93 protein-coding genes, 3 tRNA genes, 1 pseudogene and 1 riboswitch (1 of these 98 only partly in view) are annotated in these 105,712 nt (G+C 39.2%); of the genes and pseudogenes, 35 read left to right on the top strand and 62 right to left on the bottom strand.

Annotation, left to right across the window (positions count from 1 at the left end):
- Positions 1–672: 672 nt before the first annotated feature.
- The 10 genes and pseudogenes from rpoS to H4J65_RS03535 all read right to left on the bottom strand — a co-directional run bounded on the left by rpoS (position 673) and on the right by H4J65_RS03535 (position 8,127).
- The gene (gene rpoS, locus H4J65_RS03580; RefSeq protein WP_182185293.1) at positions 673–1,599 is read right to left on the bottom strand and encodes an RNA polymerase sigma factor RpoS; all 927 of its coding nucleotides are present in this window, start codon (positions 1,597–1,599) and stop codon (positions 673–675) included.
- Between the two features lie 85 nt (positions 1,600–1,684).
- Positions 1,685–2,521, bottom strand: coding sequence for a peptidoglycan DD-metalloendopeptidase family protein (locus H4J65_RS03575; RefSeq protein ID WP_182195586.1), 837 nt, complete (start codon positions 2,519–2,521; stop codon positions 1,685–1,687).
- A gap of 28 nt (positions 2,522–2,549) precedes the next feature.
- Positions 2,550–3,128: a YqaA family protein gene (locus tag H4J65_RS03570; RefSeq protein ID WP_182136155.1), complete on the bottom strand. Its 579-nt coding sequence runs from the start codon at positions 3,126–3,128 to the stop codon at positions 2,550–2,552.
- A 3-nt stretch (positions 3,129–3,131) separates the two neighbouring features.
- The gene (locus H4J65_RS03565) at positions 3,132–3,809 is read right to left on the bottom strand and encodes a protein-L-isoaspartate(D-aspartate) O-methyltransferase (RefSeq protein WP_182185295.1); all 678 of its coding nucleotides are present in this window, start codon (positions 3,807–3,809) and stop codon (positions 3,132–3,134) included.
- Entirely contained in the window at positions 3,806–4,558 is a 753-nt protein-coding gene (gene surE / locus H4J65_RS03560; RefSeq protein ID WP_182136157.1) for a 5'/3'-nucleotidase SurE, read from the bottom strand. The genes H4J65_RS03565 and surE overlap by 4 nt, the downstream gene beginning before the upstream one ends.
- Position 4,559: 1 nt before the next feature.
- The gene (gene truD / locus H4J65_RS03555) at positions 4,560–5,729 is read right to left on the bottom strand and encodes a tRNA pseudouridine(13) synthase TruD (protein ID WP_404851936.1); all 1,170 of its coding nucleotides are present in this window, start codon (positions 5,727–5,729) and stop codon (positions 4,560–4,562) included.
- Between the two features lie 81 nt (positions 5,730–5,810).
- Positions 5,811–6,284 (bottom strand): annotated as a pseudogene (ispF, locus tag H4J65_RS03550) (2-C-methyl-D-erythritol 2,4-cyclodiphosphate synthase); the annotation flags it as partial.
- Positions 6,275–7,003, bottom strand: a complete 729-nt coding sequence (ispD, locus tag H4J65_RS03545; RefSeq protein WP_182195583.1) for a 2-C-methyl-D-erythritol 4-phosphate cytidylyltransferase — start codon at positions 7,001–7,003, stop codon at positions 6,275–6,277. The gene ispD and the pseudogene ispF, both read right to left, overlap by 10 nt.
- Entirely contained in the window at positions 7,003–7,308 is a 306-nt protein-coding gene (ftsB, locus tag H4J65_RS03540; RefSeq protein WP_182191027.1) for a cell division protein FtsB, read from the bottom strand. Before ftsB ends, ispD begins: the two co-directional genes overlap by 1 nt.
- Positions 7,309–7,398: 90 nt before the next feature.
- The gene (locus H4J65_RS03535) at positions 7,399–8,127 is read right to left on the bottom strand and encodes a hypothetical protein (protein WP_182195580.1); all 729 of its coding nucleotides are present in this window, start codon (positions 8,125–8,127) and stop codon (positions 7,399–7,401) included.
- 281 nt (positions 8,128–8,408) lie between these two features.
- On the opposite strand from H4J65_RS03535, the gene upp reads away from it, so the two are divergent.
- Entirely contained in the window at positions 8,409–9,035 is a 627-nt protein-coding gene (gene upp, locus H4J65_RS03530) for a uracil phosphoribosyltransferase (protein ID WP_182195577.1), read from the top strand.
- A gap of 151 nt (positions 9,036–9,186) precedes the next feature.
- Here upp and H4J65_RS03525 read toward each other — a convergent pair whose 3' ends face one another.
- The 3 genes from H4J65_RS03525 to H4J65_RS03515 form a co-directional block, all read right to left on the bottom strand.
- Complete coding sequence (locus H4J65_RS03525; RefSeq protein ID WP_182195574.1) at positions 9,187–10,404, bottom strand: serine hydrolase; 1,218 nt, start codon at positions 10,402–10,404, stop codon at positions 9,187–9,189.
- Positions 10,405–10,776: 372 nt separating this feature from the next.
- Positions 10,777–12,075: a phosphopyruvate hydratase gene (gene eno / locus H4J65_RS03520; RefSeq protein WP_182136163.1), complete on the bottom strand. Its 1,299-nt coding sequence runs from the start codon at positions 12,073–12,075 to the stop codon at positions 10,777–10,779.
- A gap of 112 nt (positions 12,076–12,187) precedes the next feature.
- Positions 12,188–13,825, bottom strand: coding sequence for a CTP synthase (locus H4J65_RS03515; RefSeq protein ID WP_182136164.1), 1,638 nt, complete (start codon positions 13,823–13,825; stop codon positions 12,188–12,190).
- A gap of 246 nt (positions 13,826–14,071) precedes the next feature.
- On the opposite strand from H4J65_RS03515, the gene H4J65_RS03510 reads away from it, so the two are divergent.
- Entirely contained in the window at positions 14,072–14,650 is a 579-nt protein-coding gene (locus tag H4J65_RS03510) for a DUF4202 domain-containing protein (RefSeq protein ID WP_182195570.1), read from the top strand.
- Between the two features lie 125 nt (positions 14,651–14,775).
- Here H4J65_RS03510 and H4J65_RS03505 read toward each other — a convergent pair whose 3' ends face one another.
- Entirely contained in the window at positions 14,776–15,135 is a 360-nt protein-coding gene (locus H4J65_RS03505; protein WP_182195567.1) for a YbaN family protein, read from the bottom strand.
- A gap of 201 nt (positions 15,136–15,336) precedes the next feature.
- Complete coding sequence (locus tag H4J65_RS18265) at positions 15,337–15,555, bottom strand: ATP-binding cassette domain-containing protein (RefSeq protein WP_404851935.1); 219 nt, start codon at positions 15,553–15,555, stop codon at positions 15,337–15,339.
- Between the two features lie 244 nt (positions 15,556–15,799).
- On the opposite strand from H4J65_RS18265, the gene H4J65_RS03495 reads away from it, so the two are divergent.
- Both H4J65_RS03495 and H4J65_RS03490 read left to right on the top strand, forming a co-directional pair.
- A complete protein-coding gene (locus H4J65_RS03495) occupies positions 15,800–16,018 on the top strand; it encodes a hypothetical protein (RefSeq protein ID WP_182136168.1) in 219 nt (72 codons plus the stop codon).
- A 1-nt stretch (position 16,019) separates the two neighbouring features.
- Complete coding sequence (locus H4J65_RS03490; protein WP_182185300.1) at positions 16,020–16,241, top strand: hypothetical protein; 222 nt, start codon at positions 16,020–16,022, stop codon at positions 16,239–16,241.
- 57 nt (positions 16,242–16,298) lie between these two features.
- On the opposite strand, the gene H4J65_RS03485 is transcribed toward H4J65_RS03490, so the two are convergent.
- Positions 16,299–18,641, bottom strand: a complete 2,343-nt coding sequence (locus H4J65_RS03485; protein ID WP_182195559.1) for a GNAT family N-acetyltransferase — start codon at positions 18,639–18,641, stop codon at positions 16,299–16,301.
- A gap of 352 nt (positions 18,642–18,993) precedes the next feature.
- Here H4J65_RS03485 and H4J65_RS03480 point away from each other — a divergent pair, with 352 nt between their 5' ends.
- Together H4J65_RS03480 and pdxH are read left to right on the top strand one after the other, a co-directional pair.
- A complete protein-coding gene (locus H4J65_RS03480; protein WP_182136171.1) occupies positions 18,994–19,173 on the top strand; it encodes a PA3496 family putative envelope integrity protein in 180 nt (59 codons plus the stop codon).
- 148 nt (positions 19,174–19,321) lie between these two features.
- Positions 19,322–19,975 carry a pyridoxamine 5'-phosphate oxidase gene (gene pdxH / locus H4J65_RS03475; RefSeq protein ID WP_182185302.1) on the top strand — a complete coding sequence of 218 codons (654 nt, stop codon included), beginning with the start codon at positions 19,322–19,324 and terminating at the stop codon, positions 19,973–19,975.
- Positions 19,976–20,118: 143 nt separating this feature from the next.
- On the opposite strand, the gene H4J65_RS03470 is transcribed toward pdxH, so the two are convergent.
- The 8 genes from H4J65_RS03470 to alaS form a co-directional block, all read right to left on the bottom strand.
- Positions 20,119–21,246, bottom strand: coding sequence for a sodium ion-translocating decarboxylase subunit beta (locus H4J65_RS03470; protein WP_182136173.1), 1,128 nt, complete (start codon positions 21,244–21,246; stop codon positions 20,119–20,121).
- A gap of 8 nt (positions 21,247–21,254) precedes the next feature.
- Positions 21,255–23,027: a sodium-extruding oxaloacetate decarboxylase subunit alpha gene (oadA, locus tag H4J65_RS03465; protein ID WP_182136174.1), complete on the bottom strand. Its 1,773-nt coding sequence runs from the start codon at positions 23,025–23,027 to the stop codon at positions 21,255–21,257.
- A 9-nt stretch (positions 23,028–23,036) separates the two neighbouring features.
- Complete coding sequence (locus tag H4J65_RS03460) at positions 23,037–23,309, bottom strand: OadG family transporter subunit (RefSeq protein WP_182136175.1); 273 nt, start codon at positions 23,307–23,309, stop codon at positions 23,037–23,039.
- A 921-nt stretch (positions 23,310–24,230) separates the two neighbouring features.
- Positions 24,231–24,307 (bottom strand) — tRNA-Arg (locus tag H4J65_RS03455).
- 116 nt (positions 24,308–24,423) lie between these two features.
- Positions 24,424–24,500 (bottom strand) — tRNA-Arg (locus tag H4J65_RS03450).
- A 146-nt stretch (positions 24,501–24,646) separates the two neighbouring features.
- Positions 24,647–24,739, bottom strand: a tRNA-Ser gene (locus H4J65_RS03445).
- Between the two features lie 204 nt (positions 24,740–24,943).
- Complete coding sequence (gene csrA / locus H4J65_RS03440) at positions 24,944–25,141, bottom strand: carbon storage regulator CsrA (RefSeq protein WP_085304221.1); 198 nt, start codon at positions 25,139–25,141, stop codon at positions 24,944–24,946.
- A 711-nt stretch (positions 25,142–25,852) separates the two neighbouring features.
- Positions 25,853–28,477, bottom strand: coding sequence for an alanine--tRNA ligase (gene alaS / locus H4J65_RS03435; protein WP_182195556.1), 2,625 nt, complete (start codon positions 28,475–28,477; stop codon positions 25,853–25,855).
- 771 nt (positions 28,478–29,248) lie between these two features.
- Here alaS and H4J65_RS03430 point away from each other — a divergent pair.
- The gene (locus tag H4J65_RS03430; protein WP_182195552.1) at positions 29,249–32,743 is read left to right on the top strand and encodes a hypothetical protein; all 3,495 of its coding nucleotides are present in this window, start codon (positions 29,249–29,251) and stop codon (positions 32,741–32,743) included.
- A gap of 111 nt (positions 32,744–32,854) precedes the next feature.
- Here H4J65_RS03430 and H4J65_RS03425 read toward each other — a convergent pair whose 3' ends face one another.
- Positions 32,855–33,115 (bottom strand): hypothetical protein, encoded by a 261-nt coding sequence (locus H4J65_RS03425; RefSeq protein ID WP_182195548.1) that lies wholly within the window; start codon positions 33,113–33,115, stop codon positions 32,855–32,857.
- 632 nt (positions 33,116–33,747) lie between these two features.
- Positions 33,748–33,823: riboswitch (cyclic di-GMP riboswitch) on the top strand.
- 129 nt (positions 33,824–33,952) lie between these two features.
- Between H4J65_RS03425 and H4J65_RS03420 the strand changes: the two genes are divergently transcribed.
- From H4J65_RS03420 to H4J65_RS03385, 8 genes are all read left to right on the top strand, one after another.
- Positions 33,953–34,669, top strand: a complete 717-nt coding sequence (locus tag H4J65_RS03420) for a molecular chaperone (protein ID WP_182195543.1) — start codon at positions 33,953–33,955, stop codon at positions 34,667–34,669.
- A gap of 11 nt (positions 34,670–34,680) precedes the next feature.
- The gene (locus tag H4J65_RS03415) at positions 34,681–35,103 is read left to right on the top strand and encodes a hypothetical protein (protein ID WP_182195540.1); all 423 of its coding nucleotides are present in this window, start codon (positions 34,681–34,683) and stop codon (positions 35,101–35,103) included.
- A gap of 58 nt (positions 35,104–35,161) precedes the next feature.
- On the top strand, positions 35,162–35,623 hold the full coding sequence (locus tag H4J65_RS03410) for a hypothetical protein (protein WP_182195537.1): 462 nt from the start codon (positions 35,162–35,164) through the stop codon (positions 35,621–35,623).
- A gap of 63 nt (positions 35,624–35,686) precedes the next feature.
- On the top strand, positions 35,687–36,073 hold the full coding sequence (locus H4J65_RS03405; RefSeq protein ID WP_182195534.1) for a hypothetical protein: 387 nt from the start codon (positions 35,687–35,689) through the stop codon (positions 36,071–36,073).
- Positions 36,074–36,281: 208 nt separating this feature from the next.
- Positions 36,282–38,921 (top strand): hypothetical protein, encoded by a 2,640-nt coding sequence (locus tag H4J65_RS03400; protein ID WP_259367500.1) that lies wholly within the window; start codon positions 36,282–36,284, stop codon positions 38,919–38,921.
- Positions 38,922–39,364: 443 nt separating this feature from the next.
- Complete coding sequence (locus tag H4J65_RS03395; protein WP_182195529.1) at positions 39,365–40,894, top strand: AMP-binding protein; 1,530 nt, start codon at positions 39,365–39,367, stop codon at positions 40,892–40,894.
- A gap of 30 nt (positions 40,895–40,924) precedes the next feature.
- Positions 40,925–41,830, top strand: a complete 906-nt coding sequence (locus H4J65_RS03390) for a TauD/TfdA family dioxygenase (protein WP_182195525.1) — start codon at positions 40,925–40,927, stop codon at positions 41,828–41,830.
- Positions 41,831–41,930: 100 nt separating this feature from the next.
- On the top strand, positions 41,931–42,767 hold the full coding sequence (locus H4J65_RS03385; RefSeq protein ID WP_220465079.1) for an SDR family oxidoreductase: 837 nt from the start codon (positions 41,931–41,933) through the stop codon (positions 42,765–42,767).
- 295 nt (positions 42,768–43,062) lie between these two features.
- Here H4J65_RS03385 and H4J65_RS03380 read toward each other — a convergent pair whose 3' ends face one another.
- The 7 genes from H4J65_RS03380 to nhaD form a co-directional block, all read right to left on the bottom strand.
- A complete protein-coding gene (locus H4J65_RS03380) occupies positions 43,063–43,596 on the bottom strand; it encodes a DUF6436 domain-containing protein (RefSeq protein WP_182195522.1) in 534 nt (177 codons plus the stop codon).
- Positions 43,580–45,046, bottom strand: a complete 1,467-nt coding sequence (locus H4J65_RS03375) for a methyl-accepting chemotaxis protein (RefSeq protein WP_182135067.1) — start codon at positions 45,044–45,046, stop codon at positions 43,580–43,582. The genes H4J65_RS03380 and H4J65_RS03375 overlap by 17 nt, the downstream gene beginning before the upstream one ends.
- A gap of 649 nt (positions 45,047–45,695) precedes the next feature.
- Positions 45,696–46,355: a tetratricopeptide repeat protein gene (locus H4J65_RS03370; RefSeq protein WP_182195518.1), complete on the bottom strand. Its 660-nt coding sequence runs from the start codon at positions 46,353–46,355 to the stop codon at positions 45,696–45,698.
- 38 nt (positions 46,356–46,393) lie between these two features.
- Positions 46,394–47,212, bottom strand: coding sequence for a thermostable hemolysin (locus H4J65_RS03365; protein ID WP_182195515.1), 819 nt, complete (start codon positions 47,210–47,212; stop codon positions 46,394–46,396).
- A gap of 358 nt (positions 47,213–47,570) precedes the next feature.
- A complete protein-coding gene (locus H4J65_RS03360; RefSeq protein WP_182195511.1) occupies positions 47,571–48,428 on the bottom strand; it encodes an MBL fold metallo-hydrolase in 858 nt (285 codons plus the stop codon).
- Positions 48,429–48,675: 247 nt separating this feature from the next.
- On the bottom strand, positions 48,676–49,749 hold the full coding sequence (gene dinB / locus H4J65_RS03355) for a DNA polymerase IV (RefSeq protein WP_182195508.1): 1,074 nt from the start codon (positions 49,747–49,749) through the stop codon (positions 48,676–48,678).
- Between the two features lie 399 nt (positions 49,750–50,148).
- Positions 50,149–51,570 (bottom strand): sodium:proton antiporter NhaD, encoded by a 1,422-nt coding sequence (gene nhaD / locus H4J65_RS03350; RefSeq protein ID WP_182195490.1) that lies wholly within the window; start codon positions 51,568–51,570, stop codon positions 50,149–50,151.
- Between the two features lie 533 nt (positions 51,571–52,103).
- On the opposite strand from nhaD, the gene H4J65_RS03345 reads away from it, so the two are divergent.
- Complete coding sequence (locus H4J65_RS03345; protein ID WP_220465078.1) at positions 52,104–53,330, top strand: HupE/UreJ family protein; 1,227 nt, start codon at positions 52,104–52,106, stop codon at positions 53,328–53,330.
- 262 nt (positions 53,331–53,592) lie between these two features.
- On the opposite strand, the gene nqrM is transcribed toward H4J65_RS03345, so the two are convergent.
- The 12 genes from nqrM to H4J65_RS03285 all read right to left on the bottom strand — a co-directional run bounded on the left by nqrM (position 53,593) and on the right by H4J65_RS03285 (position 64,766).
- Positions 53,593–53,814 carry a (Na+)-NQR maturation NqrM gene (gene nqrM / locus H4J65_RS03340; protein ID WP_182135079.1) on the bottom strand — a complete coding sequence of 74 codons (222 nt, stop codon included), beginning with the start codon at positions 53,812–53,814 and terminating at the stop codon, positions 53,593–53,595.
- 102 nt (positions 53,815–53,916) lie between these two features.
- Complete coding sequence (locus H4J65_RS03335) at positions 53,917–54,960, bottom strand: FAD:protein FMN transferase (protein WP_182195469.1); 1,044 nt, start codon at positions 54,958–54,960, stop codon at positions 53,917–53,919.
- 163 nt (positions 54,961–55,123) lie between these two features.
- Positions 55,124–56,350 (bottom strand): NADH:ubiquinone reductase (Na(+)-transporting) subunit F, encoded by a 1,227-nt coding sequence (nqrF, locus tag H4J65_RS03330; RefSeq protein WP_182135083.1) that lies wholly within the window; start codon positions 56,348–56,350, stop codon positions 55,124–55,126.
- Between the two features lie 80 nt (positions 56,351–56,430).
- Positions 56,431–57,054 carry an NADH:ubiquinone reductase (Na(+)-transporting) subunit E gene (gene nqrE / locus H4J65_RS03325; protein ID WP_182135085.1) on the bottom strand — a complete coding sequence of 208 codons (624 nt, stop codon included), beginning with the start codon at positions 57,052–57,054 and terminating at the stop codon, positions 56,431–56,433.
- 6 nt (positions 57,055–57,060) lie between these two features.
- Positions 57,061–57,684 carry an NADH:ubiquinone reductase (Na(+)-transporting) subunit D gene (locus H4J65_RS03320; RefSeq protein ID WP_182135087.1) on the bottom strand — a complete coding sequence of 208 codons (624 nt, stop codon included), beginning with the start codon at positions 57,682–57,684 and terminating at the stop codon, positions 57,061–57,063.
- Positions 57,684–58,496: a Na(+)-translocating NADH-quinone reductase subunit C gene (locus tag H4J65_RS03315; protein WP_182135089.1), complete on the bottom strand. Its 813-nt coding sequence runs from the start codon at positions 58,494–58,496 to the stop codon at positions 57,684–57,686. Before H4J65_RS03315 ends, H4J65_RS03320 begins: the two co-directional genes overlap by 1 nt.
- Positions 58,489–59,691, bottom strand: coding sequence for an NADH:ubiquinone reductase (Na(+)-transporting) subunit B (locus H4J65_RS03310; protein ID WP_182135091.1), 1,203 nt, complete (start codon positions 59,689–59,691; stop codon positions 58,489–58,491). Before H4J65_RS03310 ends, H4J65_RS03315 begins: the two co-directional genes overlap by 8 nt.
- Positions 59,692–59,693: 2 nt before the next feature.
- The gene (locus tag H4J65_RS03305) at positions 59,694–61,031 is read right to left on the bottom strand and encodes a Na(+)-translocating NADH-quinone reductase subunit A (protein ID WP_182195452.1); all 1,338 of its coding nucleotides are present in this window, start codon (positions 61,029–61,031) and stop codon (positions 59,694–59,696) included.
- 529 nt (positions 61,032–61,560) lie between these two features.
- On the bottom strand, positions 61,561–62,751 hold the full coding sequence (gene fabV / locus H4J65_RS03300; protein WP_182184411.1) for an enoyl-ACP reductase FabV: 1,191 nt from the start codon (positions 62,749–62,751) through the stop codon (positions 61,561–61,563).
- A 414-nt stretch (positions 62,752–63,165) separates the two neighbouring features.
- Positions 63,166–63,387, bottom strand: a complete 222-nt coding sequence (locus H4J65_RS03295; protein ID WP_182195618.1) for a hypothetical protein — start codon at positions 63,385–63,387, stop codon at positions 63,166–63,168.
- 332 nt (positions 63,388–63,719) lie between these two features.
- Positions 63,720–64,043 carry a BolA family transcriptional regulator gene (locus H4J65_RS03290; protein WP_182135097.1) on the bottom strand — a complete coding sequence of 108 codons (324 nt, stop codon included), beginning with the start codon at positions 64,041–64,043 and terminating at the stop codon, positions 63,720–63,722.
- Positions 64,044–64,190: 147 nt separating this feature from the next.
- Positions 64,191–64,766 carry an alpha-ketoglutarate-dependent dioxygenase AlkB gene (locus H4J65_RS03285; protein WP_220460872.1) on the bottom strand — a complete coding sequence of 192 codons (576 nt, stop codon included), beginning with the start codon at positions 64,764–64,766 and terminating at the stop codon, positions 64,191–64,193.
- A 138-nt stretch (positions 64,767–64,904) separates the two neighbouring features.
- Between H4J65_RS03285 and H4J65_RS03280 the strand changes: the two genes are divergently transcribed.
- From H4J65_RS03280 to H4J65_RS03255, 6 genes are all read left to right on the top strand, one after another.
- On the top strand, positions 64,905–66,044 hold the full coding sequence (locus H4J65_RS03280; protein ID WP_182195449.1) for a methyltransferase: 1,140 nt from the start codon (positions 64,905–64,907) through the stop codon (positions 66,042–66,044).
- Between the two features lie 30 nt (positions 66,045–66,074).
- Entirely contained in the window at positions 66,075–66,644 is a 570-nt protein-coding gene (locus H4J65_RS03275) for a YajG family lipoprotein (protein ID WP_182195446.1), read from the top strand.
- Between the two features lie 37 nt (positions 66,645–66,681).
- Complete coding sequence (locus tag H4J65_RS03270; protein ID WP_182195443.1) at positions 66,682–67,263, top strand: peptidylprolyl isomerase; 582 nt, start codon at positions 66,682–66,684, stop codon at positions 67,261–67,263.
- A 331-nt stretch (positions 67,264–67,594) separates the two neighbouring features.
- Positions 67,595–67,924: a hypothetical protein gene (locus tag H4J65_RS03265; RefSeq protein ID WP_182135103.1), complete on the top strand. Its 330-nt coding sequence runs from the start codon at positions 67,595–67,597 to the stop codon at positions 67,922–67,924.
- 135 nt (positions 67,925–68,059) lie between these two features.
- A complete protein-coding gene (locus H4J65_RS03260) occupies positions 68,060–69,319 on the top strand; it encodes an AmpG family muropeptide MFS transporter (protein ID WP_182135104.1) in 1,260 nt (419 codons plus the stop codon).
- Between the two features lie 2 nt (positions 69,320–69,321).
- Entirely contained in the window at positions 69,322–69,492 is a 171-nt protein-coding gene (locus tag H4J65_RS03255) for a hypothetical protein (RefSeq protein ID WP_182135106.1), read from the top strand.
- Positions 69,493–69,611: 119 nt separating this feature from the next.
- Here the strand turns inward: H4J65_RS03255 and H4J65_RS03250 are convergent, their stop codons facing one another.
- The 5 genes from H4J65_RS03250 to dsbC all read right to left on the bottom strand — a co-directional run bounded on the left by H4J65_RS03250 (position 69,612) and on the right by dsbC (position 76,267).
- Entirely contained in the window at positions 69,612–70,160 is a 549-nt protein-coding gene (locus tag H4J65_RS03250; RefSeq protein ID WP_182195438.1) for a YkvA family protein, read from the bottom strand.
- A gap of 519 nt (positions 70,161–70,679) precedes the next feature.
- Positions 70,680–72,221 carry a lysine--tRNA ligase gene (lysS, locus tag H4J65_RS03245; protein ID WP_182135110.1) on the bottom strand — a complete coding sequence of 514 codons (1,542 nt, stop codon included), beginning with the start codon at positions 72,219–72,221 and terminating at the stop codon, positions 70,680–70,682.
- A gap of 110 nt (positions 72,222–72,331) precedes the next feature.
- Positions 72,332–73,430, bottom strand: a protein-coding gene (gene prfB, locus H4J65_RS03240; protein ID WP_182135111.1) for a peptide chain release factor 2 whose coding sequence is annotated in 2 segments (ribosomal slippage) — positions 72,332–73,354 and positions 73,356–73,430 — 1,098 coding nt in all. Because the reading frame shifts where the segments join, the coding sequence is not laid out codon by codon here.
- Positions 73,431–73,596: 166 nt separating this feature from the next.
- Positions 73,597–75,366, bottom strand: a complete 1,770-nt coding sequence (gene recJ / locus H4J65_RS03235) for a single-stranded-DNA-specific exonuclease RecJ (RefSeq protein WP_182195433.1) — start codon at positions 75,364–75,366, stop codon at positions 73,597–73,599.
- A gap of 112 nt (positions 75,367–75,478) precedes the next feature.
- The gene (gene dsbC, locus H4J65_RS03230) at positions 75,479–76,267 is read right to left on the bottom strand and encodes a bifunctional protein-disulfide isomerase/oxidoreductase DsbC (RefSeq protein WP_182195430.1); all 789 of its coding nucleotides are present in this window, start codon (positions 76,265–76,267) and stop codon (positions 75,479–75,481) included.
- Between the two features lie 274 nt (positions 76,268–76,541).
- Here dsbC and fldB point away from each other — a divergent pair, with 274 nt between their 5' ends.
- Positions 76,542–77,066, top strand: coding sequence for a flavodoxin FldB (fldB, locus tag H4J65_RS03225; RefSeq protein ID WP_182195413.1), 525 nt, complete (start codon positions 76,542–76,544; stop codon positions 77,064–77,066).
- Positions 77,067–77,167: 101 nt separating this feature from the next.
- Entirely contained in the window at positions 77,168–78,409 is a 1,242-nt protein-coding gene (gene srmB, locus H4J65_RS03220) for an ATP-dependent RNA helicase SrmB (RefSeq protein ID WP_182195410.1), read from the top strand.
- A gap of 178 nt (positions 78,410–78,587) precedes the next feature.
- Here srmB and H4J65_RS03215 read toward each other — a convergent pair whose 3' ends face one another.
- Complete coding sequence (locus H4J65_RS03215; protein ID WP_182195406.1) at positions 78,588–79,523, bottom strand: LysR family transcriptional regulator; 936 nt, start codon at positions 79,521–79,523, stop codon at positions 78,588–78,590.
- Between the two features lie 97 nt (positions 79,524–79,620).
- On the opposite strand from H4J65_RS03215, the gene H4J65_RS03210 reads away from it, so the two are divergent.
- On the top strand, positions 79,621–80,055 hold the full coding sequence (locus H4J65_RS03210) for a DMT family transporter (protein WP_182135122.1): 435 nt from the start codon (positions 79,621–79,623) through the stop codon (positions 80,053–80,055).
- 4 nt (positions 80,056–80,059) lie between these two features.
- Entirely contained in the window at positions 80,060–80,527 is a 468-nt protein-coding gene (locus H4J65_RS03205; protein WP_182135124.1) for a DMT family transporter, read from the top strand.
- 309 nt (positions 80,528–80,836) lie between these two features.
- Here H4J65_RS03205 and yaaA read toward each other — a convergent pair whose 3' ends face one another.
- On the bottom strand, positions 80,837–81,613 hold the full coding sequence (gene yaaA / locus H4J65_RS03200) for a peroxide stress protein YaaA (protein WP_182195402.1): 777 nt from the start codon (positions 81,611–81,613) through the stop codon (positions 80,837–80,839).
- A 293-nt stretch (positions 81,614–81,906) separates the two neighbouring features.
- Between yaaA and tal the strand changes: the two genes are divergently transcribed.
- From tal to H4J65_RS03185, 3 genes are all read left to right on the top strand, one after another.
- Entirely contained in the window at positions 81,907–82,869 is a 963-nt protein-coding gene (gene tal, locus H4J65_RS03195; RefSeq protein WP_182195398.1) for a transaldolase, read from the top strand.
- Between the two features lie 119 nt (positions 82,870–82,988).
- Positions 82,989–83,162 (top strand): DUF3545 family protein, encoded by a 174-nt coding sequence (locus H4J65_RS03190; RefSeq protein WP_182135130.1) that lies wholly within the window; start codon positions 82,989–82,991, stop codon positions 83,160–83,162.
- 243 nt (positions 83,163–83,405) lie between these two features.
- A complete protein-coding gene (locus H4J65_RS03185) occupies positions 83,406–83,972 on the top strand; it encodes a DUF6942 family protein (RefSeq protein WP_182195394.1) in 567 nt (188 codons plus the stop codon).
- Between the two features lie 311 nt (positions 83,973–84,283).
- Here the strand turns inward: H4J65_RS03185 and parC are convergent, their stop codons facing one another.
- The 8 genes from parC to H4J65_RS03145 form a co-directional block, all read right to left on the bottom strand.
- A complete protein-coding gene (parC, locus tag H4J65_RS03180; protein WP_182195390.1) occupies positions 84,284–86,572 on the bottom strand; it encodes a DNA topoisomerase IV subunit A in 2,289 nt (762 codons plus the stop codon).
- 141 nt (positions 86,573–86,713) lie between these two features.
- Complete coding sequence (locus H4J65_RS03175) at positions 86,714–87,970, bottom strand: GGDEF domain-containing protein (RefSeq protein WP_182195385.1); 1,257 nt, start codon at positions 87,968–87,970, stop codon at positions 86,714–86,716.
- Entirely contained in the window at positions 87,963–89,798 is a 1,836-nt protein-coding gene (locus tag H4J65_RS03170; RefSeq protein WP_182195381.1) for a tetratricopeptide repeat-containing diguanylate cyclase, read from the bottom strand. Before H4J65_RS03170 ends, H4J65_RS03175 begins: the two co-directional genes overlap by 8 nt.
- 429 nt (positions 89,799–90,227) lie before the next feature.
- Positions 90,228–92,117: a DNA topoisomerase IV subunit B gene (gene parE / locus H4J65_RS03165; protein ID WP_182184423.1), complete on the bottom strand. Its 1,890-nt coding sequence runs from the start codon at positions 92,115–92,117 to the stop codon at positions 90,228–90,230.
- A gap of 16 nt (positions 92,118–92,133) precedes the next feature.
- Positions 92,134–92,718, bottom strand: a complete 585-nt coding sequence (locus H4J65_RS03160) for a YqiA/YcfP family alpha/beta fold hydrolase (protein WP_182184424.1) — start codon at positions 92,716–92,718, stop codon at positions 92,134–92,136.
- Positions 92,719–92,742: 24 nt separating this feature from the next.
- Positions 92,743–93,528 (bottom strand): metallophosphoesterase, encoded by a 786-nt coding sequence (locus H4J65_RS03155; protein WP_259367494.1) that lies wholly within the window; start codon positions 93,526–93,528, stop codon positions 92,743–92,745.
- A 34-nt stretch (positions 93,529–93,562) separates the two neighbouring features.
- Positions 93,563–94,027, bottom strand: coding sequence for a DUF1249 domain-containing protein (locus H4J65_RS03150; RefSeq protein WP_182195377.1), 465 nt, complete (start codon positions 94,025–94,027; stop codon positions 93,563–93,565).
- The gene (locus tag H4J65_RS03145; protein WP_182138359.1) at positions 94,028–94,663 is read right to left on the bottom strand and encodes an NUDIX domain-containing protein; all 636 of its coding nucleotides are present in this window, start codon (positions 94,661–94,663) and stop codon (positions 94,028–94,030) included. It lies immediately after the preceding gene.
- A 175-nt stretch (positions 94,664–94,838) separates the two neighbouring features.
- Between H4J65_RS03145 and tolC the strand changes: the two genes are divergently transcribed.
- A complete protein-coding gene (gene tolC / locus H4J65_RS03140) occupies positions 94,839–96,200 on the top strand; it encodes an outer membrane channel protein TolC (RefSeq protein WP_182138358.1) in 1,362 nt (453 codons plus the stop codon).
- 270 nt (positions 96,201–96,470) lie between these two features.
- Here the strand turns inward: tolC and H4J65_RS03135 are convergent, their stop codons facing one another.
- Positions 96,471–96,614 carry a hypothetical protein gene (locus H4J65_RS03135; RefSeq protein WP_182195373.1) on the bottom strand — a complete coding sequence of 48 codons (144 nt, stop codon included), beginning with the start codon at positions 96,612–96,614 and terminating at the stop codon, positions 96,471–96,473.
- A gap of 51 nt (positions 96,615–96,665) precedes the next feature.
- Positions 96,666–98,093 (bottom strand): bifunctional D-glycero-beta-D-manno-heptose-7-phosphate kinase/D-glycero-beta-D-manno-heptose 1-phosphate adenylyltransferase HldE, encoded by a 1,428-nt coding sequence (hldE, locus tag H4J65_RS03130; RefSeq protein WP_182138357.1) that lies wholly within the window; start codon positions 98,091–98,093, stop codon positions 96,666–96,668.
- Between the two features lie 69 nt (positions 98,094–98,162).
- On the opposite strand from hldE, the gene lpxL reads away from it, so the two are divergent.
- Positions 98,163–99,101 carry an LpxL/LpxP family Kdo(2)-lipid IV(A) lauroyl/palmitoleoyl acyltransferase gene (gene lpxL / locus H4J65_RS03125; protein WP_182138356.1) on the top strand — a complete coding sequence of 313 codons (939 nt, stop codon included), beginning with the start codon at positions 98,163–98,165 and terminating at the stop codon, positions 99,099–99,101.
- A 51-nt stretch (positions 99,102–99,152) separates the two neighbouring features.
- Positions 99,153–99,833: a TcpQ domain-containing protein gene (locus H4J65_RS03120; RefSeq protein ID WP_182195369.1), complete on the top strand. Its 681-nt coding sequence runs from the start codon at positions 99,153–99,155 to the stop codon at positions 99,831–99,833.
- A gap of 30 nt (positions 99,834–99,863) precedes the next feature.
- Here H4J65_RS03120 and glnE read toward each other — a convergent pair whose 3' ends face one another.
- Positions 99,864–102,761: a bifunctional [glutamate--ammonia ligase]-adenylyl-L-tyrosine phosphorylase/[glutamate--ammonia-ligase] adenylyltransferase gene (gene glnE, locus H4J65_RS03115; protein WP_182195364.1), complete on the bottom strand. Its 2,898-nt coding sequence runs from the start codon at positions 102,759–102,761 to the stop codon at positions 99,864–99,866.
- A gap of 124 nt (positions 102,762–102,885) precedes the next feature.
- On the opposite strand from glnE, the gene H4J65_RS03110 reads away from it, so the two are divergent.
- From H4J65_RS03110 to H4J65_RS03100, 3 genes are all read left to right on the top strand, one after another.
- Entirely contained in the window at positions 102,886–103,896 is a 1,011-nt protein-coding gene (locus H4J65_RS03110; RefSeq protein ID WP_310649841.1) for a hypothetical protein, read from the top strand.
- An 8-nt stretch (positions 103,897–103,904) separates the two neighbouring features.
- On the top strand, positions 103,905–104,807 hold the full coding sequence (locus tag H4J65_RS03105) for a DUF350 domain-containing protein (protein WP_182138353.1): 903 nt from the start codon (positions 103,905–103,907) through the stop codon (positions 104,805–104,807).
- 117 nt (positions 104,808–104,924) lie between these two features.
- Positions 104,925–105,712, top strand: the beginning of a protein-coding gene (locus H4J65_RS03100) for a polyamine aminopropyltransferase (protein WP_182195360.1). 919 nt of this gene lie beyond the right edge of the window; only the first 788 of its 1,707 coding nucleotides appear in the window; the start codon lies at positions 104,925–104,927; the stop codon falls past the right edge of the window.

The following is a 105,712-nucleotide window of genomic DNA, read 5'->3' as shown; positions in this document are numbered from 1 at the left end:
GCTTGGCGCTGCAATGAGAAAGTTAGTACAGATTTGTTTTGGGGTGTTAAAGCACCAAAGCGAATACCGATCTCAAGCAATTTAAATGAGTGTTTGAAATCGGTATAGAGAGATGGTATCTACAATAAATATTTGCTGCTAATATTGTTGGCCCATCGAGTTAATTACTCGCTACACGGTTGACGGACTGAAGTCCGACCTACAAAAAAAAGCTGCGGCTGATATTTGTTGGCCCATCGGGTTAATTGCTTTCTACACGGTTGACGGACTGAAGTCCGACCTACAAAAAACAGCTGCTGCTAATATTTGTTGACCCATCGAGTTAATTGCTTTCTACACGGTTGACGGACTGAAGTCCGACCTACAAAAAATATTTGCTGCTAATATTGTTGGCCCATCGAGTTAATTGCTCGCTAAACGTTTGACGGACTAAAGTTCGACCTACAAAAAACAGCTGCTGCTGATATTTGTTGGCCCATCGGGTTAATTGCTTTCTACACGTTTGACGGACTGAAGTCCGACCTACAAAAAACATCTGATGCCGATGGTAATTAGGTCTTAAAATGACCTCCTGATGCAAATGTATAGGCAGCTACATTACCGATAAAATGTAACCCTAAAAAAACCAGCTATCGCTGGTTTTTTTTATTCACTGAACTTTTGACTATCGCACTACTCTCGAAATAGCGCTTCAATCGACAAGTCTTGTTGACTTAAAATATCACGCAGACGTTTTAATGCTTCAACTTGAATTTGGCGCACACGTTCGCGTGTTAAGCCTATTTCGACACCTACATCTTCTAATGTTGCGGCTTCATAGCCTAGCAAGCCAAATCTTCTTGCTAGTACTTCTCGTTGTTTAGAGTTAAGTTCATTCAGCCAATCTACAATACTATGTTTAATATCATTGGTTTGTAATTTTGTTTCCGGGCTCCCAGCTGTTTCATCTGGAATAACATCTAATAAAACTTTTTCACCTTCACCGCCAAATGGCGAGTCAACTGAAGCAATACGCTCGTTCAAGCGCAGCATTTTACTAACACTTTCCACGGGTACGTTAAGCTCAAAAGCAATGTCTTCAGCCGTTGGCTCATGATCAAGCTTTTGCACTAACTCACGGGCTGTGCGTAAATAAATATTAAGTTCTTTGACCACATGAATAGGTAGTCGAATAGTGCGAGTTTGATTCATAATGGCGCGTTCAATGGTTTGTCGAATCCACCAAGTTGCATAGGTTGAAAATCTGAAGCCACGTTCCGGATCAAATTTTTCAACAGCACGTATTAGGCCTAGGTTACCTTCTTCAATTAAATCTAATAAAGGTAAGCCACGATTGTTATAACGGCGAGCAATTTTTACCACTAAACGAAGATTACTTTCTATCATGCGTTTGCGAGAGCGTTCATCACCTTTTAAGGCAAGGCGAGAAAAGTAGACTTCTTCTTCGGCGGTTAATAATGGTGAAAATCCTATTTCACTTAAATATATTTGTGTTGCATCTAAATTAGACGGGCTCTCTTCAGGTACTTCTACCCCAGTGCTTTTTGGCTTTTCTTTCACTGCAAGATCAGAACATTCTATTTGTTTTTTTATGCCCATGTTATATCTCCCTATTTAGCATTAGCTAAATTTACTGACTAATTATTCACATTAACCTCGAGTTATTATTGGTAAATTTTTATTATTATTGTTTCGGCAAATACTTCATAGGATTAACTGATTTCCCGCGAAAGCGAACTTCAAAATGAAGCATGACTCTTTCAGCGTCAGTATCACCCATTTTGGCAATCACTTGACCGGCTTTTACAACTTGCTGTTCTTTGACTAGAATGTGATCGTTATGAGCATAAGCGCTGAGATAATCTTCGTTATGTTTAACGATGACTAACTTGCCGTATCCTTGTAGCGCATCACCGGCATAAACTACCTTTCCATCTGCAGTTGCTTTCACCGAATCACCGCGTCGCCCCGCAATGTCGATTCCTTTATTTCCTTGCTTTGCGGTGGAAAAATTATGAATAACTTTTCCTTTCGCAGGCCACCGCCATTTTCTAATTTTTTGTGAAAATGCAGTGTGTTGCTGAACTTTTTTGATGCTTTTTTGATCAGATACATTTTTACCATACTCCTGCTTTTTCTTCTGTGCAATAGGTTTTTTTATAACTTTTTGTTTTGACGTATTGAAGGTCTTATTTTTTTGACTTTTTAAGTTAGCATTATATTTACTTTTTGTTAACTTTAATTTTTGTTGCGGATAAATATTGTATGGCGCTTTAATATTATTGATCTTCGCTAAGGTACGAATATCGACATCTGCACGCCATGCTATTGAATATAAAGTTTCACCTTTCTTAACGATATACTCAGTGCCACTGACGCTATTTTTGAGTCTTTGACTAAGAGGAAGAGAGCCTTGTACGTCAACAACAGGTGCAGGTTTATTACGACTTGAACAGCCGTTTAACGCTAATATCATTATTAGCGTTAGTAGGTTATTAGTGCTAAATAAGTTACCTTGCATCCATCTCGTCATAACAAAAATAACGTCCTTATCGTGTCGCAATATAGGCAATAATAATAGCGCTAACAACCGACCAACCTAAGACATCAACCCATTGTCTAATTTTTTGTTCCATCGGTGCTCCGCCCCAACGAATAACACCAGCTACCAGGAAAAATCGCATGCCGCGACCAATCGATGACGCTAATAAGAAGGGTAAAAATGCCATATTTAAAAAGCCAGCACTCACGGTAAATAACTTATAAGGGATAGGAGAGAAACCAGCAATAAATACCACCCACACACCCCATTCACTAAACCACAACATGGCTTTATCAAAGCGCGCCTGATAACCAAACTCAGTAATTAAGGGTTGGATCCAAGGTTCAAACATCAAATAACCTAAGCCGTAACCTACCATTCCGCCAAGCACTGAAGCAACGGTAGTTATGGTGGCAAAACGCCAGGCTTTATCGCGCTGCGCCAGTACCATAGGGGCTAATAAAACGTCGGGTGGAATAGGGAAAAAAACCGACTCAGCAAAGGTCAGTATCGCTAAAATTCTAGGGGCAAACTTATGCTCAGCCCACTTAAGTGTCCATTCATATAATGCAGAAAATATTTTCACAAATTATCCTAAAGCGCCAGGTACCAGAGGAACAAAACGAACAGCTTCAATTTGCTGCTCTTTGTATTCATCGCCATGACGAGTAATTAATTTTAAAACTTGGTTTTGTTCACCAACAGGAATGATCAAGCGACCGCCATCAGCTAGCTGGGCTAGTAATGCCGCTGGCACTTCTTTGGGTGCAGCCGTCACTATAATGGCTTGAAACGGAGCTTTGCTGTGCCAACCTTGCCAACCATCACCATGTTTCATTGCCACATTATGTAAATCCATCGTGCGTAATCTTCGTTTTGCTTGCCATTGCAACGACTTAATACGTTCAACAGTAAACACCTTGGCTGATAACTGCGCCAATATGGAGGTTTGATAGCCAGAGCCCGTACCTATTTCTAGAATGCTGTCTGGCACGCCATCAGCAAGTAGCAGCTCTGACATTTTTGCCACAATATAGGGTTGTGATATGGTTTGCCCTTGGCCAATCGGTAACGCCGTATTGTCATAGGCTTTATGCGCTAGAATTTCAGGCACAAAAATATGCCGAGGCGAACGGGCAATCGCCTGTAATACTTGTTGATTTTTGATGCCTTCAGCCAATAATTTTTGCGCCAGTAATTCTCCACTTCGACTCGACTTTCCGCCGATATTACTGCCTACTCGGGTATTGATATTACTTTGTCTCATAGTGAAAGTTCATTAATCCATTCGGTCATTTTTGCCAGGCTTTTATAAGCGGTCATATCTATGGTTAATGGGGTAATTGATGCATAACCATTGGCTATGGCATGAAAATCAGTCCCCACGCCAGCATCAAGTTCTTTTCCTAAAGGGCCATACCAATAAATATCACGTTGCCAAGGGTCTTGCACCTTTTTCATGGTTTCCGCTTTATGGCGGTTACCTAAACGTGTGACTTGAATACCTTTTAATTCATCTAGCGGCACATCAGGCACATTAATATTAATAATTTGATCACTTGGCAGCGGGTGCAACTGCAAGCGCTCAATAAACTTGGCGGTAACAACGGCGGCGGTTTGAAAGTGTTTGGGATCTGAAGACACTAGTGATACCGCTATTGCAGGCATACCTAAATGGCGCCCTTCTGTTGCCGCGGCTACCGTGCCAGAATAAATGGTATCGTCACCTAAATTAGCACCGTGATTAATACCCGCCACCACTAAATCAGGTTTTGGCTGCATTAATTGGGCGGCACCTAAATGCACGGCATCAGTGGGTGTACCATTGACAGAAATAAAGCCATTTTCTAATGTCTGCGCTCGCAATGGATTCAGTAGTGTTAACGAATTGCTTGCGCCACTGCAATTTCTATCGGGCGCAACTACGGTGACATCAAATATTTTGGCTAATTCGTCAAAAAGCACTTTAATGCCATCAGCATGAACACCGTCATCATTACTCAGTAATATTCTCATGTTAGCTTTTTAACTCCTTGTTGTTATCTACTGCGCTAGTCTGGGTCTTAGTTGCAGCGGCTGTGTGCCTGGCTGCACTAACATCAACCCGCTCAGTCATATCTTTATAGTCGATTAACTCACGCATAATGGTGGTGGCATAAGCACCTGATGGCAAGAAAAATGACAAGGTTACAACATCGTTATCTACGCTAATGTTAGTGTCTTTAATCGTTAAGCGAATACGTCGACGTTCTTGCTTTAAACCAAAACGCGGTAAACCTTCGCAAAATGCTGACTGGCCATCGCCGATGCTTTGCTCAAAAATACGCGCATCGCCTGTGGTCATTAATTCGCCCGCGCCCCACATAGAGGCAGTAATATCTAGATCATGTTCAACTAATCGTGCTTGTAGACTTTCATCGATGACATCAGCAAGAAATACCGACTGTGTTCCCGCTAACATCAAGACGTCACCATTCATTAAGCGGTCGAATTTTTGTTGTTGGATACGTTGACCAACCATTTGGTTGAAAATCAATGAACGTGCAGCCGATAAATACATACCACGTTTTTTCTTGTCTTTAACTTTTTGACCGGAGAATAAGCCTAAGGCTTTTTCAATATTGCCGCCATTGATACCAAAGCGTTGTTCACCAAAATAGTTTGGTACGCCAAAATTAGTCACTACGTGCCAACGTCTTATTAGCTCGTCAATTTCAGTCACGTCACGTAACGTAATTTCAAAACGATTACCGTCTAAACCGCCAATACGCAATTTTTTGTTATGGCGTTTATAGGATAAAACTTCGACACCTTCGATGTTTACGTCACTTAAATCATAACTTTGCTTACCGGGCACATGCACACCAAACCATTGCTCAGTGACCGCAAAGCGATCTTTTAAACCGGCATAGGAAACTAACGATTCTTTCACGGAAAAATATTGCGCTAATTGCTTGGCAACAAAAGCGGTATTGGCGCCAGTTTTTCGAATATGAATAAAAAGATGTTCGCCTTCACCACAAGGTTCAAAGGGTATTTGTTCAAAAACTTTAAAATCTGACCTATGCCGACGCAACAAGCCGGTCGATTTTGGTTTACCATATAAATAGGAAAATTCAGGCAAGGGAGATTGGCTTGGCTCAGCTACTGGCTTATCGCTTTGAACGCTTGGCTCTGGTGCTTTCAATTCACTTTCAACAGCGGGCTTTGGTACTTTTCTTTCGTCTTTTTTAATCGGCTCTGCAACTGTATTTAACTTACTGTTAGGTTCAGTTTTTATCAATAATACAACAGCATGCACGCTAATGCCTTCTTTGCGACCCACATAGCCTAACTTTTCAGTGGTAGTTGCTTTGACATTGACTTGTTCGATATCTGCTTGCAAATCTTCTGCTAAACATTCACGCATGGCTAAAAGGTGCGGTGCTATTTTTGGTGCTTGCGCACAAACAGTAATATCGGCATTACCTAAGCCGTAGCCTTTTCTTTGCATTAAACCAACCACATGGCGCAACAAAATACGGCTCGATATATTCTCGTATTGGTCATCAGTGTCAGGAAAATGGTTACCAATATCGGCTAAACATAATGCTCCTAAAATGGCATCACATAAGGCATGAATAGCCACATCACCATCAGAGTGAGCAATAAAACCAAATTCATAAGGAATAACAACACCCGCTAACACTAATGGCCCTGCACCACCAAATTGATGAACATCAAAACCGTGACCTATTCGCATACTACCTCTGATTGTAAATTATTTTTTTGTTGGTTAAGAATAAATTCAGCTAAAAGCAAATCTTCTGGCTGGGTAATTTTTATATTGTCACTGCTGCCATGGACTAAACCACTTGCAAAACCCGATGCTTCCATCGCTGATGATTCATCGGTAATACTGATCCCTTTTGCTAAAGCCGCAGTAATAGCTGAGGTTAGTTCAAGCGTTTTGTACATTTGTGGCGTCAGCGCATGCCACATTTGGCTACGATCCAAGCTGGTTGCTACTAATTTCGCGGTATTCGCTTGCTTCATGGTATCGCGAACTGGGCTTGCTAATAGGCCGCCATGATCGTTTTCAAGACAGTAGTTCATTAAGCGGGTTAAATCTTGATGTCGAACACAAGGCCTGGCGGCATCATGCACCAACACCCATTGTTCTTGGCCAGCCTGTAAATATTTTAAACCGGCAAGTACCGAATCAACACGCTCTTTGCCGCCAACAACACAAGTAATATTTTTATGATTAACTAAGCTAGTACTAGAAAAATATTCATCATTTTCACCTAAGGCAATAATGACATGAGAAATTGCCTCGTGGCTGAGTAAACGCTGAACGGTATGTTCTAAAATAGTTATGTTTTCAATGGTTAAATATTGTTTTGGACAAGACGAACGCATGCGTTTACCAACACCTGCAGCGGGCACTACGACAGTAAAATGCCCTAATAAGTTACTCATTATCGCAATCGTTCCTTCTTATCGGCATCGTCATCATTAGGAATGACGCGGAAAAATGTCTCGCCCTGTTTGATCAGACCTAATTCATGGCGAGCACGTTCTTCAATCGCTTCGGTGCCAGATTTTAAATCGTCCGTATCAGCATAAAGTAATTTGTTACGTTGCTTTAGCTTGTTGTTATTGGCGAGCTGGCGAGTCACTTCTTCTTCTAATGCTAGATAATCAGGCACACTGTTTTTACCAAACCAAAGTCGGTATTGCAAAAGTACCAGAAAAATGAGTAAAACTGCCGTGATCAGCCGCATAATGTATCTAAAGTCGATATCGAAGAGATAATATTGATACGCTATTATAAATACGTACCGTCTGCTGTAAACACCCAACAAGATTTAAAATCAATTGTCAGGCAAATTTACCCTAGGTTGTTTGAAATTACGCCAATTAATGGTGCAAGACAATAACAATTCTCGCAATGAAGGCATAATTGGCTGCAATTTCTGACCATTTTCCCAACGATGCCCAGCGCATGCTGCGCTCATTACTTTTTTCGTTGGCTTGAGTAAATTCACTTTATGACAAGTTACTTCGCTCTCTTCCTCACTATCTGCTTCAATGTCTGCCTCACTTGCTCTGTTATGCTCATTTTTTGCCTTGTTACCTGCACCGTGGACCGTTTCGTTATCCGTTAAATAAAACCAGCCATAAACATTGGTTCGAAATTGCTGTTTTTCTAAATCAATTCGGTCGATACAATCGAGCACAATATGGCCATTTAACGCGATAGGCACCACTAAACCATGCACTAGCTGTTGGCTCTTATACCAAGCAATAACAGTTTCATCATAAGCCGATAATTGGCTTATTTCAGGTGACGTAGCCACTTGCTTAGCTAACCAACTGGCATTTTGAATATCTAATTCCAGTGGTGTTTGTGCCTTTAATAACGCGAATGCTGTACGTTTAACATAATGAGGTAAGCTTTTAATTCTGCCTTGTAAACTTGCTAGCGCTAAACATTCATTGCGGGCTAAGGTGATTAACTCTCGTTCATAAAGGGCATTACACAGCTCAGCAAAGTCTGATGACTGCTGCTGTGATTGCCATAATAATGATTGAGTGACCATGAATTTAATGACTACTTTAATTAACGCTGATAATTTAAGCATACTTGATTGTGGTTAAAGATAAAATCGCTAAAGCTGATCTGCGCATTGTTTTACCTATAGCATTACGGGTAATAACGACTTATACAGGGCTATTATTTTTAACGGTGTTTTTTTAAGATGTACGACAGCGGTTAAACAAATCTGCGCCAACATGAGTTTAAATTTTAGACCAAACGAGCATTTACAAGTGGTTTGGGTATAATATAAAAATAGTTTCCCCGCCAGTTTTGGAGTAAATAATGAGCGTAATTGAAGTAAAGCACCCCCTAATTAAACACAAACTCGGCATAATGCGTGAAGCCGATATAAGTACCAAGCGTTTTCGCGAACTTGCCTCAGAAGTTGGCTGTCTATTAACCTATGAAGCCACTAAGCACCTTGAAGTAGAAACTAAAACCATCAATAGTTGGAATGGTGAAATTCAAGTAGAACAAATTAAAGGTAAAAAAGTCACCGTTGTCCCTATTTTACGTGCAGGTTTAGGCATGATGGCCGGCGTTTTAGAGCTGATTCCTAGCGCCCGTATCTCTGTTGTTGGTATGTATCGTAACGAAGAAACACTAGAGCCAGTGTTTTATTTTGAAAAATTAGCGGGGCAAATTGAAGAACGTCTTGCCCTAGTGATTGACCCCATGCTAGCGACAGGCGGCTCTATGATAGCCACAATCGACTTATTAAAAGAGCGTGGTTCCAACCATATCAAAGCCCTAGTTTTAGTGGCTGCGCCAGAAGGTATAGCCGCGTTAGAAAAAGCACACCCTGATGTTGAGCTTTATACCGCCGCTGTTGATGACTACTTAGATGACGCAGGTTATATATTGCCAGGTTTAGGTGATGCGGGTGATAAAATTTTTGGCACTAAGTAGTTACTATAACTCAGCGACTTAAAGGTGCTATCTGCAGCATCTTTAAGGTGTTTAGCTCAATTTTTGTTGCGATAACAAACATCGAATATAGTATTTAAAAAGTGGTCGAAAAAACTCAAGTGTGCGCTTGGTAACCCTGTTTATTGGTTAACTACGGCATTGCGACCAGTTTATTAGCTATTTTTTTCATCGCTATCGCAGCATTATTGTCCATACCTCTATTCATCAAAATAATAAAACCATCTTTCTTATTAGGGTCAAAATATAAGGCAGTAAAAACCCCTAAATCAGCGCCCATATGCCCGATTAATCCCATGCTATTATCTCGCCAAAAAAAACGTTGTTTATCTGAAATATCCTTAGGTAATTGTAACCTTAGCATTTCTTCATACATAGCATCTGACAGCAGTTTATGACCTAATGGGTCTTTATTTTCTAGCACAGCAACTAACAGCTTGCTCAAGTCTTTAATACTGCTACGTATACCACCATCTGGATATTGTGGGTTACCAAAGTGAGGATAAGCGACAAAACGCTTACTTTCTGAAGGTGGATTAAAATAACCACTAATAAACAAGTTTAACTCGGCCGACTCAGTGTCACTGCAAATAGCCAGAAATGGAATACACTGTTCAACCTCATAGGGCACAGCAATTTGTGTTAACGACAAATCATGCAATAACCAACTGGTATCCTGCATACCTAATGGCTGAAAGATATGTTGCTGACTATATTCGGCTAAGGTGATACCGGTTGTTACTTCGACTAAATATCCGGCTAGGCCAGCGGCTAAGTTACTGTATTTCCTTTTAGCACCTGGGGCATTATTTAAAAAATATTGCCCTTGGTTATAGTTTTTTCCTGTTGGGGTTAACAAAGATTTAAGGTGTTGTTCTAATGAAATATCAGCATCTTTATTGATGGCATAACTGTCAACATCATAATAATCCGCGATACCTGAGGTGTGGGTAACCAAATGTCTTAGGGTTATTTTTTCATGAGTTATATGAGGATTATCGATTTTAAATGGCAGATAGTCGTTAATGTCTCGGTCTAAAGCTAATGTTCCTTGTTCTACCAACTGCAACAACACCAAGCCCATAATCGGCTTACTAATAGAGGCTATATTAAATAATGTGTTTTCTGTCACTGCTGTGTTCAACTCGACATTAGCTTTACCATAAACTTGTAAAAAAGTGACTTTAGCGTTTGAAATTTTAGCTATGGCTAAGCCCGGAATAGCAGCTTCTTGCATCAAAGCAGGGATATATTTTTCAATATTCTCTATGTTATCGCTAACCGCTTTTTGCTTAGGCAAGAGATACCAAAGCAGTGGCAATAACAAAATAATAAGGACAGCTTTTTTCATGGTTTAGCTCTATGGCTTAAAATACAATATCAGCATCAGCAAGATACAGGCCAAACATAACAAGCTGATTTCATGAACTTTATTTTAAGGTAATAATGATAATTTTGATAAAATCATAAATACTGGCAAATCTGACGACTTATTCACAAGTCTAATATCCAGTAAAGGCGCTGTATTAAAACACTGTGGTGCAGGCAAGGTAAGTCGTACCAAAATTAATGAGTCGGCTTAAAGCCTGATGGTCACAAAAAAACCACTCATAAGAGTGGTTTTTTTAATATTTAATAACGCTTAAATTAGCCGCGGGATTTTGCTACCACAGGTAATAACCCAACTAGCAAACGTAAGCGTCATCACACAAAAAGTTTATGATTATTGGCCTTTGACTTCAGACAAGCCGTTAAATATAGCTTTATCACCTAAAAACTCTTCAATGCGTAATAACTGATTGTATTTAGCAACACGGTCTGAGCGACATAAAGAACCGGTTTTGATTTGTCCTGCGGCTGTGCCTACGGCTAAATCAGCAATAGTTGAGTCTTCAGTCTCGCCTGAGCGATGTGAGATCACGGCGGTAAAACCAGCGTCTTTCGCCATTCTAATCGCTGCTAAGGTTTCTGTTAATGTACCAATTTGGTTGAATTTGATTAAGATAGAGTTACCAATACCTTGCTCAATACCACGGGCTAATATTTTAGTATTAGTGACAAATAAATCATCACCAACAATTTGCACTTTATCGCCAAGTAGATCGGTTTGGTATTTAAAGCCATCCCAGTCTGACTCGTCCAAGCCGTCTTCAATTGAAATGATCGGGTATTGCTCACAAAGACTTGCTAAAAAATCAGAGAATTCGTTGGCCGTAAATTGCTTGCCTTCACCTTTTAGGTCATAAATGCCTTTTTCTGCATCATAAAATTCAGAAGCAGCACAATCCATCGCTAAGGTGACGTCTTTACCTAATTCGTAACCTGCCGCGGCAACCGCTTCTTTAATGACTGCTAAGGCATCAGCATTTGAGGCTAAATCAGGGGCAAAACCACCTTCATCACCCACAGCGGTATTTAAACCTTTTGCAGACAATACTTTTTTCAAAGCATGGAAAATTTCAGCGCCCATACGTAGCGCTTCTTTAAAGCTTTTCGCGCCAACCGGTTGTACCATAAATTCTTGGATATCAACGTTATTGTCAGCATGCTCGCCGCCATTGATAATGTTCATCATAGGTAAAGGTAGTGAGTATTGACCTGGCGTACCATTAAGATCGGCAATGTGCTCAAATAATTGTACTTTCTTTTCCATTGCAGCCGCTTTTGCGTTCGCTAAAGAAACGGCAAGAATAGCATTTGCACCGAAGGTTTCTTTATTTTCTGTGCCGTCTAAATCAATCATTATTTGATCTATGTTTGCTTGCTCTAAAGCACTTTTGCCTTTCAATGCGTTAGCAATCGGATTGTTAACCGCAGCAACGGCTTTTAATACACCTTTACCTAAGTAACGTGATTTGTCGCCGTCACGTAATTCAAGTGCTTCACGAGAGCCAGTTGATGCGCCAGAAGGAGCAGCAGCTCGACCCCAAGCACCCGACTCTAAATAAACGTCAGCTTCAACTGTTGGGTTGCCACGAGAATCCATGATTTCGCGTGCGATAATTTTACTAATATTAGACATTATGTTCCTTATTCCTTACTAGCTAGGCTAGGCAGGTTATAAACGTTAAATTAAAGGTTAAAATTGCTTAAAAAAAACCGTAGCAATAAGCTACGGTTTTCATGAGTTTGATTTAACTTGCTTGCTGCTTTTGATGTTCAAAAGCAGCGGCGATAAAGCCAGCAAAAAGCGGGTGACCATCACGAGGAGTTGAATTAAACTCAGGATGGAATTGCCCAGCAATAAACCAAGGGTGATTAGGATTTTCAATCACCTCAACTAATGTTTTATCCGCAGATAATCCCGAGAACACTAAACCTGCTTTGCTTAATTGTTCACGGTAGTTATTATTTACCTCAAAACGATGACGGTGTCTCTCATAAATTGTTTCACTACCATATACGTCATATGCCTTGGTACCTTTCATAATGTGACACAATTGTGAGCCTAAGCGCATGGTTCCGCCTAAGTCAGATTCAGCATTACGGTATTCAACTTTACCTTCTTCATCTAACCATTCGTTGATTAAGCCAACAACTGGGTAAGGTGTTTTGGTATTAAACTCGGTACTGTGTGCGTCAGTTAAACCGGCAACATTACGGGCATATTCAATCAATGCCACTTGCATACCTAAACAAATACCCAAATAAGGTATTTTATTTTCACGCGCATATTGTGCGGTTAGAATTTTACCTTCAACACCACGTTCGCCAAAGCCACCAGGGACTAAAATAGCGTCCAAACCTTTAAAAAGCTCAACCCCTTTAGACTCAACGTCTTGTGAATCAATATATTGAATTTTAACTTTTACTTGGTTTTTAATGCCGGCATGCTTTAACGCTTCATTAACTGATTTATATGCATCAGGTAATTCGGTATATTTACCGACCATACCAACAACCACTTCACCTGATGGGTTAGCTTCTTTATAAAGTACTTGCTCCCAATCAGATAAGTCAGCTTCGGGAACATCAAGGCCAAAACGCTTAACCACTAACTCGTCAGCGCCTTGCGCTTTAAGTAAGGCGGGCACTTTATAAATAGAGTCAACATCGCGCAATGAAATAACCGCTTTTGCTTCGACATTAGTAAATAGTGAAATTTTAGCGCGTTCATTAGCGGGAATAGCACGCTCACTTCGACAAACTAAAATATCTGGAAAAATACCGATTGAACGTAATTCTTTCACAGAATGCTGGGTAGGTTTAGTCTTGATTTCACCGGCGGTAGCAATATAAGGCACTAAGGTTAAGTGCATAAACATCGCACGTTCTCGGCCTAATTCTACCCCTAACTGACGGATAGCTTCTAAGAAGGGTTGTGATTCAATGTCACCCACAGTGCCGCCAATTTCAACCATGGCAATATCGTAGCCTTCAGCACCTTCAATCACTCGACGTTTAATGTCGTTAGTAATATGAGGAATAACTTGAATAGTGGCACCTAAAAACTCACCTTTACGCTCGCGCGCTAGAATATCTTGATAGATACGGCCCGTAGTGAAGTTATTACGCTTGGTCATTTTGGTTCGAATGAAACGTTCGTAGTGACCTAAATCTAGATCGGTTTCTGCTCCGTCTTCGGTAACAAAAACCTCACCATGCTGAATTGGGCTCATTGTACCCGGATCAACATTAATATAAGGGTCAAGCTTAAGCATGGTAACTTTTAAACCACGTGCTTCGAGAATTGCGGCTAGTGATGCTGCAGCAATACCTTTACCAAGAGACGATACAACGCCGCCAGTAACAAAAATATATCTAGTTGTCATGCGATACCCAGAGTCAGGAAAAACAGAAATTTTGCACTAAATTGATTTGATGTTTGGTTAACAAATAAATTTAGTAGGACGGGAAAACATTATACTGAAAAGCCGTGTACACAACAATATGATCAAGGCATCTAGTTGCACAAAATTTCATTTAAATACTCAATATTGGCCTTAAAGCATGATTGTATATATTAAAAAACGGGGTAAACTGGTGTTTTCCTTTGCAAAAAATAAAAATTAATCATTATGACTCAACTACAAAAAGTATTAGATGCTATCGACACCATAAATAAAGCCGATATCAACACCACGATTGTTGACGGCATTAGCCAACCTAAAGAGCTTTTGTACGGTCAATACATGACAGCTTGCCTTGAAAAATATTGGCCAGATGCCAGTGAAAATTTACAGGTTGCGGTTCGTGCACAACACGTAAAACGCTGGCACTTAAAACGTACCGACTTCGCCATTGGCAAAAAAGGTTATTTAACCTGGCGTAAAGAATTAGGTGTTTTTCATGCGGCTACCGCTAAAGCCCTAATGCTTGAGCATGGCTATAGTGAAGACGCCGCTGAAACTAGCGCGACGATTATTCGTAAAGAAAACTTAAAATCGAACAGTGAAAGCCAAACCTTGGAAGACGTAGCCTGCTTAGTGTTTTTACAATACTATTTTGATGCCTTGGCCGCTAAACATAAAGAAGAAAAAATCATTCGTATTTTACAGCTGACCTGGCGAAAAATGTCAACGCAAGGCCAAGAAATTGCCTTAAGCTTAACCTTACCGCCCCATTTAGCGCAGCTGGTGGTTAAAGCACTGGCTTAGTGCTTTAACCTGTAATATTCAACATTTATTCCCCCTGAGCTTTTGGCTACTTGTTCAGGGTTAGCTTTTTCAGGGGTAGATTTTTCAGGCGATTTACCTGCTGGCCTATAGTTTGTTAATGGCATTCACAGATTGCTATTAGAAGTAGGTAAACGCCAAAGAAAAATAAATGGCCAGACAACCAAGGCAACCACTAACACCTTTAACCAAATCGTAGGCAAAATATAACCCGACCACAATACAGCAACAACCATTGAACTTAAGGCTAGCACTTTTGCGCGTTTTGGAATGCAACGAGATTGCTGCCAATGATAAATCAATGGCCCAAACACTTTATTGGCTAATAGCATGTTATACAATCGCGGCGACGACTTAGCAAAACAGGCGGCGGCAACCAATAAAAAAGGTGTGGTGGGCAATAAAGGTAAAAAAGCGCCAATAAAAGCTAATGCCACAAAAAACATTCCCACTATCTTTAACAACATAACGTTATAGTACCCTCAGACTTGAGTTAAAATCCGCCGTTAATCTTCAATTAACTAGCGCTCAGTATTTCAGCCAAATAAATAAGCCCCTAAGATTAAAAAGACCGCGTTCATTAGCATCAAAATGGCTACATGGTAACTGATATCCGCTAATATTGCCGCTTCAGTGATCATTTTACGCGCACTAGCCACTAAATAGATTTAAGGTTTCTTTAATCGTAAGAAAGTCTTATAAGGCGGTATGCTGAAATACAATGCCAACTTTTTGCGATATTGACTCATCAATGGGCTTAGCGTAATAAAACACTGGCCTTTGCTCGCTTTGATAATACCTTTCATGATTTCTATAGCAGTAGTTTTGCCAACACCCTTGAGTCCGAGCAAGCCAAAACAATGACCTTTTTGAATCACAAAGTTTATATTGTGTACTGCAACAACATATTTATAACGATTGGTTAAGTGCTCAACGCAAAGTGCTCAATGCGAATAACTTATTGCAGGGCACGCCTCAATATAACCTAGCTTGTTTTCTAACCGTTCACTTAACCTATTAATACCAACACAGAGACACCCACAAATGATAATAATTATCATTTGCATTTAGTTGTGTTTTCAATTATTGTTTTTAACAAAGCTGTTTTATCAAAAATATTAAGGATGAATAATGGGATCAAGACAGATAAATGAAGGCTGTAGAGGTAAAGTCAAAGTTGAAATTTCAGCTTTATTGTTAGCAAAATTAATTAGCTCAGGCGCGTTAACAGGCCATAACTGTAGATGCCTAGACAACAATGCCCGTAGTACCTTATGGCAGTCGTTGCTGAACTTAAGTATTAATTCAACAACTAATTTAACGACTAACTTAAAAAGCGCGGAGAAATAAAATGACCACAGAACCACCTATTGTTGATATTTACTATTTGGAAGCTTGGCTAGAAACCTTCGTTTGTTGCTGCAAGCCATCAGCAAACAAACAGTCACTGGCAAAAATATGTGTTGCGATCAATGCAATTATGCAACATGAAGACTTTGATCAAATAGCTGATCATTATTGCAGCTATCATAAAATGAAAAATTATTGGCAATGGCGTTACGACCTTGCTTAATACCCAGTTGATTAATGACCTGTGCATTTTTAATCAACTGGGTATAACACTGACTATTTACAATTTATGGGCTAGCACTTGATGAGCCCTAATATAATTGATTAGGTGTAGGTTTAAGGCTTTTTTACCGGTAAAACCATACTGTTGGCAAACTTTTTCAATACTATGTTTTTGTAAAATACGCGCAACTAAGGGTAATACTTCAGGGTTAAACTGTTCCGTACAATGCCTTAATAGCCATTGGTGTAGCGCATAAACACAGCTGCTAAATTGACGTTGGCCAGAAGTAAAGTCGTTAACGCTTTGCAAAATATCACGCGCTAGTACCGACGTTTTCAACGTCTTATTACCCTTGAGCAATTGCCAGACTAATTTTGCTGGCATATGGGTAAACTCATCGGTTAGCCAATAATCAAATTGTTGGTAAAACTGCTCAACAATCACTTGCTGTAAGTGGCTAGCATTAGGCGTTAAGGCTTTAGTCACCAAACAAGAGTGCTCACCACTGGCTTTGTCTTTACTAAATCCTACTCGGGCAACGGCGAAGCCAGCTTGCTGCCAAAACTTGAGCAAAGTAGCGTTGCCCGCAAAACTAGCGCCAATAAAGTCTATGCCTTGGCGTGTAATATGGCGTTCAATAGCACTTAAAAAGTGTCTACCTAAGCCTTGCCCCTGAAATTGAGGATGTATCGCAATACGCATCACACGTTGATAACTATAATTAAAACTTTCCTTAATACCACAATGCATCAGTAATGATTGTGGTAAAAATTGATCGCGTAACCGACGCTGATTCTCACGAATTAGCTCAACCAGTTTTTCATCTGCATGCCCTTCTCGCATCAGCATAACAACACCTAAAATATCGTTTTCACGTTTAAGTACAAACAATGATATAGCGCTATTGTTTAGCAGTAACTTTAGATCACTGGGTGAGGTTTGATAGTGAGCTGTTACTAACACCGCAAAAATTTGCTGTAAAAGCGTTTCGTTTTGCAGTAGTTGTGCGGGGGTAACAAGCTCGGTCACTAGCTTATATTGCGAAAGTAAATCACTTTGCGCTTGCACGTTATTAGCCAGACTTTCAGCCCCAACTTTAGCCTCACTCTTGATCTCACTTTTGCTCTCTCTTTTAATTTCAGGGATAGCATTATTCATGGCTAAGAAAGTGTTAGGGTAATTAGGCAATTTGGCGTTTAGCAAACAACTAGCAAAAACGAATTGCTCGAGCGGATCATCACTTGCCCAGCGAATAGCTTCATTAATGTGCATTTTGCGCCAATTCGGCATCAATCGCTGCAGCACCAGAGCAAACTTAAGACTAAAGCCGCGACCTGCGCCTTCATAACCATGAATAGTCGTGGCAAATATTAAGCGATGATAATGACTGAGTAATTGCTGCAAAAGATAAACAGGCAAAGCGGCAGCTTCATCAACCATGACTATACTGGCTTCGGGTTGCTCTTTTAACAGCACATCGATAGCATAAAAAACAATACTGCCGTTGGCATGCTCAACACTATTTATACCCACTTTGGCATCAGGCAAGTGTGTTTCAACTTGCTGAAAAAAAACGTTAAGTGCTGATTTACTTGCCGCCGTGATGATGATTTTTAGTGGCTGTTTAGCATTAGCCAACATTTGACACGCAGCCAGAGCTAAAGCTGAAGACTTACCCCGACCACGATCTGCGGTTAGTACCAAAGGCCTATCTCTATGACCCGACAATACCTTGAGCATAGCCTCGACCGCTAACACTTGTTCTTGAGTGAAACAGCCGTATGGCAGGTTTTTCACTTGCTGAGCAGTGCTTAATTGTCCATCGTCAACAAGATTGTCTTGCGCTGTTTTATTGAAAGACAATAACGCTGGAAGTTCGATTTTATCTTGTTTAATGAAATAACCATGTTCAGCGGATAATTGCAGCATAAAACGTTGAAGGAAATAATCTTGCGATTGTGCCTGGTTAACTTGTTCGACTTGCGACGGCTTTAATAAAAGTAAAAATACGCCACCAGCCACTAAAGTGCCCGAAAGCGCGGCAAAGGCATCAACATCAAAATCACTGTCGACATGGCGGGAATCATGCTCATCAACCTTACTTTCTACCGCAAATACAATAACGTCTTGCTCAGTACCTAAATACTGAGCATAATTTTTTCGATTGACTGAAATTAACTGATTAGCGCGGCTAGCATGCGCAAGTTCACCATAGACAAGACCTTGTTTATCGCGCTTCTCGTTTGACTCTTGGGCGGATAAAAATAAAGTTAAACTTGTCTCAAGCTGTTCAGTAGTCCAAGCAGCATCACCCACTAACACCACTAAACTACGCCAGCGCTTAGCCTGATTTTTTTTCTGTAACTGCAAACACCAGTGAGAAAAACTTTCTTTTGACATGCTATTTAACCTTAAGAAGTATCTTGGCTAACACCAATAGATATATACCCAATTCATTGCGAGGTGCAGCTTAGCAGAGCACTGATCTAAGCACTAATCAAAGCTAAATAACTGTACGGTAGAAAATCATCACTTTAGCATTTTTAGTACAACATTTTTTTAGAATAAAAATAATTAGTTGAAAATCTACCATTAGTTGCCTATGTTCAAATTATCTATCTTTGTTAGATTTACTATGATGACAATCATGACAATGAGTACGATTAAATTTAACCCTTAGCTAGCATTAACAGGTTTAAGCCACTATTTATTGTAATTACAGAAAATACTGTAAAAGCCTTAGGTATAAAAAATGTGCGACGATTTCACAGATGACGCTAGCCTAAACTTCGAACAGGACAGTTATGACAAAGACTTGCCTAAAGGCAAGCAGGCCAAACATAACAGCGAAGTCAGAAAACGCATTGACGACTTATTAGCACAAAAACGCCTCAAAGCATTACTCGATGACATAGACAATTGGGATATCTAATCCATGAGGTGGCGCAAAGTTAAGTATTAACACTCGGTTAGAAGCCCACAATAAATATTATCGATAATATTTTATCAGTAACGATTTGTTTATCACATAAAGCTGATATTATTAGTCTAATATCTACGCTACTTAATGATCCTACATTATGACTTTATTTGAAAAATTGCGCTGCTTATTTACCTTTGGTCAAGGCGTTGCCTTACCATTACCACCCATTGATGAAAATGCCGATCCTTTTTCATTATTTAAACTTTGGTTTGATGACGCCAATAAGTCGGGTGTTTTACTGCCTGAGGCAATGTCTGTCAGTAGTGTAAGCCAAGACGGGCAACCAAGCTGTCGTATGGTGTTATTAAAAGAGTTTAACCAAGATGGTTTTATCTTCTATACCAATTACAGCAGTAGAAAGAGCCAAGAATTAAATAAAAATGACAAAATTGCACTGCTATTTCACTGGAATGTATTGCAACGTCAAATTCGCATTGAAGGCTGTGTTGAAAAAATCAGTGCTGAGCAGTCAGCAAAATATTTTCATAGCCGTGATCGCGGCAGCCAAATTGGCGCTTGGGCATCAAAACAAAGTAGCGAAATTCAAACTGATACTGAACTGGCTGATAGCGTTACTTATTACACCAAAAAATTTGCTGGCAAAGCAGTACCTTTACCTGAGTTTTGGGGTGGCTGGCGCATTAAACCAAACTATATAGAATTTTGGCAAGGGCGAGCGAGTCGTTTGCATGACAGAGTTTGTTTTAAACAACATAACAATCAATGGAAAAATTTCAAACTGCAACCTTAAACGCCATAACCTTAAACATAGTAGCCTTAAACTTAGTAGCCTTAAACACATTAACAATTTAATGCCACTAAGTGGGTTCACCCATGCCATCACGCAAAAAAGGAGCACATAGCTCCTTTTTTAATATTGTGTCTGTTGTAAAGTTATCCGACTAAAGCTAACAATATACCGGCAGCAACCGCTGAGCCTAACACACCAGCAACGTTTGGCCCCATCGCATGCATAAGTAAGAAGTTATGTGGATTAGCCTCTAAACCAACCTTGTTAGCGACACGAGCAGCCATTGGCACTGCCGATACACCCGCGGCACCAATGAGTGGATTAACTTTTTCTTTAGCAAATTTATTCATTAGCTTCGCCATTAACACACCCGTAGCAGTACCAATAGAAAATGCTATTGCGCCTAACGCGAGTATGCCTAAAGTTTTAGCATTTAAGAATTGATCAGCGCTTAACTTAGAACCAACACCTAATCCTAAGAAGATAGTGACAATATTAATTAACTCATTTTGTGCTGTCGAACTTAGGCGGTCTACCACGCCACACTCGCGCATTAAGTTACCCAAACAAAACATCCCCACTAACGGCGTTGCTGCCGGTAGAAAGAAAATTGTCATCATTAAAACGCCAAGTGGGAAAATAATTTTCTCAACTTTTGTGACATGACGTAATTGCGCCATCTCAATTTTACGTTCATCTTCTGTGGTTAATGCTCGCATGATTGGCGGTTGAATAATTGGTACTAATGCCATATACGAATAAGCGGCAACAGCAATCGCCCCCAGTAAGTCAGGAGCAAGTTTTGACGCTAAAAATATCGCGGTCGGACCATCTGCTCCGCCAATGATAGCGATAGCTGAGGCATCTTTCATAGAGAAGTCTAGACCAACAAAGTTCAACGCTATGGCACCAAACAAAGTGGCGAATATGCCAAATTGCGCAGCAGCACCTAATAACAATGTTTTAGGATTAGCAATCAGCGCGCCAAAATCTGTCATGGCACCAACGCCCATAAAGATCAGTAACGGGAATATGCCGGTATCAATTCCAGCGTAGTAAATGTAATGCAGCAAACCACCTACTTCAGAAAAGCCGGCAGCAGGAATATTAGTTAAAATAGCACCAAAACCCATCGGCACTAATAATAGCGGTTCAAAGTTACGGGCAATGGCAAGATAAAGTAAACCACAACCCACTAGCATCATGATCACTTGGCCTAATTCAAAGTTTGCTAGGCCTGTAGACATCCACAATAATTTTAAAGAATCCATGGGTTATCCTATACCAAGCTTAACAAGATATCACCAACGGCGACTGAGTCACCTTCTTTGGTGTGAATAGCTGATATTTCACCGGCTGTTATTGCCCGGATTTCAGTTTCCATTTTCATCGCTTCCATAATGATAACCACTTCGCCTGCTTCGACTTCGTCACCTTCATTTACCAACACTTTAAAAATATTACCCGCTAAAGGCGCTTTTAAAGCTTCACCATCGCTTGAACTTGCCGCAGGTGCTTTGCTCGCAGGCGCAATAGTATCTATTGAACCTCCAGGGGCAACAACAACGTCAAAGACTTTACCGTCAACACTTACCGCGTAACTTTCAGGGCCAGTGTTTGTTGAACTCGTCGCTGGTGCTGCAGTCGCACTTTTAGCAGAGGCTTTAGTCGGTGCGGGCTCAAAAGCATCTGGGTTATTGCGATTGGTTAAAAATTTCAAACCAATTTGTGGGAACAATGCATAAGTTAGCACATCATCGATAGTGTCTTCAGCTAGCGTAATATTTTTCTCTTCGGCGATTTGTTGCAATTCAACCGATAATTTATCCATTTCTGGGTCAAGTAAGTCTGCTGGGCGACAAGTAATTGCTGCTTTGCCATCGAGCACTCTTGCTTGTAATTCAGCATCAACTGGTGCGGCAGTCTTACCGTACTCGCCTTTTAATACACCAGCCGTTTCTTTGGTAATTGACTTGTAGCGTTCACCGGTAAGGACATTTAATACCGCTTGAGTACCAACAATTTGTGAAGTCGGTGTCACCAAAGGAATATAACCCAGGTCTTTACGTACTTTTGGAATTTCTGTTAGCACTTCATCAAGCTTATCAGCCGCGCCTTGCTCTTTTAATTGACTTTCCATATTGGTTAGCATGCCACCAGGTACTTGTGCGACTAAGATACGCGCATCAATACCCCGCAAGCTACCTTCAAACTGGGCATATTTTTCGCGCACTTCACGAAAATAAGTGGCTACTTCTGCTAATTTAAGCATGTCTAAGCCAGTATCACGTGCTGTACCTTCAACAATAGAAACAATAGTTTCTGTTGGTGAATGGCCGTAAGTCATACTCATTGATGAAATAGCCGTGTCGATCACGTCAATATCTGCATCAATGGCTTTCATGTGTGTCGCAACACTCAAGCCTGTTGTGGCATGACAATGTAGTGCAATAGGTAAAGCAACAGTTTCTTTTAAACGGCTAATAAGCTCAGCGGCATCGTAAGGCTTCAACAGGCCAGCCATATCTTTGATACACAAAGAGTGTGCGCCCATGTCTTCTAGTTGCTTAGCCATGGTTAGCCAGCCTTCAAGGGTATGCACAGGACTCTCAGTATAACTTAAGGTTCCTTGAGCATGCGCGCCAACTTTTACCGCAGCTTTAATCGATGTTTGTAAGTTACGCACATCGTTCATCGCATCAAAAATTCTAAACACATCAATGCCATTAACGTGAGCGCGCTCAACAAATTTTTCTACCACATCGTCAGCATAATGACGGTAACCTAGAATATTTTGACCACGAAACAACATTTGCTGTTTTGTTTTTGGCATCGCCTTTTTTAGCGCTCGAAGACGCTCCCAAGGATCTTCACCTAAATAACGAATACAAGAATCAAATGTTGCGCCACCCCAAGATTCAATTGACCAATAACCAATTTCATCCATTTTAGCAGCAATGGGTAACATATCTTCCAAACGTAAACGTGTGGCGAGCAATGATTGATGGCCGTCGCGTAAGACGACTTCAGTTATTCCTAAGGGCTTAGTCATGGTCATTTCCTATTTCTGTGCAGAATGTTGTTGACGATATTGGGTAACAGCAGAAGAGATTGCTGCGACGACTGCCGGTGATACACCGTTGCCATCTTGTTTTTTATTGTTTTTTTTACTTGAGGCTCTACTTTCAACAATCGCATCAGGAAATTTTGTTGCCAACCTAACCAGCACAACCTTGATAAAAACAATCAGCAAACCTAAAAAGGTAAATACAAATACCATACCGGCTAGCATTAAAGTACCTGCTTCAATAAATAACTGTTGAAGATTTTCCATTTTTTTACTCTCAAGCAATTTTATATAATTAGAATAATCACTCCAATGTGTAAAAAGCAAACAAATTATTACAAATTGGTGAAAAAAAACAATGTCAAGCTAAAATAGTTCAAAAAAACAACTAAATCTAATGATATTTCGTCATTATTTTATACAAAATGGTATATCAAGTAAATTGTATACAATATCAAATCCATGAATAACGGTTATTAGAAAAAGAAAAACAAGGATATTATACAATATACAAAAATTAAAGCTGACACTAATTAACCACCTTGGTTTGCTTAAAAAAACTACATTAATCACAAAGAATCATTATTTCATGGTCAATAATAATCTAAAAAAACATCTACTGATTAGACTAAATAATGGCTTATTTAGACAGTATTAAAATAATAGCAATGCATATTTTTAGTTTCAGATAAATGTTGTTGATAATAAGAATGTCGATCAAAAGTTTTTTAAACTCACCTTTGGTTAGTTCAGAGGCAAGCCAATAACTATAAAAATACTCAACCAAATGAGTGTCTAAATTACACTGACTCAAAAAAAATATCCAATAGTCACAATGTTTCACACACTTTGCTTAAGCTAAATTGAATATTTATGGCACATTTATGGCACTTAGCCCACTGACACCTATTTGACTAATTAAGTGCTCTACTTTTTAATCCGGAACAATGACTGAATACAAGGCATAAAATTTAATCAGTCGTTATTTATCTTATCTTATAAATTTTTATGACGCTGTAACTTTTCATTTTAACCATTCAAAGTGAACAGGTAATTCATCAAGTCACTATAAATCCAACAGAGATAAAACTAGCTTTAAAATCTTTTTGAGGGAGGTTATCGCAGATAAGTGGTTGGCAATAAATTTTAGGCGAAAAAAAACCAGTCATTAGACTGGTTTTTTCAATGTGGCGGACGCGGCAGGAGTCGAACCTGCGACCGCCTGGTTCGTAGCCAGGTACTCTATCCAGCTGAGCTACGCGTCCGCAATAAACTGTTTTTTTATATCTCATGCTTAGGAGATGACAAACTTGTACAATATTCATTTTTTAACTAGCGTCAATACTTGCTAGTCTTTATTATTTAGCCACTTAAAGAAAAGTGGCGGACGCGGCAGGAGTCGAACCTGCGACCGCCTGGTTCGTAGCCAGGTACTCTATCCAGCTGAGCTACGCGTCCTCAAATCAAACCTGTTATTTATATCTCTGGTTCAAGAGATAACGAGCTAAACAATATTCCCTTAGGTAGACAACCTAGTAAATACTATATACACCCGCAGTGAACTAATTAACTATCGTTGTTCCTACGATGCCAATCTAAAAAATTGGCGGAGAGGGAGGGATTCGAACCCTCGATCCGGCTACAAACCAGATACTCCCTTAGCAGGGGAGCGCCTTCGGCCACTCGGCCACCTCTCCAATGGGGCGAATCATAAGGGATTATAAAAATAAGTCAAACTTTTTCCCGCTTTTATTCCTATTTACCGACTGTTTGGTGACAATTCAAACAACCCGGTCACTTTTCAAACGTTAACTAACGAAAAACACGCTGAAATGGTCTACCTAATTTTATTGCTAGATCAAAAAAGCCGACTGATGTCGGCTTTAATTATGAGAAAGTAATTAGATTTCATTACCTGAGGCTTCACCCTCACCTTTTTCAGATTGTATTCTCATATATATTTCTTCGCGATGAACCGAGACTTCCTTTGGGGCGTTAACACCAATACGTACTTGGTTACCTTTAACACCCAACACTGTCACTGTGACATCGTCTCCGATCATCAACGTTTCACCAACTCGGCGAGTTAATATTAACATCTTAATTTCCTTTATGTTTAAAAACGAGATCCACTAAATATATATAAGCTAGTAACAAATTAAATTTAGTCTACTATTTGCAAAAGTGCACTAATGTTCACAATAAGCATCTAGAATACTTATCAAACATTGACGATTCTATTCACCATATCGAATTTTCAATATTTAACAAAAAACTTGCAGAACAATCGCAGAATGCAATTGCAGCAATTACTGCTCATATTAACAACCTTCATGAAACAATAAACACTTTATAAGTAAGTTTTTGTAATTTTTCATCAAAAATATATGAATAACAACATGATAGTCACACCCTGTTAACAAAAGACCTTGAAGGCGGATAAAAAATTCGAGCTGATTGTAAATTATTATTTATATTCAAATAATAATTTGATGTATTTATACTTACAGCGAGTGCATTAAGTTAGTTCAGTGGAGAAAAATTTTGCAATGGATCTTATTGATGTTCCTGTCACACAAGCTCCTGAGCATCGACATACTAGGATATATTAATGCCATAGAGCCATTGGATGGCTAGGAACGACTATGCCCTCTAAATATAACGTACATGCTATTTATGCGCTCTTGTGCAGCTGTGGAGCCATGAATGGCTAAGAACGGCAATCCACTCGCCAGACTAGGTACATTCTATAGATAAAAAAAAGGGGCTAAAAGCCCCTTAAATTAATTTATTTACTTACTACCTAAATATTAGCTCAACTTATCCTTTAACCAGCTTTGTGCTGCTTTTAAGGCTGCTTCAATATTTTCTGGTTGGCTACCTCCGGCTTGGGCCATATCAGGGCGCCCGCCACCTTTACCACCGACTTCTTGCGCGGCAATATTAACGAGTTCGCCAGATTTTACTTGGCCAACAAGATCTTTAGTGACACCAGCAATTAAGCTCACTTTATCGTCACTGGTTGTGGCTAGTAAAATAATGCATGAGCCCATTTTATTTTTCAGGTCATCAACCATGCCACGCAATGATTTAGCCTCAACACCTGCTAAATTAGCCACAAGGGTTTTCACGCCATTAACGTCAATAGCTTGGCTGACTAAATCAGCACCGGCTTGACTGGCAAGTTTTTGTTTAAATTGTGCTAACTCTTTTTCAAGTTCTTTGTTGCGTAATATCACTTGCTCAACTTTACTGGCTACATTCACTGAGTCAGTTTTAACCAAGGCGGCAATAGTACTTAGCGTTTGTTCTTGTGCGGCAAAGTAGTTTAATGCGGCCTCACCTGTTACCGCTTCTATTCGACGCACACCGGCAGCAATGCCTGCTTCAGAGACAATTTTAAATAAGCCAATATCACCAGTTCGGTCAACATGCACGCCACCACAAAGTTCAGTAGAAAAGCCACCTAAGGTGACCACTCGCACTTCATCGTCGTACTTTTCGCCAAATAAGGCCATCGCGCCTTTTTCTTTCGCTTGGTCAATTTGCATTAAATTGGTTTCGCGCGCTAAATTGCCACGAATTTGCTCATTCACCATACGTTCAACAGTATTTAACTCATCGCGTGTGACGCCTTCAAAATGAGAAAAATCAAAACGGAGTTTTTCTGCATCACATAATGAGCCTTTTTGCGTAACGTGATCGCCTAATACTGTACGAAGACTGGCGTGTAATATATGGGTAGCGGTGTGGTTTTTAACAATAGCGGCACGACGTTCGCTATTAATTTGCGCGTTAACACGACTGTTTAAACCAATAGTGTTACGGGCAATACCTTTGTGCGCAAAGGCATGGCCTAATTTAAAGGTATCAGACACTTCAAATATGCCACCATCAAACTGTAATATGCCGCTATCACCAACCTGTCCACCTGACTCAGCATAAAATGGGGTTTTATCAAGCACTACAATACCGGTTTCACCGGCACTTAATTTTGCAACTGAGGCTTCATTGTTAAAGAGTTCAACCACAGTAGAAGACATTTCATGGCGGGTATAACCTTTAAATTCAGTCCGATGTTCTGACTTAAGGGTGTCGTTGTAGTCTGTGCCAAACTGGCTAGCTTTTTGCGCGCGAACACGTTGTTGAGCCATAGCGATATCAAAGCCGTCAAGATCAATATTTAAGTTTCGTTCTCGGGCAATATCAGCGGTTAAATCAGCAGGGAAACCATAAGTGTCATAGAGTTTAAAAACGTCATCGCCAGCGATAGTGTCGCCTTTAAGTGCTGATAAGGTATCTTCTAACAGCGCCATGCCTCGGTCTAACGTTCGACCGAACTGCTCTTCTTCTCTGAGTAAAACTTTCTCAATAATGGCCTGTTGCTGTACAAGCTCAGGATAAGCTTCGCCCATTTGCTCAGCAAGTGAGGCGACTATTTTATGGAAGAAAAATGACTTAGCTTCTAACTTGTGACCATGGCGAATAGCGCGACGAATTATACGACGTAATACATAGCCACGGCCCTCATTTGACGGCATAACACCATCAGTGATTAAGAAGCTACATGAACGAATATGATCGGCAATCACACGTAGTGATTTATGTGCTAAATCATTACATTCAAGTAAGGTAGCGGTATCACGAATTAAGCCTTGGAAAATATCGATTTCATAATTGCTATGCACACCTTGCATTATCGCTGAAATACGCTCCAAACCCATACCAGTATCTATTGACGGCTTAGGCAAGTTATCCATAGTACCGTCAGCTTGACGGTTGTATTGCATGAAAACTAAATTCCAAATTTCGATAAAGCGATCGCCATCTTCATCTGCAGAACCTGGAGGACCACCAAAAATTTCTTCTCCGTGATCATAAAAAATTTCTGAACAAGGGCCACATGGGCCGGTATCACCCATTGACCAAAAATTGTCAGACTCATAGGGTTTATCAACTGATTTATCACCAATACGAATAATTTTCTCTGCTGGCACACCAATAACCGTTAACCAATAGTCGTATGCTTCAACATCACTTTCATAAACAGTTACTAGCAATTTTTCTTTTGGTAATCCTAATACTGAGGTTAAAAATTCCCAAGAATAATTTATCGCTTCTTCTTTGAAGTAATCACCAAAGCTAAAGTTACCCATCATTTCAAAAAAAGTATGATGGCGTGCGGTGTAACCGACATTTTCTAGATCATTATGCTTACCACCGGCACGAACACAGCGCTGGGCTGACGTGGCTCGGGTATAACTGCGAATATCATCGCCAAGAAATACATCTTTAAATGGCACCATGCCAGCATTAGTGAATAATAAAGTCGCATCGTTACCAGGAACAAGCGAGCTACTCGCAATAATTTGATGCTGCTTAGATGCATAAAAGTCTAAAAATGCCTGACGCAATTGGGCACTAGTTTCAATCATTTAAATTTCCTAATTTTCGAAGAATATATCTGTTTAAGCGTTTAATAGTGTCATGGTTTAATCTGCTGAGAAACCACCTTGTTGCATAAAGCGCACTCTTTTGGCTTTATCTTTTTGATCTGTTATTAGGGACGCACCAATGTGCTTATTATACGCAAGCTCTGCTTGAAGATACCAATCTATTTAATCATTACTTGGTGATTTATCTACAAATTGACCATTAACACCTTTCCTGCCAAGTCACCTTCATTTCGCACTAACCTTAGCTTTAAGCTACTTACAGTTAAGAAAAAACACCAAAACACTCACCAAAACAAGCTTTACTTAGACAATACTCTGTAATGAACTAGTTTAAAAATAGCCTTGTGTCAGCAAAATTATACGCTAAAAAACTGATTTTTTTGCGCTAACTCTTTTGCTGAATTTTTACCTGCGTTTTTTCTGTGAGACCGCTGAGCAGTGGCTGTATTTAAAGGGAATGATGTGATCCAATTTTTTATTGGTAAATATTTCACTGAAAATAAACCGGTAAACAACAGAACTTATGCCCGAGTTAAGTCAGTAAAAAGTAAAAATCATCAATGATGACTAACCTTACCTAACGCCAATTAAATTTACATTATATTAATAAGTTTTACATCGCGTTAATAATCACGCAAAATAAAGTAAAATAAACGTGCAGAAATTTACATAATGAATGAGCCAACATTGAGCGAAATTCAGTCAAAAATAACAGCTAAGTGCTAGCGATTAATAAAAATAAGGACATGTATGAAGGGACAAATTAAAAACATGCGTTTAATATTGGTTATTTTATTTAGCTTACTATTTTTACAAGCATGTGGTGGTTCAAATGATACAACACCAACATTCAACATTAGCGCATCAGTTTCATCGGTCGCATTTACCCATGAATTTTTACAAACACAAAACCATACCATAGCCCTTGATGTTACCTTTGATGGTGATGGCTTATTACTCGGCTTCGCCCCTACCGCAGCGCCTGTAGCTTGGTTAAATTATCGCATTGCTAATCTAACCGACACCTCTGCCACTATTCATATTGATGTGGTTAACGCTGATAGAATCGCAGCGAACCTTTACGGTACCACCCTAAGATTATCCAGTGGCGATACGGCAACAACAAACTTAGTCCATGCCGATATTAATGTTTCATTACTGATTTGGCAGGCCCTTACCTACGATGATACTTACGGTGTTGACGCCATTGCCTCGAAAAACATTGCACTGAGCTCAAGCGCAGATAATTTAACCTTAGCCAGTTCAGTGCCTTGGCTCAGCCTTGAAAAAAGTTTTATTGATGGTGTAACAACCATTACCGCCACCCCTGATGTTAGTCACTTTAGTACCGCAGGCTTTTATCCTGCGACCATAGATATCACCAGCCCGCTAGGCACAACAGAGTATCCTGTTGAATTGAGCTTAGACAATATTCATTTATTTGCAGACAGAGCAACCGTTGCCCTAGCAAAAACCGCTAATATTAGTAACAACCAAACTACGCTTAACATTAATTCAAATAGTATTTTGCCTTGGGGCTGGCAAGCAACAACCGAAGCGGCGTGGTTAACCCTAACGCCTAACGCCGACACTAATGAATTAACACTGGTTGCCGACAGCACAGCCTTAGCGAATAACGCAACCACGATCGCCGAGATCACCCTAAGTGGCAATGAACAAACCACAGCGACGGCAGAAACTATTCAAGTGAGTTTTTATAAATCTGACTTACTCAGTGAAAATAACTCACTCAATATTGTCGCTAACGCTGATGGTGTAGTAACTAATCCTTTACTGCCACAGTATTATGTTGCCACCAACAATGAACTACGCAGCTATCACCTTTATACTAATGAATTATTATCCACAACCGTTATAGCGCCAGCAGATACTTTACTAGAACAGCTAATTATTCATCCCGATGCTAGCATGATGTTAGCAAAAGCGCTCGAAACTACCGTCATTGATGAAAACACCAGTGAAATCAGCATACATAGATATCAAATCAACCTCAGTGACATGAGCGTTGTTGAGTTAACTGATGTTGATATTACCAACGAACCGATAAAATTTATTCGCCTTAATGGTCGCTATTTTGTGGCAACCACCATTTTAGAATTTGCCGACGAAAACCTAATGCGTGTTGGCTTCGATGGCCCTAACGCCTTTTTTACCCAAGCCTTTAATGTTGCTGAACAAAATCAAACCCTATTCGCCTTAGACGTAAGCACTAGCGATGATTTAATGTCGATAAAGCGCTTAAATGTCAACGTGAATGATTTTGGCCGCAACCCCATCACCACAGAAATAAGCCACAGTTATCGACCTGAATTATTAGGTGAAAACGAGCAAATTAACGATTTCTATGTTACCGCTGATGAGAAAAATATTTACACGATTAGCCCAACAAGTGAATGGATAAGTTTTGATGGTACAACCTTTATCGACAATGGCGTGTTAAATAGCAATGCAGCCATGACTAATTTAGCGCTTGCGCATAGTGCTAATGATCGCCCTCACTATGTGAGATTTGACTCGGAAGTTGGTTTTAAAATCGATGTTTATAACGAACAACAAACCCTTGCTAACAGTATTGAGCTAGGTGAAAATCAACCCACCAAAATGTTAATTGCCAATGGTGATAACCGTGCAGTTTTAACATCAAGCAGTGCTGACAGCATAGATGTTATCACTTTAAGCCAAATTTCAAGCTCGGTTGAAACACTCGCCTTTAATACCACTTTTGGCAACAGCGCCATAGCAAAACAAACACTGACACTGTCAAATATTTCTGCTAATTGGCAAGCAACGGCCAGTGCACCTTGGCTGATACTAACACCGCAAAGTGATGACAATGGCGAGAGAATATTAATTGATATTGATACTAGTTTAATTACCGGTTGGGGCTTAATGACCGCCAGTATCTCGATATACGACCCCGCTAGTGGCACCACAAAAGTGATTACGGTTGATCTGGCTATTGATGCCATAAGGTTAAGTAGTAACTACCCGTCACTGGCTTTTAATAGTTTAGCCACCGAGCAAACACTCGTACATACCCTTGATATTTTAACCAACAGCGAAACTAATATCGCTTGGCAAGCCAGTACTGACGTTAGCTGGTTATCTTTATCAACTGACAGCACCAACAACACACTGACTATCACGGGCACACCCGCCAATATAGCGACTGACGGTGTTCATAGTGCGGTAATAACCTTATCACCGACTACCGCTGATACCGCGTTATTAGGCCGCATTAACGTCACCTTCAATAAAGGCGTCAATGATGCCAATGACCTTGATATCAGTAATATTAGCTTCAATACCTCAGGCCTGGTGCTAGATCCGATGCGACCTTACGTTTATATTGCTCAAGGCAATAAAATTAATACTTATCATGTTATTTCTGGCGCGTTAATTAACACCACAAGGTCACCATTAGTCGATGTCGATTTAACCAACTTAGTGATCCACCCTGACGGTTCAATGCTGTTAGCATCGAATAGCGAAACTTATTTAGATGAAGACGGGCTTGAAAAAACACGGATTAATCATTATCAATTTGACTTAAACAGTCATCAGTTTAATCAAATAAATAGTGACAAGATCACCATAGAATACCGCCCTCTGATGATAAAAATAATTGCTGGAATACCCCTTGTTATCACACAAACGTTGGAGTACGCCGACCTAAATTTAACGCGCCAATATTGGCTTCAAAACAATGCCTATTTCGTTTCAACCATTGCCCACGCCAATAGTGCAGATATATTTATGGTCTACAAGCAAGCAAGCACCTCACTTGAACGCTTTGCACTAAGTTATAACGCTTATGCCAGTGAAACGATATCAGTGATAAATGAGCCAGCCTATATCAATGCAGCCTTTACTAACTTATCGAGCTTTGCCATGAGTGATAACGGTGAGACGATTTATAGCGCTAATAGCACCAGCGAATGGGCAAGTTTTGACGGCACTATCTACACTGACAACGGCCGACTTCAAGGCAATGCTAATGTGCAAACCTTTAACAGCACCACAGATAGCGGTAACAACAGTTATTTCTATCGTTTTGATCCAACCTTAGGTATTACTTATAGTAAATATAACGCGGCTCAAGTAGAGCTTTGGTCAGAGGTTATAGCGGATGGCAGCGCTGAAAGTTACTTATTGCCAGCTTACCAACGCGTGCTGATTTATGATGCAGAGACATCAACCTTAAAGTTACGCTCTCACCCTTAGTTATAAGCTAAAAGATAGTGGTTGCTTTTACTGACCACATAAGTTGATAGGCAATGAACAAATAAAAAAACCGCATTTATGCGGTTTTTTTTGTGGTTTAAAAAATTGAGCTTAAAAAACTGAGCTTAAAAAATCTTTTTCTTCGTTTGTTAATTCCGTAAAAACATTAATATCGCTATCACTTTTGTCTTTTAAATTAATTTCATCCACCAGTATTTTTATTATGGTAATGCAAGCTTCTAAGGTCATTAAATGATTGCTATTATCTCTTCTGATAAAATCACCATCCCTAAGTAACCCTTTAATTAGTAATGCGTTTATTTCAAGGCTGCTATTTTTTTTCTGTGGTGTTATTAATACCAACTCATTCATAACCCTTTCTATTTTTGCATTATACATAGGAAAAATATTTAATAGATGAGAACAAATAGCCTTGCATTTTTACCTGGCTAAATTGGCAGAGAAAACCTGCTTGTTCTACAGACTCCACCACCCTCTCATTAAAAATTAGGATAAAAAATAATTATAAATTTTATAATTATTTTTTATCCTAATTTTCCCATGAATTAAGTAACAGATATTTTTACAAAAAATCAGCTTAATTACCCCGCCACTAGTCTATTTCTCCAACATTAACTTCGCCAGCCTGACATTTTTTATTGTTTAAAATGCGTTCAAAATGAGCGCTTATTTTTCTGATGTGACACTTTTGTGTTAATCCTTTCTCTTGCCTACTTTATGAGTTTACAAGCACTAGCGGTTCGATAACGACACTATAAACTGAGCTTGTACAATACAAGTTTTAAACTGTCTGAATATTCATCATAAGTAGCTAGTTTTAACATACACCATATTTGTGATACGGTAAGCCTAATAAATAATATAGCAAAGCTTAATTATCGATCAGTACAGAGATGTAACATAAGTCATTATCAGATAAACGCTTTTTATGGCGGTTATCTAATCTCGTTGTACTGTTTAGAAAGTAAATAAATTGCAAACCTATAAATAAATCGCAAACCTAGGGAAATCTAGGGACGCAAAGCTAAAGGGCCTGTAAAATGGTAGCCAGTTGCCGAGAGTGGATAAACACTTTTGTTTCCTGAGCTATTTTTTTATCTATGGTCTTCTTTATGAGGGCCATTTTTTTTGCCTGAATTTTGTAAAATTCGTTAAAGATAAAAATGTAGCAGGAATTATTTGATTCATATGAAAAATTACTTACAAGGTGTTATTGCACTATTACTTTGCACTTATTCCATTAGCAGCTTTAGTGCCTTTACGGTCACCCAAACAAGTTTTGGGGTAGATCTGGACCAACCGGTCACGCAAGACACTACCCTGGTCAATCAGAGCAACAAGCCTGTTCGAGTTAGGGTCGACTTTGAAAAACCGCCATGGGCTAAAGCCAAGTATTACTTGGGCGATCAATTGGTCGCTTATCCAAAAATAGTATTGATACCACCTAAAGGTCAGATCCAAGTAAGGATAGCGCCCAGAATAAAAAAAGACTTAGCTGATGGAGAATATGTTGCGCTACTGGTATTTAAAGAGCTGCCACCAAGAAAAAATTCTGGTCAAGTTACCATGTTGATGAACATAGGGATCCCCTACTATGCCAGAAAAGGTGAACTTAAAAGTGCTATGGATTTTGAAAATTTACGGATGGTAAAAGCCGATGAAGGTTATCAATTACAAGGTGAGCTTAAAAATGAGGGGAATTATTCTTATCCTCTTAATATTGCTGTTAAGTTTTACCAAAATAACGCATTGATTAAAGAAGAAAACTTTAAAAAAGGTTTCTATCGCGAGCAGCTGGTTAAGCTCAATCAATCGATAGCGATGAATACAGATACTGATTATGTAGAAATTGTTTTTGCCAATGACAAAATTGATTTTTCTAAAGCATTTAGCTTTGTTCTTTAACTGCGCTAAAAGTGCGTAAATTCGCTGTAATATTATTACTTTTTTCAAGCTGCTTGGCCGCTGAAGAAGGGTCTTTTTATATCAATGGTGAGGCGGTTAAAGAAATATCGCTCTGGCTTGCTGTTACAAGTATTGATTTTGGCGATGTGTACCGTGATAGCGAGGTAGACAGTGTAGTGGTTGATTTTACGGTGAATGCCGAGAGTGGCTATGACTATACCGTCGAAATAAGTAATGACGACAACAGTAATGTTTTACAAGTGTCGCGCACGGCCAACACAGGCTATACAACAAATACCATGACTTATGTAGCAACAGCAAACGGGGCTGACCAAGCCCATGAATTTTATGTAGACCTTAGTACCCGTGATATGAGCAGCGATTTGTCTGCGACAATTACGGTACTGGTGGCCTACAACGACATCCCCGAATAGGCTTTCTTTGATAAAAAGGCAGTTTATTCATCATCAAAGCAATACAAGTGAGATAAAAATGAAAAAATTATTATTAGCAACATCAATACTAGCCATCTCTTCAACAGCAATGGCTGCGAATGATTCTGCGACCTTAGATGGGCAAGTAAGCGATACCTTAAATGTTGTTGCTCATTATGTAACACCCATTTCTGTCACGGTAGATACAGCAACAATCGACTTTGGCGATGTTTACACTGACTCAGTTATTTCAACTGAAGCGGTTATTGCTACCGTCGTGGGTGAAGCGCTAGAAACATTTAGTTATACAGTTACAACTGATGGTGCATTGGCTCTTTTAACTGGTGATACGACCGGTTCAGCAATAGGTTTTGTGGATACAACTACATCGCAAGCTCTTACTTTTAATGTTGGCCTAGATACCGCTAATGTGACAGAGGCTGATGTTAGTGAAATTATTACCATTTCAGTGAATTATGATGCTATCGCTGATACAACGGTGACTAAAGTTACAAGTTAAGCATAAACTTAATCATTATTCAGGCAACTTGATAGTTGCCTTTTTTAACCTGGTTACCAAGCAATGAACAAATTTTTATTTTTATTAGTGTTTATTTTTGCACCTTCGGTTTTTTCACTAGAGATTGTCGGCGTAAAAAATGCCCAATTACAAGACCTCTATCTTTATAACGGCAGCAGGCTGAAGGTTTATCCTGAAGAGGGTGTGCTTATCACCGTTGAAGGCAAAGCCAATAAACAGGTGAAATTGCAGATCAAAACCAATGGGGTCGTGTACCTTACTCCTGGTGTCAGGATTGAAAACCTGCAGCCTAAACAAAAAATCATTACTTTAAATAAATATGGCGAAGGCGAATTTACAATTGGTTTTTCACTGCTGGGAGAAAAAAATATCAGCGGTAAACATAGCAAAAGAATTAAATACCAAGTTGACTATCTTGATGGTGATTAAGTCTTTTAAATTCACTAAAAGCACTGAATATATTGGGCTACCCACACTCCAAGTAACCGTTGTTTAAATCAAAGCACTTTTTTTTAATAACCTATAAGCGACCTTCCTTGCAAAAGTCACTCTACGACGCTAGCGCTTTTAATCTCTTTTTTTTATACCTTTTAGCGCCTGCGCTTTTGCAGTTTACATACGTTTTAGCGGCCTAAAAATGTTGCTTAAATTTCCTGATAGCCTAGTAATGTTTTTTTCGGCCATTCAAAAAGTGCCCACAGGCTTAATCAGTCCAGTTTTCCTCATGCTATACAGCTTGCTTTTTATTCATCCCACTTTCGCCAATACACAGGATGAGTATTTTGACGATATGATCACCCTCAAAGTTGGTCGCTACCTAAAGCAAGAGTTCTACGAGGTCAAAAGTGATTATGATGGCGGCATTTATATTGCAATCAAGGATTTTATAGCCTTTAGTGAATTGCGCGAATATAGCAAATTGTCCATTGAAGGTGAAAACATAAAACTCTTTATGGCAGCTAGTCTCTTTCCAGATAGCAAAGCAAGGTATATAACAAAAAAGCTTACTAATCTAAACACCATCATCATAGATGGCCAGATCTATTTGGACCCTCAGGGGATCAGTGAGCTGCTGCCTATTAAGGCGGTTCAGTGGCGGGCAGAAAGTTACACTTTAGTAATATCACCCGATTTTAGCCTACCCCTAGACTACCGGATTGCGGCACAAAGAAGAAAGCGAGGTATCGAAGAAGAGAAAAACAGTCAGTCTGCCACACCAGAAAAAGACTTCTTTATGCAAGAGGACAGAAAGCTCATCGATTTTGGTATGCTTAAGCTACGCTATGACATTAATGATATAAGTAGCTACTTTAAAAATGGGGCAGAGCAAAACAAGGGAAATGTTGACATTGAGTATAGTGCGCAGCTACTTTATGGTGATTTTAATATCAGGCATAGCCTTTATCCCAATAAAAACCTCGCTAATATTAGCCTAAAATATCCTTATATTTTACAGGATAAAACGCTCATTATTGGAGACAATTATATCCGTGGCAATAACCTGCTAGGCTACAACAGCAACATTCGTGGCTTATCCATTAGTGACAACGATTATACCGTGACGCGTTCCGGACAAAACGTCACTATTAGAGGGAGAGCAGCCGCCAACGCTATGGTTGAAATTTATCAAAATGGTAAGGTCGCTGACTATCAGCGTATCGAGGGAGTCGAGTATGAGTTTACCCTAGAAATGAGAAGTCAAAACGATGCCTTTACAATAAAGATATTCGACCGAAATGGTGTCTTACTAACAGAAGAAATTGTCAATGTAATGCAGGGTAATGACTTTTTAAGCGCGGGAGAGTGGGACTACAACTTTTTCTATGGGCAAAATCCACAAGCAGAAAATAAGGCTTGGGATGATCGAACCTATGGGATTGCCTACGGTGTAAGCAATAATCTCAGTTATTACTTTGACTATTATAATACCCGCAATGAAGACACGCTTTATCAATATGCTAAGCATAAACTAGCATACCGTTTTTCAACTTTATTTGTCCCCTTAGTGGCTAACCTTTCTTATTATGACTCTCTTACAGAACGAAGTCAGGGCTATATTGGCGAATTGAGCAGTGAAATTTTTTCCCATAAATTATTCTACAGCTATGAGCGTTTTAGTCACCTATTGGCGCAAGATGAAAACAAAGACCGCTATCAACAAGTTGAGATTAGTGGCAATTATGGCCGAAGTGATTATTTTTTTAGGTTTTCAAATAAAAAATATCAAGACCATACCGAAAATATATATAACACCGGCGTAAGTTATGATGTTAACAAAGTACTGCGCATTAAAGCAGACCTTGGCAAAACGGTACAAAAACAGAGCGAGCAACAGCATAACCACACAGTCAAAATAGATGTTGATTATAATGAGGGAGATTTTACCTATAATCTCAATGCCAACTATAACCAGCGCCGTGAGGCTAAATGGCAATATATCGCTAGGCTAAGAAAAAGACTACATCAGCAGACAAACTTTGCCTATAGTGTTGAGGTAAATTATAACAAAAGTGATCATTTTACCCTCGGTATAACTTTTGAATATAAATTTAACGATTTTTTCAAGATAGACGCGGATTACGATAGTAAAAGAGCTCAGCCGCACAAGGTCAGAGCGAGTTATGAAACCGTGATCAATATGAAAAAACCCTTTCTAACCAATCACGCCAAATATCCAGATAATGGTTATCTCGAAGGAAGAATTTTTGTTGATAAAAATGCCAATGGGGAAAAAGATATCGATGAAGAACCTGTTGTGGGTGTCGGTGTTGCTATAGGTAAAAATAAGGTAAAAACCGACCGCGCGGGTAGTTTTTATCTCAGCAACATATCACCTTATCGCAGTAACAAGCTGCATTATGATTATTCTGGTATTATGGTTGATCCAACACTAAGAGCGAATAGTGCTGAAGTTATCGAGCTGATCCCCGCATCTGGTAAAAAACTATCTGTCGGACTTGTCCCCTTATCCTTGGTTATGGGATCTATTTATTTACCAGAAATAGCCGATAGCATAAGTAAAAAGTTTTTTAGTTATGTTGAGATAGTTGTGGAAAAAAATGGTAATTACTATAGTAGCGTAAGCCCTGAGTATGACGGTTTTTTTGTTTTACAGGACTTAAAGCCAGGAAAATATAACCTAAGAATAAATTACTTAGGCAGTGAAAAAATTACGCTTGCTAAAGATGTTCTGAGCATTAACGTGCTGCCTGGAGATACCGGAGATTTCTATGAAGGAATTGATTTTAAGGTCACAGCAATTGAAGCTAAAAAATAGACACACCCCTAAGCCTAGAGCAAACAAGGCCAATCTGAAAAGCTCATTTAAATCAATGCTATACCTGATTATATATTTAATTATTGCTTTTAAATAGACCTGATATAAGGCAAATATTAGCACTGGACAACCTAGTACTAAAACGTTAAATATTCACCACTATACACAAGATAAAATCAATAGTACTGCTGCATATGAGTTAACTGAATAACGCGCTTAGCCAGCAAACGCCCATCACAGAAATAGATACTTAACAGCCCCTTTTGCAATGGTTTGACTTACCTGCGAAGCCAATAGCTACCAGTGCATCAAGTAAACAAAACCCAAGGCATAATTTTACTCTTTATGTTGAGAAATTTATCTCACGCTTAAGACTGCGTTAAGATTTGTCATAGATACTTGTTTTAATCAAATCCTAATGGGTTCATTAAAAAGGAAGTATCATGGAAAAGCTGTTTCAAGTATTACGCTCGCGCGCTGATTTATTTCCTCATCAAGCTGCTTTAATTACCGATGCGGGTGATCATCAAGACCTCATTTCTAATCAGCAATTATGGCAAAAAATAGCGAGTGTAGCCGCGGTTTTTACCCAAGAAAAAGTGCAGTGCATTGGGCTGTATATGGATAACTGCTCAGAGTGGATTATATGTGATTTGGCTGCCGCTAGCTTAGGCGTGACCTTAGTACCCATTCCACTATTTTTTACGCCAGCACAAGTTGGACATTTAGCGAAAAGCGCACAACTAGACGCCATTATAACCAAGCAAGCTTTAACGCTGGCGCTTAACACTAACGAGCACTTACATTTTGCTGTTGCGAATAACGCCGCACCTAAGCTTTTACCACTTACTGACACCCTGCTATTGCCTCTATCGGGCGATTACCGCTTTGATCGTGAAATTAATGCGATTAACGATATCGATGCCGTGACTAAAATTACTTATACCTCAGGCTCTACCGGAGAGCCTAAAGGGGTTTGTTTATCCAGTGCAAACATTGCGGCGGTGTGTGAAGGCATTGAAGCTTCAATGGTTAAAATGCCGATATCAGATCATTTATGCGTTATGCCGTTAGCGACATTATTAGAAAATATTGCCGGGGTATATATTTGCTTACTTCGAGGTGGAGCGGTAATAACCGCGCCATTAGCCACGCTAGGTTTTGTGTCTAATGTTGAATTCGATATTGAAAAACTAGTTAATAAAATTGCTTTACATCAGGTTGGCAGCGTTATTTTATTACCGCAAATATTAAAATATTTAGTGCATGCAGCAAATAAAGACGTTTTAGATCAATGCGCCAGCTTACAGTTTATCGCGCTAGGCGGAGGCAAAACATCGCCACTTATTTTGCAACAAGCGATAGCTCTTGGACTACCTGTTTATGAAGGCTATGGTTTATCAGAATGTTGTTCGGTGGTCAGTCTTAATTTACCCCAACAAAATAAAATAGGCAGTGTTGGTAAGGCACTACCTCATGTGCAGGTCAGTATTGCTGCAGATGGCGAGATCATTATTGATGGTCAGGCAATGCTAGGGTATTTAGGTGAGTTAAAGCCAGTACCTGAACAAATTCATACCGGTGATTTAGGCTATATCGATGCTGATGGCTTCATCTATGTGTCAGGCAGAAAAAAGAACACTATTGTCAGTAGTTTTGGCCGTAATATTTCTCCTGAATGGGTTGAAGCTAGCTTAACGTCGTCATCGACTATTGCGCAAGTAGCGGTTTTTGGCGAAGCTCGTCCTGCTTTGTCAGCGGTAGTGGTTGCCAGTAATAAAAATCCGCTTGCGATACAAAACGCTATTGATGAGTGTAATAAAAGCTTACCCGATTATGCGCAAATTCATCATTGGTTAATAGCTGATGCTCCTTTTAGTACTCAGTCCAATACGCTTACCAGTAACGGACGTATAAAAAGAAAAAATATTGCATTGCTCTATGAAGACAAACTTGCTGCACTTTATTCATAATTTAACCCTATTTATTATCAGGAGATCACTATGACAAACATTATTTTGGCTACCACAAACACAGCGTTAAATGAACTTGAAGTGGTTAACCAAGCCAAACAAAAATTAAATAATAACGGCTGGGTATTACTGCGTGGATTTGATGCTAGCTTGCCAAAATTTAGTGAATTATTAAAACAGTTTTGTCATGAGCTAACCTTTGATCCTGCACGTGAATTTGCTGATAAATCTAGCCAAAAAGTTAATGCGGGTATAGACGCAGTGGGTTTACATATAGAAAATGGTAATACGCCCTTTCCACCTAACTTGGTGGCTTTTTATAGTGAAAAAAGCGCTAAACAGGGTTCTCAAACGACCTTGTGCGACGGTGCTGAACTTTATCAAAATATGTCAGCACAGTTACAACAAGCATGGCAACAAACAGTGACTGTTTCACGACGTTTACCTTCCCACCTTTGGCGCCAGTATGTGGTTAATCAACACCCAGAAGTTAACGGTTTAGCTGAGGTAACTGAAAAACATTTAGCTGATTTTATAGCGATTAATCAACATCAAAGAGGGAAAATAAACCCTGATGATAGTTTAGATTACGCATTAGATATTCAGCCTTGTTTACCCATTAAGGGCCTTGCTAATCAAGAAGCGGAGAAAGGAACGTTCACAGAAGAAAGCCAAACTGAGCAATTCGCCTTTGCCAACGCACTGTTAGGTCCGTCTTTTAATTATGAAAAACCCAATTATAGCTTTGCTAATGGTCAGCCAGTGAGTGAAGCATTAATGAAACAAACCGCTGAGCTTGCTGAAAAATATACTCAAGAAATTCAGTGGCAAGATGGCGATATAGTCATTATTAACAATAAACGCGTATTGCATGGTCGCAGAGCTATTACTGGCAACTTAAGCGACAGAGCACTTTTTATTGGCATGGGTTACTAAGCCTTAATTTTTTACAAAGTACTTTAAATAATACTGTAAATAATACCTTAAACAATATTTTTACCGAATGCTATAAATCACATGACCAGAGGCTCTGCAAATGACCAATAAATTCAGCAACACCATGACCAATAATAATATTTTACTTACTGGCGCAACCGGGGGCATTGGGCAAGCGTTTAGCCAACTATTGTTTAGCTCTGGCGCTAACTTGGTTTTAGTCGGTCGAAATCAAGCGAAACTGACGCAATTAAAAGCCGAATTATTGGCTTCCAATCCAGAGGCCAAAAACTCAGTGGTTAGCTTTGTGGTAGACATTTTACAGCCAGCACAACGCGCTCACTTAATTGCACAATTAGCCTTATTGCCGTTTGAAGTTAATGTATTGATCAACAATGCCGGAGTGAGTCAATTTAAGTTATTTGAACAAGCTAGCGAAAGTGAAATAAGTCATATTATGACGACTAACACTATCGCCCCCATGCAATTAACCCAAGCGTTATTGCCCTTACTTAAACAGTGCGACAAGGCACAAATAATCAATATTGGCTCTACTTATGGCAGTATAGGTTTTCCTGGCTATACGGCTTATTGTGCTAGTAAATTTGCTTTAAGAGGCTTTAGCCAAACCTTATCAAGAGAACTAGCCGATAGTAATATTCGAGTTAAATACCTTGCACCACGCGCCACTCAAACGAGTTTAAATAGTAGTGAGGTAGAGAAATTAAATTCTGAACTGAATAGCGCTGTGGATTCAGCCGAAACTGTGGCTAAAGCATTACTCACCTTGATCATGCAATCAAGTGAAGAGCGCTACATAGGTTGGCCAGAAAAGCTTTTTGTTCGCATCAACCAATTATTTCCCTCACTTGTTAGTCAATCAATTATAAAACAATTACCTATTATAAAAAAATATGCCAATAGTAGTTCAGGGTGATTTTTTCTCTAACTTTACCCTTAATGTAGCAGTCGAATAAAGTGGGAACCCTCTACCTAAAGATGGAAACACTAAATAGGAAAAATCAACTAAAATTGGCAGCTGACCCTGCTATACGTTAAGCGCAAGCTAGCTATCGGTCACTATTTATGACAACTGATCGCTAACTGATGCCACTTTCGTGATATTAGCATTTGAAAATTTATACTGATGAAATTTGTATGTTTTGATCTACAGCGGACATGGTTGAACACCGCAAAATAGATGATATAACTTTCTTTCAATAATATTTTGTTTATACATTGCAATAACACCCTTTAGTTTGAGCAAGTATTAATTTGGCGTTATAACCTTTTTTATAATTATCTAACACTATTTTTATCAAACTATTGGAGGACGAACAATCAAGACCTTCAGAATATGGCCCAAAATAGATTAATTTTCCTTTTGCATCAATAATTAATGCCGACGGTGTGGATGGAATTATATGACTTATACTGTTAGATATAGATAAATTTAATACATTAAAACCATCTTGCTCAGCTTGGGTACTTATTAAAAGTTTATGCTCTTCACTATTAGCAGCGCAACGACAGTTTGAATCACTAAAATGAATTATCGTATTGGACAATGTTTTATCTTTTAAAACTGCTGAGTTCACCAACGCCGTCATAATATCATTACCATCCATTCCTTTTAATTTGCCATCTGGATCAAACATAACTAATCGGGCACTAATAAAGTATATTGCCGCGATAATAGTACCGATGATCCAAACAGCAAACAGAATGTAATGGAAGTAATTGGCTTGCTTATTTAAAACTTTCAATATTTTTTTCTAATGACATAATCGAAACGTTCATGTTTTCAGTTTCATTTGACAACGATTGTATGTTTTTTAAATCATCTTGGCTTGAAACCCTCATGTTTTCTGTACTTTCAGCAATACTATCCGTTGTGGTTGATTGTTCTTCGACTGCGGCGGCAACCGATATTGCAATGTCACTTGCTTGAGCAACTAACGTTAAAGCTTGATCCATATTACTACTGGCTAAATCAGAGGTTTTAATGACATCCTCAACAATTTTTATAGAATTTTTCATTGCTTCAGTGGATGTTTTAGAATAGTTATTTAACTCTAACGTTGTTTTACTAATTTTATCAGTACTTTCTTTCGTTCTATTGGCTAATGCCCTCACTTCATCTGCAACCACTGCGAAACCTCGACCTTGTTCACCCGCTCTAGCCGCTTCAATAGCCGCATTTAATGCTAATAAATTAGTTTGATCGGCAATGCTTGTAATCTCAGATAGTACCGTTGTAATCATTTCACTAGACTTTGTAAGCTCTTCTATTTCACTTCTCGTTTGAAATAATGCCTTCGTTAATGTTTTATTCATACTGTTAATATCTGAAATGTTTGAACCTGTAGCTTGTGTCAGTGTATTTGCTTCTGACATTTGCTGGCTTAACATTGAAGTATCTTGGGCAATAGACGACACGGTAACCGCCATTTCTTCAATAGCTGAAGCTATTACGTCTGTTTCATCTTGTCTTATATTTGATGATCTTACGAGTGTGGCTTGTACTAAGGTTAAGTTTGTAGAGTTGTTCACTAAGTCTTGAGCTTGTTTTTTTACATCTACGATCACATTATTAAGTAAAGATAATAATTGATTAAAACCCTGTAAAATCACATTATCATTTGATGTAGAGCGAATGGTTAAATCTATTGAATTCTTATTTTCAGTGAGTTGTTGGGTAATTATTGATAACTCTTGACCCACAACACTGTCGTCATACAACATTTTTGCAATATACCCGGCAATAATTGCTTCAACAAGAGCATAAGCGGCATGAATGACTACAGTGGAAAATAGTAATCTATCATTATCAAAAATATAAACGCCAACGTTATTTAATTGTAGAAAATAAAAAGATACATGGTGAACTGCAATCGTTAATAAAGCAGATATAAATACTTTCCAATCACTAAAGATAATTAAAAAAGCCATCAAAATGAATATTTCAAAATGGACTTCAATTAGGCCATTCATTTGATGAATATGTAAGGATGCAAAAATTATCACAGCTATTGCCGTAGCATGTTTAGTTAACTCACTATTGATTGCATTTTTAATCAAAAAGATAGGAACTAAAGCGGCAGGTAGGCCAATAATAAATGTTTCCCAAAATGTATTATATACAAAAGCCATAACTACTGATTCTAAAAATAGAATGATAAAAAGGGTTGTAAATAAATTTCCGTGCTTATTCATATGTATCCTAAAGGCTTTATCTATATTATTTTGGATGATAAAGGATAGTATTAACTTAAGATATAGCTACCTTTATTAATAAGTCATAGATTTAAATGATGTTATTCAAAATATTGGTCACAATGCGGTGTTTGTATATCCTAAATTTTGCGCCCATAGATTGGATGCTAAGAGAGGTAGATAAGGGAGGTAGATAAGAGAGGGGTATTTGCTTTTTATGATTATTAAATGAGTCTCAAAACAAATTAAATAACGTCAGGTAAATGCAAATTTTTGAAGTTAGCTGTCGACCTAATAAGGTCAACTAACGGGTGAACAGTTGACCTTAACAAACACTCGAAATTTCAAACTTGTACTTCCGCAAAGCGCACAAAGTGATCGTTAATAATTCAAAAGTGTATTGGCGGTAAAGCAGACCATTATATGCTTAACGGCATAAGTAGGCTTACATTGAAAAAATGTTGCTAGCTTTATTTGGCTTCTACACTTAATACAAATTATCATTTCGCGATACGTCAAAGGTATATTGACTAATACGATGCTGAGGAGTCGCCATAGCATCAGCGCCTATTACTTATTTTGCAGACAAAAAAGCTTGAAACCATGTCTTTCAAGCTTTTAAAATCATGCTTAGCGATTAATTTTAATTTTAATTTTTCGCTATACTTTTATTCACTTTGGCAAGTAAAACTAAAACCTCTTGCTGTCTAAATTTATCAGCACTGGCTCGGTTAATTCGCTGTGGAGCCGCTTGTGCTAATAATAGGTGCTCTTTTGCTTTTTCATACTGGTCTTGTTCAAGATAAAATTCAGCTAAGAAGTAGTTAATATCAATCCCCGTAGGATTCATTTTTACAGCGGCTTTAAGATGTTGTTCAGATTTGTCATCATCACCAAAACTCAGTGGCCAGCCAGGCACTTTAAGGTAAAGAATACCTAAACTGGTGTGCGCAGAGCCTTGTAAGGCGGTTTCATCCAGAGATAAAGCTTTTTCAAAAGCACTTTTAGCATCATCGGCTAAAGAAAGTGCTCCCAAGCCACCTTTTGCCCCCGCAAAACTAGATTGTACAATACCATGCCAAATCCAAGCTTCGGCATGGTCTGGGAATTCAACCGTTAGTTTTTTTGATGCTTGCTGTAACTCGGTAAAATCGTTTTTTTGTTCCTTTTGAGTTTTAACATAATTAGCTTCTACCCACTGTTGCTGAATGGCGAGTAGTGCGTCATCAAAATTAAGCTTACTGATATTATTCGCGTATACGTTGCTTACAAGGCAACAAAGGAGTGTTAATAATGTGAATTTTTTCATGGTAATACCTTTTATTAATCATATAAATTAAAAGTTGTTTAACCTAGTTGCTGACATGTTTGGGCAATTTGTTTATCAAGTGATTTAAACATTGCTTGATACATCGGCAGTCGGTCTATCAAAGCAATAACATCGGATAACGACACCGCAATAACCTTTGGATTAGTGGCATAATAACTGCCCCAATCATCAGTCGATGTTTGAATTTTATTCTGGTAAGCATCACCAAGGTGAGTGCAATGTACACCTGATTTAACCATTAAATTAACCACCTTTTCTGTACCTGAAAACACCATATATTTATAGTTTAGATAAAACAAAGAAACGGCTGTGATCATAAATAACGGCAGAGTGAACCTTTGATTATTACTAAAAAGATGGCCTATTTCGACAATATCTTTTCTGTCGATATTATTTTTTGCAAACACAGCTTGTTGCTCAATGGCACCGGAAAGGTATTGCTCAATAAATAAATCGTCTTGACCACTACGAATGCCTAAAGCCGCTTTATAAGTACCATTACACAGAGCTAACAAATGAGGCATAGTCACTGAAACTTTCGCCTGATAACTCTTGAGAAAACCTTGTTTGATAAATTGCTCAATCTCGCTTCTTTGCTTACTGCCCAAGGCCGCAACTTGAATATCAAAATTAAACTTTTGCTTAACAAGTGAATTGTTACTTGTTGAGTGGGCACTTGGTGAATTGGTACTTAGTGAGTTAGTACTTGGTGAGAATGGGGTTGGCGTAGTCTTATTTGACAACAGCTCAGGCGATGTCAAATTAACTGAATAATCTTGATATTTTTCAGTTGAAGTTATCTCGTGTACTTGATGGCTTGAAATTGTGTTTAACATTATAACTATCTCCTGAAAAGTTTATAATGTCATTCTATTACTCAAATCTTAAAGCAAGCTTAAGTAAGCTAAAATTATGTTAATAAATCATCTTATTTTTCACTTTAATGTTTAAGTAACTTAAGCACAAACGTTAAGTTCGATAAGGCGTTAGTGATGCAAAGATTATGATCATTGAGTAATGGCCATCCCCCCCCCAAAGATACCTTACAACCTGTAAATTCTACGCATAAAAAAAGGGCTATTAAAAAGCCCTTATAGGTAAATTATCTCTAGTCGGTTAGCTGAGTTCAGTTTTGTTGGACTTTTTATTCACACAGCCAAGAATTATAACTCACCTATGACTTTGACTCAGCATCTATGACTTTAAGTCAGCAACCAAGGTTTTCAGCCACTTCTCTTCAGAAATAAATTCCCAAGACAAATGCTGATATTCTTCACCCATACCTTCGTTAAGTATTTGCTGTTCAGATTTTCCGGCAGCAAGTGCCGCAGACACTTTATTAATACTAAACTCCATCATTGTCGCAAAGGCTAGCATATGGCTCTTGTCGGTTAACTTGCCATGGCCTGGAATGATCACCACATCGTCAGGTGTGTTTTTAAGCATGTACTTAACATTGGCTAAATAGCCTTTAACACTACCACCACTTTCTAAATCGATATAAGGAAAACCAATTTCAAAAAATAAGTCACCGGTATGTAATACGTTCGCTTTTTTAAAGTAAACATAGGTATCGCCGTCAGTATGGCCGCTCGGTAAATGTGTTAGCTGAATTTCTTCGTTAGCTAAATAAATAGTAATACCATCTTTGTAGGTTACCACCGGCAAACTTTCTACTTCATGGTCGGCTTTGCTGCTCAACCGGCTGCGAACATTCTCATGGGCAAAAATTGGCGCTTTATGTGAAAAAAACTGATTACTGCCAGTATGGTCGCCGTGATAATGCGTATTGATGATATATTTAAGTGCTTTATTCTCAATACCTTTCATTGCTGCTTCAATTTTTTCAGCTAATGGGGCAAATTTATCATCAACTAATAGCAAACCTTGTTCTGTGGCTAACACGCCAATATTACCACCTGGACCTTGCAACATATAAACACCGCCTGCAGCGGGTTGCACAGTTATATCGGCATCAGCCATTTCTTGCGCATGCAATGAAACACTCAATAATGTACTCACGACTGCACTGACTAAAAGTTTTTTTAACATGATTTTCCGCCATTTTTAATATGATTAAGACTTGAGAATTCAAAGCATAGGTTAAATCCTATTAATAGCTCTAAACTTCTGTCATTTAATTGTTGTTGGTATGGGTATTAGTTGATATGTATTGTTTTACTCTATTTGACCGTACTTAGATCACTTTGCCCTTGCATTATACTTTTTAAAGGCAATAAAAATTTGACACTAAATTAACAAAAATACAACACAAGACTAAAATAAGGCTAAAATAAGGCTAAAATAAGGCTAGCTGACTTTGCTTATCATGACTGTGTTGCTCAGTAAAACCCAATGACAAGCCTATCAAACGCACTTTTCGATTATTAGCTCGGGTCATAGCTTTTTGTAATAATTCAATAAAAACAGCTTCAAGACAAGCTTTTGATTTTATATCAACCGTTGTTTGCTGAAAGTCGGCAAATTTAATTTTTACCGTTTGTTTGCTAATTTCACGATCAGCATACTTGGCTAAGCGCAGTTGTAGTTGACTAAATAAACTTATTAATATCGCCTGACATTGTTCAATGGAGTCAATATCGTCTGCCAGAGTAGTTTCAATTGCCAGTGATTTTCTCACCCGTGAGGTTTCAAGTGCTCTGTCATCTATACCAAAGCTACGTTGGTATATAACGTTAGCGAATTTACCGACTATAGTGTGTAGTTTTGCTACCGAACTCGCTCTTACATCGGCGCAGCTTTCAAAGCCAAAAGCTTTTAGCTTTTCACTGGTTTTTGGCCCAATGCCTGGGATTTTTTTCAGCGCTAAATTAGCCACAAAAGCACTGACATTTTCTGGCGTAACCACACATTGGCCATTGGGCTTATTTTCATCGCTCGCAATTTTAGCTAGAAACTTATTGGGCGCAATACCAGCCGACGCGGTGAGATTAAGCTCGTTATAAATATCACGGCGTATTTGTTTGGCAATTAAGGTAGCGCTACCATAAAACAACGGCGAATCAGTCACATCAAGATAGGCTTCATCTAACGATAAAGGTTCAATTAAATCAGTATAGCGGTGTAATATGGCGCTAATTTGTTGCGATACTTGCTGATAAACTGACATACGGCCATTAACAATAATCAGTTCAGGGCAAAGGGCTTTCGCCCTTGCGTTTGGCATAGCAGAGCGCACACCAAACTCTCTCGCCTTATAGTTACAAGTACACAACACACTACGCGGCCCATTGCCACCAACAGCAATAGGCACATGACGCCACTGGGGATTATCACGCATTTCAACCGCGGCATAAAAGCAGTCCATATCGATATGAATTATCTTTTTTTGCGGTGGCTTATCTTTAAACATTTACCATGCCATATAAATAAATTAATGTGAGATATAACAATACAGACCATGGCTGTATATAAACACAGTTACTTTACCATTTATTAAGCTAGCGTCAATATAGTAAAATCAAACAATGAAGAAATGGCTTAAGTTATCAATATAGATCATTATAAGATGTTGAATGCTAGTGGGCGTAGGCCGTAGTGCAAAGCATCAATTTTCCTCAAAGAATTGTTAAAATGAAGACTGAGTTAAAGAGTGATTAAATAGAGCCAAGCCCCTTTTCTGGTTACTCATTGAAGTGATTAGTTACTATATTAAGCGGCAACCTAGCTAAGGTTAACTACGCTTTAGGCGTAGTAACAATAGCTAGTTCGACACAATATGTTTTTCAGTTAAGCTAAACTGAAAAACATATTAACCATTAATCAGAAAGTGTACGCCAATACTTGCCGCGTAACCTAAGGCAATAGCCCAACTCCACTTTAAGTGACCCATAAAAGAATACATACCTTTGGTTTGCCCCATTAACGCCACACCTGCCGCTGAGCCAATTGACAACAAACTGCCGCCAACCCCTGCGGTCATGGTAACTAATAACCACTGTTGAAGATCCATCACTGGATTCATACTTAACACCGCAAAAACTACCGGAATGTTATCAACAATGGCTGATAATACACCTACGGCAATATTGGCATAAGTTGGGCTCCAGTTACTGTACAAGGCCTCTGAAACTAAACTTAAATAGCCCATAAAGCCTAAACCACCCACACACATAACAACGCCGTAAAAGAACAGTAAGGTGTCCCACTCTGCCCGTGCTATTTTGTCAAAAATATCAAAAGGTATAATATTGCCAAGCTTTTTCAATGCTTCTGCATCGTTTTCAGCTTCGGCTTTATTACGTTTTTTATCTAAAGAGCGTGGTAGGCTCATACGTAAATAAAAACCAAAGAACTTTAAGTAACCTAATCCCATCATCATACCTAACACGGGTGGCATATTAACCACACTATGACATAACACGGCTGTTGCAATGGTCAGCACAAAAAGTGCGACAATTCTTTTTGCGCCTCGCTTTATTTGGAAAGCTTCACTGACGACTGGCGTCGACTTTTCATTGGAAATGAAAAAGCTCATGATGATGGCGGGTACTAAAAAATTGACCACTGAGGGAATAAACAAAACAATAAATTGTTCAAACTTAACCAACCCTGACTGCCAAATCATTAAAGTAGTAATGTCGCCAAACGGACTAAATACACCACCCGCATTAGCCGCAACAACAATATTAATGCAGGCTATATTGATAAACTTTTTATCCTTCGACGCCACTTTTAATATAATGGCACACATCAACATGGCGGTAGTTAAGTTGTTAGCAAATGAAGAGATAGCGAAAGCTAAAATACCCGTCACCCAGAACAACGATCTAAGGCTCAAGCCCTTAGAAACCATCCATAAACGCAAGCCATCGAAAATACCTCTTTCTTCCATCGCGTTAATGTAGGTCATGGCCACAAGAAGAAATAATAATAACTGCGCATATTCAAGTAAGTTATGATTAAAGGCTTCCTCTGCCTCTAAGGGCACTCCATTCTGGGTGTATACCCAGCCAATAATTAACCAAATAACACCAGCGGCAACAAGCACAGGTTTTGATTTTCTTAAGTGGATAACGTCTTCGCCAATAACCAGTAGGTAGGCGATTGAGAATAAGATAAGGGCAGTGAAACCAAATATCGAGTTGGTTAAATCAATACTGCCGTGACCTGAGGCCCAAGCAGTCGCAGAAATACATGAAAGTAACAGAATTAATAATATTTTTTTAAACATAAGTACCTAATGAACTCAATATTGTTCTGGTTATTAGCGTTGACCAATGACTAAAATGGCTGTTTTATTGGCTTATACTATTTTCAAACTTAACTCGGCTGTTTATTGGCTTTTTAAGGTATCAATTTGATCTTATTAAGCGAATAAATTAGCGCTGATAAGTAACGAATAAGGCCCTCTGCTTTGCTAAATCATTTAAATTTTAGCAAAGCAGAAGTGTTGCCCACAATATTATAATCTGCGATATAACATTTTGGCTTATATTATTTTTAAAGTTTTTGCTCTAAATCATAATATATCGCAAAGTTTTGTCACTTTCCATCGGCATGATAAACAATAAGCTTTAGGTTTAGCTTTAGCGTTTATGTTTGTCCATTAATAAGCGCTAGTTAGCAGTAAAGAAGAGGTAAATCGTGATATATAAATGTAGAAGTATCCTCTTCATTTTAAAATCACTGTTAATTTTATAAAAGATGCGATAGCTTAGCGCTATTTTTTTCTCACTATTTTTTCTCACCATAAAGGTTTTTATTTTGCATACGCGAGCACTTTCTCCGCTATATATTTTTATTATTTTATTTACCACAGCACTTTTTTCATGCGCTAGCTTTGCCCATAGTGATGATATTAATAAGGCGACTTTATCGTTAGATAACAGTGAACATTATCAACTTGTTGTTACGGTAGACTTGCTACATTTACTAAAAAAACATCTAGACATCTCAGGTGATGACACTAAGGTGATTGATGTACTCAATCAGCACTCGTTTGTAGAACAAAAAAAGCTACTCGAACACCTACAAGTTATTTTGAGCCAGCAAACTAGTCTGCATTTTACTTATATAAATGCGCATAAAAATATTGAAGGGAGCATTGACGCGAATATAGACGGGAACATAGAACAAAACCTAAAGCACAATATTGCGCCCTTTAAAGGCTTACAATTACAGCATTTAAAGCGAATATTATCTCAACAAGCCGGCTCAGCAGAATATAAAGCACAATTAAACGTAACCGGAGATATTCCACAAGGGGTGGATGAAGTTGCCGTGCGATTTTCGCCATTATTGGGTGATATTGTACTGAAAGTGATTCGACCACAGCAAGAAATCATCCGTTCAGCAACCCTAAGTAACCGTTATAAAATTAGTTTAGCCAACGCCAACTTAGCGGGAAGTAACGCCATAGTGCCTACAAGAATAAAACTTGCCGCTGATTATATTTATCAGGGTTTTGTTCATATACTGCCACTGGGCTTAGATCATATTCTTTTTGTTTTAGCCCTTTTACTTTTTGCTAAACGTCGCTCAACTTTACTATGGCAAATCTCTGCATTTACCCTAGCGCATACCATTACCCTTGCCTTAGGTATTTACGGTGTTGTAGCCTTGTCCAGCGCAATTGTAGAGCCACTCATTGCCTTATCTATTGTCTATGTAGGCGTTGAAAATATTTACCGAGCACAAACAAATACCACTAGTTATGCACGTATGCCGATAATATTTGCCTTCGGTTTGTTACATGGTTTAGGTTTTGCTTCGGTATTAGGCGATCTGGGATTAGCGCAGAGTCAATATGCCTTGAGTTTGATCTCATTTAACATTGGCGTTGAACTAGGACAACTGACGGTTATTGCCCTCGCTTTTATGTGTTTATATCCCTTGAGGAGTAAAGTTTGGTATCAAAAAAGGTTAGTACTGTCGCTTAATGTTGCGATTGCTATTATCGCTATCTATTGGCTAATTGAACGACTTATTTAAGCGTTTTAGTTAAGTTATTAGCATGGTAAATGGCAGTAAAGTAGTTAACTAAGCATCGCGTTCTTTGACATCGAGCTATAAAGGTCTGCTAATGCCAAAGAAACTTCGATGGCTAAAAGCATCAATGGCTCAATGGCTCAAGTTATATTGCTCAACCTAAACAGAAAAAGGTGAGCTAAGCTCACCTTTGTTTAAAAATTATCTGATGTAAACTGCAGGTTTTGATAACACAGTGCCATAAAATTTTATTTACGCCAACAGCCTAAATATTTTTCACGCTGATGTCGCCAATGGTTAATGCCGCTACTCGATCACGTTCTTGGCGCTTTTCACAAGGATCGTCACAGTTGCATGACTTATCAATACCAACGTTCGCTAGACCACCACAACTACCGGCAAGCGTTTTGTTCTGAAATATATAACCTACTGCCATTGCCATAACAATAACGAGAAAAAAACATAAGGTGATTAAAAAAATAACCATAATGAGTGCCTACCTATTTGATAAAACTTTAATAAGTTGATTATAAAAATAACTTTTAAATAACGAGAATAACGTCAGTAACGTAAATAAACCCCTGCAAACCTACTTGAGGTACTGCATGAATTTTACCGTGCTTTGCTCGACAAAGCCATGATCAGTTTTCTCAATAATGTAAACCGCAAGATCATTAGCCTCTGCAAACGCCAGCGCTTTTTCTTCACCCATCACCATCATGGCCGTAGATAAACCGTCAGCAGTCATCGATGATGGATGAATTACCGTCACAGAAACCAGTTTATGATTAATCGGCTTGCCAGTTTTTGGGTCTATGATATGCGAAAATCGTTGGCCTTCAGCTTCAAAATAAATGCGGTAGTCACCTGATGTAGCAACCGCGTTATCTTTTGGCACAATAATTTGATGAACAGCACGTTCAGTACTTAAAGGCTTTTCAATCGCAACATGCCAAAGTTCACCGGTATGTTTAAAACCTTTAAGACGCATCTCTCCACCAATTTCAACAAGGTAGTTATTGATACCATTCGCCTCGACGAACTCAGCGACTAAATCAACGCCATAACCTTTGGCAATGGTTGACAAATCAACATAAAGATCGGGAATACTTTTACTTAACATGCCGTTTTTAAATGCTAACTTATCTAAACCCACTCGCGCTTTGGTGGCCGTTAATAATTCATTATTTGGTATGGTTTCAGGACGATATTCTGGCCCGAAACCCCATAAGTTAACTAATGGTCCTACCGTTACATCAAGCGCACCATTACTTAGCTCTCCTAAGCGCATAGCTTCTTTAATTACCCGAGCTAAACCTGCAGAGATATTAACTGGCGAAAGTGACTTTGATTGATTAAATGTTGATAATTCGGAATCTGAAATATAAGTCGACATTTCCTGATTGAGTTGTTTTAACTTTTTATCAATACCTTGCTGGATTTTAACTGCGTCTATGTTCTGACCCACCAGTTTAATATTATAGGTGGTGCCCATCGTATTACCTTGCAACAAATATTCTTGACGAGCAAGGTCGTTACTAGGTGAACAGCCGCCTAACACAACTAACATGGTTGTTATTAGCCATAATTTAGCGGCTAATTTGTGCTTGGTTAGGTTAAAAATATATTGCATCACAATATCCTTAATAAAAGTTTGTTTAGCTAAAGCAAAGTGCGTAATTGGTGAAAAAAACAGCTTGCTTTAGCTAAATAAATTCAGTGATAAAGTTAAAAGCTAATAGGTATTAAAAAGGCGACCTAGGCCGCCTTTTCACTTAATGAATTCGCGAGCTTAATTAGCCACCGAAATCATCTAACATGATGTTTTCATCTTCAACACCCAGATCTTTCAACATATGAATAACGGCAGCGTTCATCATTGGAGGACCACACATGTAGTACTCACAATCTTCTGGCGCTTCATGGTCTTTCAAGTAGTTTTCATGTAATACGTTATGAATAAAACCTGTCATGCCATCCCAGTTATCTTCGGGTTGTGGATCAGATAACGCCACATGCCAAATGAAGTTGTCATTTTCAGCTGCAAGGCCGTTATAATCATCTTCATAGAACATTTCACGCTTAGAACGAGCACCATACCAAAACGATATTTTACGTTTAGTATGTAAACGCTTAAGTTGATCGAAGATATGTGAACGCATAGGCGCCATACCTGCACCACCGCCAATAAAGACCATTTCACTTTCGCCTTCTTTGGCAAAGAACTCACCAAATGGACCTGAAATAGTCACTTTATCGCCCGCTTTTAAGCTGAAGATATAAGACGACATTTTACCTGCTGGTAAATGTAAACGCCCTGGAGGTGGCGTAGCAATACGCACGTTCAGCATGATAATGCCTTCTTCTTCTGGATAGTTCGCCATTGAATAAGCACGTAACGTCGGCTCATCAACTTTTGATTCTACATCAAAAAAGCCAAAATGATTCCAGTCACCTTTGTATTGTTCATCGATATCAAAATCGCTGTATTTTACGTGGTGAACAGGTGCTTCAATTTGAATATAACCACCCGCGCGGAAAGGTACAGACTCACCATTTGGAATTTGTAACTTAAGTTCTTTAATAAAAGTTGCTTGGTTATCGTTAGAGATAACTTCACATTCCCATTGCTGAACACCAAAGATTTCATCTTCAAGCACAATATCCATATCTTGCTTAACAGCCACTTGACAGGCTAAACGACAACCTTCTTTTGCTTCACGCTTATTGATATGGCCTGATTCAGTGGGTAGTAAATCACCACCACCTGAATGTATTTCTACACGACACTGGCCACAAGTACCACCGCCACCACAAGCTGAAGGTATAAAAATACCTTGGTCAGCAAGTGCGCCTAAAAGCTTACCACCAGCCGGAGTTACTACCGACTTTTCTGGGTCACCATTAATGCTAATCGTAACGTCACCTGAAGAAACTAACTTAGATTTGGCAAGTAAAATTACCACTACTAAGGCTAGCACTATCACAGTGAACATCGATACGCCGAGAATAATAATTTCCATCGACTTTCCTTTAATTTTCTCTAAGGGTTTTAGCTAAGTCATTTACTCGCAAGTAAGTGCTCGCTAAAACCAACATAAACCTAAAGTGAAATACCACCGAAAGAAAGAAAGCCAAAGGCCATCAATCCTGCAGAAATAAACGTAATACCTAGACCTTTTAAGCCATCAGGTACGTCCGAGTATTTCATCTTTTCACGAATACCCGCCATTAATACTATTGCTAACATCCAACCTACACCTGAGCCAATGCCGTAAACAACACTTTCACCTAAGGTTAAGTTTTTTGCTACCATAAATGACACACCACCAAAGATGGCACAGTTAACAGTAATCAAGGGTAAGAAAACACCCAGCGCTTGGTATAGCGCAGGAAAGTATTTATCTAATACCATTTCAAGAATCTGCACTAAGGCCGCAATCACACCAATAAAGGTAATAAAAGACAAAAAGCTTAAATCTATAGAGTCTTTTGCCTCGGTAACACCCATGACGCTATCTAACGCACCTGGCGCTAAAATCGCTTGATAAATGATTTGGTTAACAGGTACTGCAATGCCTAATACTACAACAACTGCAACACCTAGACCTATCGCCGTGCTAACATTCTTAGAAACCGCTAAGAATGTACACATACCGAGGAAGAAGGTTAATGCCAAATTTTCAATAAATATAGCCTTAACAAATATACTTAAATAATGTTCCATAACGACTTAATCCTTCTCTACTTGTTCTGGCCTGAACTGGCGAATTGCCCAGATAATTAAACCGATAATGAAGAATGAGCTAAAGGGTAAAACTAATAAGCCATTACCTTGGTACCAACCGTTGTTTTGCACCAAAGTAAACACTTCATAACCAAATAGTTCACCAAAACCAAATAGTTCACGGAAAAAAGCAACAACCATCAACACTGCACCGTAACCTAAACCATTACCGATACCATCTAAAAAGCTAACCCCTGGCTTTTCTTTCATCGCAAAAGCTTCAGCACGGCCCATCACAATACAGTTAGTAATGATCAGTCCGATAAATACCGACAACTCTTTTGATAGCTGATAAGAAAACGCTTTTAACACTTGGTCAACCAAAATAACCAGTGAAGCAATAATCACCATCTGTACTATGATACGAACACTGGATGGTATTTGATGACGAATCAGTGAAATAAATAAATTTGAAAAGCCTGTTACTAGCATGACGGCAAGCGTCATAACCAACGCATTCGCTAATGAGCTTGTAACGGCCAGTGCAGAACAAACACCCAGCACTTGCAAGGCGATCGGGTTATTATCAATAACAGGTCCAAATAATACTTTTTTAGTATCAGTAGCCATTAGTTCAATCCTCCAGCGCGGTAGTTAGTAATAAATGGACCATAGCCCTCTTTGCCTAACCAAAAATGCAATGTATTCTCAACACCATTACTGGTCAAGGTAGCACCAGACAAGGCATCTACGCCGTGAATATTGCCAGCTTTAGCACCACCTTTAACAATTTGAATCGCTATGTTGCCTTGTTCGTCAAACATTTCCTTACCTGGCCACAAAGCTTTCCATTTAGGGTTAAGTACTTCAGCACCTAAGCCCGGCGTTTCTTTTAGCTCAGAGTAGATAAGACTTTTAACGGTATTTAAATCAGACTCTAAACCAATAAAGCCGTACATTAGATCCCATAAGCCAGAGCCAACAATAGGCAATACTATCGTTGATACCTTACCTTGTTCATCTTTAATCAAATAAACCACGGCATGATCAGCTTGACGATTGATACCAGCAATATCATTTTCAGGTATTGAGCTTTTACTGATATCACGCGCATCAGCACGTTCATCAAAGGTTTTAACATTACCTTCAATGACTTTACCTGTTGCTAAGCTAATCATCTTGGCATCAACATACTTTTCATACGTATCAACAATACTTTCAGATTCACCACCCAAAGCTTTAATATTTTCTGCTTTAAGCGCTATCGCTAATAAACCAGATGCTTCAAGGATCTTAGTTTGCTTATCAAGCAATTTATTGGCGGTTTGTAAGGGTTTTAAACCAACTGCAGCAATCGATACTAGGGCAGCACAAACTAAACAAATTATAAATACGAAACCAACAGTTCCGCCGAAAGTTTCTTTCTTTTTAGTATCAGACATTACGAGCAAGCCTCCGTTTGATATTTTCTTGAGCCATAAAATAATCAAGTAGTGGAGCAAACAAGTTAGCGAATAAAATAGCTAACATAATACCTTCTGGGAATGCTGGGTTAACCACACGTATCAGTACCACCATCAGACCAATCATTGCCCCGTACCAATATTTACCTTTATTGGTAAATGCAGCGGTTACTGGGTCTGTTGCCATAAACATCATACCAAAAGCAAAACCACCACTGACAAGGTGCCAATACCAAGGCATAGCAAACATAGCATTGGTATCACTACCGATGCTATTAAATAGCATTGACGTTAACACCATACCGGTAAACACACCTAAGACGATGCGCCATGAGGCAATACCTTTATAAAGTATATAAGCACCACCAAGCAAAACCATGACTGTGGAAACCTCGCCAACAGAGCCTGGGATATAGCCTAAGAAAGCATTCCACCAATCAGTACCAATGGTATAATCGTTTAGCCCTTGGCTTGCTGCACTTAGCGTTGTTGCACCCGAGTAACCATCAACAGCAACCCACACAGAGCCACCTGAGATATCCGTTGGATAAGCAAAGTATAAAAACGCACGACCGGCTAATGCTGGATTTAAGAAGTTTTTACCTGTACCACCAAATATTTCTTTGGCAATAACAATACCAAAAGTAATACCTATGGCGGCTTGCCATAGTGGAATAGTTGCCGGTAAGATCAAAGCGAAAAGCACTGAACTAACAAAGAAACCTTCGTTAACTTCATGTTTGCGCACTGAGGCGAACAACACTTCCCAAAAACCACCGACAACAAACACTGTGGCATAGATAGGTAAGAAGAACACAGCGCCGTAACACATCATGCTGAACCAACCAGATTCTACAGATAAGCTACCGCCCAGCATTTCAAACAAACCGACTTGCCAATTATCAGGTAAAGCGTAACCGGCCGCTAATGCGTCAGCCGCTTGGAAACCAATGTTGTACATACCCCAGAACATAGCAGGAAAAACCGCTAGCCATACTGTGATCATAATACGTTTAAGATCCATACTGTCACGAATGTGAGTTTGACCTTTGTTCACTTGGCCAGGCGTAAATAGCCCTGTTGCGACCGCTTCGTAAAGCGCATACCAAGTTTCAAATTTACCGCCTTTTTCAAATTGCGGTTCAATATCTTCAATAAACTTTTTCAAGCCCATGACTAACCTTCCTTCTCAATTGTGGTTAGGCAATCACGAAGGATCACGCCGTAATCTGTTTTGCCTGGGCAAACAAACGTACACAAGGCTAAATCTTCTTCATCAAGCTCTAAAGCACCAAGCTGTTGCGCTCTGTCGGTATCACCGGCACATAAATCACGCAATAACAATGTCGGTAAAATATCTAACGGCATAACACGTTCGAAATTACCAATAGGCACCATAGCTCGAGAACTGCCATTGGTTGTAGTCGTCATGTTGAACAACTTCTTAGGGAAGAAGTGTGACATGTACGCACGCGTTACTGAGAATTTATTAGGTCCCGGGTACATATAACCAATAAACTCTTTTTCTCTACCTTCAAGGATCAGACAGATTTGCGTGTGATAGCGACCTAAGTAACCTTTAACGCCTGAGGCAATTGCGCCTAATAACAATGAACCCGAAACGACACGTAACTCACCATCAAGTGTTTCATTAGCAATAATTTCTGCAACATTTGCACCTAATACGGTACGAACCAAGCGAGGGTTCTTTGCAGCAGGACCGGCTAAAGAAATAATACGACTACTGTCTAACTCACCAGAAGTAAACAAGTTACCAATCGCGATTACATCTTGATAGCCAGCATGCCATGCAACTTTATCAGCACTAACAGGCTTCAAGAAATGCATATGTGTGCCAACTAGACCCGCAGGATGTTTTCCAGCAAATTCATTGACAATAGCCGATGAATTAACCGCAATATCACTACCTGGCGCTTTGCTGACAAAAACTTCACCGTCAGTTAAGCGCGCAAGCACAGTTAAACCGTTGGCAAATGCGGCACTTTGCTCAGCAATAATGAGTGCTGGATTGGCGGCCAATGGATTAGTATCCATAGCGCTAACAAATATGGCAACAGGCTTGGCATCTACCGCAGGAACTTTACTAAATGGACGTGTACGTAATGCCGTCCACAAACCTGAGTTAACTAGGTTTGCAACAACATCTTCACGTGCAATAGAGTTGAGTTCGTTAGCTGCATAACAAGTAAACGTTTCTTGCTCACTGCCACCAATTTCGATGACAACTGATTGCAATACGCGCTTTTCGCCACGATTAATTTCTTTAACAACACCTGAAGCTTGAGCTGTGAATTTAACGCCAGGATTCTTTTTATCTTCAAAAAGTGCCTGACCTTTTTTAACGCTTTCTCCAACCTTAACAAACATGGTTGGGCGCATACCCACGAACTCTTCACCTAATGTTGCAACAGTTTTGATGGACGGACCATCATGGATTACCTGCTGGGGGGTACCTACTACAGGAACATCCAGACCTTTTTTTATTGTAATCATAAACACTTGCACTACTTTTGATGGGAGTAATCAAAATCAATTTTTGAGCTATTTAACCGCACTTTCTGTTGCAAAACATCACAACAATGAGCGCAGACAATTAACAAAACGACTGATTTCAGTGTATTTCAGCAAAGTCTTAATTTATTTTTGATAAATCAAGGTTCACTGGCTCTAGTTAAAATTTCTGGCGCGATTCTAGCACAAAACCACATTTTGATTCTATCTTAAGCAGCACAAAAAATAACAATTTAGTCGAATAATCTCTAATTCGGCTAATATTAGAACGAAATATCATTTTTTAGTAGAAATTTACTACGATACAGCATCAATTCCAGTTAAAAATTGACTCATTATTCTCTGCAATAAAGTGCTAAACAAGCAAAGTTATAAAGCATAAATAACGCCTAATCAACATAAAAAAACCGACAAATTGTCGGTTTTTTTAATCACAGAGATTAGGTTACTCATTTATCATGCACTAGCCTGTATGACTTTCAGTGTGATGTTTCATGTAATTTGCAACAAATTACAACAGGTTATTGATCGCCAATTCTGGATTAATATCTGCGTTATAATCGACGCCAGTTAAGTCAAAACCAAATAACTTCAAAAACTCTTGATGATAACCAAGATAATCGGTTAACTCATCAATGGTGTCGCTATCAACCGTATTCCAAATATCAGTGACACGTTTTTGCACGCTGTCTTCAAGTTCTTTGTTATTTTGACGCAAACGCCCAGCTTCATCAATAATAGGGTTTTTGCCGTATATATTTTCTCTAAACAAGCCTTGAATTTGCTCAATACAACCTTCGTAAGTGCCATCAGCTTTCATCACTTTAAACATGGCTGAAATATATAATGGCATAATAGGAATTGCCGAACTGGCTTGTGTTACCACGGCATTAAGTGACGTAACATAAGCTTCGCCCTTAATATTAGCTGTTGTCGCTTTTATTGCTGTTGACGCACGATCTAAATCTTCTTTTGCACGACCAATAGTGGCATGTCCGTATATCGGCCAAGTTAATTCTTTACCAATATAGGTATAAGCAACGGTTTTAAAACCCTTAGCCAGTACACCCGCATCGCCGAGAGCCTTAATCCAAAGCTCCCAATCAGCGCCACCCATAACGTCGATAGTGCCTTGAATTTCTGCTTCTGTAGCCGCATCCACTGACATTGTATCAATCGTACGTTTAGAGGTATTTAAGTTTTTCGTCGTAACACTTTGACCAATAGGTTTAAGTGCTGATGAATAGACTTCACCCGTATCCGGATCCGTACGACGTGGCGACGCTAAGCTGTATACAATCAGGTCAATTTCACCTAATTCTGCTTTTATAGCGGCAATAGCTTTTGCTTTAATTTCATGAGAAAAAGCATCGCCATTGATATTTTTTGACCACAGGCCTGCTTGGTCAGCCGCCGCTTGAAAAGCAGCCGTATTATACCAACCCGCTGATGCGGTTTTTCTTTCTGTTGGTGGCTTTTCAAAGAAAATACCTAATGTTTTAGCGTCATTACCAAAAGCCGCTGTGATTCGAGATGACAAGCCGTAACCTGTTGATGCACCAATAACTAATACGTTCTTAGGCTTATCATCGGCTTGAGGCTGACTTTTTACATAAGCAATTTGCTCGTTAACATGCGCTGCACAACCGGCAGGATGAGCATTAGTACAAATAAAACCACGAATTTTTGGCTTAATAACCATAACTATACCTTCTTAGTGTCACTTCAAAATCCCAATAACATACAACACCAAGTAGTATCGTGATACGGGGTTATTCAAAGTAACAATTTGAGTTTGAAAAATGCTTAATTAAAATTAATTAAGCTTAATTTACTGTCTACAAACAATTTTCCGACTAGTTTACTCTGGCTTGACCTCTTAAGAGATGCGACCAGTGGTGAAACTCAGTCATGCTAGACAATACTTGACTACAACCAACGATAATATTCGACAAAAGCCGACAACATTGTTAAAAAATCAGCGATTTTGGTCATAAGCTTGCAAGGTTAATTTATTATACGCTCGCATAGATGCTAAAAATTCACTTTATGACTGCCATACGCGGGCAAAATATTTATCTGCTTTAACCTGTTCTTTAATCAAGGCGTTCTTATGCTATTTTAATGCTAACATAACTTCAGCAGGCATTTGACGTAATTGCACATTATGCGCTTTAATCAGGGCTTTTAATGCCATATTTTTACGGGCTTCTGCTAAGGTTGATTCATTTACCGCATTAACAGCCACTTCAATAATACTATGTAAATCAACAGGCAAAGCAGCAAAAGCTTGTTGGCTAACTAAAAACGCTAAGCCAGTGCCTGGCTCATGCCATATTGATGATTAATACTAGTCTGCGGCCTGATAAAATTCGGAAGCTACTCATTGTATAGCTTACACAGCAAAGATCTTTAATATCGACATTCATGGTTCTACTAATGCCGTGGAGCCATAGCCTTACATAGCTATAAACCACTCAATAGAGCGATTACCTAGATGGCTATGAACTGCTATGTGATCGCTGCATACCCTAAGTCCTGTACATCGCTGCTCTTTCACATCCATGTGACCGCTGCATACCGTACATCCTGTACATAAAAACACCGTTAATATGACATTAACGGTGCAAAAGATAATAGCGAGCTATTTACCAGAGATACGCGGATAATTTATCCTGTTTTTTTGCTACCGCCTAAGCATTTAGGTGATAAAGGTGTGTTCTCAGCGTAATAGTTTTTCCACTCTTGTTCAGTATAAGTATGTAGGGCAAGTGCATGTATTTTATCTGCAAGCTCTGTCGCTAATAATGTGTTAATGGCGCGATGGCGCTTAATCAAACGTTCGCCTTCAAATTCATCTGAAACAATAATCACTTTAAAGTGCGACTCGCTACCCGGTGCAACATTATGCATATGACTTTCATTAATTACATCGAGATGAAGGGGTGAAAAAGCAGCAAGTAGTTTTTCTTCAATAATAGCTTCGATTGTCATAATATTTTCCCTAAGGTTGATCGGCTAATGGATCAGTTTTAATTTTAGTCGTTACTGATAATTATGCCATCTATCTAGACGACTGACAGCGTTATTTTAACTATTATTCTTACTAGTTAAGTTTTTTGAAAATTGCCAAAATAAACCTTAGAGACATATCTTTCGAAAGGTCAGGTTGATACGTGGCGCTATTTCTTTACTTCTTTTAGGTAGGCAGTGTTGCCAGTATTTTTGTGTATTTCCTCGCATAATCAGTAAGCTACCCGGCCTAAGCATAATGTTTATTTTTTCTTTAGTGATAATATGTTTAAGTTGAAATTCACGTTCTGCGCCAAAAGATAACGAAGCGATAGTTGGCATTAGACCTAATTCAGGCTCATCATCACTATGCCAGCCGACACTGTCATCTTGATTACGGTATAAATTTGCTAATACCGCATTAAACTCATGGTCACAATAGTCGCTAACTTTTGCTTTCAGTGCCCGTAAACTTTCGGTCCAAGGTTGGGCTATCAAGGTCATATTTGAATAACGGTAACTGAGATTATTATCACCATACCAAGCTTGTAATCTTGGTATTTTCATCACTTTGCCAAACATTTTAATATCATCATGGCGCCAAGCTAACTTTTGCTCAAGTTGGTGAAAAAACAGTTGTGCTTTATCTGCAGCATAAAAGTTTTCGATATAATCTATATCAGCATCAGGAGATAGTATTTTCAAACCAATAGCTTCCTTATGATGTTTTAATGATGAGTTTGTCTTATTTAACGCAATTATCTCGATAAAATCCGCAATTAACTAGCTCGTAGTGATAAATTTTGTCACAATATCAGTAACGCCAACCAAGTATTTATCACTATGATCAGCCCTTTTATTCTCAATGACAAAAACCTTTTTCTCGATCGTTTTCCAACCGGCCAAGTCAATCGAAGCTTGCAAGCATGGGACGCCGCTGATGAATATATAATTAGTTACGTAGAGCAACAACTATTAACTAGCTCAAAACAAAACATTCTTATTTTCAATGATAGTTTTGGCGCTATAAGCTGCAACTTAACTGGGCAGCAGTTGTATTGTGTTAGTGACTCATTTTTAAGTCATCAAGGTATTGAACTTAATCTAGAGCAAAATGGTTTATCAGACGAAAATATCACCCTGCTGAGCAGCCTAGATGATTTACCTAGCGATATTAACATCGTGCTTTATAAAATTCCAAAAAGCAAAGGCCTACTTTGCCAACAACTGAGCAAAATAAAACAGCAGCTGAGTAAAGATGCTATTTTTATCGCCTGCGATCGCGCTAAGGAAATTCACAGTTCGACACTTAAATTGTTTGAAAATTACTTAGGCACAACAACAACATCATTAGCGGTAAAAAAAGCCCGCCTAGTTTTTAGTCAACTCGATAATGACAAAGCATTATCGGCGGTTTTTCCAACCTCATGGCCATTAGAAAACACCGATTTTATCCTACATAATCACGCCAACGTTTATGCTCGAGAAAAACTCGATATTGGCGCGCGTTATTTTATGGAAAATTTACCCAATGTTGCTGCAAACACTGAGGTTATCGACCTAGGTTGTGGTAATGGTGTTATTGGCTTACAGGTATTATCAAAGCAGCCCGCAGCGCAAGTGCACTTTATCGATGAGTCTTACATGGCGATCGCATCAGCAAAATTAAATATGACTGCAAACTTACCCTCAGCTATTGAACAGTGCCATTTTCTAGTCAACGATTGCTTAACCAGTGTTGAGGGCGGCAGTGTTGATCTTGTATTATGTAACCCGCCATTTCATCAACAAACCGCCACCACAGATCATATCGCGTGGCAGATGTTTAAAGACAGCCACCGGGTATTGAAAAAAGGGGGTGAGTTACGCATTATTGGCAACCGTCAACTGGGTTATCATATAAAATTACAACGTATTTTTGGCAATGAAAAGTTGATTGCCAGTAACGAAAAGTTTGTCACTATTTCAGCAATAAAACGTTAATTTTGTCACTTTAATTCTAAAGGATATAAGATGAAATCAAGTATAATAAAGTTGCTACTTTTAAGCGCTACTAGCTTGTTATTTGCCTGTAGTGCGCCAATAAAGCAGGTTATTGTCAGCCCTGAAATCAATGTAGGTAGCAGTGATGCCTTCCAACAAAAGCAAGTGCAATTACGCTTTAGTGATTTGCGCCGCTCAAACCATGTCGTGCAAATTTTACGTGCTGGCGAGGCCACACAGTTATATTCACCTCAACAGCGCATAGTTGATATTGTATCTACAACACTTACCCCAGCATTAATAGCTAATGGTCTACAAATACAGCCGCTAGCCGTTAATCAAGTGGACGTTATTATCGATAATGCCTTGGTTAGTGTGCAACAACAATTGTTAAAATATAGCGCCAGTAATCAAATGAGTTTTCGTGTGGTTGTCAATAATGGCAAAAACACTTTAACAAAAACATTTAAAATTACCGGTACCAGCAATGGCCCTCTAAAAGCAGACCTTGCGGTATTAGAGCGCGATTTTAACCAACAACTGACAAAATTATTAAGCCAAATAGTGCAAAGCGAAGAGTTGCAGCAGTTTATTCAATAGCACAATAACTTAATAACCGGATGTCGAGAGAGCCATAATGAAAATTTTTTCAGTGATATTATTATTACTTTCATTCACCTGTAGTGCCAAGAATTTAGCCATTGATCCTGATAATTTATTCCCACGAGTTAAATTAGAAACCTCAATGGGCACCATTATTGTAGAGCTTGATAGAATACGCGCTCCTATTACTGTCGATAATTTTTTAACCTATGTGGTTAGAGGCGAATACAACAACACTATTTTTCATCGTATTGTGCCTGAATTTATTGTTCAAGGCGGAGGCTATAGCCAAAACTTTGAACTTAAAAAAGTGGATAACACCATCATAAATGAGTCAGGCAATGGTTTAAAAAATGTCATAGGCACGATTGCCATGGCAAAAGAGAACCGTCCTCATACCGCAAATAGACAATTTTTTTTCAACGTGGCAGATAATAGCAGTTTAGACCCCGGCAGACATTGGGGTTATGCGGTTTTTGGTGCCATCGTGGAAGGTCAAGCAGTGGTAGATGCCATGGCCTTAGTGAAAACAGATTATAATGGCGAAATGGGCTGGGAAGATGTGCCTATTGAACCTATCATGTTAATCAAGGCCATTTTATTGCCTGCCATCTAAAGCCCTTATCCGAAATTGATTCATTATATACTGGGCTGATTGGTTTTTATCAACGCCCTCTTAATAATAAAATAGATGATGAATAACATTACCTTGGTATAAAACACACTTTCCAAATAGTCTTTTGGTTACTAAATCGCCTTTTAACACCCCCCTATAAGTCACCATTGAACAACAGGTCAACGTTGACAATTTGAATTTTATCTACGATAACTAAACAGCATCAAAAAATATTACAAGGCGAGCAACACTCTTATATACCCGAGTATATAGCAGAATTTCATACCAGAGCTAAGCTAGCTTATTAGCTAGATTTCGAAAAAGGAACATCATGATAATTGAGCAGTTTATCAATGAAAAAATCACACAAATTAGGGCCTATATTACCGCTGTTATTAATCATTCTCTGCACTACACTGAGCTTGATAAATTTGTCGAAAACACCATGGCAGAATGGACTTTACTTCAGGTGAGTGACGAAACGCCCAATAATGCTAGAGAACGTGTATTTTGGCATATAATGCATGAACTTAGTTTGCACAGCGCTAATGACCTTGAACGTGATTTATACTTTAAAAGTGAGATATCCACCTGTTTAGAGTTTTTCTCTGGAACGGGCAGTTATCCTATTGATTGCATAGGTTGGCGCCCAATACCTTAATATTACAAGATTAAAAAAAATCCACAGGTAAGCAGTAATAACTAATTGCCTGTTTCAAAATATTAAACTTCTGTTTACTAATACATTTTGATAGCCTTACAACATTATATTCTCGCATTCATTAGGCTTTGAGCAATGCAATCCCCGACCTTTAAACAAGCAATACTCAATCGCCGCATGCTAATTTGTATATTCACTGGCTTTAGCTCCGGACTGCCTTTGTTTATTCTTTATCAACTGGTGCCGGGTTGGTTACGCTCAGAGGGTGTTAGTCTTACCGAGATTGGTTTGTTTTCCTTAATTGGTATTCCCTACGTATGGAAATTCATTTGGTCGCCATTAATGGACCGCTATTCATTACCGGTATTGGGACGCCGCCGCAGTTGGATGTTACTCACCCAGGTATTATTGCTCTTCTCTATTGCAGGTTTTGGTTTTGTTGACCCCGTAATGAATATCTGGAATGTTGCCTACCTAGCAGCCGCTGTGGCATTTTTTAGTGCGAGTCAAGATATTGTACTCGATGCCTATCGTCGAGAGTTACTGCCTGAGCATGAACTTGGCCTAGGTAACTCTATTCACGTACAAGCTTACCGGCTTTCTGGCTTAGTGCCGGGTTCGTTGGCCTTTATTCTTTCTGACCATATCAGTTGGCAAGCAGTATTTATTATTGTCGCGGCGTTTATGCTAATAGGCGTTGTCTTAAGCCTTTCAATCAAAGAGCTTAATAACACCGCCCAAGCACCAAAAACATTACAGCAAGCCGTTGTTTTACCGTTTAAGGACTTTATTAGTAGAGAAGGTACAAAATCTGCGCTACAAATTCTCGCTTTTTTGTTTTTATATAAACTCGGCGACAGTATGGCAACGGCTTTACAAACGCCATTTTTTATCGACTTAGGTTTTACTAAAACTGAGATAGGTGTGGTGGCTAAAACAGCGTCATTAATTGCTATGACTATAGGTTTGGCTGTTGGTGGTATCGTAATGATTAAATTAAGTATTAATCGTGCGCTTTGGTTGTTTGGTTTTGTGCAAATAATAAGTATACTAGGTTTTGCAGCCCTCGCAGAAATTGGCCACAACACCTACGCTTTAGCTTTCGCTATGGGCTTTGAGTATTTGGGTGTTGGTCTTGGCACAGCGGCCTTTACCGCTTTTATTGCCCGAGCCACTAACCCAGCATTTGCAGCAACACAATTTGCATTATTTACTGCATTAACCGCACTGCCAAGAACATTTGCCAATGCCACTACGGGCGTTATTGTTGAACAAATAGGTTGGACTAATTTTTACTTTATATGTACGGCATTAGCGATACCCGGTATGTTAATGCTATTAAAAGTGGCACCATGGCGCGAGCCATCAAAAACAGTAACGCAGGAGATAGCGTAAATATGATCCAACTATTTTTTCTTGTCCCTATACTCATGAGCGCTATTTGGTATTGGTATTTAAGCAGTAATAATTACACCATTAAACAGGGCTTAAAAGGCTTTGGTTATATCTTTGCTTTTAACGCTACTATTATCGCTTTTTTCATTTTAATGTTGTTTATAACGCATTAATTCATCTAGCTATCTTAAAAAAATTGAAAAATTAGAAGTTAAAAGTTGAAATTGAAAAAGCCACTTACTGCGGCTTTTTCAGACCTTGAGTTCAATCAAATAAACTGACCAGTTTTCAGTTAAAAAACCGAACGAAAACCTGAACGAGAACTACTGCGACCAGCACGACGATTTCTCATTCTACTGTGCAACTCTTTTCGCTTAGACTCTAACCACTCATCTCGAGTAATAGTTTCATCGCTATGACGACCTTCTTCACGCTTTCGGTAGTGACAAAATTCTAAGAAAGCCTCGATGTCATCTTTAAGTTCATCAACAACTAGCTCAATCATGATGGCATCATCTAAAAAACCTAACACCGGAATATGATCAGGCACTAAATCCTCAGGATCACTAAAATAAGCCAAAGCACTTAATACATCAGCCCGCTCTTGGTCAGGTATTTTCCACTCCGAATCTTCAATCATAGCGACTAAGGTGGCTAATTTTTTAATTCTTTCACTGACAAATAGCGGCACATCAACTTGAATGTCTTTACTCAGGCTTTTTGCATTAGCTAAAATTTCTGCTTCAGTTAAATTTTTTGCTTCTGATTTAGCTGCTCGCATCACATCACGAAAATACGCTAAATCTGACTCTTTCAATTCAAAGGTAACTTCAAATGCCATTTTAATTCTCCTAATATTTGGCTTACTTTGATCGGTAACCCTTTAAATTTAACAGAACATTGACAATACACCACTAATGCAGACAAATATAAACCATTCATTTAAATAACCCTTGTGCTATTTATAACTTAATTTTGGCCACAACATTATTTCAGTCTAAGTTGATAAACAAAGTGAGTAAAATTATATTGCTGCCAAAAAAAGCCTAATAAAAAATTAAGTACCTGTTTATGTTTATGTTTATGTTTATGTTTATGTTATTTAAAATAATATTAGCTATATTGTAAATACCCTAGCTTATAAATACTTAGATGATAATAACCATTAGCTAAACTGAACTTACTGTGCAGCCATATTTTTTTTACAGGGAGAGAAGTCAGTAGAAGTAGTGCAGGATCAATTAGCGATATGCTCTAATGCCTTGAAAGACAGGACGCCTGAACATAAAAAAGCACCCTAAGGTGCTTTTTTCGTTATGCGTTTAACTCAGCTTATTCAGCGAGTAATGCCAAGTTGGTATTACTCAGCAAGTGGACGCATATGCGGGAATAAAATAACGTCTTTAATGGTAGGTGAATCGGTGAATAGCATGACTAATCGATCAATACCAATACCTTCACCCGCTGTTGGCGGTAAACCGTATTCAAGTGCTTGAATATAGTCAGCGTCAAAGTGCATGGCTTCGTCATCACCGGCATCTTTACCTGCAACTTGATTTCTAAAACGCGCCGCTTGGTCTTCAGCATCATTAAGCTCTGAGAAACCGTTGGCTAGTTCACGACCACCAACAAAAAACTCAAAACGGTCAGTGATAAATGCGTTGTCATCATTTCTACGAGCTAATGGCGATACTTCCCAAGGATATTCTGTGATAAAGGTCGGTTGGTCAAGCATATGCTCGGCAACTTCTTCAAAAATCTCACAAACATACTTACCAGCACCCCAGACTTTAGATGCTTCAGTTTCCTTAACACCCACTTGTTTTGCCATCGCTTTTAAGGCATCAAAATTAGCTTCTGGGTCACGTAAAACCGCTTCATCAAGGTTGGTACCATATTGTAAAATCGCATCAACCATAGACAGACGGGTAAACGACTTACCAAAATCATAAAACTTCTCTTCTACGACTTCACCGTCAGAGTTTTTAACGGTATTACGAATAATCGCTGAACCCATAACGTCTTCCGCTAGGGTACGTAACATTTCTTCAGTAAGGTTCATTAGGTCATGATAATCAGCATAAGCTTGGTAGAATTCAATCATGGTAAATTCTGGATTATGACGTGATGATAAGCCTTCATTACGAAAGTTACGGTTAATTTCAAAAACTTTCTCAAAACCACCAACAACCAAGCGCTTCAAGTAAAGCTCTGGCGCAATACGCATATACATTTGAATGTCTAAGGCATTGTGGAATGTTTCAAAAGGCTTCGCCGTTGCACCACCTGGGATGGTTTGTAGCATAGGTGTTTCAACTTCCATAAAATCACGGTCAGTTAAAAATTTGCGAATACCATCAACAATTTTTGAACGAATTTTAAAGGTGTTACGCGTTTCTTCATTGATGATCAAATCAACGTAACGTTGGCGATATTTTGTTTCAACATCTGATAAGCCGTGAAACTTTTCTGGTAATGGACGCAGTGACTTTGTTAACAGCTCATATTTATCCATATTGACGTATAAGTCGCCTTTACCTGACATATGCATAGTACCGGTAACACCAATAATATCGCCAATGTCTAAAGTGCCCCAACGCTCTTTAATGTCTTTTTGCACCGTTTTATGGGCATAAGCCTGAATACGGCCCGTCATATCTTGTAAGACTAAAAATGGACCACGTTTTGCCATAACACGACCAGCAATGCTGTAAAGACCGGTTTCAGCTTCAAGCGTTTCTTTATCTTTTTCACCGTGTTCAGCTTGCAAATCAGCAGCATAATGTTTTCGGTCAAACTTGTTAGGGTGGCCATTAGCCGGACAGTTTTCTCGAATTTTTGCTAATTTGCCACGACGCTCGGCAATCAATTTATTTTCGTCTTGGTGTGCTTGATCAGTCATTTTATTTCTCGTGTGTTAACGTAACATGGAATTTAAGCTAAGTTATTTAGCGCTCAAATCTTGCTATTACAGGTATATTCTATTAAAAATAGTTTAAATTAATTAAGTACTTATAAGCCAGATTTCAAACTAGCTTTTAAAAATTTGTTTAAATCACCGTCTAATACTGCCTGAGTATTGCGATTTTCTATGCCAGTGCGTAAGTCTTTAATACGGCTGTCATCTAAAACATAAGAGCGTATTTGACTGCCCCAGCCAATATCTGACTTGCCGTCTTCTAATTCTTGTTTACCTTCATTTTGCTTTTGCATTTCCATTTCATACAATTTAGCTTTTAGCAATTTCATCGCGGTAGCACGGTTTTTGTGCTGTGAACGATCAGCCTGACAAGCCACTACTGCGCCGGTTGGCTCATGGGTAATACGTATGGCAGAATCAGTTTTGTTAACATGTTGACCACCCGCACCAGAGGCACGAAAAGTGTCTATGCGTAAATCTGCTGGGTTAATATCAATTTCAATGTTGTCGTCTATTTCTGGGTAAATAAACGCAGAAGCAAACGAGGTATGACGACGACCACTTGAGTCAAAAGGTGACTTGCGTACTAAACGATGCACACCGGTTTCTGTGCGTAACCAACCAAAAGCATACTCACCCGTGTATTTAATGGTGCAACCTTTAATACCGGCGACATCACCGCCGGTGACTTCAATGGCTTCTGTTTTGTAACCATTGGCTTCACCCCAGCGTAAATACATGCGCATAAGCATTTCAGCCCAATCTTGTGCTTCTGTACCGCCAGATCCTGATTGAATATCTAAATAGCAGTTATTGGCGTCGTGATCACCAGAAAACATCCGACGAAATTCTAGTTTTTCAAGGCTAACTTCTAAGGTTTTTGTTTCAGCTTCAGCGTCATTAAAGGTTTCTTCGTCGTCGGCTTCAACGGCAAGTTCAACCAAGCCTTCAATGTCTTCACAACCTGAGTCCATTTGTTGAATAGTTTCAACCACAGCTTCTAATGCCGCACGTTCACGACCTAGTGCTTGTGCACGTTCAGGGTTATTCCACACATCGGCAGATTCTAATTCTCGCGTAACTTCAACCAAGCGTTCTGACTTTTGGTCGTAGTCAAAGATACCCCCGAAGCAGATTGGTGCGTTCACGAATTTCTTTAATTTTATTGAGTACTGGATTAACTTCTAGCATATTTTTTATCTGTCACGCCGTAATTGATGAATAAAGGGAAAAACAAAAAAAATAGTCGCGCATTGTAGCCTAATTACGCGATTAAATAAACGCTTGCTTGAGTAATGCAATGCCATTTTTATGATATTTTTATCACCTCTTAAGCTGATAATGGCATTGATAACCTTTAGTCTAATTGTTCAACCATTAATTGTACTGACTGTTTACCACGAAACTCATTAATGTCCAGACGATAGGCTAGCTTCACCTGCTTGGCTTGGTTGTCTGGCCAACGCTTAATATCAACATTAAAGGCGATGGCATCAAATACTTGCTGGTCTTTTTCTACCACAAGCTTTAAGTGTTTTTCGCCGACAATACGTTGCTGTACAAGCGTGAAAACGTCATCAAATACCGGTTCTGGAAAGTTTTGTCCCCACGGCCCGGCCTCACGTAAGACCTGTGCAAAAGCCAGTGTCATATCGTTAGTTAATAGCTCGCCATCTGAGGCCAGTACACCCGTTAAAGCTTCTTTACTTAACCACTGCTCGGCATATTGCTCAAATAGCGCGGAAAACTGTTCGAATTTATTTGCCGGTATTGATAAACCTGCCGCCATGGCATGACCACCAAATTTTATAATAATACCAGGGTGTTGGCTGTCAATATACTCGAGTAAATCACGAATATGTAAACCTGGAATAGAGCGCGCTGAGCCTTTTATTTCATTGCTACTGATATCAATACTGTCAGCGTCACTGTTATTCATACCACTGGCGTCGTCATCATTGCCTTTGGCAAAGACAATACTCGGGCGATGATACTTTTCTTTTAAGCGCCCTGCGACAATACCGATGACGCCTTGATGCCAGTCGCCATGAAACAAACTAATGCCATGGGGTAAATTGCTTTCACTAAACTGTAAACTGGCCAGTACTTGCTCGGCCTCAATTTGCATGCCCTGCTCTATTTCCCGGCGCGCTTTATTTAAGTCATCCAGATCGGCCGCCATCACTCTAGCGCTTGATAAATCTTTTGCTAGTAAACAGTTAATGCCAAACGCCATGTCGTCTAATCGACCTGCTGCATTGATACGTGGGCCTAAAGCAAAGCCAAAATCACTGGCCACTAATTTTTGCTGATTTTTACCGGCAATTTCTATTAAGGCTTGAATACCCGGGCGCGTCGCTCCTGCTCGAATGCGCTTGAGTCCTTGTTCGACTAAAATTCGATTATTGGCATCAAGTGACACCACATCAGCAACTGTACCTAAGGCAACTAAATCAAGTAATCGTGCGATATTAGGCTCTTTAATGTTCTGCTGTTCAAACCATTGCTGTTCACGTAAATATTTTCTTAACGCCAACATAAAGTAAAATGCGACACCAACACCGGCCAACGACTTACTGGCAAAATTACAACCCACTTGATTTGGATTAACAATGGCATCGGCAGGAGGTGTATGCGCGCCAGGTAAATGATGGTCAGTAACCACCACTTGCAGCCCTAACTCCTTCGCCCTTTTAACACCCGCAATGCAGCTAATGCCATTATCAACCGTCACCAATACCTGTGCGCCTTGTGAGTTGGCAATATCAACAATTTCAGGGGTTAAGCCATAGCCGTACTTAAATCGGTTGGGGACTAAAAAATGATGATTGGTTGAACCTAGCATTTGCAATGCTTCCATCATTAAAGCCGTACTTGTGGCTCCGTCAGCATCAAAGTCACCAATTATCGTGATGTTTTTTTGCCCTTGCAGTGCCTGATATAACAGTTCACATGCTTCAGGTAAGCCTTTTAACGAGTCAACCGCACATAAATGAGACGCGGTTAATTCAAGTTGTTCTTTGTTGGTAACACCGCGTCGTGCATATATTTGTCGAACAAGTGGATGTAGTGTATCGGGTAAATGCTCATCGCTAACTTGCTCTCGACGAATGATCTCTTTATGCATGAATGCACCTTATACTTGAAACGCTAGAGACAAAAATGGCAAGTGAATGACTTGCCATTTTATCAAAAAATTAATTTATACCTATCAAAAAAATTTATCAATTTTTTTGATATTAGCCACCTTGTTGAGAAGTTTCTAATAACGTAAATAATTTACTTGGGTCTTGGTAACCAGGCACCATCATGCCATTGGCCAATATAATGGCCGGTGTTCCAGAAACGCCCACTTGACGACCAAAGTCAAATTCATCCTCGATAGGCATATCACAAATACGTGCCGCCACTGAAGAGCCACTTTTTGCTTTTGTTAACGCCGACTGAGGATCTTCATGACACCATATCGAGCGTAAATCTTTAAAACCTTGTGAATAACTACCGGTTTGGTCTTTTACGCCGGCACGTGGATAGGCTAAATAACGCACCGTGATGCCTTTATCGTTGTAAGCGCTCATTTGTTCGTGCATTTTACGACAATAACCGCAGGTAATGTCAGTAAAAACGGTTACTACATGCTTTTCGTTTTTAGCCGGATAAACAATCATAGCATCAGAGAACTTAACCATACCGTCAACACGCACTTGCGCTAAACTTTCTTCGGTTAAATTACTCACATTTTCGCCTAGTCCATACATTTTACCATGCAATAAAAAATTGCCATCGGCGCTAGCATAAAATAAGCCCTGATCGGTAAGCACTTCAACGACACCTGCCATGGGAGATGGCTTGATACTAGCGACATTAAACCCTAACATTTGTGACAATTTAGCCTTTACCCCTTGCAACTCAGACGACTGGGTAACAGGTAACATCACACGGTTATTTGCTGGCTCAGCAGACGCTACAACATTTTGGGTCAAACTTAACAAGCCAAATGCTGCAGCCAATAAAAATTTCTTAGACATAAATCAATACCATACCTTAACTCTATGAGCGGAAAATAAGCGGAAAATTACTTTTGTAATTTTAGATAAATACAAAGACCGCTTTAAGCACCCTAAAATTACAGTGAAAAAGGCATAATTGCAATAACACTAAGCCGGCCACTAGCTAACTGATCTGATAAAATATGACTTTCAGTGGCACAGCAAAGCATCTTATTGGCGAGAAATTTGCTAAAATCTCGCCACTCGCTCACCAACCACCTAACGTGGTTCGTTAAACCTCGGTAATTTATCAATGAACATCGCATTATATTACGGCTCCACTACTTGTTATACCGAAATAGCAGCAGAAAAAATTCAAGCTGAACTTGGCCAAGATAACGTCACCTTATTTAATATCAAAGATACGCCACTGACGGAAATGGTAGATCACGACATCTTAATTTTAGGTATTTCTACTTGGGACTATGGTGAAATTCAGGAAGACTGGGAGTCACATTGGCCAGAAATAGCCGACATTGATCTTGAAGGAAAAATTGTTGCCCTTTATGGCATGGGGGATCAAATTGGTTACACTGATTGGTTTCAAGATGCACTTGGCATGTTACATGACCAAGTGCTAGCACAAGGCGGCTATGTGATCGGTTATTGGCCAAATGAAGGTTATGACTTTGCGGAGTCAAAAGCACTAACAGAAGATGGGCAACATTTTGTTGGTTTAGCCCTTGATGAAGACAACCAGTACAATGCTAGCGAAGCACGGATCAAACAGTGGTGCCAACAAATTAGCGCTGAAATCGCAGATATTCTAGCAGATTAGGCTAAATATCATAATAAATAGACAAATTTGGCGAGATCTTTAGGATAAATCGTATTTTGCCATTATAATCCCCCTCATTAATCCCCAAAGAAAATTATTACATGTTTGAGCAGTTTGACCTAGATTCCGCATTATTGGGCGGCATTGAAAATGCAGGCTATAAAAAGCCAACGTCTATCCAAGAGTTAGTACTTCCTGTGGCGATGACAGGCAAAGACGTATTAGCTTCAGCCCCAACAGGAACGGGAAAAACAGCAGCATTTATTTTGCCTGCTGCTCAACACTTGCTTGATTATCCTCGCCCGCAGCAAGGTTTTCCACGTGTACTCATTTTATCGCCAACACGCGAGCTTGCCATACAAACTCATGAGCAATGTCAGAAGTTAACCGCGCTAACCAACATTAAATCTGCGGTTATTACCGGTGGTGTTAATTATGGCAGCCATAAAGAAGTACTCACAGGTAACACCGATATTTTGGTTGCTACACCTGGCCGGTTAATGGAATACATTGAAAGCGAGCAGTTTGATAGCCGTGAAATTGAAATCCTTATTTTAGATGAAGCTGACCGTATGCTCACTATGGGTTTTGCTGAAACGATTAATCGCATTGTTGGAGAAGCACGTTGGCGCAAACAAACCATGCTATTTTCCGCCACACTGGAAGGTGCTAACGTAGTACGTTTTTCTCGCGAACTATTGAACGACCCGGTATTTTTGGAAGCGAACCCTTCTCGAAAAGAAAAAGCGAAAATTCATCAGTGGATGCACTTAGCCGATAACAAAGATCATAAATTCGCCTTACTACTGAACTTATTGCAACAAGAAGAAGTGGGACGTGCCCTAGTTTTTGCCAATAAACGTGAGACCGTGCAATACCTATCAGGTAAACTTTATGCTGATAACATGCCTTGTGTCTGGCTTGAAGGTAAAATGCAACAAGACAAACGCAACACCTCAGTCGAGCGTTTACGCAATGGTACGGTTAATGTTTTAGTCGCTACCGATATCGCTGAACGTGGCCTTGATATTGACGATATCACCCATGTTATCAACTTTGATATGCCGCGCACCGCCGATATTTATTTACATCGCATCGGGCGAACAGGTCGAGCGGGCAATAAAGGCACCGCTATCTCACTGGTTGAAGCGCATGACATGTTGGTTATTGGTAAAATTGAACGTTATATTAAAGAACGTTTACCACGCCGTGTCATTGAAACGTTAAGACCGCAATACAAAGAAGCACGTGTTGCTGTTAAAAAAACCAAAGTAAAAAGAACCGTTGCTCAAAAGAAAGCTAAAGCGAAAAAAGTCGCGAAACGCGGTAAAGCGACGAGTTAAACTAAACACGGCCAGTGCTAAGCGGTCAGTTAAAAGTGACTCGATGTTAGCTAGAAACTAAAAACGGTCAATGTAAACTAAAAAACCTAAACCTTGCTGTTTAGGTTTTTTTGTTTATAGCATACGATTTAATCTTGTATAACTTTTCAGTCTGATTTTTCAATCTAACTTTTTCAATCTAATTTAGTTCCCAATAAAGCGGTGAGCCATACACTTCACTAAAGTAGTCAATTATTTGTCTTACGTTTAGCGATACATGGCGGGTATTAGGATAAATGGCCGTAACATGCTGAGCTGTTTTCTTAATAGCGGTATTGTAGTTGGGTAATAATTTAATCAAAGTGCCATTTTTGAGATACTCTCCAATAAGCCAATCAGGAAAAAGCACAATACCCATACCTTTAAGCGCAGATACTAGCAAGCTTTCTGCATTATTGGAGGTCAGTAAAGCCGGTATAGATTGATGCAGCCAATCTTCATTTTCTTTTTTAAACAGCCAACGGTTTTGGCCTGATGAACCTTTATATATTAAACATTTATGCTCGGGTAAATCTGCTGGACTTTGCACTATGCCATATTTTTTTATGTATGCTCGAGAAGCAGCTAAATGATAGGTTTGCTCGCCAAAAGTACGGGCATGAAACGAAGAGTCAGTTAAGGTTCCAATCCGAAAAATAATATCTGTAGCATCATGATGGGGATCAATAAAATCATCCGTTAATGTCAGGTCTATTTGTAATTTAGGGTGGCGAGAGCTGAGTTGAGGCAGCCAAGGTGCGATATGTCGTTGTCCAAAAAATACCGGGCCATTTATTCTAACTAAACCACCGGGTTCTAGCGTTTTGTCTTGAAATTTATTTTGCGCCTCATTAATGCTTGCGGTAATTGATTGTGCATAAGTCAAAAATACCCTAGCAGCTTCGGTAGGGATCACGGCACGTGTATTCCGATAAAAAAGTTGCTGCCCTAAATTGTCTTCTAACTGCTTAATAATACGTGACACTTTAGAAGCTGACACACCTTCTCTTCTCGCCACAACCGAAAAACTTTGATGATTAAATACATTAATAAAAAAAACTAATGTTTTTATACTGATTGAATTTATATTATTCATTTGTGCAACTTTTGCAAAGATCATTTCTATATTATAGCGTTTTTCATGATGATGAGCTGATGTAAACTACATAATATGATTTATTAAAGGCTGTCTCATGCAAATTTTATTAATATTTATTGTTGTTTTAGGTGGAATGGGCTTGTCTGTTGAAGCGGGGCTACTTGGGCCTCTAGGAAATCAAGTCGGTGAACTGTGGGCCACATTGAGCATTTTTGGTGTTGGAGCTGCACTGACTTTTTTATTAATGCTGTTCTTTAGCCCACGTAATAGTGCTTCTTTTTTTGCACAACCGCCATTATTGCTCATTGGCGGCGTGTTAGGGCCTATCTACGTTATTGTATTAACGGTTGTTACTCCTGTTATTGGGGTCGCGATGACTATGATTGGCATACTTGCAGGCCAAGTATTTAAAAGTTTAATAATCGACCATTTTGGTTTATTTGGTACGACTGAACGAAAAATAGATCTTAAGCGAATTATTGCCTTGGCTTTCATTGTACTGGCACTTTTTTTTATGACTAAGGGGTAAAGAAATGACCACCATTATAATGATTATGTTAGCCGTCATTGCTGGCGCTACATTGAGTGTTCAAGCGGCATTAAATGGTCGCCTAGGCGGCAATGTTGGCGTATTTAAAAGCGCATTTTTAACGTTTTCGGTAGGCGCTTTAATCACTGCCTTGCTTATTTTTTTCTTTGAGCCCAATCACGCTATTACTTTAATGGATGTACCCAAATGGCAGCTGCTTGGCGCCTTATGTGGTGTACCTTATATTGTTATTATGGTGATTGCTGTTCAACATATAGGCACAGCATTAGCAACGGTTGCGGTTATTTTTGGTCAGCTCACCATGAGTGTGTTAATCGATAACTTTGGCTGGTTGGGCAATGAGGCCATTACACTGTCAAATAGCCGAATTGGGGCTTTAGTTTGTTTGGCGATTGCGCTGTATTTTATTCATTCGAGTAGTAAAGCTGAAGTAAAAGAAGCCGATAGTTAATACGGTTATATTTAATTTAGCATAGCTTTTATAACTATATTCTGTGATTGGTTTAGAAGTGTTGGACTGTTGATTTATATTTTGTACTTGAAGATCACCTGGGTCATTTAGGCGTTTAAAAACAATACCCACAGGTTAAACCTACTGTTCAAAAGTATCAGGTTAGCTAATCAGGTCAGCTATAAGTGACGACGCATTAAACAAGGTAGGCGTAGTGTTATGAACCGCTCGGGCAGTTAGCACTATAGTCGCTATAAAGTATCTACCTTTCACCTTTATAGCGACTATAGTCAAGCAAATAAAATTAGCTTAATCTAGCTCTTTACGGGTAAATACCCAATCATTACCTTTACTTAAATCGCAAGAATATTGATAACCTGCGACATCAAAGTCTTTTAGCTTTTCAAGATCTGTGATTTGGTGCTCAATAATATAACGCGCCATTAAACCTCGGGCTTTTTTGGCATAAAAACTGATCATTTTAAATTGACCATTTTTCCAATCTTTAAATGCTGGAGTTATTACTTCGGCTTTTAATACTTTTTTATTAACCGCCTTAAAGTATTCATTTGACGCTAAATTAATTAACACATTATCGCCTTGGGCGGCAATAGCGACATTTAAATGCTCGGTGATAATGTCACCCCAAAATTGATATAAATTGCTACCGCGATCATTATCTAATTTTTTACCCATTTCTAGTCGATATGCTTGCATCAAATCGAGCGGTCTTAATAGGCCATATAACCCTGATAATATCCGCATATGCTGTTGAGCGAAGGTAAAGTCATCCTCGCTAAACGATTTAGCATCTAAGCCAGTGTATACGTCGCCATTAAAAGCTAGCACAGCTTGTCGAGCATTTTCCGGCGTAAAAGGCGTTGCCCATTCGCCAAAACGTGCCGCATTTAAGCCGGCTAATTTATCGCTAATAGCCATTAATGAACTAATATCCGCAGGCGTTAGTGTTTTACACTTTTTCATCAGCACTTTACTGTCTGCTAATAGTTCAGGTTGTGAATATAGCTCGGTAGCAACGGGGGATTCATAATCTAAGTTCTTCGCCGGAGAAACAACAAGTAACATTATTTATCTACTCTATCTTACAATTTTTGTCACTATAACACAGGAAAAAACTAATATAATTATCTTCATTATGAATTACTCATTGAACCGCTAGCGCACACAAGCAATAAAGTGTTTTATCAACACTATTTCATCCTCACACTTGCTAAATTATGAAAATTTGATACAAATAGAGCCGAATAAGATAAAAAGTTCACTATTATCAATCAAAACACTTGTAAATGTTGTAATATTTCACCAAAATTTACTCAATAAAACCACCTGATTACATTATCAACGTCAAGGGACATGTTATGACCGATCAACTTTCTCAACTTTCTCAACTAAAAGCAATGACCACGGTTGTTGCTGATACCGGCGATATTGAAGCTATTGCTAAGTTTCAACCACAAGACGCCACCACGAATCCGTCTTTACTATTAAAGGCAGCCTCTTTAGCTAATTATCAGCAACTACTTACTAGCGCAGTAGCGTGGGCGAAAACTCAATCATCAAACGCTGAACAGCAAGTCATCGACGCTGCAGATAAGTTTTCGGTACTCATCGGCTTAGAAATCTTAAAGACAGTCCCAGGTAGAATTTCAACAGAAGTTGATGCGCGCTTATCCTTTGATACAGCCGCATCGATTGCTAAAGCGTATAAACTTATCGCTATGTACAACGAGGCTGGCATTAGTAATGATCGTATCTTGATCAAAGTAGCCTCAACATGGGAAGGTATTAAAGCGGCAGAGCAACTAGAAGCTGAAGGCATTAACTGCAATTTAACTTTGTTGTTTAACTTTGCTCAAGCACAGGCCTGTGCTGAAGCCAATATTTACCTAATTTCACCTTTCGTTGGTCGCATTTTAGATTGGTATAAAAAAGACACTGGCCGTAGTGATTACTCAGCCAGCGAAGATCCAGGCGTAGTATCAGTAACCAGTATTTATAATTATTACAAAGCTAAAGGTCACAAAACTGTAGTCATGGGTGCTAGTTTCCGAAATATTGGTGAGATACTTGAACTCGCTGGTTGTGACCGATTAACGATTAGCCCAAACCTGATGGATGAATTAGCTAATTCAACGGCGACAGTATCGCAAAAACTATTCATCGATCATGCTCCATTAGCCGATGAACCTGCACTTAGTGAAGCACAATTTAGATGGCAAATGAACCAAGATGCCATGGCAACAGAGAAGTTAGCCGAGGGTATTCGAAACTTTACCATTGACCAAGTTAAACTTGAGCAACAATTACAGGCTATGCTTTAAATTTTTAAGTTATGAAACTTGTGAACCCCATGAAATTGTAAATAAAATGCAAATAATATTTCTATATTGTTAATAACTGTGATACAAAATACTGCAGTTGTAGAAATAAGGAGCATACCATGGAAAATTTTCAACAAGTATTGGGCTCTTTAGGCAAACGGCCTAAATCGAGTTCAAGTAATAATAAAAAAAGAAAGTGGCGTGAAATTGAACAACTGAAAGAAAAATTTCAACTGGAAAAAGAATTAAAAGCATTTGATGATTCTTTAGAAAATATGTTGAAAGAGTTTTAATTAAGCTTAGTATGGCTAATATAAACGATTAAAAGCCCGGATTGTACCGGGTTTTTTATTGCATTTTTATTAGGAAAAGTACCACCAATTTCACTAAACTTGTTATCAATTCTACTGGTTTAAATAAAGAACTGCTGCGTTATTTATTTAATAACTAGCACAACTCGTTATTAAATAAATGTTTTATATTTGGCCATTTTTCCTGCGTAAAAATGGATAAGCTAACGAATAAAATGGGTAAAAATGCTAAATAAAGCCGTCGGTTTAGGTACTCTTGACGCCAAGATTATTTTCTATATAAGAAACTGCCCTCCATTAGCACACTATCAAAACCTGACGAGTGTTAAAGCGTTAGTGACAGATGAAATTGCCGATATTGCTCGTGAAACCGGTAACCATTGGCGAAAAATTTTTAATGTCTACGCTAAGTTGTTATTTGAAATATCACCGGAACAATTTACTAGTTGGCAAAACTTAAGAGACAGCGCTCTATTACAGGCAGAAAGTGATCATTGCTTACTTTTTTCAGCACCTGACTTTTCAGAGGCTGACTGTTCAGGGGTTAATTTACTCAGTGCTAAGCCCAGTCAAAAACTACACATAATATTAGGCAAAGGTTACGCTGAACAACTAGGGTTTTGTAATGACTGCATATGGCTGAGTCATGATTTCGCCATTAATATCGATTTAGGCGTTATTATTTGTCCTTATTTCGATTATCGGCAATTATCAAATAAAAAAATTACGCAACTTTCGGGCCTAATTCAACAAGTAACCGCGCACCAAGTAAAATCTAAGGTGGATGGTTAGGAACGGCGACGTGTTTGTAGCATTGCCGACATGAATGTTGGTACTGAGTTTTTGTTAGGCACAAAAGGCTGACCACTCGTCCTGAGCATCGCTGCTACTTCACATCCGTGTGATCGCAGCATACCGCTCGTCCTGAGCATCGCTGCTACTTCACATCCGTGTGATCGCAGCATACCGCTCGTCCTGAGCATCGCTGCTACTTCACATCCATGTGATCACAGCATACCGCTCGTCCTGAGCATAAAAAAGCCCTAAGATATTTAATCTTAAGGCTTTTTTTGTGCTAATTCTTAGGTGCTAAATCAGAAGTATTAACTCTCAGGAATTTCAGGCTCTATATCTGAGTTTTGTTGCTCTATAACGATATGATCAACGCGTTGTAAACCTCTAGGTAGCTTATTACCTCGACGGCCACGTTCACCTTTATAATGTTCAATGTCACTCGCTTTTAACGTTAACTTGCGCTTGCCTGCATGCAAGGTAATGGCACTGTTGGGTGGCAACACTTCGAGCAAGGTTACATATTCATCACGTGTTTTAGCCCTTGCAGTAGGGATATTAATTATTTTATTACCCTTACCTTTACTCAAAATAGGCAAGTCTTTGATTGGGAAAACCAGCATGCGCCCTTCTGAGGTAATTGAAAGCACTAATTCTGTCTCTAAATTACTAATAACTTTTGGCGTCATTACTTTCGCCGCTGCAGACAAAGTTAATAATGCTTTACCATTTTTATTACGACTGACCATATCGGCAAAGCTTGCCACAAAACCGTAACCGGCATCACTACTGAGTAAGTAACGACATTGGTCATCAGCCATCAGTACTTTTTCAAAGTTTTCACCACTGGTCAGATTAAAGCGTCCGGTTAGCGGCTCTCCTTGGCTACGCGCTGAGGGTAGACTATGCGCATCAGTGGCGTAAGCTCTACCTGCGGAGTCAAAAAACACCACAGGACGATTACTACGCCCTTTTGCTAAGCATAAGTATTCATCACCTGACTTGTAACTTAATGCTTGTGCATCAATGTCGTGACCTTTTGCACAACGTGCCCAGCCTTTTTGCGAAACCACAACAGTCACAGGCTCACTCGGCATAAGATCTTTTTCAGATAAGGCTTTTGCCTCTTGTCGCTCAACAATAACAGAGCGACGATCATCACCGTATGTTTCAGCGGCTTCTAGGATCTCTTTCTTCATCAAGGTGTTCATGCGAACTTTAGAACTGAGTATTTTTTCTAGGTATTCGCGTTCAATGTTCAACTCATCTTGCTCAGCACGAATTCTAATTTCTTCAAGCTTAGCTAGTTGGCGAAGTTTAATTTCTAATATCGATTCGGCTTGACGTTCTGACAGTTCAAAGCGTGACATTAACTCTGCTTTGGGCTTGTCAAAACCTCTTATAATTTCAATTACTTCATCAATATTAAGATAGGCGATTAATAAGCCATCTAACAGATGCAAACGCGCTAATACTTTATCTAATCGATATTGCAAACGACGACGCACAGTTTCACGTCGATATTCTAACCACTCGCTTAATATGGTTCTAATATCTTTAACGGCGGGTTTGTTGTTCAAACCTATCATGTTTAAATTTACACGAAAGTTTTTTTCTAAATCTGTGGTAGCAAATAAGTGCTGCATCAACTGTTCAATATCAACACGATTTGAACGGGGCACAATCACTAAACGGATTGGGTTTTCATGATCTGATTCATCACGTAAATCAACCACCATTGGCAGTTTTTTTGCCTGCATTTGATTAGCAATTTGTTCTAATATTTTTCCACCAGAAGCCTGATGTGGTAATGCGGTAATAACCACATCACCGTGTAACACTTCATAGACCGCACGCATTTTAATGCTACCACGACCGGTTTGATAAATTTTTTCAATATCGGCTTTAGGCGTGATGATTTCAGCATCAGTTGGATAATCTGGCCCATGAATAATATCGAGTAGATCGGCTAATTCAGCTTTCGGTTGCTCAATTAAATGGATACAGGCATTCGCCACTTCTCTAGCATTATGCGGCGGAATATCTGTTGCCATACCAACAGCAATGCCGGTAATACCGTTGAGTAAAATATGTGGTAGGCGCGCAGGCAAGGTTTTGGGCTCTTGCATGGTGCCATCAAAATTAGGCGACCAATCAACAGTGCCTTGGCCTAATTCGGCCAGTAAAACTTCACTAAAGCGTGATAAACGGGCTTCGGTATAACGCATGGCGGCAAATGACTTTGGATCGTCAGGAGCGCCCCAATTTCCTTGTCCGTCAACTAATGGGTAACGATATGAAAATGGCTGCGCCATTAACACCATAGCTTCGTAACAGGCAGAATCACCATGGGGATGAAACTTACCTAGTACATCACCGACAGTACGGGCAGATTTTTTATATTTTGCTGATGCAGATAAGCCAAGTTCTGACATGGCATAAACAATACGTCGTTGCACCGGCTTTAAGCCATCACCAATATGAGGTAATGCACGATCCATAATGACATACATCGAGTAATTTAAATAAGCTTCTTCAGTGAATTGTCTTAGAGGGCGTTGTTCAATACCGTCTAAACTAAAGTCGAGAGCATCTGACATGAAAATATTTTCCTAAAAAGCTCACTTAATGCCGAATTATTAAGCGTTACTTTTATTATTGTTGTTCTGGGGTAGCTTAGCTGATTATACTAGTGGAAAGAACACTGTTAGGCGATAAATATCGTCCAATAGTGATTAATCTTAATTTTCTTGTCTTTCTGTAGAATAGCTACAAACTTGATTGTGACCATTAGCCTTTGCTTGATACATAGCCAAATCAGCCGCATGTAACAAACTATCAAAATTTTCTTTAATATCAGCAATGCTGGCAATACCTATACTGACAGTAACCTGAATATTATTGTTTTTATTTTTACTGATATTAGCTTGAATTTTCTCACGTATGTGCTCTGCAATCGCGCGCGCTTGTACAATGGTGGCCTCGGGTAAAATAGCGGCAAACTCTTCACCGCCAATACGTGCCAGAAAATCTCGAGAACGCATAGTTTCACCGGCTAATACGCCAACCTGAGCAATAACGCTGTCGCCGGCATCGTAACCAAAGTTGTCGTTTATATTTTTTAAATTATCTATATCTAAGATTAAAATACTGAGTGCTTTATTACCCGTTAATGCTTGTTTCATATAAGTAGCACCGTGACTAAAGAACAAACGACGATTAGGCAATAACGTTAAACTATCAGTTTTTGCCAGTAACTTTAAGGCTTGACGGATTTTAAATTGTCGTAAAAGTAGTAAAAGGAACAGGCTTCCTACGGCAATAAAAATGGCAATATTACGATGCTGTTGACTACGTTCAGATTCAGCACGCGTCAGCGCAAAATGCTGTATTTGACTATTTTGTCTCAGTAGCTCGTTTTCTTCATGCTTTTTTTCAATGTGGTATTTTTCATTTAAACCTTTAACACGATATTCTTTTTGCTGTTTCAAATGGGCAAAATACTTGTTCATGTATTGTTTTTTACTATCGAAGGCTTTCTTATCTTCACCTTGGCTTGCATAGATGTTTGCAAGGGCTAGATAAGCACTGGCAAATAAAGGTGAGTCGAGTTGTTGTTTAGCCAGTAACGGCTCAAGTTTAAGTGCTTTATTGAGCCAATTAATCACTTTATATTCTTGCCCTGCAACATCAGCAATATTGGCACGCACAACATACAATAAATATTGTTCAGCGACATTTAATGTCAGAGACAATTTTTGCCAAGCTAATAATTTAACCTGCGCTGCCACTTTGTCATGCATACTCAAGCTGTTAAGCAATAATATTTCGCTATTAATCGCAAAAAAAACAATGGGCCTTTGCTGTTTAGCATAGAGGCTATTAACTTGATTAAATACCTCTTGCTGGCCAGTAATTTCATCCGCATTCACCGCCGTACTGATAAAAGTCATTAACAAATATAAAGCAAGACCTGTTAACAGTGAGTATTTATTCATGATCACTCACTGTAACTGTATTACGGCCAGACTGTTTGACCTTTAATAACTGTTCGTCAGCTACTTTTAACAAAGCTGCAAAGTTATCATAATTACCTTGCTCAAATGTCGCTACACCAATATTTACCGTTAACTGCTTGATTTGCTGAGTTTGCCATTTTGCTTGTTCGATGTTTTCTTTAAGTCGCTGTACTACTTCCAATGCTTCACTATTGCCAGTATTTGGCAATAAAGCAATAAATTCTTCACCGCCAAAGCGGCCAAAAACATCACTCGCTCGCATTAGATTTTGACCTTGAATAGCAATTTCTTTTAGTGCTTTGTCACCAATAACATGACCAAATTGGTCATTGATTTTTTTGAATAAATCGATATCAATCATATAAACACTAAAGGCTTGTTGATGGTTTTGAGCGGTTATAAAGTATTCTTCACCTAACTCAAGTAATCTACGTCGATTAACGACACCCGTTAGACTATCAGTTCGAGTGGCGTTAGTTAAGTTCCTTTGCCCTTTGATAACACGATATAAGCACCAAGCTAATAACAAAGTACACAATGCTAATATGCCAACAAATGCTTTACGGCTGTTAACGTCAAGTGTCATTTGCTGAAGTTGTAAATGCTGTATGCGCTGTTTTTTCTCTAAAATATTATTATGTCGTTGAGCCGTTTCACTTTCATATTGCAACATTAACTCATCGACTTCTGTCGTTTCTCGTGCCTGCTCACCCGCTATAGACAGCGTAAAATATTGAGTTTGAATTTGATATGCTTGATTATAATGGCCTAAAGCATAATGCAATTTAGCGCTTAAAAAGAGCATTTTTAGCTCACTAGTGTCATAAACATTGCTAGTTTTACGCTCAAGCAGTATTTCAGCTTGCTCAAGACTGTCTAATGCTTCTTGATAACGCGTCATTTTTTCTAAAATATAAGCTTTGTCTATAAGGTATTGAAGTTTTACTAAATGTTGTTCTACATCTTCGATATGTTCACCCGCAAGGAGAATATATCGATACGCACTTTCGATCTCAGCATCTTCCTTGTTGAGGAGCGCCCGAGCTAAATTTCTATAAACACTAGCGATAAACTGATGACTGGTACTGGGCTGAATTTCGCTTTCTAATACGCGATAAACTTTAATAGCTTGCTCAAAATTCTTTTGCTTAGTGTGGTTATTAGCCACATTATGCAAACTATTAAGAGCATAGTTATGTTTACCTGCGCTTTTATAATGTTGATACGACTGTTGAAAATAGTCATTGGCTTGGTTTTTTTCACCTAAATGAGCATATAAAATACCCAGCTCAGTGTTAATTTCACCTAAAAGTGCATCATCGCCAATGGCATTTGCCAGTGCTAAGGCTTGATTAAGCGTAATTAATGACTGTTTGTAATCTTTCTGTAAATATAAGATCGCACCGATATTAATCAGACCGCGCGCAATTAATTTCTGATTATTCATCGAGCGGGCAACATCTAAACCGTTTTGATAAAGTAAAAAAGCCCCTTCAAAATCACCCAAATTTTCGATCGCAAAACCTTTAGAGTAAGCGAGTTCAGCAATAAATATGCTAGGGTTATTCATTTGCTTAGCAAGTTTTAAGCCCTGCTCTGACGATGTCTCACTTAAACTGTATAACGATTGATCTATATATGCCGCAGATTGAATGCGATAGTAATTGACTTGATTGGTGATAGGTTGAGTGTTTAGCTCGGTTTTATGTCTATTTAATAAAACCAATGCCGCTTTGGGATCACTGTTATTAAGCTGTTCGGCACGTAACAAAAACGTATTGAAATCGCTATCAGTTAAAGACTGCAAAGCATTTGATTTACAAGATATTAACAAAAAAACAAAGAAAATTAGGCTACTATTTTGAAAGGTTAATTTTACCAAGCTTCTCAACAAATCTCTGCTCCAACAATCCATGTGATAATATGCGATTAATAGTATAAAACGAATTTAGGTAAATGATAAACTATTATTTATTATGTTAAAAAAAACAATAAGCTATATATCACTAAGGTTATTTTCAAACTATTTTTCAGTTACTTGCCAGTAACTTGCTGCTATTTCATTATCATCTAGGTCAACAACTAAGTAAGCATATCATCATCTTACTCCAAGTTCGTTGTTGCAACGTCCACCTAATGCTATGGCACATTAATAAAAGTTATCGAATGGCTGATGACTTAACGCGAAAAAATCCATTCTGTTGGCCAATATTGCCAACAGAATGGATAAACCTTATCAATCTAATTCAACCAGATCACCTTTAGATTGTAACCAAATCTTACGATCACCGGCCCGTTTTTTAGACAGCAACATGTCCATCAATTCCATAGTTTCACTATGATCATCAACCGTTAACTGCACTAAGCGGCGCGTATTGGGGTCCATGGTGGTTTCACGTAATTGTAACGGATTCATTTCACCTAGACCTTTGAATCGCTGTACATTGACTTTGCCACGCTTTTTCTCTGCTTCAATTCGATCCAAAATACCGTCTTTTTCCGCTTCATCCAAAGCGTAAAACACTTCTTTACCAACATCAACGCGATACAATGGCGGCATAGCCACATAAACATGACCGGCTTGAACCAAAGGTAAAAAATGTTGCGTAAATAACGCACAAAGCAAAGTAGCGATATGTAACCCATCAGAGTCGGCATCGGCGAGAATACAAATCTTACCGTAACGCAATCCTGATAAATCATCGCTATCAGGGTCAATACCTAAAGCCACAGAAATGTTATGCACTTCTTCCGAAGCTAAGATTTGTCCCGAGTCAACTTCCCAGGTATTTAAAATTTTACCACGTAGCGGCATGATGGCTTGAACTTCACGGTCTCTGGCTTGTTTTGCACTACCTCCAGCTGAGTCGCCCTCGACCAGAAATAGCTCGGTACGCAAAATATCTTGGCTACCACAGTCAGTTAACTTACCCGGTAAAGCCGGCCCTTGGGTGACTTTTTTACGAATGATTTTTTTGCCAGCACGTAGACGACGTTGTGCATTAAAAATACAAAATTCAGCTAATGTTTCCGCAATGCTAGTATGCTCGTTTAGCCATAAACTAAACGAGTCTTTTACTACGCCGGTAACAAAGGCAGCGCATTGGCGTGAAGAGAGTCGCTCTTTAGTTTGTCCGGCAAATTGTGGATCTTCCATCTTCACCGACAGGATATAACAACACTTATCCCAAATATCATCTGGCGTTAACTTAACACCACGTGGCAGTAAGCTTCTAAATTCACAAAACTCACGCATTGACTCTAATAAGCCTTGGCGCATACCATTAACATGTGTACCGCCTTGCACCGTAGGAATTAAGTTAACATAGCTTTCGCCTACTGATTCACCACCTTCTGGCAACCAGGTTATCGCCCATTCCGCGGCTTCATGTTGCGAGGTAAAACTGCCAACGAAAGGCTCTTCTGGCAAACTTGGATAACCTTTAACTGACTCTTTTAAATAGTCAACTAAACCGTCTTCATAGCACCATTGATATTTATTATCTTCATTTTTATCATGAAACTTTATGGTCAATCCGGGGCAAAGTACGGCTTTAGCTTTTAATAAATGTACTAACCTACGTGCTGAAAATTTGGCAGAATCAAAATAACTAGCATCAGGCCAAAATTTCACCCGGGTGCCGGTATTACGACGACCCACGATGCCAGTTTCTCTTAACTCTTCTACTTTATAGCCACTTTCAAAAGCCATTTCATAGACTTTACCATCACGCCTAACCGACACGTCTACACGGGTAGACAAGGCGTTGACAACAGAAATACCCACACCATGTAAACCACCAGAAAACTGATAATTTTTATTAGAAAATTTACCACCGGCATGTAACTTACAAAAAATAAGTTCTACCCCTGACACACCTTCTTCTGGGTGAATATCAATCGGCATACCTCGACCGTCATCAATCACTTCTAATGATTGGTCTTTATCAAGGATGACGGTAATATTTTGTGCATGCTTGGCTAATGCTTCATCAACAGAGTTATCGATAACTTCTTGGCCTAAATGATTAGGACGAGTAGTGTCGGTATACATGCCAGGACGATGGCGCACCGGGTCAAGGCCACTTAGGACCTCAATGGAGTCGGAATTATATTGTTCGCTCATTTATAGGTTCTGATAATTAGGCTGATATTAGGGGTAAGTTGAAAAATGACGCTATGTTAGGCAAGGTATTTTCATAATCAATAAAACTATGATCTCCCCCTTGCACTATTGCCAATTGGCACTGGCGGTATTTTTCAACAGCTTGTTGGTAATCTAACACTTCATCACCGGTTTGTACCATGACCAAGTAATTATTGTTAGAAATATTTTCCTGTTCAAGCGCTTTCAATTCAACGATATGTTGCTCTTTAACTTGATAGCACTCGTGCGTATAAGGATTTACCTGCTCACCTAGGTAAGCTTTCATTAATTCAAATGGCTTAACCGCTGGGTTAATTAGTACTGCTTTCACTTGATATTTTTCAGCTAAATAAGTGGCAAAATAACCGCCTAAAGACGAGCCGACTAATAGCCAAGTCGCGCGGGGTTCAAGGGCAATAATAGCCTCAAGTTGTGCCATAGCGCTGTTGGGTGAAGAGGCAATTTGTGGGCAGTGAAAGTTTATTTCTGGGTAGTTTTTAGCAAAAAAATCCTGCGTGATCTGAGCTTTCATTGACTGAGGTGATGAGTTAAAACCATGAATGTATAAAACATTAATCATAATAAGTTGTTTCCTCTCATTAAGTTAAACAAAATGTACTGTACTGGTAAATTCGCCATTTGTGGCCAAGGTAAATAGTCGATAGCCTGGCGGTTGGCCATTTGACTTAGCTGTCAGTGAATTGATGTCAAATTGAATCGATGTTGCCGGACAAGTATATAAACTCACTGTGCTGTGTTCCAACGTCATAGGCAAGGTTAATGCTTGGTGAATATGACCACAGCCTACGGCTTTTATCGAGGGAAAGTTAGTTAAAAACTGTTGAAATTCTGCTTGGTTTATTAAACCATGTTGATCAATAAAATAACCAACATCAACTGGATGATGATGCATTAATAACAATTGAGCTTTGGTCGGGTCAATCATGCCAGCGGCAATATCAAACTGTGCTTTGCTGATCTCGCCAGCAGGTGTAGCACTTTTACTTTCCAACAATAGCACTTGCCAATTATCATTTTCAATTATACTGTCTTGACAAAAAGGGGCATGTGACAAATAGCGTGATAACAACCTAGGCTCATCATGATTACCGGCAATATAATAAACCGGGGTGATAATTTCACAGGCTTCAAATGCGCTGACAAAGAGCTGATAAGACTCTAGTGTGTGATCTTGTGTTAAATCACCGGTAAAAATAATCGCATCAATTGATGGCTGATTTTTGATGGCCAACAACACATTGATTAAGTTCTGGTAAACATTAGCCTGGTGATGCAGGCCAGTGCGATCAGCAAATAAATGGCTATCACTAATTTGCGCTAAGGTCAGTTTTTTTAACCTTAAGCTGTTGGGCATTGTTTTATCTGACATTAAGCGCTTTCACTTGAGTTTATTTAACATTAACTTAGGAATTTTTCAGGATATTGAGATTGATCTGCACTTGGCCTAATTGCAAACACAGCTGTAACCATTCTTTTAAGAAATAGTTAATTTGCTGTTTTTCATCAGGTAAATGCATTTTGTTATTAGGGTAATCATAACGTGGCTTAATTTGCTGTACATCTTGATTACTGATCACTTCAGCCATGCGAGCGTCATGATATAAGCGAATCACCATTTTCGGGCGAAATAACGCGGTTAAATTATAACCGTGAATATTGGCTTCTTGATTAATCGTCAGTAAGGTTGTGTATTTAGTAATTTCGTCAACTCTCACTCGGTAACTCAAAAAATCAGAGATAAAAAAACAGCGTTGTTCACCTACCTGTTCTTTATCAGCAAGTACGCGCAGCAATAACATGTAGTTAACTTCAAACAAGGTCATTAAAGTGGGTAAATGAGGGCGATATTTTTTTACAACAACTGACATTTATTTCCAGTTAGCTTTGAGCTTATCAAGATTTAGAGCTAGCCATTGTAACGCAATAATAGTCGCAGCATTAGCTATCTTTCCCTCTGCAAGTAATTTTTCAGCGTCTTGGCGCGTAACAACATGCACTAAAATATCTTCACCTTCGGTCTCTAAACCATGAACGCCTGAAATATGCTCACTGTCAACACAGGCACAATAAAGGTGAATGCACTCACTCATACCGCCTGAGCTTGAAAGGTAATCCATCACTTTAATCACCTTTTCAGGCGCTACATCCAAGTTAGCTTCTTCTTTTGCTTCTCGGATCGCAACGTCTAATGCCACTTCATTTTCTGAAAACATACCCGCAATAAGTTCTAATTGCCAAGGTCCGGTTTTACTGCGTAATGCGCCTAGGCGAAATTGTTCAATTAATACGATACAATCGGTTATCGGATCATAGGGTAATAAAGCAACCGCATCACCGCGCTCAAAAACCTCTCGTGTTAATACTTTACTATAGCCGCCAGCATAAATTTTGTGACGGAGTTGATACTCATCAAGGGCAAAAAAACCTTGGTATTTTCTTGATTTTTTAATCACCTCTACGTCGGTTAAATTAAAGCGTAATAAAGCGTCTTTGGTTATACTCATCGTGAGTTCTCTCTTATGCTGTTAGGCAATTTTCCAATACCCTAGCATTTAACATTTTGTTACACTAGAATACTTTCCTAAACACTTATTTTATTTAGCTAATTCCTTATTCGCGATAAGATGGTTACAATTAGAAAAATAATAGCCAGTTCATTATTATAGGAACCTCCTCAAGATGAAAAAAACAATAACCGCATTATTTATTGGCCTTGCCTGTGCTGCAAGTAGCTCTTTAGCTAATGCCGAAGATTTACTGTCAGTATACCAACAAGCCCAAGCTAGTGATCCGGTTGTTCTTCGAGCCCATGCGCAATATTTAGCAACAGAAGAAGGTATTGAACAAGCGCGCTCAGTCTTATTGCCACAGGTTTACGGCTCAGCAAGCTATACAGAAAGCGAGAGTGAGTTTATTCCTACTTCTGATACTGGACAATCTTCAGGTTTACTCCTGACTAATAAAAGTGACACCACGAGTTATGGTATTAACTTAGACATGGAGTTATATAATCATAGTACTTGGTTAAAACTTGATAATGCCAAGAAAGTTGCGCACCAAAGTGATGTGTCATACCAGTTAGCGAAACAAGATTTAATTGTGCGCGTAACACAAGCCTACTTTCAGGTGCTGAGTTCAAAAGATGATTTGGAATTCTCAAAAGCAGAAAAAGCCGCTATTGAACGTCAGTTAGAACAAACAAAACAAAGGTTTTCTGTTGGCTTAACAGCCATTACTGATGTTCATGAAGCTCAGGCTCAGTATGACAATGCCGTCACCAGTGAAATTAGATCAGAAAACCAAGTGTTTAATGCCGAAGAAGCATTACGTGTTATCACCAATGTTTATCCCCGTGATTTGAACATTTTAAATACCGAACGCTTTAGTACTTCTCGCCCATACCCAGATAGCGCCAACGAATGGCAGCAAACGGCAGAAGCAAAAAATTTAGAACTGATTGCAGAAAGAATAAGCATTGATATTGCCAAAGAAAATATCAATATCGCAAAATCAGGACATTACCCAACGCTAAGCTTAAATGGCAGCTATGGCAGCCGAGAGCAAGATAATGAAGTCAATAGTCTCAACTTTAATAACCCGGCACTAGACAGCCACTCAATTGGTGTGTCTTTATATGTGCCCATTTATTCAGGCGGCGCAATATCAAGCAGTGTTCGTCAAGCGCAAAGCAATTATGTTGCTGCAAGCCAGAATATGGAACAAACGCATCGTAACGTAGTGCGCAACACCCGTAATGCCTATAATACCGTTATCACTGCAGTGTCAGCTATTAAGTCATTAGAGCAAGCCGTGGTGAGTGCACAAAGTGCGTTAAAAGCGACTGAAGCAGGTTTTGAAGTGGGTACGCGTACCATTGTTGATGTTTTAAACAGTACGAGAAACTTATATGACGCCAAGCGTAATTTATCGTCAACGCGATATAATTACATTCAAAATGTATTAGCCTTAAAGCGTGCTGGCGGCACCATTACCGAGCAAGATTTAGCCGACATAAACCAAGGTTTAATCGCCGCTAAATAAAACTCTTAGCTTAAAAATTGAAAAAAAATAAATTAATATATTTGTTTCAATGAAATAAAAAAGCAGCATTAATGCTGCTTTTTTATGTTCAGGGCGAACAGTCTATTTATTGTCCCCGACAAAACTAATACCACTTTCATTAAATTTGTGATCTTGTTGTGCGCAGAGAAAATGCATCAGGGCAAGACGCTTGATTGAGCAATAGCTGGCTATTGTGATTGAGAGCACCGTAGCCTTGGTGTATTTTAACCAGCACAAGTGGGCAATAACTTAATGAAATTGGTATAAGTACTCACTTTCGTGTAAACACGGGTTATCAGTTGCAGACATAACCCAAGTACTTGCATCTACATCAGCAATGTCGTGTTCACTTAGCCTTTCTGAGCCATCCATAGCTTCAGGGCATGAGTACATTTATCTACATCGAGGTGAAAGAACGACGATGCCAGAAAAAAATTCACCTGACTACTTCTCTTGTTTTATCGCGTTAATAATTTTAGTTGTCGAAATACCATCTTCAAAATTAAGCACTTTCACTTCGCCGCCTGCTGCAATAACTTCCTTGCCTCCAGCAATGTCTGCTATTTTATAATCGCCGCCTTTAACTAAGGTGTTGGGTAATATATTGGCAATTAAACGTTGCGGGGTATCTTCACTAAAGGGGACTACCCAATCAACAGCACCTAGACCTGCTAATACCGCCATTCGGCGATCCACCGGATTAACCGGGCGACCTGGGCCTTTTAAGCGCGTCACAGAAGCGTCATCATTTACCGCAACAATTAGGCGGCTACCTAGCGTGTTTGCCGTGGTCAAATAAGAAACATGACCAGCATGCAGAATATCAAAACAACCATTGGTCATCACAATACTTTCGCCACGTGCTTGCGCTAATGCAACGGCAATTTTTAACTGTTCTTCAGACATCACACCAAAACCACTTTCTTGACCCGATGATAATTCTGCACTTAGTTCAGCTTGGCTTACGGTCGAGGTACCTAGTTTACCCACAACAATGCCGGCCGCAATATTGGCTAAAGCACTGGCTTGGGTAAATTCAGCTTTGGCGGCTATCGCAAGGGCAAGTGTTGCAATAACCGTATCTCCCGCGCCAGTTACGTCATAAACTTCTTTTGCTTGCGTGGGTAAATGAAATTCTTCTTGATCATGGCGTAACAAGGTCATGCCTTGCTCACTTCGAGTGACTAGCATGGCGGTTAAATCTAATGATTTAAGTAATGCTTGGCCTTTACTAACGATATCGGCCTCACTTTTACAGTGTCCTACTACCGCTTCAAATTCTGCGAGATTAGGTGTAATTAACGTAGCACCGCGATAGCGTGAAAAATCAGTGCCTTTTGGGTCAACTAACACAGGAATATTTTGTGCTTTCGCCACTTTGATCAGGGCTTGAACTTCTGACAAGGTACCTTTGTTATAATCTGATAACAGTAAAAGATCATGCTGAGCAATTAAGGCTTGGGTTTGCTCTATCAACGGCTGTTTATCAAGTTCGGCAAATGATTCTTCAAAATCTAAGCGTAATAATTGTTGATTACGACTTAAAATACGCAATTTGGTGATCGTTGGGTGAGCTTGCGATTGAATAAATTGACAATTTATATTCATTGCTGACAACTGAGTTTGCAATGTTGTCGACGCTTCATCTTGACCGGTAATACCCAGTAAAGTAACCTGGCCATTTAGTGACGCAATATTCAAAGCGACGTTGGCTGCGCCTCCTGGGCGATCTTCGTCTTGAAGTATTTTAACAATCGGCACAGGTGCCTCGGGGGAAATACGTTGTGTTGGACCAGACCAATAGCGATCTAACATGATATCACCAACGACTAAAACACGTGCTTTTTCAAAAGCGGGAATATCTACTTTCATCCTGTACCCTATAACAGATATAATAAGCGATATTGTATCACAAGCAATTCAATGAGTTGAAATCATCCCGTGAGTAAAAACAAAGTTTTACAACCAAATTTTAAAATATCTTTCCTGTTACCTAAGTATTGGCCAACTTGGATTGGGGTATTTATTCTTTACACTATCTCTTGGTTACCTTATCGGTTTCAGCTTTTTCTCGGCAAAATGATTGGCCGCTTACTATATAAAATAGGCTCAAGCCGCAAAAAAGTTGCCTTACGAAATTTAGAGCTTTGTTTTCCTAAGATGTCAGATGCCGAACGCCAAATTTTGCTCAAACGCAATTTTGAAAATACCGGTATTGCCTTATTGGAGACTGGTATGGGTTGGTGGTGGCCAGATTGGCGGGTAAAACGTCACACAACAATTATTGGCCTTGAGCATATTGAAGCAGCACAAAAGCAAGGTAAAGGTATACTATTACTCGCCATGCATTACCTTAGCGCCGAAATTAATTGTCGAGGCATAGGTTACGGACATCCTATGGTGGTGTTTTATCGACCTCATAACAATTACTTAATGGAATATTTTCAGTTTCGTGGTCGTGGTCGCTCAAACAAATATATGCTGGGCAAACGTGATGTTAAAGGCTTACTTCGAGCACTAAAAGAGGGTGAAGCCTGTATTTACTTGCCAGATCAGGATTATGGTCGCAGTCGCAGTGTTTTTGTGCCCTTTTTCGCGGTACCAGACGCCGCCTCAACCACAGGTACATTAATATTTGCTCGGCAAAAAAATTGCCAAACACATATGTTAATCCCTACGCGTAATGATGACGGCAGTGGTTACACCTTAGAGATAAAGCCTATGCTGGAGAATTTCCCCACCGGTGATGACACCGCAGACGTATTAAGAATAAATCAAGAGTTAGAAAAAGCAATCATGGTGAAACCTGAACAATATATGTGGTTGCACCGCCGCTTTAAAACTCGCCCGAATGAAGATGATCCGTCATTGTATAAATAGTTGAAATTAGCTATGGTGTCAGTAAAGTATGAATTTAATTTTAAGTAATTTATGAAATTTTGGTTACGAAGTATTATTTTAGGTTTGATCCTAATTGGCTTAGCGTCAGCATTACTGCTCAACACAGAGCCCTTATTTTCCGACAGCCAAGAACCAGCCGATAAAGTGGTTGCCACAAAGGTTGACACTTATCAGGCAGAGCAAGCTGAATCCTCAGCGCAAGAAGAAACCCTTGATGCTGAAAAAAGTACCAATGCCGCTGCTGACGGGCTTTCTAACTATTATGCTAGCATACGTGGTGACATGACTGGAGATGGCCCGCAAATTCGTAATAACATTGTCTATTTACCAGAGCCAAAAGGTGATTTAGAGAAAATATTAACCGCACGAGCTTTAATCACTCGACCCTTACCAAAAAATTGGATCGGCGAAACTGATAACCATCCATTTCGTCTTGGCGAAACCTTATTTGGTAAATTATCAGAGTATGCGGGAGATAATAATCTACAAGTAATTTGGTGGCTTAATCGTGACTTTGTCGTTAAAAACGCCTTTAGAATTAATAAAGATATTGTCACCACCTCTTATCAAGTCGGCAAAGCTATTGAAGGCCATTTTGAAAGTGGCCTTTCAATTTACTTTTGTTATCAGCAACGTACTATTGTTGTCATCGAGCATGGCACGGGTTACTTGGAGAAAGAATGCCTGCTGTTACCGAACAGGCGTCACTAATATCACCAAGCGGTTTTCATCGGCTATTGGCTACTGCAACAACTGTTCAACCAGTACCATAACTTGACTATACTCAGCGCTAAATTCAGTAACGGGGATCATGGCTGCGCTGTTTTGCAAGGTTGCATGGTGGCTGATGTCACGTAACTTGCAGTAATTATCCACTAGTGCCTGCTGTTGTTGTTTTGTTATAACGCCTATGTTCGCTAAATACTCCAGTAGATTAATGTTGTCTGAATAATCGCTCAAATTGGGATGCTGAGCACTGTGTGCTAAAACCAAGTATTGTACAAGAAACTCAATATCGACTAAACCACCCAGCCCCTGCTTAATATCGACTTCAGTCTTTGATGACTTATCCAAGTGTTGGCGCATTTTATTACGCATTTTTATCACGTCTTCACGTAGCACTTTTTTATCACGAGTTCTCATTAAAACATTGCGTTTAATTTCTTTAAACCTGTCGGCTAATCTGGCGTGACCATAAATGACTCTGGTACGGACTAACGCTTGATGCTCCCAGGTCCAAGCGTCACTGGACTGGTAATGAGCAAAGGTATCAATGTGCACCATTAAAAGACCGGCATTGCCCGAAGGCCTTAATCGCATGTCGAGTTCATATAAAATACCGTTTGCCATGCGAGTATTAAATAAGTGCATCATACGTTGAGCAAGTTTTAAGTAAAATTGTCCAGCAGAAATCGACTTTTCTCCTGAGGTCATTTCTGCCAAATCAGCATCATGGACAAATACTAAATCTAAATCAGAGCTGTAACCAAGTTCAATCCCGCCTAACTTTCCATAACCAATAACAGCAAAACCTTTGTCTTGGCCGTCTAATTTACTGGTTGGCACACCAAAGCGCAGTGCCATTTGTTGCCACGCTAAGTTTGCTACTTCTTCGACTAGGGCTTCTGCCAATGCAGTTAAATGATCACTGACTTTGGTAATCGGTAAAATATCAGTAATATCCGCCGCGGCGATACGTAATTGTTTAGCTTGTTTAAACTCACGTAAGGTGATCATTTGCGCTTCTTGATCGTCTTCAGGTACCCGTAACATAGTTTCACGTAGTTCCGCGACATAAGAAGATAACAGTGGTGGCTGATAAAATAATTTAGGATCAATGAGTTCATCAAGTAATATGGGAAATTTAGCAATGTGCTCTGCCACCCAACTACTGTTGCGACACAAATGAATTAATTGCTTTAATGCCCCTTCATTCTCAAATAATAATTCCAGATAGGCGGTACGTGTTGCCACCGTTTTTAGCACCCCTAATACTCGTGCTAAGGTCTGATCGGTTAGTCTTAAATCAGCAAGATGCCACAGCAGGGTTGGGATCAATTTATCTAGCACTTGGCGGCCACGGCTGCCCATGCTGCGTTTGGTCATTTCAGCGCGAAAATCTCTCAGCGCCTGCCATATAGTTTCACTGTGAGAAAACTCAACACCAGCTTTTGTCTCTAGCAATTGCGGAGACTGATCAATCCAAGCAATAGCCTCCTCATCGCTCCATTCACTATCCCAAAGTGTGGTCCAATATTGATCAACCGCCTGACGGTTTGGACTTTCCTCACCAATAAGTTCACTAAATTGTTGATGAACGCCCTGCATATGAGTAGCAAGCTGTGCCAAAAAAGTTGGCCAGTTTGTACAATTTTCGTCGGCAAGAATGCTGACTAAGCGCTGCTGGTCTAATTCATTGTCAGGTAAGGTTTGAGTTTGTTGATCATTTAACGCTTGAATAATATTTTCAACCCGACGCAAAAATCGATAACTAGCCGTTAACACTTGCGCACTGGGTTGTGTAAGCACATCGTGTGTTACCAATAAAGGCAATACGGTGAGTAAGTTACGATGCTGTAAATCACTAACACGGCCACCTCGGATCATTTGAAAAACTTGCACAATAAATTCAACTTCGCGAATACCGCCCGCGCCCAGCTTGATATTATTATTGAGTTGCTTGCGCCTAACCTCTTGGGCAATCATAGCTTTCATGCGTCGCAGGCTGTCGATAACGCTAAAATCAATGTAGCGTCGATAAACAAAAGGTCGCAACATGTTAGACAATTGGTCATGATACTTACCTTCTCCGACCAACCGCGCCTTTAACATCGCATAACGCTCCCAATCACGCCCTTGATCTTGATAATAATCTTCCATGGCATTAAACGATAATACTAATGGCCCACTTTCACCAAAAGGGCGTAAACGCATATCAACACGATAAACAAAACCGTCAGCGGTATGTTGATTTAACGCGGTAATTAATTTTTGCCCTAAGCGAGTAAAAAATAATTGATTGTCGATACTTCGCCTAAGCCCTTGCGTTGCTCCCGCTTCAGGATAGACAAAAATCAAATCAATATCAGAAGAAAAGTTAAGCTCTTGTCCGCCTAATTTACCCATGCCATATACCAGTAAATTTTGGGTTTCATTGGCACTGTTGACCGGTACACCCCACTTGCTTTCACAAAACTTTGTTAACCAAGCATTAGCCGCAATAATCAAACTATCAGCTAATGAAGACAGTCGTTTTAACGATTCATCAAGCGTTATATCCAATAGAAAATCACCAACAGCAATATCTACCATTTGCTTTAAACGAAACAATCGCAGGCACTTTTGCAGTTGTTCTTCTGTGGAGCATTTATCAACGCTATCAGCGAGCATTACGCTATATTGCGGTGTTTCACTCGACAATAACTGCTCGCTATTAAAAAGCTCAACCAGCAACTCAGGGGCTTGTATGGCACTACGCAAAATAAAGTCACTTAACCCTAATGCCCTTTTAAACAGCGCTAAACGCTCTGGTGATAAAGTATCGGTAACATTCGGATATTGTTGAGAAAACTCTAGCCAACTATCAGCTTGTTGGCTGGCAAGTAATGGCGGAAATGGCAAAGACGATGAATTAGACACGTTATCCTCGATAAAAGCTAAAATGAAAATGAGTAAGGTAAGTAATAATTAATAACAATCAGTAACAAATTAATTTCACTGATATACTTAAAAAAATAGACATAATATGTCAAAAGTGATACTAATGAATGATAACCATAGCATTTTTGAGGACACTATGGCAGGAATGCAGCCGCTAAAATCAATGATACTCTTGCTAACGTTATTGCTCTCCGCTTGTGGAGATCCAATAAAAGGGCAAATCACTCAACAAATCCCACTCACTGAACAACGTATTGAATTACTTGCTCAAGCACTTGCTAACGGGCAAGTTCGTAATGCTAATTTGATTACCCAATACGGGGAGAGATTACTACAAAGTAAGCCAGATTATAAACCCTTAATTGACGAGTTTTTAAAAGATACCGGCACAAAAGGCCCGATGTTTATTGCCTTAGTTGACCGACTAAATACGGTAAAAAAACAACCACAAATGTTTGAGAGTTCTCAAGCTATTTATGATGAGTTATTAAACCTGTATCAAGCAGCCGATCCCGTTCTATATTCTGATGCCTTAAGCGATCCGCTTAATGTCTTGGCTGATATGTCTGATGGCACTTTACCGCGCGTTAATGCGATGTCAAAAGAGCAAAGCTTAGCAGCCAATAAAGCACAAGACTTTGGCACAGGTGAACAGCTTATTGGCAATCCGTCTTATGGTAACTGGACTACTGGCTCAAATGGCATGTCGTTTTGGGCTTGGTACGGTATGTACTCGATGATGGGTGATGTATTTGGCTCTCGCCGAACGAGTTATAATGATTGGGGCCGTAACCGAAATTATAGTTATTACAATGATTATGGCCGCAAGCGCTACAGCTCGCCAAATCAACTAAGTAAACAAACTGATTTAGATGCTCGCACCAAAAAATCATTTCAAAGCCGCGGCCAAAAATACACCAGTACTTACAGCAAAAATAGAACTGGCGCGTCAAGTATTTCTAGCCAGAGCAAAAGCGCACAAACCAGTGCCAATCGATTTGCTAGCAAAACAGCCAATAAAAGCGCTTATGCAAGATCAAGCACAAGTGGAAAAAATGCTAGCTTTAGAAACAGTAAGAGTACAACGTCACGAAGCTTTAGACGTGGAAAGTAGGGATAAGTATGAATACATTTATTGAAATAACTGGTCTAAATATAGAGTTATTAATTTTCTTAGCTATCGATATAACGATTGCCATTATATTACTTTGCGCTATGCGCTTTATTAGTGGTTTATCTGCAAAAGTTAACTCTACCGACGAACTTGCCAAAGAAGATAACTTTGCTTTTGGTGTTAGTGTTGCCGGTAGTGTTGCTGCCTTGGGTATTGTACTAACGGGTGCCATTACCGGTGAAAATGCCGAAAGTTATTTAATGGAAATTGTCGGCATGGCAAGCTATGGCATTTTAGGTTTAATCTTAATTAAAGTAGGCCGGGTTTTTCATGACCGTTTTGCTTTAAACCAAATAGATAAAAATGCGCAAATTAAAGCCCATAATATCTCAGTTGGTATTGTCGATGCTTCAGGTGCTATTGCCACCGCCATTATTATTCGCGCGGTATTACTCTGGGTTTACGGTTTAGATATCAACACCTTTATCGCTATTATCGCTGGCTTTATAGTCTCACAAGCCATGTTAGTGTTAGTTACCCGTATTAAAGAACGCCAGTATGCTAAAAATAATCAAAATAGCTGCATGCAAAATGCCTTTGCTGAAGGCCAAGTGGCTCTCGCCATTCGTTATGCTGGTCAAGTTATTAGTACGGCCCTAGCGGTAACAGCTGCCAGCCACTTTTTAACTTATAGCCCAGAGACCTTATTAGCTAATATAGTTGGCTGGTTTATCTTTGGTATAATTATGACCATATTAGTCGCTGTTCTTACTTCTATTGCTAAACGCCTAGTGCTGATGGGTATCAACTTAGTTGAGGAAGTAGACCATCAACACAATATTGGTGTCGCCAGTGTTGAGATGGCGATTAGCATTTCAATTGCGCTTATTTTAACGGCGTTAATGTCATAGTTTTATCAAAATTTTGCTATTAAAACTTTGCTATTAAAATAACCAAGGGTAAATTATTACGCTTGGTTATTTTCCCCGTTTCATTAAACACCCATTTAACTCAAGCTAGGAATAACCATGACAAGCAATAGAAATCGCCTATGGGATGATGTACTCCTGATTTTAACTATGGCTGTTTTAGCGGGTTGTGGCCTGATATACGAATACCTATTGTCACATTATGCCGGTCGTGTACTGGGTATTATGGAAAGTACCATTTACGCCATGATTGGCCTGATGATTGTCGCTATGGGTTTAGGTGCTTTTGCGGCGCGAAAAATTCAATGCGCCTTTAATGGCTTTGTTTGGTTAGAGCTAATGATTGCTTTTCTGGGTAGTAGCTCAATACTCATTATTGGCGGACTGATCGCCATCACACAAACTTTTCCTGACATATTAGGCTCGATGTTTAACTTGCCTCCTGACGCCTACCCGCGAGGTGGTTTATTTAAACAACTGAGTTTTATTGCCTTTAATAGTCCCTATTTTTTCGGTCTAATACTGGGCTTTTTTATTGGTATGGAAATCCCCCTTATTGCACGTATTCGCGAAGAAATACATCAAAAGCATCTTAAAAATAATCTTGGCACCATTTACGGCGCTGATTATATTGGCGCCGGTATTGGCGCTGCTATTTGGGTAATATTTCTTTTATCTATAGACATCAGCAAAGCGAGTGCATTAACTGCCGCCTTAAATCTAACCGCTGGCATTGTATTTATCTTATATTATTGGCAAAAACTGACCTGGCGAAAAACCTTAATAACGGCTCATGGCATTTTATTAGTGATGATTATGGCAATTTACCAATTTGGTAATGGCTGGTTAAGTCAAATGAGTAACTTACTTTATCTCGACAAAGTTGT

The organism is Colwellia sp. MB02u-9 (assembly GCF_014077085.1).
Lineage (GTDB): Bacteria > Pseudomonadota > Gammaproteobacteria > Enterobacterales > Alteromonadaceae > Cognaticolwellia.
This window is presented reverse-complemented; position numbering and strand designations above follow the sequence as displayed.

Coding starts and splice junctions, on each gene's coding strand:
- H4J65_RS03260 (WP_182135104.1), top strand. CDS start 68,060: ATGCAATCCCCGACCTTTAAACAAGCAATACTCAATCGCCGCATGCTA.
- H4J65_RS03400 (WP_259367500.1), top strand. CDS start 36,282: ATGTTGCTTAAATTTCCTGATAGCCTAGTAATGTTTTTTTCGGCCATT.
- fabV (WP_182184411.1), bottom strand. CDS start 62,751: ATGGTTATTAAGCCAAAAATTCGTGGTTTTATTTGTACTAATGCTCAT.
- H4J65_RS03280 (WP_182195449.1), top strand. CDS start 64,905: ATGATCAGCCCTTTTATTCTCAATGACAAAAACCTTTTTCTCGATCGT.
- H4J65_RS03365 (WP_182195515.1), bottom strand. CDS start 47,212: ATGTTAAACACAATTTCAAGCCATCAAGTACACGAGATAACTTCAACT.
- nqrE (WP_182135085.1), bottom strand. CDS start 57,054: ATGGAACATTATTTAAGTATATTTGTTAAGGCTATATTTATTGAAAAT.
- tal (WP_182195398.1), top strand. CDS start 81,907: ATGACCGATCAACTTTCTCAACTTTCTCAACTAAAAGCAATGACCACG.
- H4J65_RS03320 (WP_182135087.1), bottom strand. CDS start 57,684: ATGGCTACTGATACTAAAAAAGTATTATTTGGACCTGTTATTGATAAT.
- nqrF (WP_182135083.1), bottom strand. CDS start 56,350: ATGGAAATTATTATTCTCGGCGTATCGATGTTCACTGTGATAGTGCTA.
- H4J65_RS03135 (WP_182195373.1), bottom strand. CDS start 96,614: ATGTACTCATGCCCTGAAGCTATGGATGGCTCAGAAAGGCTAAGTGAA.
- yaaA (WP_182195402.1), bottom strand. CDS start 81,613: ATGTTACTTGTTGTTTCTCCGGCGAAGAACTTAGATTATGAATCCCCC.
- csrA (WP_085304221.1), bottom strand. CDS start 25,141: ATGTTAATATTAACTCGCCGAGTTGGTGAAACGTTGATGATCGGAGAC.
- H4J65_RS03420 (WP_182195543.1), top strand. CDS start 33,953: ATGAAAAATTACTTACAAGGTGTTATTGCACTATTACTTTGCACTTAT.
- H4J65_RS03210 (WP_182135122.1), top strand. CDS start 79,621: ATGCAAATTTTATTAATATTTATTGTTGTTTTAGGTGGAATGGGCTTG.
- pdxH (WP_182185302.1), top strand. CDS start 19,322: ATGACTTTATTTGAAAAATTGCGCTGCTTATTTACCTTTGGTCAAGGC.
- upp (WP_182195577.1), top strand. CDS start 8,409: ATGAGCGTAATTGAAGTAAAGCACCCCCTAATTAAACACAAACTCGGC.
- H4J65_RS03360 (WP_182195511.1), bottom strand. CDS start 48,428: ATGTTAAAAAAACTTTTAGTCAGTGCAGTCGTGAGTACATTATTGAGT.
- ftsB (WP_182191027.1), bottom strand. CDS start 7,308: ATGCGGCTGATCACGGCAGTTTTACTCATTTTTCTGGTACTTTTGCAA.
- H4J65_RS03255 (WP_182135106.1), top strand. CDS start 69,322: ATGATCCAACTATTTTTTCTTGTCCCTATACTCATGAGCGCTATTTGG.
- H4J65_RS03205 (WP_182135124.1), top strand. CDS start 80,060: ATGACCACCATTATAATGATTATGTTAGCCGTCATTGCTGGCGCTACA.
- H4J65_RS03430 (WP_182195552.1), top strand. CDS start 29,249: ATGAAGGGACAAATTAAAAACATGCGTTTAATATTGGTTATTTTATTT.
- H4J65_RS03565 (WP_182185295.1), bottom strand. CDS start 3,809: ATGAGACAAAGTAATATCAATACCCGAGTAGGCAGTAATATCGGCGGA.
- H4J65_RS03460 (WP_182136175.1), bottom strand. CDS start 23,309: ATGGAAAATCTTCAACAGTTATTTATTGAAGCAGGTACTTTAATGCTA.
- H4J65_RS03145 (WP_182138359.1), bottom strand. CDS start 94,663: ATGAGTATAACCAAAGACGCTTTATTACGCTTTAATTTAACCGACGTA.
- H4J65_RS03155 (WP_259367494.1), bottom strand. CDS start 93,528: ATGTCAGATAAAACAATGCCCAACAGCTTAAGGTTAAAAAAACTGACC.
- H4J65_RS03480 (WP_182136171.1), top strand. CDS start 18,994: ATGTGCGACGATTTCACAGATGACGCTAGCCTAAACTTCGAACAGGAC.
- H4J65_RS03485 (WP_182195559.1), bottom strand. CDS start 18,641: ATGTCAAAAGAAAGTTTTTCTCACTGGTGTTTGCAGTTACAGAAAAAA.
- H4J65_RS03265 (WP_182135103.1), top strand. CDS start 67,595: ATGATAATTGAGCAGTTTATCAATGAAAAAATCACACAAATTAGGGCC.
- H4J65_RS03290 (WP_182135097.1), bottom strand. CDS start 64,043: ATGACAATCGAAGCTATTATTGAAGAAAAACTACTTGCTGCTTTTTCA.
- srmB (WP_182195410.1), top strand. CDS start 77,168: ATGTTTGAGCAGTTTGACCTAGATTCCGCATTATTGGGCGGCATTGAA.
- lysS (WP_182135110.1), bottom strand. CDS start 72,221: ATGACTGATCAAGCACACCAAGACGAAAATAAATTGATTGCCGAGCGT.
- surE (WP_182136157.1), bottom strand. CDS start 4,558: ATGAGAATATTACTGAGTAATGATGACGGTGTTCATGCTGATGGCATT.
- ispD (WP_182195583.1), bottom strand. CDS start 7,003: ATGAGTAACTTATTAGGGCATTTTACTGTCGTAGTGCCCGCTGCAGGT.
- H4J65_RS03510 (WP_182195570.1), top strand. CDS start 14,072: ATGACTCAACTACAAAAAGTATTAGATGCTATCGACACCATAAATAAA.
- parC (WP_182195390.1), bottom strand. CDS start 86,572: ATGTCAGATGCTCTCGACTTTAGTTTAGACGGTATTGAACAACGCCCT.
- hldE (WP_182138357.1), bottom strand. CDS start 98,093: ATGAAAGTAGATATTCCCGCTTTTGAAAAAGCACGTGTTTTAGTCGTT.
- alaS (WP_182195556.1), bottom strand. CDS start 28,477: ATGATTGAAACTAGTGCCCAATTGCGTCAGGCATTTTTAGACTTTTAT.
- H4J65_RS03495 (WP_182136168.1), top strand. CDS start 15,800: ATGGGATCAAGACAGATAAATGAAGGCTGTAGAGGTAAAGTCAAAGTT.
- H4J65_RS03335 (WP_182195469.1), bottom strand. CDS start 54,960: ATGCAATATATTTTTAACCTAACCAAGCACAAATTAGCCGCTAAATTA.
- H4J65_RS03160 (WP_182184424.1), bottom strand. CDS start 92,718: ATGATTAATGTTTTATACATTCATGGTTTTAACTCATCACCTCAGTCA.
- H4J65_RS03315 (WP_182135089.1), bottom strand. CDS start 58,496: ATGTCTGATACTAAAAAGAAAGAAACTTTCGGCGGAACTGTTGGTTTC.
- H4J65_RS03310 (WP_182135091.1), bottom strand. CDS start 59,691: ATGGGCTTGAAAAAGTTTATTGAAGATATTGAACCGCAATTTGAAAAA.
- H4J65_RS03305 (WP_182195452.1), bottom strand. CDS start 61,031: ATGATTACAATAAAAAAAGGTCTGGATGTTCCTGTAGTAGGTACCCCC.
- recJ (WP_182195433.1), bottom strand. CDS start 75,366: ATGCATAAAGAGATCATTCGTCGAGAGCAAGTTAGCGATGAGCATTTA.
- fldB (WP_182195413.1), top strand. CDS start 76,542: ATGAACATCGCATTATATTACGGCTCCACTACTTGTTATACCGAAATA.
- nqrM (WP_182135079.1), bottom strand. CDS start 53,814: ATGGTTATTTTTTTAATCACCTTATGTTTTTTTCTCGTTATTGTTATG.
- H4J65_RS03110 (WP_310649841.1), top strand. CDS start 102,886: ATGAATGATAACCATAGCATTTTTGAGGACACTATGGCAGGAATGCAG.
- H4J65_RS03470 (WP_182136173.1), bottom strand. CDS start 21,246: ATGGATTCTTTAAAATTATTGTGGATGTCTACAGGCCTAGCAAACTTT.
- rpoS (WP_182185293.1), bottom strand. CDS start 1,599: ATGGGCATAAAAAAACAAATAGAATGTTCTGATCTTGCAGTGAAAGAA.
- H4J65_RS03375 (WP_182135067.1), bottom strand. CDS start 45,046: ATGAATAAGCACGGAAATTTATTTACAACCCTTTTTATCATTCTATTT.
- H4J65_RS03185 (WP_182195394.1), top strand. CDS start 83,406: ATGCTAAATAAAGCCGTCGGTTTAGGTACTCTTGACGCCAAGATTATT.
- tolC (WP_182138358.1), top strand. CDS start 94,839: ATGAAAAAAACAATAACCGCATTATTTATTGGCCTTGCCTGTGCTGCA.
- H4J65_RS03535 (WP_182195580.1), bottom strand. CDS start 8,127: ATGGTCACTCAATCATTATTATGGCAATCACAGCAGCAGTCATCAGAC.
- H4J65_RS03515 (WP_182136164.1), bottom strand. CDS start 13,825: ATGACAACTAGATATATTTTTGTTACTGGCGGCGTTGTATCGTCTCTT.
- H4J65_RS03250 (WP_182195438.1), bottom strand. CDS start 70,160: ATGGCATTTGAAGTTACCTTTGAATTGAAAGAGTCAGATTTAGCGTAT.
- H4J65_RS03385 (WP_220465079.1), top strand. CDS start 41,931: ATGACCAATAAATTCAGCAACACCATGACCAATAATAATATTTTACTT.
- H4J65_RS03120 (WP_182195369.1), top strand. CDS start 99,153: ATGAAATTTTGGTTACGAAGTATTATTTTAGGTTTGATCCTAATTGGC.
- nhaD (WP_182195490.1), bottom strand. CDS start 51,570: ATGTTTAAAAAAATATTATTAATTCTGTTACTTTCATGTATTTCTGCG.
- H4J65_RS03425 (WP_182195548.1), bottom strand. CDS start 33,115: ATGAATGAGTTGGTATTAATAACACCACAGAAAAAAAATAGCAGCCTT.
- dsbC (WP_182195430.1), bottom strand. CDS start 76,267: ATGTCTAAGAAATTTTTATTGGCTGCAGCATTTGGCTTGTTAAGTTTG.
- H4J65_RS03105 (WP_182138353.1), top strand. CDS start 103,905: ATGAATACATTTATTGAAATAACTGGTCTAAATATAGAGTTATTAATT.
- H4J65_RS03275 (WP_182195446.1), top strand. CDS start 66,075: ATGAAATCAAGTATAATAAAGTTGCTACTTTTAAGCGCTACTAGCTTG.
- H4J65_RS03270 (WP_182195443.1), top strand. CDS start 66,682: ATGAAAATTTTTTCAGTGATATTATTATTACTTTCATTCACCTGTAGT.
- H4J65_RS03395 (WP_182195529.1), top strand. CDS start 39,365: ATGGAAAAGCTGTTTCAAGTATTACGCTCGCGCGCTGATTTATTTCCT.
- H4J65_RS03505 (WP_182195567.1), bottom strand. CDS start 15,135: ATGTTGTTAAAGATAGTGGGAATGTTTTTTGTGGCATTAGCTTTTATT.
- H4J65_RS03390 (WP_182195525.1), top strand. CDS start 40,925: ATGACAAACATTATTTTGGCTACCACAAACACAGCGTTAAATGAACTT.
- eno (WP_182136163.1), bottom strand. CDS start 12,075: ATGTCTAATATTAGTAAAATTATCGCACGCGAAATCATGGATTCTCGT.
- dinB (WP_182195508.1), bottom strand. CDS start 49,749: ATGTTTAAAGATAAGCCACCGCAAAAAAAGATAATTCATATCGATATG.
- H4J65_RS03410 (WP_182195537.1), top strand. CDS start 35,162: ATGAAAAAATTATTATTAGCAACATCAATACTAGCCATCTCTTCAACA.
- H4J65_RS03215 (WP_182195406.1), bottom strand. CDS start 79,523: ATGAATAATATAAATTCAATCAGTATAAAAACATTAGTTTTTTTTATT.
- parE (WP_182184423.1), bottom strand. CDS start 92,117: ATGAGCGAACAATATAATTCCGACTCCATTGAGGTCCTAAGTGGCCTT.
- H4J65_RS03525 (WP_182195574.1), bottom strand. CDS start 10,404: ATGAAAAAAGCTGTCCTTATTATTTTGTTATTGCCACTGCTTTGGTAT.
- H4J65_RS03405 (WP_182195534.1), top strand. CDS start 35,687: ATGAACAAATTTTTATTTTTATTAGTGTTTATTTTTGCACCTTCGGTT.
- H4J65_RS03490 (WP_182185300.1), top strand. CDS start 16,020: ATGACCACAGAACCACCTATTGTTGATATTTACTATTTGGAAGCTTGG.
- H4J65_RS03370 (WP_182195518.1), bottom strand. CDS start 46,355: ATGAAAAAATTCACATTATTAACACTCCTTTGTTGCCTTGTAAGCAAC.
- H4J65_RS03175 (WP_182195385.1), bottom strand. CDS start 87,970: ATGAATAAATACTCACTGTTAACAGGTCTTGCTTTATATTTGTTAATG.
- H4J65_RS03150 (WP_182195377.1), bottom strand. CDS start 94,027: ATGTCAGTTGTTGTAAAAAAATATCGCCCTCATTTACCCACTTTAATG.
- oadA (WP_182136174.1), bottom strand. CDS start 23,027: ATGACTAAGCCCTTAGGAATAACTGAAGTCGTCTTACGCGACGGCCAT.
- H4J65_RS03575 (WP_182195586.1), bottom strand. CDS start 2,521: ATGCAAGGTAACTTATTTAGCACTAATAACCTACTAACGCTAATAATG.
- H4J65_RS03190 (WP_182135130.1), top strand. CDS start 82,989: ATGGAAAATTTTCAACAAGTATTGGGCTCTTTAGGCAAACGGCCTAAA.